This window comes from Martinezella rhizogenes, assembly GCF_007002745.1.
Lineage (GTDB): Bacteria > Pseudomonadota > Alphaproteobacteria > Rhizobiales > Rhizobiaceae > Agrobacterium > Agrobacterium cucumeris.
In genome coordinates this window covers 113,672-225,579 of record NZ_SGNY01000002.1, presented here as the reverse complement: position 1 = coordinate 225,579, position 111,908 = coordinate 113,672, and the positions used below count along the sequence as shown (strand labels likewise).

The window sequence follows — 111,908 nt, the reverse complement described above, 5'->3', positions numbered from 1 at the left end:
GTATTCACACCACAAGCAGCAGCTCACGCAACCTGCTTCTGCACCACGTCCTCGACAACTTCGCCCTTGAGGTAAGCAACGAGATCCTTGATCGTCACGACGAGCAGGCCGTGGCGTTCGGCGAAGACTTCGAGCTGGGGCAGGCGGGCCATGGTGCCGTCGTCATTGGCAACTTCGCAGATGGTGCCGGACGGGAATTTCCCGGCAAGACGGCAGAGGTCTACGGCGGCTTCCGTGTGGCCGGTGCGGCCGAGAACACCTTGCGGATTGGCGCGCAGCGGGAAGATGTGGCCGGGACGGGCGAAGTCTTCCGGGCGCGAACCCTCCGACACCAGCGCACGCACTGTCTCTGCCCGGTCGGCGGCGGAAATGCCTGTCGTGGTGCCCGGAATATAGTCCACCGAGACGGTGAAGGCCGTCTTGAGGGATTCGGTGTTGCGCGACACCATCAGCGGAATGTCGAGCGCGTCGAGGCGCTCACCCGGCATGGCGACGCAGACCAGCCCGCGCGCATGGTTCATCATGAAAGCGATCTGCTGCGGAGTGATGCTGTCGGAAGCGGCGATGATATCGCCTTCGTTTTCGCGGTCTTCATCGTCAACCACAATCACCATCTCGCCACGGGAAATGGCATCGATCGCGTCTTCAATTTTAGCAATGGTCATTCTATTTCAAGCCTTTCAAGGGGTTATGCCGTTTTGCGGCATTTTCGCGCTTCAAGAAGCGCCAAATATCCCTTGGGCGAACAATGCAATGCGAAACCCGCTCACGCGCGGGCGTCTTATGCCTTGTCCTCTTCCATCCGGACTATACCGTCGGCTCCGGCCTCTCACCGGATCTGCTGACCTTCCGGCTTTGGAGACCGGAAGCGCTCGCGGGCTCCGGGAAAAATCCCGATACCGCCGGTGGGGAATTGCACCCCGCCCTGAGAACAACACCAACATAAATTATCAAATGGGAAGGAATCAAGGGGCAATGGTTCGCTGGGCGGGGGCCGGGCAGAAAGAAATGTCTCGGAAGGGTGTTTCTACGAGTATTTTAATTCGCCGATTAATATGGTCGCACCCTTACCGTGTTTTCCCATCGTGACCGATCTGACATCGGGAACGCAAGTCATAGCCCCGCTTACGATTTGAAACGGCGTCTTAGTATTGTTAATATTGGCGAATTATGATTTTTATATTGCCGTTATTACAAGGTTTATTTTTATTATATTTATGGAGATCGTTGCATGTCAGCGACGCAGCAAATATCTGAAACCCCGCAATTGCTCGCTGCAGTGGTCGCGGCTTCCACAGCCTTCACGCTCTGGATACTTGGTCAATTCGTAGCAGTGGGCGTCGGCGTCTGGAAAAAATCGCGAGAAAAAGAGAAATCTATTCGATCCCTGTATGCTGAAATCGACTTTAATACAGCCGATATGGCGATCTTTCTCGCAGCGCCTATTTCTTATGTGACCTTCAGGGAGCGTATCAAGGAAAACAAAGATTTCGTTCCGCATATTACAGATGCACGTCACACCCATTTCTATCTGAGGAATATCGATTCCATATCCGCCACTGGAAGAGAGTACATTGGAGATGTCGTCTACTTCTATGGTGTTCTGGATAAAATCCGCGCCAAGATAGATGGAATATACCGCAAGAGCTTCACCAATATTTCACTCGAGGGGCGAGAAAGCGCTATTCGGAGCCTCTATGAACATGCGGAGGAGGCAAAGAAAACCGGCGAGAAACTTTTGGAGACGATGGAACGAAAATACAGGAGATATAAACTGAAGCGAAAAATTCGTTCGCCGGGCGTTTCTAAAAACCAAAAAGCGCCGAAACCATAGTTCGACGCTTCGCTTCTCGCAGTGGAAAGACGTTCAGATCAAAGTAGGATGGGATCAGGACCGATCATGTAGAGAACTCCTGCGTTGAACATGTAATCTTGTCTCATGGCCAATGTGGGATGTCAATCATTTGCCGAGGTGGCGAGATTTTCCGGAAAATCCACTGTCTCCAGCGGTTCTGCGTCGCCCAAAGTTCTCGTTGTTGCTTCACATATATTGTGGCGAAAGCCTTTGATTTCAAGATGAGATGGCTTGTCCGAGATGAGTTTATCGATCCCGCAACCGCAATTCGTCCGTCTGCATCTGCAGCGAACCGAGCGTCGACAGGAAGCTCATGCCGAGCAGGCTCTGGCCCAATTGGCCGTCCTGGGCGACGAGGGCGGGGATGTTGCGGCGCACGATCGGGCCGATGCCGATTTCCGACAGGGTGACGGGGGCTGCTGCCGTGCGGCCATTTGCGGTCATAACAGGTACGGTATAGCGCAGGCTGCCGGTGTCGATGCCGATTTCGGCGGCGTCGGCATTGGCCAGCACCACGGAGCTAGCGCCGGTATCGACGAGCATGTGGATGGTCTTGCCATCAACGCTGACATTCGCCTCGAAATGGCCGCTCATCGATTTATGCAGCACGATTTCCTGTTCGCCGCCGGCGGTCGTCACCACCACGGCGCGGCCCGGCATCAGGCCACCAAGCAGCCGATCACCGAAGGATTGCAGGTCGTAGCGATAGAGATAGAGCGACACGAGGCCGAGGATGATGACGAGCCAGACGGCGAGCTGGCGGATGACGGTGCCGAAGCCACCGCGTCTTCCGGCCAGGATACCGACCGACAGGAGGCCGGCAATGGGCACGAGATAGAGGGCCTGTGCGAATTGATCATTATCGAGGCCGAATGTGCGGCCACCATCGTGATTGATGAGAAGCAGGCCGAGGCCCACGGCGAGGAGAAGGAGAACGATGGTCAACCTGTTCATGCGGTATGCGTCTCCTTGGCGGTCTCGCTCAAATTTTCCAGTCTTTGCGGCAGCGTCTGCATGATCGCGCGGCGTTTCTCGTCGCTATAGCCTGTCCAGCCGCCGATTTCATCCAGCGTGCGGCCGCAGCCGATACAGAGGCTGTTGGTCGCATCGAGGCGGCAGATATGGATGCAGGGTGTTTCCATGACGATCTATATCAGACCGTTACGTCGCAAGGGCAAGGGCGACAAGAGTAACGATCTCCGTGATCTGCTGGCAGGCGCCGATGGTATCGCCGGTATGGCCGCCGATCTTCCTGTCGCACAGCCGGCCGAACAGCACGGTGGCCAGAATGGCTGCCGCCAGCACAAGTGCAATCGACAGAAGAGGCAAAGCGTGCAGTGTGAAGAGAATGAAGACGAGCAACCCGATCGCCAGCGCGATATTGCGCTCGGTGTCTCCTGGCTGGCCGGCGCCGGCGGCAATGCCGGAGGTTTTGGCGGCGGGCATAGCCTGCCAGTGCCACACCATCAGGGCACGGCTCAGGACAAGTGCGGCGATAAGGCCGGCGGCGGCAGTTTTAGCGGGAAGTGTCTCGATCAGCGATGCGAGTGCGGTGGCGCGCAGGGCAAAGGACAGCACCATGGCGATGGTGCCATAGCTGCCGATGCGGCTGTCCTTCATGATCTCAAGTGTGCGTGCCTTGTCCTTGCCTGCGCCAAAACCATCAGCCATATCGGCCAGTCCATCCTCATGCAGTGCACCTGTCAGAAGCGCCGTGAGGGCGATGGCGAGCCAGCCGGTGAGCTGCGGCGAGGCATCGAAGGTGGCGAAAATCACCACCAGAAAAGCCGCAGGCAGGGCGATCAGCAGGCCGGCGGCGGGAAAGGCGCGGGCGGTGCGGCGCATCGACACGCCATCGGCATTTTCGAAAAAACGCGAAGGAACCGGCAGGCGGCTGAGAAAGGCAACGGAATGCATGACATCTGTTATAAAATCCCGGGCCTTCATGCTCTCTCCGTTGCTGCACTTGCATTTCCGGTTGTTCCGCGGCGCATCCGCGATTATGAGAGGCGCAACAAAGACCGATTTGCCGGAAAACACAAGTTCCGGACGCATGAGCCGATGCGACAGCCAACCCGGCTACGAAAGAGACAGACACCATGAGCATGAGCGGATTGCCCTTCGACGATTTTCGCGCGCTGCTGCGTGAGCTTCCCGGCCCGGAGACGCATGCGCTGGTGGCGGCCAAGGAGCGCAATGCGCAGCTGACCAAGCCTGCCGGTTCGCTCGGCCGCCTTGAGGAAATCGCCATGTGGCTGGCCGCGTGGTCAGGCCGTTCGCCCGCCGTCACGCGTCCGCTGGTGGCGATTTTCGCCGGCAATCATGGTGTCACCCGTCATGGTGTTACGCCCTATCCGACGTCCGTGACCCAGCAGATGGTGGAGAATTTTGCAGCCGGCGGTGCGGCCATCAACCAGATCTGCGTCGCCAATGATCTTGGCCTGAAGATATTCGATCTCGCGCTTGATTATCCGACCGGCGACATAACCTGCGAGCCGGCCCTTTCGGAGCGCGACTGTGCGGCGACCATGGCCTTCGGCATGGAGGCGATTGCCGGCGGCACCGATCTTCTCTGCGTCGGCGAAATGGGCATCGGCAACACCACGATTGCGGCGGCGATCAATCTCGCGCTCTATGGCGGCACGGCGGAAGAATGGACCGGTCCCGGCACCGGTTCGGAAGGCGAGGTCATGGCCCGCAAGATTGCGGCGGTAAAGGCTGCTGTCGAGTTCCACAAGGACCACCTGTCCGATCCGCTGGAAATCATGCGCCGTCTCGGCGGACGCGAGATCGCGGCTATCGCCGGCGCTATCCTCGCGGCGCGCGTGCAGCGTATTCCCGTGCTGATCGACGGTTATGTGGCAACCGCCGCTGCCGCTCTGCTGAAGGCCGCCAATTCTTCGGCGCTTGATCATTGCCTGATCGGCCATGTCTCGGGTGAGCCGGGCCATCTCGCCGCCGTCGAAAAGCTTGGCAAGACGCCGCTTCTGGCGCTTGGCATGCGGCTGGGCGAAGGCACCGGTGCGGCACTGGCCGCCGGCATCGTCAAGGCTGCCGCGGCCTGCCATTCCGGCATGGCGACTTTCGAAGCGGCGGGTGTGGATACCCGCATCAGCCCCCGCACAGATCATTGAGGCCGAAGATGGACGCGACGCCGCAAAAGAAACAACCCGAACCGGCATTCCGCAAGGAAAAAGGCTGGCGGCATCTTTTCGCCGCTGCCCGCTATTCCGTGCAGGGGCTGGGCCGGCTGTGGCAGGAAGCGGCGTTCCGGCATGAGGTTCTGGCTTTCGGCGTCGGGCTTGGCCTGCTTCTCATCGTCGCTGCGCCCTTTGCGCATCTTCTCGTCTTCACTGTGCTGATGTTGCTGCTGTTTGCGGTCGAGGCGCTTAATACCGCGATCGAGGAGCTGGTGGACCGCATTTCGCCGGAAATTTCCTCGGTCGGGCGACATGCCAAGGACCTCGGCTCCTTCGCCGTTTTCTGCCTGTTGATGGCGAACGGATTCTTCGTGCTTTATTCGCTGGTAACGACGTTGTTCTTCTGAGGCCTTGAGCCCTTATGCGAAGGACCGGCGGCGCGGCTGGATCGCGTGGGTTTCCTCCACGGCCGGCAGGCTCTGCAACACGCGTTTTGCCGGCAGGATGGCGATGCCTTCGGTGCCTTCGCGCAGCTTCGATTTCAGGATGAACTGGCCGTCATGTTTGGCAAGAATGGCCTGAACGATGGGCAGGCCAAGCCCGGTTCCCTGTTCGGCGCTCTTGATGGCGATCGATCCCTGACCGAAGGCCGACAGCACCACGGGAATTTCGTCTTCGGGAATGCCGGGACCGTTATCCTTGATCGACACATATTGCCCGCCGCCCGCCGTCCAGCCGGCTTTCACAAGGATTTCACCGCCCTGCGGCGTGAATTTCACGGCATTGGAGAGAAGGTTGAGAATGACCTGGCGGATCGATTTTTCGTCAGCCCAGACCTGCGGCAGGCTGCTTTCGAACTGCTGCGAAATCCTGATCGTCTTGGCGCGGGCGCGCAGCTGGATCATGCCGATGCAATCCTCGGCGATTTCCAGCATCGAGATGGATTCCTCATTGAGATCATAGCGACCGGCCTCGATGCGCGACAGGTCGAGGATTTCGTTGATGAGATCGAGCAGGTGCTGGCCGGAGCGATGGATATCGCCGGAATATTCCTTGTAGAGCGGGTTGTTGAGCGGGCCGAGCACTTCTGACGCCATGACCTCGGAGAAGCCGAGAATGGCGTTGAGCGGGGTGCGCAGCTCATGCGACATGGAAGCGAGAAAACGTGATTTGGCCAGATTGGCCTCTTCGGCGCGGCGTCGCGCTTCATCCGAAACCGAGTTGGCGACTTCGAGTTCGGCGATCAGGTCGTCCTTTTCCGTCTGGGAGGACAGGAGCTTGACACTGGTCTGGTAGAGCCGGCTGGTGATGCGATGACAGAAGAGGATCGCCATGCCGAACATCAATGCAAGGCCGACATCGAATGGATCACGCGAGATGGCCGAGGTGACGCACAGCGCTGCCATAACCGGCAGGAAAGTCATGAAAGTCGCCCGCCGCAGCATGAAATTGGCCATGGCGGTCAGCGAAAGCGCGATCAGCAGCGTTGCGCCCTTGAAGAAGAGGACAAGCGTCGGGTCGTTGCGCGCCGGTTCGGCCAGTGCGAACATGGCCCATGCGCAGCCGATGAGGATCTGCATGCCGAGGAACAGATTTTTCCAGTGCTGGAGATTTTCTGACGTGATCTGCTGTTTCGCCGCTCTCTTGGCCAGCACCAGAGCCATGGCGTGGAAGCTGAGCGCAATCAGCGACCAGATGATCAGCCCGATGTCGCGGGTGATATAAAGACCGATGACGGAGGCGAGCACGATGAAAAGCGGCATGAACATCGCGCCCTGAAGGGTCTCGGCGATGTGCATGGTCAGCATTTCGCGTTCATAGGCTTCGGTTCCGCCGGCACCCTGCTGCAGGCGTTCACGCGTCGTCTTCACCGTGTCGAAAACCGCCTTGTTGCGGTGTTTTTTCGAGCGGTCGACGATGATCTTGTCGGTGGACGTGCTGACGCTTTTACTCATTGTTACAACGCAGGTGACATGAACCCTTGCAGGCTACGCTCAAAATCTTAAGAAGATGCTGCCGTGAAAGGATTTGTTTGCCATTTCTGACAAGGGTTTGTTGTTACATGGGACGAAACGGAGGCAGGCGCAGGGGTTTTTCGGCGTTTCGCGACGGCGGACTGTTTCTTGCCGCGGTTTTTCTCGGCATCCTCATCGCCGCCAAGCTCGACCAGATCAACAGCGAGACGTATAGCGGCCGTTTCTTCGTGATCGACGGCGATACGCTTTCAAAGGGTGAAGAGCGGTTTCGTCTGCTGGGTATCGATGCGCCTGAACTGTCACAGACATGCCGGCGCCGCGCCGAGACCTGGCCCTGCGGGGAGGAGGCGCGCCGTGTGCTGCAACGGCTGGTCGTGGCGCAGAATTTTTCCTGTTCCGGCAGTTCGAGGGACCGTTACGGCCGGCTGCTCGTTTATTGTGCCGCCGGCGGCAGGGATGTTTCGGCGGAAATGGTGTCGGCGGGTTTTGCCGTCGCCTCCGGTTACTTCCAGTTTTCAGGTGAACAGGCCGCAGCGCGCCGGGATGCGCGGGGCATCTGGGCGGGCGAATTCGAAAAACCTTCGCAATGGCGGCGTGAGCACCGCGCAGCGGATATCGAGACACCGGCGGCGGGGTTCCTGACCGTCATCCGCCATCTTCTGGGATGGTCGCATGGCTGAGATGGATCAATCCATGCCGGGGTTCGATGATGGGCTGGATGCGTTGCGCGGCGAGATTGCCCGCTGTCGCATCTGTCGGGACGCGCCTGTCAGGGGCATGGCCGATCGCCTGCCGCATGAACCGCGGCCGGTGGTTATCATGTCGAAGAAGGCCCGCATCCTGATTGCCGGGCAGGCGCCGGGCCTGCGTGTGCACGAGACGGGACTGCCGTTTAACGACGCTTCAGGTGACAGGCTTCGGCAATGGCTCAATGTCGACCGCGAGACCTTTTATGATCCCGACCGCTTCACCATTGTGCCCATGGGTTTCTGTTTCCCGGGTTACGACGACAAGGGCAGCGACCTGCCGCCGCGGCGCGAATGTGCGCCTGCATGGCGTGAGCGGGTGATGGAAGCGATGCCGCAGGTGGATCTGATCCTTGCTGTCGGCCAATATGCGCAGGCTTTTCATCTGGGCGAAAAGCGACGCAAAACCATGACCGAAACCGTGCAGAACTGGCGCGGCTACCTGCACGCCAATTCCGGCCCCGGCATTTTACCGCTGCCGCACCCCAGCTGGCGCAATACCGGCTGGCTGAAAAAGAACCCGTGGTTCACGCAGGAGCTGCTTCCAGTTCTGCGGCAACATGTGGAAATGCGGCTTTAGTGAAACAATTTTCTGTTTTTCTGCAAAAATTAGTGTATTGAAAGGAAATTAATTCAGGAGGATAGACGCATTGGATCGCCTTGACCGTAAGATTTTGCGCATTCTGCAAGAGGATTCCACGCTGGCCGTCGCTGATCTGGCGAAAAAGGTCGGACTTTCCACGACGCCCTGTTGGCGGCGTATCCAGAAGATGGAAGAGGACGGCGTCATCCGCCGGCGCGTGGCGCTGCTTGATCCGGTCAAGGTCAACACCAAGGTCACGGTTTTCGTTTCCATCCGCACCGCCTCCCATTCCATCGAATGGCTGAAGCGCTTCTCCGAGGTGGTTTCCGAATTTCCGGAGGTCGTCGAATTTTACCGCATGAGCGGCGATGTCGATTATCTCCTGCGCGTCGTCGTGCCTGATATTGCTGCCTATGACGCCTTCTACAAGCGGATGATCGCCAAGATCGAAATTCGCGACGTGTCGTCGGCCTTTGCGATGGAGCAGATCAAATATACGACGGAACTGCCGCTCGATTACATGCTGCTGGATAATCCGAAATCCGGCGAAGAGTGATACGCCGCTCATCCGGTTTTTGAGCAATGCCCTTTCCGGCTGCCGGGGAGGGCATTTTTATTTGCGGGTTGTTGCGACGGAAAGTCGAATCTCTTCAACTGGCTGGGCGATCTTGATGAGATATTGATTCAGCACGGCAGAGTTCGTCGCATTGGGCCGAGCGGACGCCACTTGTTTCTTCTCCCCGCCGGGGAGAAGTCCGCGGCAGCGGGATGAGGGGGCAAGCTCTCCGAAATCCGGCAACGTTTCCCCCTCATCGGACCCTTCGGGCCACCTTCTCCCCGGTCGGGAGAAGAAACCTGCCGAAATGCCGAGTTATCAGCCCTTGAGCTTGGCAATCACCAGATGGCCCGGTGTCGGGTTGCCGTCCTGCATACGGACGTTGATATCGGTGACTTCGAGGATATCGAAACCGGTCGCAGCCAGTCTTTCGCGAACGTAATTTTCCGCATGGGCGAAACGGTGATGCGGGCCGACCATATAGGGACGTCCGGCCAAGGTCTTTTCGTCCAGGGTTTCCGAGGAGAAGATCAGCAGGCCGCCGGCATTGAGGTTTTCGGCGGCGCCGAAAAACAGCGGTTCCAGCGCGCCGAGATAGGGCAGCACGTCGGTGGCTGTGATGATATCGAAGGGTTCGTCGTCATTATCCTCAAGGAAATCTTCGACTTCCGCGACGTAAAGCGTCTCGTAGAGGTCCTTTTCATGGGCGATTTCGACCATGTTTTCGGAGATGTCGATGCCGGTGATGTCCTCAGCCATGTCGCGCAGCGCCTCGCCCGTGAGGCCGGTGCCGCAGCCGAGATCGAGCAGGCGTTTGAAAGGGCCGAGGTTCAGCGTCTGCAGCCGTTGGCGCACCATCATCGGTACGGCATAACCCAGCTGTTCGACAAGAATGTCCTCGAAGGCTTCGGCGTGCTGATCGAACAGGGTTTCGACGTAGGCGTCGGGCGCTTTCGGCGGCGTTTCGCCCCGGCCCATGGCGGCGATACGCACGGCGGCGCCACCGTGATCTTCCGGATCGATCGCCAGAACTTCCTGATAGGCTTTTACCGCCGCTTCCACATCGCCGGCTTTTTCAAGCGTCAGTGCGCGGTTGTAGGCCTCGGCAAGCGCCTCTTCGTCGATTTTCTGGTTCTTCGTCATCGTGCGGTATCCATAACGTCTTCGGTTGACGTTTGCTGTAAGCCGCAACGGTGGTTGGCGCAACGTTTATGTGGGGACAGTTCTCAGTGGATGATGAACTCCCCTTTCAGCGCGCGCCATTCCTGCGCCGAGATTACCTGCCGGTGCACGTAGCGGACGGAATGTAGCGGTCCGTCGAGCTTTTCCTGCCAGAATTTGAGGAAGCCGTGCATTTCGGGAAAATCCGGGGCGAGATCATAGTCCTGCCAGACATAGGTCTGCAGAACCAGCGGATGGTCCGGCATGCGGTAGAATATCTGGGCGGTGGTGAGGCCGTAGCCTCTCAGCATCATTTCCATGTCCTTGTTCATGACGGCGGTTCCCGTTTCCATGATTGCCGATCACAGCGTTGCCGCTGTATCTGACATGGGAACACGACACGGTTAATCCAACCTTGCCAAAGCCATGGACTGTCACAAAATATTTATATTTTTCAAAATGTTGGCAGCCTCAGTTGATGAGTGCTGCCAAGCTTTGGCTTAACGCTTGAGGTGGCGTGTCAGGCGGGCTTCCAGCCAGGCCCAAACGTGCCTCAGCGTCTCGACGATTGTCAGGTAGAAAATCGCGGCCCAGAGATAGGCCTGGTAATCGAATGTGCGGGAAAAGGCGTAGCGGGTCTGTCCCATCAGGTCGAAAACCGTGACGATGGAGACGACTGCCGAACCCTTGATCATCAGGATGATCTCGTTTCCGTAAGGACGCAGCGCGACGATGAGTGCCTGCGGCAGGATGACCTTGCGGAAGGTGATGAATTTCGAAATGCCGAGCGAGGCGGCGCCCTCATGCTGGCCGAGCGGCACGCTGCGGATTGCGCCGCGCAGGATTTCGGCTTGATAGGCGGCGGTGTTGAGGGTCAGCGACAGGAGGCCGCAATACCAGGCTTCACGGAAGAACCACCACAGACCAACGGCTTCCAGTTGCGGGCGGAAGCTGCCGAGGCCGTAATAGATCAGAAAAAGCTGGGCCAGAAGCGGCGTGCTGCGGAATACATAGACATAGGCATAGGCCAGTGCGCCGAGGACGCGGTTTTTCGACATACGCGCAAAGGCGATCGGCACCGACAGGATTGCGCCGAGAATGATCGAACTTCCGACCAGCGTGATGGTGGTGATGAGGCCGTCAATGTAACGTGGTCCGTAACGTTCGAATTTCGCCCAGTCCCACCCTTCGATCATGGCGAAGATCAAGCCGGCGGCGAGCAGCAGCCAGAGCATGATGACGGCGATGCCGACGATGCGCGATATGTTGAGCGGCTTGTCGGCTATGGCTGGCGCCGGGCGCGGCGGAATGAGTTCATTGATATGGCTCATCGGCGTGCCTCCGACTTGCGCGACCAGCGATCGATGAAGCCGATCCCGATGGAGGAGAGAAGTGCGAGGATGAGGTAAAGCAGGCAGGCGATGCCGTAGAAAAAGAAGGCTTCCTTGCTGACCCGGGCGGCGATGCCGGTCTGACGTATGATATCGGCAAGTCCGATGATCGAAACGTAGGACGTGTCTTTGAGCAGGATGACCCAGAGGTTGGTCATGCCGGGCAGGGCGATCCTGACCAGTTGCGGAATGATGATGAGCACCATGGTGCGGCCGCGCGACAGGCCAAGCGCATGGCCCGCTTCATATTGGCCCTTGGGAATGGCCTTGAAGGCGGAGAGCAGCACTTCGGAAGCATAGGATGAAAACACCACCGATAGCGCGACCATGCCGGCCACGAAGGCATTGATCTCGACCGGGCCGGTGATGCCGACATAACCCGCTGCTGATTGCAGCAGCATCTGAATGCCGTAATAGACGATGAAGAGCGTCAGCAATTCCGGCAGACCGCGGAAGATGGTTGTGTATATGCCGGTTGCCAGCCGCAGCGACTTTTCTTCCGATTGCGCCGCAAGCGCGATGAGGAAGCCGATCAGCAGGCCGACAGGCAATGTCGCAAGCGCCAGCGAGATCGTGACCTTGACGCCGAAGGCGATTTCATCGCCCCAGCCTGCATCACCACACGCAACAAGGGTGCCGTTTCCGAAAAGCGAGAAGAGACCGACCGGACCGCAGAAGGGGTCGAGAAGTGTCGAGACATAGGTCCAGAACGCACCTATGGCGGAAAATGCTCCGCTCATGCCAGTTTTCCCCCGCGGTCTTAAGCCGCCGTGATTGTTATGGTGACGTTTTCAAACAAAAATGGCGGAAGGGCAAGCCTTCCGCCACCAGATTTCAACAGATCGAGCAGGCTTACTCGCCGTAAACGTCGAAATCGAAGTATTTTTTATTGATCTCCTGGTATTTGCCGCTGGCGCGGATACCGGCGATGGCAGCCGTGAATTTATCGGCGAGCGCTGTGTCACCCTTGCGGACCGCAACGCCTGCGCCATTGCCGTTGATTTCGACATCGACCTTGAGCGGCGTCAGGATCTTGCAGCAGGCGCCGGCATCCGTCTTCAGCCATTCCGAAAGCACGACGATATCGTCGATGACGGCGTCGATACGGCCATTGGCGATATCGAGCTTATATTCGTCGGCGGTCGGATACATCTTCACGTCGGCATCCGGAAAATGCTTTTCAGCATAGTTGGAGTGGGTGGTGGAACCCTGTGCGCCGAGCGACTTGCCCTTCAGGTCGTCGAGAGACTTGATCGGCGAATCCTTCGGCACGGCGATGGCCGGCGGGGTGTTGTAATATTTCTTGGAGAAATCGACCTTCTCGAGACGCTCGGGCGTGATCGACATGGACGCGATGATGGCATCGAACTTCTTGGCCTGAAGGGCGGGAATGATGCCGTCCCAGTCATTGGTGACGAAGGTGCATTCGGCTTTCATTTGTTCGCACATCGCCTTGGCGATGTCGATGTCGAAGCCGGTCAGCGTGCCGTCGGCTTCAAGATTGTTGAAGGGCGGGTAGGCGCCTTCGGTGCCGATGACGATCTTGTCCTGCGCAAGGGCGGCACCAGAAAACAGCGAGATAGCGGCAATCGATACGGCTGCGAGCAGACGGGTGGAAATAGGCATTTCGATCCTCTCTTTTGGTCGTTCATCCGCAGTCTGTTGTTGTTTTCAGTGCGGACGCCATAAGCGCAAGGCGCGACGGAATGTTTTTTTGTTTTCCGTGGCCTTCAGCGCCGGGGCAATTATTCATCCGGTTGGTCAAAAAATGCAACTGCAATATTAGTCATCTCGATTGCGCCGCAGAGCTTTCACGAAAACGCCTTGATCTGTTCATTTCCGGTACACAAGGCTTTGTCCATCATGGGAACCGAAGCGTGTGCAAGGCGTTGACCAGCGCCTGCATGCGCAGCCGGTTCAAGATGTCGCGATACAAGCGACCAATAATGGCAGATGAGGAAGCACCGATGCTGAAGAAGAACAGATTGCTGACGGGGGTGGTTTTCCCCCTCATGTCGCTGGCGATTGCGGTGGAGCCGGCTGCTGCCGGTTTTGCCGGAGCCGCGCGGGCGCAGACCCAGATGCCCAAGTTGCAGAGCCCGCTGATTCTGGCGCAGGCGCAGCCCGAAGGTCAGGTCGCCGAGGAACAGAACCCGGAGGAGCTTCTGCGCAAACAGCGCCAGCAGGCCGAAGAAGCGCAGCCGCAGGCCGAGCCGCCGAAGCAGGAGCAGGCACCCGAGCCGCCACGTGAACGCCCGCCCGAGCCGAAGCCGGAAGCCGCACCTGCCGAACCGCGCCCCGAGCCGCAACGCGAAGCGCAGCCCGAACCCAAGCGTGAAGCACCGCCGGAACCTCAGCGTGAGCCGCAGCAGCAGCGCGAAGCCCGCCCTGAACCGGCGCCTGCCGAACAGCCGCAGGAACGCCCACGCAAACCCGAGCGGACACAGGAGCCTCAAGGGGAAGGCGAGCAGCGGCCCGCACGCCAGCGCCCGGAGGCCGCCCCCGAAGCCGCACCTGAGGCGGCACCCGCTGAACAGCAGCCGAAGGAGCGCCCGCGCAAGGAACGTGCGAAAGAACCCGCCGCCGAGCAGCCTGCCGCACGTCCTGACAATGCCGAGCAGCCTGCCAAACCGCGTGAGAAAAAGCCGCAGGTAGAAGAAAAGGCTCCGGAACAGAAATCCGAACCGGCCGAAAAGGCTGTTCCGGAGAAAAAGCCCGACGCTCCGGAACCGGCCGCGAAAGAAGCGCCTGTTCCGACGGAAGCGCCGACACCCGCACGTCCGCCGGCGCCAGAGGCACAGCCCAACCCCGCACCCGGCCAGCAGCCTTCCGAGAAGCCGCCAGTCGAAGGTCAGGGCAAGACAGAGCCTGCAGCGCCGCTGCCGGGCACGCCGACGCCCCCGCCGCCAAGCGGCGCCACGACGGGACAGGCGCCTGCCGGTGAGCCCGTTCCCAACCAGGTTGCCGTTCCGCAGACGGAAGCACCGCCCATGACGAAGGAGGAGCTGGACAAGGCCAAGGCGGTTGCCAAGGATCCGTCCAAGACCGCCGATACCGTCATCCTGCCTGTCGACAAGGGTGCGGCCGTTCTCGACAGCGACAAGGAAGTGGAGCGCTCCGGCAACAATCAGGCCCGCGAGCAACGTCGCCGCGAGCGCGAACAGGCCGGTGACGTGAAGGTTCCGACCTCCGACGCCGAGGCGCAGCGCGCTGGTGCCGCCGAAGGAAAGACCCCGCCGCCACCCGTGAAAATGGAGGCGATCACCTCCCAGCAGGGCGAGCGCATCGACCGTCGTCCGCAATATGAGCGGCCGGAAGGCGTGCGCGAATGGCAGCCACGTGAGGGCCGCCCGCGTGACCGGGATCGTGACCGCGATGCGCCGATCATCCTGCAATTCGGCGATCGTGTCGTCGTGCGTGGCGATGACAACCAGCGCTTCATACGTGATGGCGGCGAGCCCTATTACGAGCGCCTGCCGGGCGGTCGTGTCCGCGAAACCGTGGAGCGCCGTGACGGCACGCAGGTGGTGACGATCCGCAATCGTTATGGCGACGTGATCCAGCGCTCGCGCATCGATGATCGCGGCCGGGAGTATGTGCTGTTCTATGCGCCCGAGCTGATGGACGATCCAGACCGCGATTATGTCTATCGCGATCCGGGCCTCGACCTGCCGCCGATGCGCCTGCGTATCCCCGTTCGTGACTACATCATCGACACGTCGAGCGATCCGGACCGCGATTATTACCGCTTCCTCGAGCAGCCGCCGGTCGAGCCCGTGGAGCGTGTCTATTCGCTGGATGAAGTGCGCTATTCGGCCCGTATCCGCGACAAGGTGCGCCGTATCGACCTCGATACGATCACCTTTGCCACCGGCAGCGCCGAAATTCCGATGGCGCAGGCGCGCTCACTGCGCAAGGTGGCGGACGCGATCAACAAGGCGCTGGAAAAGAACCCGGCGGAAACCTTCCTCATCGAAGGCCACACCGACGCCGTGGGTTCGGATGAAAGCAACCTCGTACTTTCCGACGAGCGCGCTGCATCCGTTGCCAATGTGCTGACCGATGTCTATGGCATTCCGCCGGAAAACCTTGCGACGCAGGGTTATGGCGAGCGTTACCTGAAGGTCCAGACACTCGGTCCGGAACAGCAGAACCGCCGCGTCACCATCCGCCGCGTCACGCCGCTGGTAAAGCCGGTCGCGCAGAACTGATCGGGTTCTGGCAGGAAAACAAAGGCCCGGAGAGCGCAAGCTTTCCGGGCCTTTTTGTTGGTTTCGAGCTTGCTACTTTCGCACCGTCATCCTCGCCCTTGAGGCGAGGATCCATTTCTGCTGTCGCAACGTGGATCCTCGGGTCAAGCCCGAGGATGACTGAGAAAACTGAATGCTCTTCAGTCCAGCGCCACGGCGATCTCCGCCGCCAGCCGCGCATTGTTGCGCACCAGCGCAATATTGGTCTCCAAACTGCGGCCATCCGTCAGCCGGAAGATATCGCCGAGCAGATAGGGCGTGACCGCCTTGCCGGTGACTTCGTCGCGCTCGGCATGGGAAATGGCGCGGTTGATGTAGATTTCCATTTCTTCGCGGGGGATTTCGTCTTCTTCCGGCACGGGGTTGGCGATCAGCATGCCGCCATCGATGCCGAGTTGTTCGCGTGTTACCTGGAAATTGGCTATTGCTGCCGGGCTGTTCAGCGAAAGCGGGCTCGCCAGGCCGGAGGAGCGCGACCAGAAGGCCGGGAATTCTTCCGAGCCGAAGGTGACGACGGGCACGCCGTTGGTTTCGAGAACCTCGAGCGTCTTCGGAATATCGAGGATCGCCTTGGCGCCGGCGCAGACGACGATGACGCCGGTCTTGGCCAGTTCGGTCAGATCGGCGGAGATATCGAAGGTCTCTTCCGCTCCCTTGTGTACACCGCCGATGCCGCCGGTGGCGAAAACGCGGATGCCGGCGCGGGCGGCGGCGATCATGGTGGCGGCAACCGTGGTGGCACCGGTGCGGCGCTCGGCGATTGCGAAGGCGATATCGGCGCGCGAGACCTTCATGGCGTCAGTGGTCTGGGCGAGCGCCTCCAGCTGGTCCTTTTCGAGGCCGATATGCAGGGTGCCGTGAATGACGGCGATGGTCGCCGGAACGGCGCCCTGGTCCCGAATGATCTGTTCGACGCTTTCGGCCATCTCGATATTGCCGGGATAGGGCATGCCATGGGTGATGATGGTCGATTCAAGTGCGACGATCGGCGCACCGCGCTGCTTGGCGGCGGCGACTTCCTGTGAATAAACGATGGGCAGGAGCGGGGAGATTGGGCGGGTCATTTATTCTGTTCCAGTTCTTGAAAGCGGGTTCATGCCAGTATTTCAGCTGCGGGAACAAGTCCCAACATGGCATCGACACTGTCTTTTGATAAATCCTGCGAGGTGGCGAAGGGCGATTGTACGGTGATGGCCGCAGCCGCCGCACCCTGTCTTAGCGCTTCCGCGATGGTCTTTCCCTCGGTGATCGCGGCAAGATAACCGGAGGCCATGGCGTCGCCGGCGCCGGTCACGTCCTTCACCTCGCGGATAAGGGGCGGGTTGAGCGTTACGGTTTGCGTCCTATCGAAAGCAACGACCTCGCTTGCGCCGCGGGTGACGACGCCGCCGGCAAGCCCGGCCTTGCGCAGAATGCCGGGCCAGTCGCGAACATTTTCCGCCGTCTCTCCGGTGAGCGCGCGTGCTTCTGCCTCGTTCATGAAGAGGATGTCGATATCGGCAAGCGCGCCCTTCAGTTTCACCGCCTTGGCGGGTGAAATGGCGATGGCGGCGAGCGGCTTTTCGCAGGCGCGGGCGACGAGGCCGAGCGCCGTCAGCGTGTCATCAGGAAGATTGGCATCGCAGAGCAGAAAGTCGCTTGCCGTGATCGCCTCGCGCACGGCACGCACTTTCAGGCGGCGCGGGGTAAAGAGCCTGTAGAGGTCCATATCGGCAAGCGCGATGACCAGATTGCCGTCACGCTCCAGAATGGCGGTGTAGCTCGGCGTGCGGCGGTCAAGGAAAATGAAGGGCGTATCTTCGACGCCGGCATATTTTGCGGCCTCCGCCACCGCTTCGCCCGTCACGTCGCCGCCGCGTGGCGCGATGATGCGGACGGCAAAACCGAGCCGGGCAAGATTGCGCGCCGCGTTGAAACCACCGCCGCCTGCCTCCTCCATCCAGGAGCCGGGATTGCTGGCGCCGGGCGCCGTCTCAGTCTCGATCATGCCGCGTCTGTCGATATGCGCGCCGCCCAGAACGAGTATTTTCTTCACGCTTGCGTTTCCCTCTTTGGCGGATGGAAAGGCCGGACGATTCGGCCGAACCTCCTGTCCGTTTCCCTGTCACTTCCCGTTTGCGGCGATAGGCCGGAGCCGAAAAACAAAGATAGAACAAACCACTTATCGCTATTTGTTTTCAATATGCTGGCTGCGCCTTGCGAAATGAGAACAAATGGAGTACATACCATTTCCATACTGCTTCATTGCCTGTGCGGCTTCAATAACCTAAAGGTGGTTCAGATGGCACAAAATTCTTTGCGTCTCGTAGAGGATAAATCCGTGGATAAAAGCAAGGCACTGGAAGCGGCGCTCTCCCAGATCGAACGTTCGTTCGGCAAGGGATCGATCATGAAGCTCGGTTCCAATGAAAATGTGGTTGAAGTGGAAACCGTTTCGACGGGTTCGCTCAGCCTGGATATCGCGCTCGGCATCGGCGGTCTGCCGAAGGGGCGCATCGTTGAAATTTATGGTCCGGAAAGCTCGGGTAAAACGACGCTGGCGCTGCAGACCATTGCGGAAGCCCAGAAGAAGGGTGGCATCTGCGCCTTCGTGGACGCCGAACATGCGCTTGATCCGGTCTATGCCCGCAAGCTGGGTGTGGATCTGCAGAGCCTGCTGATTTCGCAGCCGGATACCGGCGAACAGGCACTGGAAATCACAGATACGCTGGTTCGTTCCGGCGCGGTCGACGTTCTGGTCGTCGATTCGGTCGCGGCGCTGACGCCGCGGGCGGAAATCGAAGGCGAGATGGGTGACAGCCTGCCAGGTCTTCAGGCGCGTCTGATGAGCCAGGCGCTGCGCAAACTGACCGCTTCGATCTCCAAGTCGAAGTGCATGGTGATCTTCATCAACCAGATCCGCATGAAGATCGGCGTCATGTTCGGTTCGCCGGAAACGACGACGGGCGGTAACGCGCTGAAGTTCTACGCCTCCGTGCGTCTCGACATTCGCCGTATCGGCGCCGTCAAGGAACGCGAAGAGGTGGTCGGCAACCAGACGCGCGTCAAGGTCGTCAAGAACAAGATGGCGCCGCCCTTCAAGCAGGTGGAATTCGACATCATGTATGGCGAAGGCGTTTCCAAGACCGGCGAGCTTGTCGATCTCGGCGTGAAGGCCGGTATCGTCGAGAAATCCGGTGCATGGTTCTCCTATAACAGCCAGCGTCTGGGGCAGGGGCGTGAGAACGCCAAGACCTTCCTGCGCGACAATCCGGAAACGGCCAATGAGATCGAGCTGGCGCTGCGCCAGAATGCCGGTCTGATCGCTGACCGCTTCCTGCAGAATGGCGGTCCGGATGCCGGCGATAGCGACGGTGACGGCGACGAGGGCTGACACCTCAAAAGCGGCCGGGCATGAATTGTCGGGCCGTTTTGCCGAAATGAGCTGATCGAAACGAAATGGGCCGTGCGATTTTCCCTCGCCTGGCCCTTTTTGTTTGTCGATGCGCCTTGGTTTACCTGCATGGCTGGACAGGGCAGGATACGGACGATAAAAGCCATTGATTTTGCAATATAGCCGTCATTTGTGATGGCAATGATGGACTCCAGCTGTGAGCGGTGTGTGGGCATGAGCGGTGTAAATGAAATTCGGTCGACCTTTCTCGACTACTTCAAAAAGAATGGACACGAGATCGTGCCCTCCAGCCCGCTGGTGCCGCGCAACGATCCGACATTGATGTTCACCAATGCCGGCATGGTGCAGTTCAAGAACGTCTTCACCGGTCTTGAAAGCCGTCCCTATTCCACCGCCGCTTCGGCGCAGAAATGCGTGCGCGCCGGTGGCAAGCATAACGACCTCGACAATGTCGGTTATACCGCCCGTCACCATACGTTCTTCGAAATGCTCGGCAATTTCTCCTTCGGCGATTATTTCAAGGAAGAGGCGATCACCCATGCCTGGAACCTGATCACCAAGGAATTCGGCATCGACCGCAACCGGCTGCTGGTCACGGTCTATCACACCGACGACGAGGCCTTTAATCTCTGGAAGAAGATCGCCGGTTTTTCCGACGACCGCATCATCCGCATTGCGACCAGCGACAATTTCTGGGCGATGGGCGATACCGGTCCCTGTGGTCCCTGTTCGGAAATCTTCTACGATCACGGTGATCATATCTGGGGTGGCCCGCCCGGCTCGCCGGAAGAGGATGGCGACCGGTTCATCGAGATCTGGAACCTCGTCTTCATGCAATATGAGCAGCTGACGAAGGAAGAACGCATCGACCTGCCGCGCCCGTCGATCGACACCGGCATGGGCCTCGAGCGCATTTCGGCACTGCTGCAGGGCAAACACGACAATTACGACACGGACCTGTTCCGCGCATTGATCGCCGCTTCCGTCGAGGCAACCGGGGTTCCGGCCGAAGGCGAGCACCGCGCCAGCCACCGGGTCATCGCCGATCATCTGCGTTCGGCCTCCTTCCTGATTGCCGATGGCGTTCTGCCATCAAGCGAAGGTCGTGGTTATGTTCTGCGCCGCATCATGCGCCGCGCCATGCGCCATGCCGAGCTCCTGGGCTCGCGCGAGCCGCTGATCTATAGGTTGCTGCCGGCGCTGATCCAGCAGATGGGTCGCGCCTATCCCGAACTGGTTCGGGCCGAGGCGCTGATTTCCGAGACACTGAAACTTGAGGAAACCCGTTTCCGCAAGACGCTGGAACGCGGCCTGTCGCTGCTGTCCGATGCTACTTCGACCCTGCACAAGGGCGATATGCTGGATGGCGAAACCGCCTTCAAGCTTTACGACACCTATGGTTTCCCACTCGATCTGACACAGGACGCGCTGCGCGCCCGCGAAATCGGCGTCGATATTTCCGGTTTTACCGATGCCATGCAGCGCCAGAAGGCGGAAGCCCGCTCGCACTGGGCCGGCTCCGGCGATACGGCAACGGAAACCGTGTGGTTCGAGCTGAAGGAAAAGCTCGGCGCAACGGAGTTCCTGGGCTACGACACCGAAACCGCTGAGGGCGTCATTCAGGCGATCGTCAGGGATGGCAAGGCAGTCGATAGTGCTGCCGAGGGCGAGACGGTGCAAATTATCGTCAACCAGACGCCATTTTACGGTGAATCGGGCGGCCAGATGGGCGATACCGGTGTCATCGTCGGCGAAACTGGCAGCTTTGATGTCACCGGAACCCACAAAAAGGGCGAAGGCCTTTTTGTGCACTCCGGCACGGTGTCCAAGGGTGGATTGAAGGTCGATGAAGCCGTACAGCTGACGGTCGATCATGATCGCCGTTCGCGTCTGCGTGCCAACCATTCCGCAACCCACCTGCTGCATGAGGCGCTGCGCGAAGTGCTCGGCACCCATGTTGCCCAGAAGGGTTCGCTGGTTGCGCCCGAGCGCCTGCGCTTCGACGTTTCACATCCCAAGCCGATGTCGGCCGAGGAGTTGAAGGTCGTTGAGGACATGGCGAACGAGATCGTGCTGCAGAACTCGCCTGTTGTCACCCGCCTGATGAGCGTTGACGATGCCATTGCCGAAGGTGCCATGGCGCTGTTTGGTGAAAAATACGGCGACGAGGTTCGCGTGGTGTCGATGGGCACCGGCTTGCATGGCGCAAAAGCCAATCGTCCCTATTCCGTTGAGCTTTGCGGCGGCACCCATGTGGCTGCCACCGGTCAGATCGGCCTCATCCGCATTCTCGGCGAAAGCGCTGTCGGTTCCGGCGTACGTCGTCTTGAGGCCGTCACCGGTCAGGGTGCGTTCGCCTATCTTGCCGAGCAGGATGAGCGGGTGAAGGCTCTGGCGTCGTCGCTGAAGGTTCAGCCGGGCGACGTGCTGTCGCGCGTCGAAGGGCTGCTTGACGAGCGCAAGAAGCTGGAGCGTGAGCTTGCGGATGCCCGCAAGAAGCTGGCCATGGGCGGTGGTTCGTCGGATGCCGGCGCAAACGATGTGCAGCAGGTCGCGGGCGTCAATTTCCTTGCGAAATCGCTTGCTGGCATCGATGCCAAGGATCTCAAGGGTCTTGCCGATGAGGCCAAGGCCAATATCGGCTCTGGCGTCGTGCTGCTGATTGCGGTTTCCGAGGATGGTAAGGCAAGCGCCGTTGCTGCCGTTACCGAAGATCTGACGGCCCGTTTCAGTGCTGTCGATATTGTCCGCACCGCTTCGGCCGCACTTGGCGGCAAAGGCGGCGGCGGACGCCCGGATATGGCACAGGCCGGCGGCCCGGATGGCGCCAAGGCGCAGGAGGCCATCGAAGCGGTGGCCGCGGCACTGGCGGCCTGATCCGGAAAGATTGAGGAAGGGGCGGGGTTTTACCCCGCCTTTTTTCATTCTGCGCTGAGGCTGGCGAGAGACGGTATGAATCATCGAGGGCTGAAGACGGGGAGGAGGTCATGCGATGCGCTTTGTAAATCCCATCCCTTTCGTGCGCGATATAGACCGCTCCAAGGCGTTTTATCGTGACCGGCTCGGCCTCCGAATATTGCGGGACTTCGGGGATTTCGTTCTCTTTGAAGGCGTCTTTGCCATCCATGAGGGGCGGTCGCTTGAGGAGACGGTGTGGCAAGCACCATCCGGCATGGAAGAGCCGTATGGCAGGCGAAACCTGCTGCTGTATTTCGAGCACGCAGATGTGGATGCGGCTTTTCTAAATATCGCACCGCATGTGGAGCTTATTCATCCCGTTCAAGAGCAGGCCTGGGGGCAGAGAGTATTCCGCTTTTATGATCCGGACGGGCATGCAATCGAGGTCGGAGAACCATTCGGCCAATCCGAAGAATAGACCCGTCGCAAGAACCGACCCTATGGGCGATTTTCGGACAGGCCGTGGTTCGTTTTTCGCAATATCGCAGGCCGACTATCCGGTTGCCTGCAAATCCTTCGCCGCATCTTCATCAAGCTGGGCGGCACGCTTGAAGGCCGGGCGTTCGGTGAGATGCGCCATGTAGTCGATGAAGGCCGGGCGTTTTTCGATCGTGCCGAAGTGTAGCCCCCAACCGATATGGGCACCGACATAAACATCTGCTGCGGTGAAGAGATCGCCGGCGATGAAGCGGTTTTCGCTGACGGCGCGCTCAAGCGTATTCATCACATCCGCATAGCTGCCGCAGCCCGCCATGCGCAGCTTGTCGGCCGGTACTTCAAAACCCATTGCCTTCATGCTGGCCGCCATCTCCAGGGGGCCGGCAGCGAAAAACATCCAGCGATAATAAAGTCCGCGCGCCTTCGGTGTCGGAGCAAGATTTGCACCCGGAAAGGCGTCGGCCAGATAAGCACAGATAGCCGCCGCCTCGGTTACGATGGTATCGCCATGTTTGATGGCCGGCACCTTGGCCATCGGGTTTATCAGGCGGTAAGCGGGTGATTTCATCGAGGTTTCGAAGCTCAATATTTCCGTTTTATACGGAACACCCACTTCTTCGAGCATCCAGCGCGCGATGCGTCCGCGCGACATGGGATTGGTGTAGAAGATCAACTCACTCATAGTTTTGCCTCCCCAAGCAAAATAGCCGCAACCTCATGGGGAAACCCTGCGGGTTTCTCACTGGCGCGGTGTGTTTTTATAACCCGCGGCATCATTCTCACGCTCGTTGAGGATCGTACTGACGCTACGGTAAGTTTTGACTGCGCCGGGCAAGTTATCTGTAAGTAGATGCTGTTTCAGCTTTGTCTTATTGTTGTGCTGGCCACGGCACGGTGCAGAATCGAAGTCTGCGCCTAGTGCAACGTCTAATCAAGATACTGTGAACAAAAAAAGAAAACCGGGCGTTTCGGCCCGATTTTTCAGTTTTTCCACGTTTTTCTGCCCAATGCAGCCCAGATCGTGACCACGTCATGCCGAAACTTGCGGCCTATTTTCAGGCATTGGAAGAACGCGGTGTCATATGCGCTGACATGCTGGAAGGGCCGGGCGAGATCTGGCTATCGCTTCTGGTCGGAGATTTGCAGGTCAGGCGCGCGACGGGTGCACTTGGTCTCCCAGTGCAGGAGGAGGTGAGGGCGCGCTCGGCCCGTGCCGCGGCGCTGACGTTTCAGATTAGTGGCGCAAAGAAAAAACCCGGCGCTGAGGCCGGGTTTTAATGTCGCTGAGTGAAGAGGCTTAAGCCGCCATCGCCTTCTTGAGGTTCTCGTCGATCTTGTCGAGGAAAGCGGTGGTGGAGAGCCAGGGCTGGTCCGGACCGATGAGCAGGGCCAGATCCTTGGTCATGAAGCCGCTTTCGACGGTGTCGACGCAGACGGTTTCGAGCGTTGTCGCGAACTTTGCGAGTTCGGCATTGTCGTCCAGCTTGGCGCGGTGGGCGAGGCCACGGGTCCAGGCGAAGATCGAAGCGATCGAGTTGGTCGAGGTTTCCTGACCCTTCTGGTGCTGGCGGTAGTGGCGCGTCACCGTGCCGTGTGCCGCTTCGGCTTCGACCGTGCGGCCGTCCGGCGACAGGAGAACCGAGGTCATCAGGCCGAGCGAGCCGAAGCCCTGGGCAACCGTGTCGGACTGAACGTCGCCATCGTAGTTCTTGCAGGCCCAGACGTAACCGCCGGACCACTTCAGCGCGGAAGCAACCATGTCGTCGATCAGGCGGTGCTCATAGATGATGCCGACTTCGTCGAACTTCGCCTTGAACTCGGTCTGGTAGACTTCTTCGAAGATGTCCTTGAAGCGACCGTCATAGGCCTTGAGGATGGTGTTCTTGGTGGACAGGTAAACCGGCCACTTGCGCATCAGGCCGTACATCATCGATGCGCGGGCGAATTCGCGGATGGATTCGTCGAGGTTGTACATGGCAAGTGCCACGCCGGCGCTCGGAGCGTCGAAGACGTCCTTCTCGATGACCTGACCGTCTTCACCAACGAACTTGATCGTCAGCTTGCCCTTGCCGGGGAACTTGAAATCGGTTGCCTTGTACTGGTCGCCGAAAGCGTGGCGGCCGACGACGATCGGCTTGGTCCAGCCGGGAACGAGGCGCGGAACGTTCTTGCAGATGATCGGCTCGCGGAAGATGACGCCGCCCAGAATGTTGCGGATCGTGCCGTTCGGGCTCTTCCACATCTGCTTCAGGCCGAATTCCTCGACGCGTGCTTCATCCGGCGTGATCGTGGCGCACTTGATGCCGACGCCGTGCTTCTTGATGGCGTGTGCCGCATCGACGGTGACCTGGTCGTTGGTGGCATCACGGTTTTCAACCGAGAGGTCGTAATATTCGATATCGAGATCGAGGTAAGGCAGGATCAGCTTGTCCTTGATCAGCTGCCAGATGATACGGGTCATTTCGTCGCCGTCGAGATCAACGACTGGATTGGCTACCTTGATCTTTGCCATGAATTCCTCACCTTCGAAGCTGTGGCGCCTGATGACGCCGGTATCCGGAAAAATATCCGGTGCGGCTATAGCATCGCGAGCGTCTGAGGCAAAGCCATGGGGGGCGCTTTTTTGGCGCAGCGCAACAGTGGATTGCGCATTGCCAAACCACAATGCCGGAATACAGTCAGGCGAATCGCTTCGCCCGCGTGTCGGGCCTATCCCGGGATCACATCATGCGGAATATTCTGCTTCTGACTGCCGCCGTCCTCTTTTCGCACAATGCCCTTGCGGCCGGGCCTGCCGATCCCGTTCAGAAGGTGATGGACATCACCGTCAAGAACTGGTCCGGCGACGCCGAAAACTGGAAATATATTTTCGACGAGGACATGCTGACCAGCCTGTTCAGCAAGGACTTCGTCACCCAGTATCGCGAAGCATCCAAGAAGCCGGCATATGAGGCGGAAAGCGGTGAGACCGGCGATCCCTTCGGTTACGATGTGGTGACGAACTCGCAGGATGGCTGCCCGCTGGCGGATGTTTCGGTGACGCCGGGCGCGGTGAAGGACGGCGTGACTGATGTGACGGCGAAATTCAAGCTGTGGGCCTGCATGGACGAGGCGGAGATGAAGGCGACCGTCGATGAAGTTCATTTCGATGTCATCGAGGAAGACGGGCGGCCGGTGATCAGCGACATTCACCGCGTTGGCGATGAGGGCAGGGATTCGCTGCGCGAAGAGATGGCGAATATCATCAAGGGCGAGTGAGGGGTCGCGTTTGAGCCCGTTGAGGGTGATGCGAGGCTTTCGCCACAATCGTCGTCATCCTCGGGTTTGACCCGAGGATCGATTGATTTCAACGGTTTGTAGATCCTCGGGTCAAGCCCGAGGATGACGGGGTAGTGGTTTTGCTCTCATCTTCAGCAAATCCGAGCGGGATGCGTGCTCCCTCCGACTTTGATTTTAGCGCCGATCTATGCCAGTGAGGCGCGCTTTACAGTATCGGCGTTAAAGTCGATGCGGCGCTTTTGAAAACGGACAAACGACGATGGCAGGCACTAACAGTGAGCTTGAACTTCTGGCGGAAGGCCCGGCGATCATTCTGGTCGAACCGCAGCTCGGCGAAAATATCGGCATGGTGGCACGGGCGATGGCCAATTTCGGCCTTTCCGAACTGCGTCTGGTCAATCCACGTGATGGCTGGCCGAGCGAGAAGGCGCGTGCTGCCGCTTCCAAGGCCGATCATGTCATTGACGGCACCAAGGTATTCGAGACGCTGGAAGAGGCGATCAAGGATCTCAATTTCGTTTATGCCACGACGGCGCGCGAGCGTTACGGTTTCAAGCCGGTGCGCGCGCCGGTAACCGCTGCCGATACGCTCAGGGCAAAATTCAAGGCTGGCGAAAAGACCGGCATCCTGTTTGGGCGGGAGCGCTGGGGGCTGACCAATGAGGAAGTGGCGCTGGCCGACGAGATCGTGACCTTCCCCGTCAACCCCGCTTTTGCCTCGCTGAACATTGCGCAGGCTGTGCTGCTGATGTCTTATGAATGGATGAAATCAGGCATGGACGACCTGGGGGAGACGCTTTTCCAGTCCGTCGAGCAGCGACCTTCGACCAAGGAGCAGGTTTTCGGCCTGTTCGAACATATCGAGGAAGCGCTGGACGCGCGCGGTTATTTCCACCCTGCTGAAAAAAAGCCGAAAATGGTCGACAATCTGCGTGCCGTGCTGTCGAGACGGGGTTTTTCCGAGCAGGAAATCAGCGTTGTCCGCGGCGTGATCAATTCGCTCGACCGTTTCCCCCGGCAGTGGCCAAAGCAGGCAGGCCGGGCGGCGCCGTCGGCTGAGGGCGCCAATTCGGAGAGGACCGGGGAGAATGCTGAAGACGAATGAGGCCGCGGCCGATGTGCTGAAACCGGTGCTGGTGTTTGATTCCGGCATTGGCGGGCTGACTGTGCTGCGCGAAGCGCGCGTGCTGATGCCCGAGCGCGGTTTCATTTATGTGGCCGACGATGCGGGTTTTCCCTATGGCGGCTGGGAAGAGGAGGCGCTGAAGACGCGTATTCTCTCGCTCTTCGAAACGCTGCTACAGGACTACAGCCCGGAAGTCTGCATCATCGCCTGCAACACCGCCTTCACACTGGCCGGTGCCGATCTTCGCGCCCGGTTTCCGGACATGACGTTCGTCGGCACCGTTCCCGCCATCAAACCGGCTGCGGAGCGCACCCGCTCCGGCCTCGTCTCCGTGCTGGCGACGCCGGGTACCGTCAAGCGTGCCTATACGCGTGATCTCATCCAGTCCTTCGCCACACAGTGCCATGTCCGTCTCGTGGGCTCTGAAAATCTGGCGCGCATGGCGGAAAGCTGGATCAGGGGTGAGCCGGTTTCGGACGAGGCGGTTCTGGCTGAAATCGAACCCTGCTTCATCGACAGTGACGGCAAGCGCACCGATATCGTCGTTCTCGCCTGCACCCATTACCCCTTCATGGCCAATGTGTTTCGCCGGCTGGCACCCTGGCCGGTGGACTGGCTTGATCCGGCGGAGGCGATTGCAAGGCGGGCGCGCCATCTGGTGCCGCTGCCGCAGGATGCGGAACACCCCGATGGCTTCGACTTTGCCGTCTTCACATCGGGCAAGCCGGACTTCGCCACGCGGCGGCTGATGCAGGGGTTTGGGCTCAGCGTTTCGGCAGCCTGAGCGCCTGTTGTATTTTTGCATCTATCTCATTTGACTTTTACAATTCGAGATTGCGACCACTTGTCGCGCCTGACATCTCGTGTAAGATGCTCCTCGTGTGTAACCGCTATAAAAGGAGGCGTGGAATGACTGACGATTTTAATATGCGCCTTAACGGCATGTCTGGCATTTCCGGCATGGTCATCGGTGGTTACATGGTCCGAGGCATCAACCTCCGATAAGGCTTATTGCCTGATTTCCTTGCCGTTTGGCATTTTCACTTCGTTCGACATCGGAAATTGCGCGTTCGCGTGGCCTGAGTGCTGCGCCCGTCGTTCCGGCATGTCGTTTTCCATCGATAAAGGACCTGGCTGCTTCGCTGCGCCGGGATGGATCTCCATGCAAAAAAATCAACCATTGGTAGCATATGCGCTGCCGGATGCGGTCGACCGTTTGTTCGTCACGTTCGGCGTCTGGAAAACCCTAAGGGCGGTTCTCGTTGCGGCCATGGTGCCGCGTGCACCGCCGACGGATATCACCGATCTACCCGAACGTATGCTGGATGATATCGGCCTCGAGCCATCCGAGCGGAAGATGCGTCGGGACTGGGCACCACCTTACTGGGCGCCGCGGTTTTGAGTTGGGGCAACTGCACTTCGCCGGCCCGAAAGGTTCGGCGAAGCTGTTGCCGGTTTTGTGAAACCAACGTCATGATCCCGTGCTTTCGTCGTATTTTTGGAGTGGAATTTTATGCGAATCCGAAAAGTCACCGCGACCGATATCGAGCTGCTTTGCCCTGTGTTTGTCGATATGGAGCGGCATTACGAGGGGGCGGGCGCGATTGGTGAGGCGGCGGTGCGGACCCGTCTCGGACATTTTTTACAGTCCGGCAACGGTATCATGCTTGTCGCTGTCGATGACGGCGCTCGGGGCATTCTCTCTATGTTCGAGATGTTTCCTGGTGTCGCGCTGCGGCCGGTCTGGTTCATGAAGGAACTTTACGTTGCGGAATGGGCGAGGGGGCGTGGTGTCGGTGAAGCGCTGATCCGTGAGGCGGCAAAAATTGTCGTCGAACAGGGTGGTTCGCGGCTCGATTTCACGACGGGTCGCGACAATAGCGGCGCGCAACGGTTCTACAGCCGTGTTGGCGCAAACGAGGTGGAGTGTGCTTTCCTCCGCTTCGACGAGGCTGCACTTACGCGTCTTGCCGAGCAGGAGACGGAGCTCTTGCCAGAGTAGGATTTCCGTGGCTTGCTCACCGCATCGAGTGAAGGGAGATTTCCATCATGCCTTTGGAGAACTGGCTGGCCTTCGTGGCCGCATCCGCCATCATGCTCGCCATTCCGGGACCGACGATCCTGTTGGTGATTTCTTACGCGCTCGGCCATGGCCGCAAGGCGAGCACCGCGACGGTGACGGGCGTGGCGCTGGGTGATTTCACTGCCATGACGGCCTCAATGCTGGGGCTCGGCGCGCTGCTTGCCACATCGGCCGCTCTTTTCACCGGTCTGAAATGGATTGGCGCCGCCTACCTCATCTATCTCGGCATCAAGCTGTGGCGTTCACCGATCAGCGGCGAAGGCGCGGACGGCAAGGGTGTGACGGGCCGTGAAAGACCGCTCAAAATCTTCCTGCATGCCTATATCGTCACCGCGCTGAACCCGAAAAGCATCGTGTTTTTCGTCGCCTTCCTGCCGCAATTTCTGGTGCCGACATTGCCCTTCTGGCCGCAGGTGCTGATATTCGAGGTGACCTTCCTGGTGCTTGCCACCGTCAATGCCGCCCTTTATGGACTTCTGGCAAGTGCCGCCCGCAACACGATCCGCAAGCCGAATGTTCAGCGCATCGTCAACCGCACGGGTGGTGGTCTCCTGATCGGCGCCGGTCTCATTGCCTTTGGCTGGAAGAGGGCGGTCGCGCCGTAAGGCAACTCTTGATCGCCTGAAATTCGGACATAACAAAATGGCATTGCCGCATATACTTCTCGCCCTGATCACCGTGTTTTTGTGGGGCTTCAACTTCGTCGCCATCAAGGTCGGCGTCACCGACATGCCGCCTTTGTTTCTGACGGGTGTACGTTATTTCTTTGCAGCCGTGCCGCTGGTATTCTTCCTGCCGAAACCCAATGTGCCGTGGCGGCATATGATCGTGTACGGCATGGCGATGGGCTTCGTGCAGTTCGGCCTGCTTTATCCGGCCATCAAGCTCGGCCTGCCGGCGGGGCTCGCTTCGCTCGTCATGCAGTCGCAGGCCTTCTTCACGCTGGCGCTTGCCGTGGTGTTTCTCGGCGAGCGGCCGTTGCCTTCACAGATCATCGGCGCGATCATTGCTTTTGGCGGGCTGGCGGTCATCGGCGTGGAACGCATGACGGTCGCAGCCCTGGTACCGCTTCTGATGGGCGTCGGCTCGGCCATTGCCTGGGCCTGCGGCAACATCGTCAACCGCCGCATCGGCCAGGTGAATGCGGTTTCCTTTGTCGCATGGACGAGCCTTGTGCCAGTTCTGCCGTTGATCCTGCTTTCGCTGGTGGTGGAAGGACCTGAAGCGATTGCGGAAGGCGTGCTCAATGCGACGCCGACGATGGCTCTCGTGGTGATCTACATGGCCTATGGTGCGACGATTGTCGGCGCGGGCATCTGGAGTTACCTGCTTCTGCGTTATCCGGCCGGAACGGTGGCGCCGTTTTCACTGCTGGTGCCGATTGTCGGTTTCATCAGCGCCTATCTCGCTTTCGCAGAGCATATCACCGTCTTTGAAGTGGTCGGCGCCGCATTGGTCATCATCGGGCTGATGCTGAATGTGTTCGGCAGACGGCTTGCATTTTTGCGGGTCTCGTCCGGGGCGGCTTAGAGGCGGTGCAATTGCCTGTGCATTATCGGCACGGGGCAGACGCAACCGGCGATTTTTTTGGTAAAGAGCATGTTCGGCCGCCGCCAAGAGAATCGGCCGCATCAGATGCAGCACGAGGAATTGAACATTGCAGGTCGGCATCGACATGGGGACCCTATCGGGCGGGCAGCAGGCCAAGCTCGATATCGAGGAATTGCTTGCGACGCGTTTGCTGGTGCAGGGCAATTCCGGTTCCGGCAAGTCGCATCTGCTGCGCCGGCTGCTGGAGCAATCGGCGCCATGGGTGCAGCAGGTCATCATCGATCCCGAGGGCGATTTCGTCACGCTTTCCGACAGGTTCGGCCATGTGGTGGTGGATGGCGAACGCACGGAAGCCGAGCTTGCCGGCATTGCCAACCGCATTCGCCAGCACCGCGTTTCATGCGTGCTGACGCTGGAAGGCCTTGATGTCGAACAGCAGATGCGGGCCGCAGCCGCCTTCCTCAACGGCCTGTTCGATGCCGACCGCGAATTCTGGTATCCCGTGCTTGTGGTGGTGGATGAGGCGCAGATGTTTGCGCCCTCCGTTGCTGGTGAAGTGACGGAAGATGCGCGCAAGGCGTCGCTGGGCGCCATGACCAATCTGATGTGCCGTGGCCGTAAGCGCGGTCTTGCCGGCGTCATCGCCACGCAGCGTCTGGCGAAGCTTGCCAAGAACGTGGCAGCGGAAGCCTCGAACTTCCTGATGGGCCGCACCTTTCTCGATATCGACATGGCGCGCGCGGCTGACCTTCTTGGCATGGATCGGCGACAGGCGGAAATGTTCCGCGATCTGCAGCGCGGCAATTTCGTGGCGCTCGGCCCGGCGCTCTCACGTCGCCCGCTGCCCATCGTCATTGGAGCGGTGGAGACCTCGGCGCGCTCATCCTCGCCAAAGCTGATGCCGCTACCGGATGCGCCCCAGGATGTGGAAGACCTGATCTTCACGCCGGACCCGGAAGAATTCACGCGCGCCGCCGTGCGCCGTACGCCGCCCGCGCCGCGTCCGACCACGGACATTCTGGCAGAGCTTTCCCGTTCCACACCCGCCGCCGTCGGCCCTACACCGGAGCAATCGCCGCGCGCAGGTCAGCCGGAACTGACGCCGGAAGAGCGTGAGGAAAAGATCGGTGCGGTTCTTGTGGAAATTCTCGACGATCCGCAATCGGCCTATCGCACGGATGCCGTGCTTTATCAGGATTTTCTGGTGCGCGCCCGTATGCGCCGTATTCCCGGCACGCCAATGACGCTGGCGGAATTCCGCCGGCAGGTGGCGATTGCCCGCTCCGGTGTGGATGCGGCGATGGCGGCAAGCGAAGGCTGGGAAAAGGCGCTGGAATTGTCGATGTCGGTTTCCGATGATCTGCAGGGGGTCTTCCTGCTGCTCGTCAAGGCGGCGCTGGGTGAAGAGCCTTGTCCGTCGGATGCCCGCATTGCCCGGGCCTATGGCACCCATTCCGCCCGCCGCGCGCGGCGCCTCCTCGGTTATTTCGAGGAGAAGGAGCTCGTGGTGGTGCATGCCGATTTCTCCGGAAAGCGCATCGTGGCGTTTCCCGATCTCGACGCAAAAACTGCACCCGGCGATGCGGATGCGGCTGAGGATGATACGCGGCTTGCGGCGGAGTAATCGCTATTCTGCAAAAAGCCGCATTGCGGAGCCGATTGTCGTGTATAGGCCGACAAGGCTGAGGGCCAGGACGCAAACCAAAGAGACGATCACCAATATCGAGGTCATGCGATGCGACCGTTGATAGGGACGAGCGCCGATATCCGTTTGTATTGGAAGGATGTGGGAGAGCTGCGCGGCGGTCCATCCGCTGCGTTCGAATTCCGGCGAAGCGATAAACTCCGCCAGATGCCGTTGCCGTCTCATGGAAGAGGGCAACTGCGCCAGAAAGCGTTGCGGTTCGCGCCTGTCATTTCTTGAGAGGAAGATATCAATCGCTTCCCGGAAGCGCTCGTCCCTTGCGCCCGAGCAGAACAACATACGCCCCGCTTCGATGAGATCATTCATCTCAAGCAGCACTTCGCCATATTTTTGAAAGAGCGCCAGATTGACTTCAGGATGGCTGAGCCTGCCTTGAAGGATTTCCTTCGCGCGCCAGAATTTCTGTTCGGAAATGGCCTGATCTACGGGTTCAAAGGTCATTTTAACGCAATGAGTTTCTTATATCGGAGCAAATAGATTTTCGTCTCGGCAGCAATAGTACGAAGTTTATATTTTCACTATCAAAAAAGAAAGAGGAGGCGTCACCGCCTCCTCCTTGCTCATCATTACTCGACTGCCTTCACTTCCTTGCGTGTCGCGATCAGCGAACCGATGATGCCGGTTGCGAGGATGGCGACCGTGACGCCGAGTGAGACGGCGGGCGGGATCTTGGCGATGCCGAGCATATCGGCGACGAAGATTTTCGAACCGACGAAGACCAGTACCGCAGCCAGCGCATATTTCAGATAAGCGAAGCGGTGGATCAGGGCGGCGAGCGCAAAATAGAGGGCGCGCAGGCCAAGAATCGCGAAGATGTTCGAGGTGTAGACGATAAACGGATCGGTGGTGATCGCGAAGATCGCCGGGATCGAATCGACCGCGAAGATCAGGTCGGCGATTTCAACCATGATGAGCGCCAGGAAGAGCGGCGTCACGAAGGTTTTCAGCTTGCCGGTGGTCGCATCCGTTTCCTTGACGAAGAACTTCTCGCCATGCAGCTTCTCCGTCACCGGAAGGCGGTTGCGCAGGAACTTCAGGATGCGGTTGTTGCCGATATCGGCCTCGTCATGGTCGGACGAGAACAGCATCTTGAGGCCCGTGAAGACGAGGAAGGCCGCAAAGAGATAAAGCACCCAGTGGAAGTTTTCGACGATGGCCGCACCGCCGGCGATCATGATGCCGCGCAGGATGATGACGCCGAGGATACCCCAGAGCAGCACACGATGCTGGTACTGACGGGGAATGGCGAAATAAGAGAAGATCATGGCGATGATGAAGATATTGTCCATCGCCAGGCTTTTTTCGACCACGAAGCCGGTGACATATTCCATCGCAGATTGCTGGCCGGACTGATACCAGATCCAGCCGCCGAAGGCCAAACCGATGGCGATGTAAAAGCCGGACATCAGCAGGCTTTCGCGAATGCCGATTTCCTTGGAATTCTTGTGCAGCACGCCGAGATCGAGCGCCAGGAGGCCAAGGACAAGAGAAATGAAGACCGCCCACATCCATGTGGGGGTACCGAGAAAATCGTTGAGGAGAAACTCCATCAGTCAACCTTTAGCCGGACGAGGTTGGCTTTGCGGATGGGGAACGTGTGTCAAGAATATACGTGGGCCCCAACCTAAAGAAACTCGACATCACGTGTTGTCCGGTAACACGTCAGAGGGGCCCGAGTTCTGATCACGATGGGTAGATGGGTGGCCGCTCGATGTTTTCAAGGGGAGGTCCAAGAAAAAAATCGGCAGGCGCTGTTTGACAAATTTGTAAAACGACTATAGAAGCCGCCCCAACGCCGGGCAGTGATGTCCGGTGTGTTTTGTTGACTGCCTTGCAGTTTAAAGGCTGACGTTCGGCGGTCAATATCACCGACATGTCCCGTGGTTTCTCCATTTGCATGTGAGAAGCCTGTCAGAGGCCCTGAAACGGGCTTCAGAGGAGGGCGTGTTTCCTTAAACCGGTTTGGCAACAGACCGGCATAACCTTTTGAGAAGGAAATACGATGAGCAAGCGCGAATCGGCTAAGTACAAAATTGACCGCCGCATGGGCGAAAACATCTGGGGTCGTCCGAAGTCCCCGGTTAACCGCCGCGAATACGGCCCGGGCCAGCACGGCCAGCGCCGCAAGGGCAAGATGAGCGACTTCGGCACGCAGCTGCGCGCCAAGCAGAAGCTCAAGGGCTACTACGGCGAACTGCGCGAAAAGCAGTTCCGCGCCACTTTCGACGAAGCAAACCGTCGCAAGGGTGACACTTCCGAGAACCTGATCGGCCTGCTCGAATCGCGTCTGGACGCCATCGTCTACCGCGCCAAGTTCGTTCCGACCGTTTTCGCATCGCGCCAGTTCATCAACCATGGCCACGTCACGGTTAACGGCGTTCGCGTCAACATCGGTTCTTACCGTTGCAAGGCTGGCGACGTCATCGAAGTTCGTCAGAAGTCCAAGCAGCTGGTTACGGTTCTTGAAGCCGTTCAGCTCGCAGAGCGTGACGTTCCTGACTACATCGAAGTCGATCACAACAAGATGGTTGCGACCTACGCCCGCGTTCCGTCGCTTTCCGACGTTCCGTACCCGGTCGTCATGGAACCGCATCTGGTCGTCGAATTCTACTCGCGTTAATCGACGCGTTTCAGTATTGAGAAAGCCGCCCCTCGGGGCGGCTTTTTTGTTTGCTGGGGAAGGCTTTGCATGCAGGATATTCAGGCGATCGTCGATTCCATCTATGACAGCATGCTGCCAAGACTGGGCGAGGGGAAGGTTGCGGATTACATTCCCGAACTTGCCAAGGTCGATCCCAACCAGTTCGGCATCGCCATCACCACCGTCGATGGAACCACCTATACGGCCGGCAATGCGCTTGTGCCGTTTTCGATCCAGAGCATTTCCAAGGTCTTCATGCTGACGCTGGCGCTCGGCAAGGCCGGCGAGACGGTGTGGAACCGGGTGGGGCGCGAACCTTCAGGCTCTTCCTTCAACTCCATCGTCCAGCTGGAACATGAGCACGGCATCCCGCGCAATCCCTTCGTGAATGCCGGCGCAATCGTGGTGACCGATATCGTTCTTTCCGGCCACCAGCCGCGTGAGGCGATCGGCGAGCTTCTGCGCTTCGTGCGTTATCTCGCGGACGATGACACGATCAGCATTGACGACACGGTGGCAAAATCCGAGCAGGCGACGGGTTTCCGCAATTTCGCGCTTGCCAATTTCATGCGTTCCTTCGGCAATCTGCACCATCCCGTGGAACATACGCTCGGCGTTTATTTCCATCAGTGCGCGCTTTCCATGACCTGCGCCCAGCTATCCCGTGCCGGGCTTTTCCTCGCCAATCGCGGCCGCAATCCGCTGACCGGCCACACGGTCGTCTCGGACCGCCGGGCGCGGCGCATCAATGCGCTGATGCTGACCTGTGGCCATTATGACGGATCGGGCGATTTCGCCTATCATGTCGGCCTGCCGGGCAAGAGCGGTGTCGGCGGCGGCATCATGGCGGTGGCACCGGGCAATGCGTCGATCGCGGTCTGGTCGCCGGGTCTCAACAAGGTGGGTAATTCGGCGCTCGGGTCACAGGCGCTGGAATTGCTGGCGACGAAAACCGGCTGGTCGGTATTCGGGGCTTGATATTGCCAGCGGATGGGGGCATTGCCTGCATGAAGAACGGCAGTCGTGCCGGAGCGAGCGGATGATGAACATTCTCACCAAGATCGATGACTTTGTAGATCAGGCCGGGGCCGCACCGATCGGGGCGGATCAGGACGCGTCCGAGGAAAACGGCAGCTCGCATCCGCTGTTCGACAATGCGCCGCGGTCTGTCTCGTTCAACAAGCTGCGCAAGCGGCTGCTGCGCAATGTGCGCCAGGCGTTTGAAGATTTCGGCATGCTGAACGGCCAGAAGCGCTGGCTTGTCGGCCTTTCCGGCGGCAAGGACAGCTACGGTCTTCTGGCCTTGCTGCTTGATCTCAAATGGCGCGGGCTTTTGCCGGTGGAACTGGTGGCCTGCAATCTCGATCAGGGCCAGCCGAATTTTCCCAAGCACGTCCTGCCGGAATATCTGGCGAAGATCGGTGTCGCGCATCGCATCGAATATCGCGATACCTATTCGGTGGTGAAAGAAAAGGTGCCTTCCGGCGGCACTTACTGTTCGCTCTGTTCGCGGCTCCGGCGCGGCAATCTCTACCGCATCGCGCGGGAGGAGGGCTGTGACGCGCTGCTGCTCGGCCATCACCGCGAGGATATTCTCGAGACCTTTTTCATGAACTTCTTCCATGGCGGCCGTCTCGCCGGCATGCCGGCGAAGCTTTTGAATGACGAGGGCGACCTGATGGTCCTGCGCCCGCTTGCCTATTGCGCCGAAGACGATATGGCGAAATTTGCGGCGGCGATGGAATTCCCGATCATTCCCTGCGACCTCTGCGGCTCGCAGGACGGGCTTCAGCGCAATGCCATGAAAGAGATGCTGGCGGATATCGAACGGCGCATGCCGGGCCGCAAGGATGTGATGCTGCGGGCGCTTGCCCACGTCAATCCGTCGCATCTGCTTGATCCCAGGCTTTTTGATTTTTCGGCGCTTGCTGTCACCGGGGCGTCACCTGAAGAGCGTAGTGAGGCCAGCCCTCCCTGATGAAGAAGTGCCCCGCGCCATGAGCCTCTCCGATAAAGATATCGAATTCCTCGTTTCCACCGTCGCCGCTGCCGGCGCCCAGGAAATTCTGCCTCGCTTCCGAAATTTGAATGCAGGTGCGATCTCCGAGAAAACCTCCGCCGTCGATCTCGTTACCGAGGCTGATATTCTGGCGGAAAAGGTGATTACTGCTGCTCTGTTACAGCGGTTTCCGAAAGCTCACATCGTCGGCGAAGAGACCTATGAGGCGGACCCATCAGTCATTCCCGCCCTTGCCGATGCGCCGCTTGCCTTCGTGATCGATCCGATCGACGGCACGTTCAATTACGCTTCCGGCTTTCCCGCTTTCGGCACGCTGCTTGCAGTCACCGTCAAGGGTGAGACGGTGGCGGGCATCATCCATGATCCTGTCATGGGCGACACCATTGTTGCGCTGAAAGGCGAGGGCGCTTATCTCCATCGCAGGAACGGCTCGCAGGCCAAGCTCAAGGTCGCGGATCCCGCGCCGCTATCCGAGATGGTCGGCATTTTTTCCTGGGGCCACAGCCACGAGGATCGCCGTCCTGTCATCGCCGCCAACATGGCGAAGATCAAGATGGCGTTTTCGCTGAATTGTTCTGCACATGAATATTGGCTTGCCTCGGCCGGCAAACTGCATTTCATCGGCCATGAAAAGCTGATGCCGTGGGATCATCTTGCCGGCGTGCTCGTTCATCAGGAAGCGGGTGGTTACACAGCCCGTTTCGATAATACGCCCTATCGGCCGGGACAGACGGCGGGCGGCATCCTGTCGGCGCCCGACAGGGAAAGCTGGAAGATGCTGCGACGGGAAATCGTCGCCTTATAGCAGGTACATCACAAGGAAGGATATCGCCCATGGCTCTCGAACTCGACATCGCCTCTCTTGCCAACGCGCTTCAGGAGGCGGCGGCAGTGGAAATCCTGCCGCGGTTCCGCAATCTGGGCGATGGCGACGTCAGGATAAAGTCCGAGGCGATCGATCTCGTCACCGAGGCTGACGAGGCTGCCGAGCGGCTGATACGTGCCCGCGTGCAGGAAATCATGCCTGATGCGCTGTTCATCGGCGAAGAGGCCGTCGCGGCCGATGCTTCGCTGCTCGGCAAGCTTGCGGATGCCGATCTTACCGTGGTGGTCGACCCAATCGACGGCACCTATAATTTCGCGTCGGGCCTGCCGCTCTTCGGTGTGATGATGAGCGTCATTTCCAAGGGCGAGACCGTAGCCGGTCTGATCTTCGATCCCATGGGCAATGACTGGGCAATCGCCGAAAAGGGTTCCGGCGCGTGGCTTTGTGGCGCAGATGGTACCCAGACGCAGATGTCGGTGGTGACGGCGCCGCACCTGTCGCAGATGGTCGGCATCGCCAATACCGGTTATTTCGATGTGGAAACACGCCGCAAGATCTTGATGAACCTTGCGGATGTGCGGCTGTTCACCAGCTATCGCTGCGCTGCGCACGAATACCGCCTGTTCTGCGGCGGCCACATGCACTTTCTGATGTATAACAAGCTGATGCCGTGGGACCATCTGGCCGGTACGTTGATCTCGCAGGAATCGGGCGCCTATGCTGCCCGTCTCGATGGTTCGCCCTATCTGCCGCGTCATGTGGATGGCGGGCTGCTGCTGGCTCCGGATCAGGAGACCTGGGAATTGCTGCGCGAGAAGATTTTTACGGTGTGAAGCTTCAGATTCGTGGGGACGACGCAACACCCTCCACCGTCATGCCGGACTTGATCCGGCATCCAGCCGCGGCGCGTCTGCGCGGCGGAAAGACTTTTCTCAGCCCAAGGACTTGGGCTGGCTGGACCCCGGACCAGGCCCGGGGTGACGGCGGGTGGATGAGGTCAGCTTGTATCCAAACAAAAAGGGCGCGGAACAGAATTCCGCGCCCTTTCTTTTTTCCAATGGCTCTCACCGTGTCGGCTTGTTGTGAGCCTGAAACAGCATGCCCTTTTCGCCGATCAGCACGAAGATCAGACCGATGATGGAGACGACGAAGAAGCCGGCCACCATCGGCAGCGCCGTGCCGTCGAAAGCCTGGCCGATGCCGGCGCCGATCAGCGAACCGCCGACGGTTCCCATGAAGCCGATGACGGAGGAGGCAGTGCCGGCAACATGGCCGAGCGGTTCCATGGCGAGCGAGTTGAAGTTCGAGCCGATCCAGCCGAACTGGAACATGGCCAGCGCAAAGAACACGATGAAGATGGCAAAGGGCATTGGCTCCGGTCCCACCACCTGCACCACCAGCCAGATAAAGGTGATGGCGATGAAGCCGAGCAGCGATCCGTGCGACAGCTTGCGCATGCCGAACCTGCCGACCAGCCTTGCATTGATGAAGGACGAGAAGGCCATGAACAGCGCAACGCCGGCAAAGGCCGCCGCAAACCAGGCGCCGAGGCCATAAATGCCCTTATAGACCTGTTCAGCCGAGTTGATGAAGCCGAACAGCGCGCCGAAGATGAAGGTGCTCGAAAGCGTATAACAGAGCGCGATACGGTTGGTGAGCACGATCTTGAAGCCGCCGAGCACCGAACGGGCGGTGAAAGGACGGACATCATCCGGATGCAGGGTTTCCGGCAGGCGGAAATACATCCAGGCCGTCACGACGGCGGCGATGCCGGCCATGAAGGCAAAGATCAGATGCCAGTTGCCGAAGAAAAGCACGATCTGGCCGGTGCCGGGCGCGATGACCGGAACGACCATGAAGACCATCATGATCAGCGACATGACTTCCGCCATCTGACGGCCGCCATAGATGTCACGGACGATCGAGATGGTGATGACACGCGTCGCCGCCGAACCGATGCCCTGAATGAAGCGCAGGACCAGCAGGCCGGAGAATGACGGCACGAAGACCACGGCAATGGCGGAGATGATATAGATGGCCAAACCGACGAGCATCGGCTTGCGGCGGCCGAAACGGTCCGAGATCGGCCCATACAGAAGCTGGGCGACGCCGAAGCCGAGAAGATAGGTGGAAATCACGTATTGGCGGTGGTTTTCATTGACGACGCCCAGTGATGCGCCGATTTCCTGAAGACCGGGCAGCATGATGTCGATGGCAAGCGCGTTCAGCGCCATCAGCATGGCGGCAAGCGCGATAAATTCCGTGCGCCCCATCGAGCCTGCGCGCGAAGTGGTGGATTGTGAAAGTTCTGTCACAGGATTGCCCCAAAAAGAACGGCAAAGGCGTTGCTTGAAGCAACGCCTGGCATACATTTCTGACAATCAGGGTGGGCCGGTTAACCGGCCGAAATCAGGCCGCGCCGCGGACGCTGATACCCTGTTCTTGGAAGTGGTTTTGAAGTTCGCCGGACTGGAACATCTCTTTTACAATGTCACAGCCGCCGACGAATTCGCCCTTGATATAGAGCTGCGGGATGGTCGGCCAGTTGGAATAGTCCTTGATACCCTGACGGATGTCAGCATCGGCAAGCACGTTGATGCCTTTGTAGTCGACGCCGAGATAATCGAGAATCTGTACCACCTGGCCGGAAAAACCGCACTGCGGAAATTGCGGGGTGCCCTTCATGAAAAGAACGATGTCGTTGCTCTTCACTTCGCTGTCGATCATGTCGTTAATGCCGCTCATAGGCTTATTCCTTTCACATGCGGTTCAAGGCCGCTGCTTTCTGTTTGTCCCTAGATAACATGTCGCGGCGCGATTTCCACCCGGAAAGCGTAAAAAATGCGCGGGTGTGGCAATGCACGACATGCCAAAAACGTGGCTTGAGACGCCTTAGCGATATCTCTGCCGGCTGCGGGCGGCGGCGGTGCGCCTTTTGCTCACCTGCTTCTTGGCCGGCTTGGGTTTGACGGCGGCGTTGATCGCGGCTTCCAGAACGGAGCCGACGATGCCGCCTGCGAGGGAACCGCTGTTTTTCGTCCGGCGCGTGCGGCGGGTTTTGCGGATACCGGTCTTGGTGAGGATTTCAGAGAGCGCGCCCTTGACGACGCCGTTGAGCAATTGATCGACGATGCTAGACAAATTTCCCTCACCGCTAAATAAATCATATTTCCGTCGCGATTTTTACTATACGTGCATCGCCCACTGTATCAAGCGATCCTTTCGGGTGTCTCTAGAGCATTTCCGCTTTTCTCTGAAACGCGAAAACGCTCTATCTATTTGTTTCTACGCATTGTCCTGGCGTAAAAGCGGCCCCGCTTTTACTGGAAATGCTCCCGCCCGAAGGTTTGTGCATGCCGACCGTCAAGTCACGACTTGTTCTTTATTTCCCCGGTTTCGATCCGCTTGATGCGGCGGCCCATCATCTGCGTTACCAGCGGGCGGCGGCGCTTGCCGGCAAGACCTGGGATGTCGATTATGCGGTGGGGCCGCTGGAGAATGCGCCAGGGGGTGAAACATTCACGGTGGAGGCCTCGGCGGGCGACTGGCGAACCCGTTCGGAGATTTTTGTCTATGATCATAATGGGGTCATCTCCGAGCTGCGGGATGAACCGGTCTGGCGGCAGATCTGGCTCGGATTCAAGGCCGGGGCGGGCATCGTCAGTGAAGGGGGTGCGGCGCGCTACTTTCGCCATGCCTGGCGTTTCGGCCTGTTCTTCATCTTTCCGTTCCTGCTGATGCTTGTCGGTGGCGGGCTTGCTGCCGCTATTGCCCTTTCGCCATGGCTGTTCGCTTTGCCACTCTGGCTGTTTGTGATCAGCCTTCCTGCCGCCGCGCTGTTTTTCGTGAAGGCGTTTCTGCCGTTTGCCGAGCGGTTTCACACCCTGCACCTTTACGCGGACTGGCGGTTCGCGCTTGCGGTCGGCCGCGATGAACCGATTGCGCGCGACTGGATCGAGGAGAGGGCGGCGCTTGTCCTGACGGCGCTCGAACAGCCCTCGGACGAGGTTCTGGTCGTTTCACACAGCATGGGCGCCAGTCTTGCGCTCGCCACCATCGGCCGCGTGCTGGAGCTGAAGCCGGACGCGCTTGAAGGCCGGAAACTGTCTTTCGCCACCTTGGGTGGGGCGGCGCTGCAATGCGCGTTCCTGTCGAGTGCGGGCAGGCTGCGTGAGAGCGTCGGCACGATCGCACGTCACCAGCAAGTGACGTGGTTCGACATCCAGTGTCTGACCGATCCAATCCATCTTTACCGGTGCAATACCGTGGCCCTGACCGGTCACGCAGATGCGCCGCAGCCCAAGATCGTGCCGATCCGTTTCAAGCACTCGCTTTCGCCGGAGCGTTATAAAAAGAACAAGCGCAATTTCCTGCGCATGCACCGGCAATATGTTCTCGGTCCGGATCGCAGGTCCGGCTACGATTTTACGCTGCTGACGGCAGGGCCGGTGCCGGCCGCGTCTTTTGCCGATCTGGATTCGCAGACGCCGCCTGCCTTGTAAGCAGCGTTTTGCCATTCCATCGATGTGAAAAGGCCCGCGTGAGAGTGTCACGCGGGCCTTTTATTTAGTCCGGAGCCTTTATGCGTCGGCGGGACAGTGAAACTGTCTCGCCGGCATCGCTTTCACGGTCGCAATCATTCGGGAGCCGAGGTCTGCAGGGCAAGGGCATGCAGAACGCCGCCCATATTGCCCTTCAGCGCGTCATAGACCATCTGGTGCTGCTGCACGCGGGTCTTGCCCTTGAATGCTTCCGCAACGACTTCTGCCGCGTAATGGTCGCCATCACCGGCCAGATCGCGGATCGTGACCTTTGCCCCGGGAATTCCCGCCTTAATCATGTCTTCAATGTCGCCGGGTTTCATGGGCATGGTGTTTCTCCTTAATTCATTCTGCGGCGAGCAAAGTTTCGCCGTCCATGAATTGAGGGAACCACGATTCATAGGCCAAGTGCAATTCTTTAATCTCGACAGCGCGCGCCGTGCCCAGCTTTACGGTGGAACCGCCGGTAACGCCAATGGCCACGCAGGAAACGCCCGCCGTCTTGGCAGCCGCCTGCACCTTGTCGAGATCGCTTTTCTTGACGGTGAGGACATAACGGCCCTGATCTTCGCCATAGAAGGTGAGGACCGGATTGTGGCCTTCGACCGCATCGATCGTTGCGCCGATACCCGAGGAAATCGCCATTTCGCCGATCGCAAGCGCCAGACCGCCCGAGGAGCAATCGTGGACGGCGGTGGCCAGGCCGTCGGTGATGACGCCACGAACGAAATCGCCGTTTTGCTTCTCGGCAGCCAGATCGACATGCGGCGCCGGGCCATCGATACGGTTATGGATGTCACGCATGTAAACCGACTGGGCGATATGCGTGCCGAGGCCGGCAGGTGCGCCGACCAGAAGCACCACTTCGCCCTCGGCAGCGAAACGGATGCGTGCCATGCGGCCCCAATCCTTCAGGAGGCCAACGCCGCCGATGGTGGGGGTGGGCAGGATCGCCTGGCCATTGGTCTCGTTATAGAGCGAGACGTTGCCAGAAACGATCGGGAACTCCAAGACGCGGCAGGCTTCGCCGATGCCCTTGATGGCATGGACCAGCTGGCTCATGATCTCGGGCTTTTCCGGATTGCCGAAATTGAGGTTGTCGGTGGCCGCCAGCGGCAGAGCGCCTGTCGCGGTGATATTGCGCCAGCATTCGGCAACCGCCTGCTTGCCACCCTCGAAGGGATCGGCCTCGACATAACGCGGGGTTACGTCGGAGGAGAACGCGAGCGCCTTCTTGTCGTGGCCTTCAACACGCACCACGCCGGCATCGCCACCCGGTAGCTGCAGGGAATTGCCCTGGATCAGCGTGTCATATTGCTCATAGACCCAGCGGCGCGAGGAGTTGTTGGCCGAACCGAGCAGCGACACCAGTGCATCGGCAATATCGGCTGCGGGAACGTCGGTTTCGGCCAGCGGCGCCGGCACCTTGGCGGGCGTCCATGGGCGGTCATATTCGGGAGCCTCGTCGCCGAGTTCCTTGATCGGCAGGTTGGCGACTTCCTCGCCATTGTGAATGACGCGGAAACGCAGATCATCGGTGGTCTTGCCAACGATGGCGAAGTCCAGACCCCATTTGACGAAGATCGCCTTGGCGACTTCTTCCTTGGAAGGCTCGAGAACCATGAGCATGCGCTCCTGGCTTTCCGACAGCATCATTTCGTAAGCCGTCATGCGCTCTTCGCGCACCGGCACGGCGTTCAAGTCAAGCTCGATGCCGAGGTCGCCCTTGGCGCCCATTTCGACGGCCGAGCAGGTGAGGCCGGCGGCGCCCATATCCTGAATGGCGATGACCGCGCCGGTCTTCATCAGTTCAAGGCAGGCTTCCAGCAGGCATTTCTCGGTGAAGGGGTCGCCGACCTGAACGGTGGGGCGCTTTTCTTCGATGGATTCGTCAAATTCGGCCGAAGCCATGGTCGCACCGCCGACGCCGTCGCGGCCGGTCTTTGCGCCGAGATAAACGACCGGCAGGCCGACGCCCTTGGCCTCCGAGAGGAAGATCGCATTGGATTTGGCAAGGCCGGCTGCGAAGGCGTTGACGAGGATGTTGCCGTTATACCGCGGGTCGAATTCCACTTCGCCGCCAACCGTCGGCACGCCGAAGGAATTGCCGTATCCGCCGACACCGGCGACGACGCCGGCAACCAGGTGGCGGGTCTTCGGGTGGTCAGGCGCACCGAAGCGCAGCGCGTTCATGGCCGCGATCGGGCGGGCGCCCATGGTGAAGACGTCACGCAGGATGCCGCCGACGCCGGTTGCCGCACCCTGATAGGGCTCGATATAGGACGGGTGGTTGTGGCTCTCCATCTTGAAGACGACGCAGTCGCCATCGTCGATATCCACCACGCCGGCATTTTCACCGGGGCCCTGAATGACGCGCGGTCCTGTTGTCGGCAGGGTCTTCAGCCACTTCTTGGAAGACTTGTAGGAGCAGTGCTCGTTCCACATGGCCGAGAAGATGCCAAGCTCGGTAAAGCTCGGCTCCCGTCCGATCAGGTCGAGGATACGCTGGTATTCGTCGGGCTTCAGCCCGTGGGATGCAACGAGTTCCGGGGTGATCTTGATGGAGTTTGAGATAGACATAGGTCTCACGCGGTTCGAGCCGAGGAAAGTTTCCGGTTCTTTAGCGCAAGAGGCTCAATGGTGCGACAGGAAAATGCGTGGATTCACCCGCTAATTGGCGGTTTGTGCCGTTCACGGCGGCTCATGGGTGATGCCTGCGGGTCCAGAAAGGACTACGCCACGCTTTCGTAACCCACCGACCCATTGTCGAGCAGATGTCTGAGGATGCCGAAGGCCTGCGTCATTTCCTTTTGTTCGGATGGGCCGGAAAAACTGATGCGGATGCGGTGGAAAACCTTGTCCGTCCGTCCGGCCTTGAACTCGTCCTCGTCGTCGATCAGCACGCCTTCCTTCATGGCCGCGCTGCGGAAGGTTCCCGAAAGCCACGGTTCGGGCAGTCTCAGCCACAAAAAGGCAATATCGGGCAGCGAATTGAATTCCAGCCCGGAAAAGACGCGTCGGGCGATCGCTTCGCGCTGGTTGATTTCGGCAATGCAATCCTTGCGGATATCGTCGGCGTCGCCGCTATTGACGAGGCGGGCATTCAGTTCGGCCAGCATGAAGGGCAGGCCGCCGGTCAGCATCGAATGCGAAATCCGTATTCTCGATGAAAATTGCGAGGGGCAGGCCACCCAGCCGCCCCTGGTGCCGGCCGAAACGGATTTCGACAGGCCGCCGACGACGAAGGTGATGTCGGGTGCAAATTCCGCGATGAGCGGGATCGCATCCCGGGTCATAGCGCCGTAGAGATTGTCCTCTATGATCCATACGCCGTATCTGCGGGCGATATCGGCAATTGCCCGCCGCCGATCTTCAGGCAGGGTGGCGCAGGTGGGGTTCTGGCCCGCCGACATCAGGAAGATCATTTTCGGATGCTGTTGGGCGCAAACGCGCTCGAAATCATCGGGAACAATGCCCTTTTCATCCGCTTCCACCAGTGTCACGCGGCGTCCGGCAAGGGCGGCGCTGCGGCTGATATGGGAATAGGTGACCGGTTCGAAGACGATGCGGTCCCCCGGCGCGGTCATTGCCGTTACCACGCTCATCACTGCGGCATGGGCGCCGAGCGTCGAAACGATGTTTTCCGGTTTGGGTGACCAGCCGTTCTGGGACAGCCAGCGAGCGCCCGCCATGCACCAGTTGTCTGGAAGGGTGCGGGTGTAGTTGGAAATTTCGAAGGGATGCTCTTTCGCGAGCGCCTCGATGTACTTGCCGATCAGCACGCTTTGGCCAACATCGGGTGCCGCCGTGGTGTTCAGGCGGAACTCGGCGCTGGTGTCGATGGCATAACGCGTGCCGCCAAATGCCGCCGCCGCCGGTTCTACCCGCGACAACGGGGCGGGGCTCTTGCGCTCGTTGACATAAGTGCCGCGGCCGACTTCGCCGCTGACGAGACCACGTTCATGGATCAGCGCGTAGGCGCGGCTGATTGTACCAATTGTCACGCCCAGATCGTAAGCGAGATTGCGCTGAGGCGGCAATTTCGAGCCGGCCTGCAGGGTGCCGTCGGAAATCGCGCCTTCGATACTGTCCGCAAGGCGCAGATAAATCGGGCCGTCGCCCTCGGTGAGATCAGGAAGCCAATTTGTCATGGTGACAATTTATGCATTGTATCTGTCAGCAAGTCAATTGTATTTATTGTCTGCATTGATTGAGATTAAACGCACGGAGACAATAGGTGCAATATGCGCAAGATGGATCAATACCTTTCGACAGCGGATACGCTTTATCCTGATGGCTACGAACGGGAACGCGTGTTCCGCGATGCCGGCGACATGGTCGCACCGGCGCCCTTTCCGGCCGAGATCGCCCGCACGCTTATTGGTCGCCTGATTATGGGCATGTTGCGCTGGCAGCAGAAACGACGGGGACGGCTCGCCTTGCGGGAATTGCCTGACGATCTTCTGGAGGATATCGGCGTTACACGGGACGAAGCCTTGAAGGAAGCCGCGAAATCGCAGCTTTTCTCATGGCCGTCGCGGTCTTTATAATTTTTGTCGAAGAGCGGTGCCTTCTTTCCCCGGCGCCATCAAGCCATTCGGCAGCCCGCCACGCCACTCCCAACCGGCGTCGGCGGGTTTTTTTATTGGATTTGCGCGGGGATGCAGGCAAATGGCCCGCCGTCATCCTCGGGCTTGTCCCGAGGATCTGCGACGGATTGATTTTATTCGAGGTCATCAGATCCTCGGCACGGGGCGAGACTGACGTCTTTGACGTAGACGTATCTAGTCAGCAGCCCTTGCCGCCATTCGCCCAGCGCTTGACATCGGTTGCGATGCGGCCGGAGATGGCTTCGTTCATGACGGGTCCGAAAGCATCGAGCTTCGCCGGATTGCCTTCTGCCTGAACGACCAGCATGGGGCGTGATTCCGGGCTGTTGCGTGGTACGAGCAGGATGCGCGGACGGCCGGAGAAAGAGTTGAGTTCCGGGGCCAGACGATAGGCCTTGAACGCCGCATCACCCGATTTGAACCAGCAGGCATTCGCGCCAAGAGCAATCCGTTCCATCGTCGGCAGGGCGGCGCGGGATACGGAGGCAGCCGGCTGCGTTTTCGGCTGGCAGGCGGCGAGCGCTACTGCCGCGAGCAGCAATGCGGTGGCTTTATAAGCATTGTGGCGAAGAAGACGAGGCATCAGGTCATCCAGAAGAGAAGCCGAAACTTAGCCGGAAGCCGGCATTAAAAAAGGCGGGCCCGAAGCCCGCCCGATCTATCAGGCTGCGATGACGCCGAGCGCCGAAGCAAAGAGGCCACGCCCGTCATTGCCGCCATGGGCGGCTTCGATGAGGTTTTCCGGATGCGGCATCATGCCGAGAACGTTGCCCTTTGCGTTGATGACGCCGGCGATGTCGTTCAGCGAGCCGTTGGGATTGGTGCCTTCAGCATAACGGAACACGACCTGACCATTGTCTTCCACCGACTTCAGCTCATCCGTATCGAGGAAATAGTTGCCGTCGTGATGGGCGACGGGGCAGCGCAGGATCTGGCCCTTGTCATAAGCGCGGGTGAATTCGGTGTCGTTATTGGTGACTTCTAGCTTCACTTCCCGGCAGACGAATTTCAGCGAGGCGTTGCGCATCAAGGCACCCGGCAGCATGCCCGCCTCGACCAGGATCTGGAAACCGTTGCAGACGCCGAGAACCTTGACGCCCTTTTCCGCCTTTTCGCGAATGGCCTGCATGACCGGCATGCGGGCGGCAATCGCGCCGCAACGCAGATAGTCACCATAGGAAAAGCCGCCCGGAATGACGATCAGGTCGACGTCGGGAATATCCGTTTCTGTCTGCCAGATGGTGACGGGCGCGCTTCCGGAGATTTTCGTCAGCGCGGCGATCATGTCGCGGTCGCGGTTGAGGCCGGGAAGTTGGACGACAGCGGATTTCATCGGGACGGCTCCTGCGGCTTAGAGCGTTTCCAGTAAAAGCGGAAACGCTTTTACGTCCGGACAACGCGCAAAATCAAAGACATAGGTCGGTTTGGAGATTCGAAGAAAAGCCAAAACGATCTAGAGGATGGCGATAGCGTAGTTTTCTATAACCGTATTGGCCAGAAGCTTTTCGCACATTGCCTTCAGGTCGGTCTCGGCCTTGGCCTTGTCGGCGCCTTCCAGTTCCAGATCGAAGACCTTGCCCTGACGGACATGGCCGACGCCGCCGAAACCGAGGCTGCCGAGCGCGCCTTCGATTGCCTTGCCCTGCGGATCGAGAACGCCGTTCTTCAGCGTAACAGTCACCCGTGCCTTGATCACCTGATCTTCTCCTGATTTTACCTTAAGAGGCCAATATTACTTCACGAGGCCGATATTACTTTACCAGGACTGGGCCGGTGCCGCGGATCGGTTCGTTTTCATTGATGATGCCGAGACGGCGCGCCACTTCGGAATAGGCTTCCACGAGCCCGCCCATATCGCGGCGGAACAGGTCCTTGTCCATCTTTTTCTGGGTCTCGATGTCCCACAGGCGGCAGCTGTCTGGCGAAATCTCGTCGGCCAGAATGATGCGCATCATGTCGCCTTCGAACAGGCGGCCGCATTCGATCTTGAAATCGACGAGCTGGATGCCAACACCGAGGAACAGGCCGGACAGGAAGTCGTTGACGCGGATGGCAAGCGCCATGATGTCGTCAAGCTCGGCGGGGTTGGCCCAGCCGAAAGCCGTGATGTGCTCTTCGGAGACCATCGGGTCTTCCAGCTCATCCGACTTGTAATAAAACTCGATGATGGAGCGCGGCAGCACCACGCCCTCGTCAATGCCGAGGCGCTTGGAAAGCGAGCCGGCGGCAACATTGCGCACGACGATCTCAAGCGGGATCATCTCCACTTCCTTGATCAACTGCTCGCGCATGTTGAGGCGGCGGATGAAATGGGTGGGAATGCCGATCTTGTTCAGATGCGTGAAGACATATTCGCAGATACGGTTGTTCAGCACACCCTTGCCGTCGATGACTTCGTGCTTCTTCTTGTTGAAGGCGGTCGCATCGTCCTTGAAGAACTGGATAAGCGTGCCTGGCTCCGGACCTTCGTAGAGGATCTTGGCCTTGCCTTCGTAAATACGGCGGCGACGGTTCATAATGGCAGGTCTCTTGGTTGACGCCGATTCTGGTGGCGTTACGTTTCTGTCTTTGAGCGGTCCCATAAAGGAAAAGAGTGCATTCTACAATGCAGCTCGCATATCTTCCCTTCAATTCTTGTGTCGGGCCGGAAGGTTGTCCGGCCGGAAACCGGCCGGTGCAACTGGCAAGTGGCGGGACGGGTCTTGCCTCAGCCCCTCGTCAGGGTTCGTTCGCCTTCAGTCGGCTCAGGAACTGGGCGAAGACCATGCCGCCCTCCGGCCATGGGCCGTGGCCGGACTCAGCGTTGATATGGCCGGACATGCCGGCATCGATCAGCAGCGAACCCCAGGCGGCGGCAATGTCATCGGCATGTTCGTAAGTGCCGAAGGGATCATTGCGGCTGGCGATGGTGATCGTCGGAAATGGCAGCGGATCGCGCGGATAAGGGCCGAAGGTCATCAGATGTTTCGGGCGGATATCGGGATTGGCGACATCGGGCGGCGCGACGAAAAGCGCGCCCGAGACCTTCTTGCCGATTTCCGGCAACGCATGGATCACGGTCGGCACGCCGAGTGAATGGGCGACGAGGACTATGGGCTTGGTGGAGGCATTGACCTCTTCCACCAGCCGGGCGACCCAGTCTTCCTTCACGGGTTTTGTCCATTCCGCCTGCTCGACCCGGCGGGCGGTGGAAAGCTTGCGCTCCCAGCGGGTCTGCCAGTGGTCGGGGCCGGAATTGGTATAGCCCGGTACCATGAGGATATCTGCTTCTGAAACTTTCATGCGCCCATATCTGTGTTGTGATGCCGCCGCGATCAAGGCCGCGACGGCATTAACTTTGGAGACCCTGCCTTACGCCTTGCCGAAGACGCGCGCGAAGATCGTGTCGACATGCTTGGTGTGGTAACCAAGGTCGAATTTCTCGCGGATGGTCGCTTCGGGAAGGGCGGCGCGCACTTCCTCGTCACCCAGCAGTTCCTCAAGGAAATCTGCGCCCTGTTCCCAGACCTTCATGGCATTGCGCTGGACCAGACGGTAAGCGTCCTCGCGGGAAACGCCGGCCTGCGTCAGCGCCAAAAGAACGCGCTGCGAATGCACGAGGCCGCGGAACTTGTTCATGTTCTTCAACATGTTGTCCGGATAGATCACCAGCTTTTCGATGACGCCGGCAAGGCGGTTCAGCGCGAAATCCAGCGTGACGGTCGTGTCGGGACCGATGGCGCGCTCCACGGAGGAGTGGCTGATATCGCGCTCATGCCAGAGCGCCACGTTTTCCATGGCCGGCACGACCGACATGCGCACCAGACGGGCAAGGCCGGTCAGGTTTTCGGTCAGAACCGGGTTGCGCTTGTGCGGCATGGCGGAGGAACCCTTCTGCCCGGGAGAGAAGAACTCTTCGGCTTCCAGAACCTCGGTGCGCTGCATGTGGCGGATTTCGATGGCGACGTTTTCGATCGACGAGGCGATGACGCCGAGAACGGCAAAGAACATGGCGTGGCGGTCACGCGGGATGACCTGCGTGGAGACCGGCTCGGGGATGAGGCCGAGCTTTGCGCAGACATGCTCCTCAACGCGCGGGTCGATATTGGCGAAGGTGCCGACGGCGCCGGAGATCGCGCCGGTGGCGATTTCCGCGCGGGCATTAACGAGGCGCTCGCGGTTGCGGTGCATCTCGGCGTAAAAGCGGGCAAAGGTCAGGCCCATGGTGGTCGGCTCGGCATGGATGCCGTGGCTGCGGCCGATGCGCACCGTGTTCTTGTGCTCGAAGGCGCGGGTCTTAAGTGCTGCGAGTACACGGTCCATATCGGCAAGCAGCAGATCGGCGGCCCGCACGAGCTGGATGTTGAGCGTGGTGTCGAGCACGTCCGACGAGGTCATGCCCTGATGCACGAAACGGCTGTCGGGACCGACAAATTCGGCAAGGTGGGTCAGGAAGGCGATGACGTCATGTTTGGTCACGGCCTCGATCTCGTCGATGCGGGCGACGTCGAAGGTGGCGCTGCCGCCCTTTTCCCAGATCGTCTGGGCCGCCGATTTCGGAATGACGCCTAGCTCGGCCAGTGCGTCACAGGCATATGCCTCGATCTCGAACCAGATGCGGAACTTTGTTTCCGGCGACCAGATGGCGACCATTTCCGGCCGGGAGTAACGAGGGATCATGGCAATGACTTTCTTCGTAGAGAGGCTTGGCTTGGTGGAGGAACTTGGCTTTGTGGGAGTTTTGCTGCCCGTTTAGCAAAGTGTTCCGGTAATCTCAATCTAAAGCTACATGGCTATGTAGCGCGATGGGCCCGCCGGCAAAGGATTGCGCCCGCCAGGGTCAGCGGAACGGCTGCATAGGGGAAATAAAGGCCGAGGCCGAGAATGCAAAACTGGTAGATTGCGCCGAGCGAGGTGAAGATCTGCTGGAAAAACCAGATGCGGGAAAACGCCGGCGCATGCCACTGCGCATAAAAGATGCGGTACTGAAAAGCGAAAAATATCGCCGCGACCGCCAGGGTGAAGAATGCGATGGCGAGACAGCTTGCCGCAAAGCGCAGCGTCAGGCTGGTAGAAGCGGGCAGGAAGCGCAGTGCCACCATGGCCAGCGGCCAGCCGAGAAGGCCACCGCAGAAGAACAATATCCAGATATCAGCGGCATGGTCGGTTTCCAGCCGGTTTCGGAGATAGAGGCCGAGGGCGGCGGTGGCCGCCGAACAGACGGCCCAGACAAGCGGGGCAAGGAGAGGGAACAGCGATGCCGATACTGTATTGCGGAAATCCTGCCTGTCGCTGTCCATCAAGCCCTCATCCAAACGCCCCGTAGTCCTGCTTCCGGCGTGTTTTCTCCGTGGGTCAGGACCTTCCGGCCTCCGCCGCCGTGCGCAACAATGACACTGTCTTGCGGTAGTCTTCGACACCATCGCCCTTGAAGACCGCCGAGCCGGCCACCAGCGCATTGGCCCCGGCAGCGATGATCGCGCCGGCTGTCTGCGCCGTTACGCCGCCATCCACTTCAAGCTCGATCGGCCGGTCGCCGATCATCGCCTTTGCCGCGCGGATCTTGTCGAGCATGGCGGGAATGAATTTCTGGCCGCCGAAACCGGGATTGACGCTCATGATCAGGATGAGATCAACATCATCAAGCACGTTTTCGATAACGGAAAGCGGCGTGGCGGGATTGAGGGTCACGCCGGTCTTCCGGCCGAGTGTGCGGATGGTCTGCAGCGAGCGATGCAGATGCGGTCCGGCCTCCGCATGCACGGTGATGCTGTCGCAACCGGCCTTGGCGAAGGCTTCGAGATAGGGATCGACGGGGGCGATCATCAGGTGACAATCGAAAAAGGCGTTGCTGTGCGGGCGAAGTGCCTTGATGACGTCAGGCCCGAACGAGATGTTGGGGACGAAATGACCGTCCATGACATCGAGATGGATCCAGTCGGCACCCGCTTCCGTGACATCGGCGACCTCCTGTCCGAGCTTGGCGAAATTGGCAGCCAGGATCGACGGGGCTATCCGGATGGGCAGGGACATGGGGCAAACTCCTCTCGACGCGTTGCGTAAGCTGCCTTTAGCACCAAGTATCCGGGTTTGAAACGGCCTGCCGCGCGGTTGGCGGTGCTTTTCAGCCCGGCTTCCTCAAATTTCCCGCCGCACTGGCTTTGCCTATTGTTTTTCGGCCTTGTCCGCCGGTTCGAAGCGCTGGCCGTTCCAGCGCTGCAGGCGGTAGGGATTGTCGGCAAGTTCGTGCGAGGGATTAAAGCTCAGGTCGCCAATCACGGTTTTGAAGACGGTGCCGGTCGTCAATATTTCCGGCGCGGGTTTCGACTGTGCCTGCGCCGCTTCCGAAAGCGCTGCCGTCAGTTCCGAGGCCGCATAGGCGGGCAGGACATAACCTTCCGGTTCAATGCCGGCGGCGCGCAATTCACCGGTGACGGCCTGGGCCGATGGCAATGTGTCATAGGCCGGGCGGGTGATGGCGAGCACATTTACCGTAAGTGCTACCGGGGCGTTGGCCGCATTCATGGCATCGCCGCCCATGATGGTGAGGGGGGAACTTTCCGAGGCGGCGTCGCGGGCGACAATGGCAACATCGTTGCGTTCCGCGCCGATGAAGACATGGGTGATGCCGGTTCGCGCCAGCCGGCGCACCAGCGCTACCTGCTGTTCCTGGTTGGGGCGCATCGTGTCGGTGAAGGTGGGCTTCAGCCCGTTTTCCTCCAGCTTGGAGCGAATCCTGTCCACCAGGTCGCGGCTGTAGATCGTGCCGTCATCCACCAGTCCGATGGAGTGACCTTTCCAGTCGCGCAGGATGATTTCCGCTGTCCTTTCCGATTCGGCCCTGTCGGAAGGGGCGAGGCGGAAAAGCGGCCAGCCATATTTCAACGCATCTTCCATCAGGATAGGTGCGCGGCTGGAAAGCGTGATTGCCGGGATGGCGGCCGCCTTCAATGGCGGCAGAACATCCTGGAGCGTTTCGGTGCACAGGAAGCCGATCGCCGCGCTGACTTTGGCGGCCACAAGGCCATCGGCGATGGCGCCGCCGCTGCCATCCTCGCAGCTTTCGTGGATTTCGACGACATCAAGCCCGAGTTTGGCGGCAGCGGCCTTCGCGCCCTGTCGCACCTGCTGCCCCAGAAGCTCATATGGCCCGTTCTGCGGAGCAACAATGCCGATCGACGCCGCGCTTGCTGAGCCCGCAAAGGCAAAACCGGCGATGATCGTTAGCAGGCGAAGTGAAAGCATGACGTGAGCGAAATCCTGTTGTCCCGCTTGATGTTTATCGGCAACAAACGGTTTTCCAAAGGAAAAATCGCCGGAACCCCAGCATAATCGCATATCGCGGTGCACGAGGCAGCGGTTTTGATCGCCAGTTGTCCGATTCAAGCAAACCGGGCCTAAAGACACGTTGTAGTTGCTGCTATCCAATATGATTGTGCGCTACTGTCTTGATTGCGGATTCATTTTTGCTGATCGACAAGTCGCTTGTGAAAAGCGTGACGGGAGAAGTATCTCCATTACTTGTTGAGAGGATTTTTACTTTATAAAACTGTAACACGCGATGCGTATAAGCACAGTTTAGCAATGGCTTGTGCGCTGTTTTGCCCTTTAAAGTGCAGCCGTGAAAAGTGCACATTTTATTTTCATATATTTAAATTATTGATATTAAAAGAAAAAAATTAGTTTTTTAGCTCTCCGTCAATTTTTCTTCGTGTCTTTTTTCGCATTTGCGAGAAGATTTGCTTGACGGAAAGTAAATGTTTAGCTTAGATATACGTGTTTCAGGGGACGACTGAAATTGGCTGTAACCAGCCTCGGAAAGTGTTCCGATTATAAGCACTGCCAGACTATATTACATTCTATATTCTATTATTTTCATTACGTATAAACCGCTTCGGGAAACTGGGGCGGTTTTTTACATAAAGCTAATTTAAGCAATTTAAAATTGAATCTGAAAAGCTTCACGCAAAGCTGTTCTCTTATTATTATATTTGCCGAAAAGAAATCGCTCTGCCGGCTTGCCTTCATTGCAGGCAGGAGAGGCTTCCGCCTTTTTCGACGCACCCGTTCCAGATTTGAAAGATGCCCGGCCTGCGGCAACCGTCGCACTTGCCGGTCCCTTATTCGGCTTCATTTCAGGGCGGCCAGCGCGTCCTTCGCGAAGGCGGAAATGGGTGCAGGAAGATTGTCGGGATAAAACCAGCCAATATCGGAAAGCTTGTCCGGTTCGGTCAGTGCCGGCTCGCCACGGGTATCGCGGGCGACGAAGATCAGCGACACCCAATGGTGCCGCTCTTCGGTATCGATATATTCACTGTGACAGAGAAATTCGACCTTGCCGATGGTCAGCCCGGTCTCTTCTTCGGCCTCTCGCCGTGCTGCGGCGAGGGAGGATTCGAGGTGATCAACCTTGCCGCCCGGAATACTCCAGTATCCGGCTTCCGGCGCTTTCAAGCGCCGGCAGAGAAGCAACTGGCCATCGCGCAATATCGCAAGGCCTACGCCGACACCCGGAAAATCGAGCCCTGGTTTGATTGTCGGCGTCATATTGGTACTGGCCTCAGCCCTTGGCGTTGGCGACGATCAGCATGAAGGCGGGAATGTCGTCGCCGAAGCCGACCGGGGTCGGGCCGTCATCATGGTCGCGATAGTGGCGGCGGCGCTCGCGGTTGTCGTCATTGGCGTGCAGCGGATTACGGATGTTGCGGTCGGAATTGCGCGGGGTCTTTTCCGGTCTGCGTTCTGCTTTCACCTTGTCGTCTCCGTGAGCCACGATCTCGGTAACCGCAGCGGATTGTGCATCCTGATTAATGTTTTCGACCGGAGCCGCATCGCGACGGTTCCTGTCGCGACCCCTGCCACCCCGTTCCTTGTTGCCCCGGCGGCCGGAATTGCTTTCAAAGCTTTCCATGGGTGCGGGCAGCGAGGAGAGGTCGCCATTCAGCCACTCGATCTTTTCGCCGATCAGCTTTTCGATCGCGTCGAGATATTTAGCGTCATTTCTGGTGACGATGGTAAAGGCCTTGCCCGAACGGCCCGCACGGCCGGTGCGGCCAATGCGGTGGACATAGTCTTCGGCATGAATGGGAACGTCGAAGTTGAAGACGTGGCTGACATCGGGGATATCAAGTCCGCGCGCCGCAACGTCGGAGGCGACGAGCAGCGTCAGATTACCATCCCTGAAGTTCTGCAGCATCGTGGTGCGCGAACGCTGGTCCATGTCGCCATGCAGCGCGCCGACGGAAAAGCCGTGACGGTCAAGCGAACGGAACAGGTCGGCGACATCTTTCTTGCGATTGCAGAAAATGATCGCGTTCTTGAGTTCGGCCTCTTCGGCGCGGACGAGATCGCGCAGGACAGCGCGCTTCTCATAGTCCTTGTTATGCGCAGCGACGATGTTCTGCGTAACGGTTTTCGCGGTGGAGGAGGGCTTGGCGACCTCGATGCGTTCCGGGTTCTGAAGGAAGCGGTCGGCCAGCTTCTGGATTTCCGGCGGCATGGTGGCCGAAAAGAACAGCGTTTGCCGGGTAAAGGGAATCATCTTCACGATACGTTCGATATCGGGAATGAAGCCCATGTCCAGCATGCGGTCGGCTTCGTCGATGACGAGGATTTCAACGCCGGTCATCAACAGCTTGCCGCGCTCGCAATGGTCAAGAAGGCGGCCGGGGGTGCAGATGAGAACATCGGCACCACGCTCGAGCTTGCGATCCTGATCTTCGAACGACACGCCGCCGATAAGCAGGGCGACGTTCAGCTTGTGATTCTTGCCATATTTCTCGAAATTCTCGGCCACCTGCGCCGCAAGCTCACGGGTGGGCTCAAGGATCAGCGTGCGCGGCATTCTGGCGCGGGCGCGACCCTTTTCGAGCAGGGTGAGCATCGGCAGCACGAAGGACGCGGTTTTGCCCGTGCCGGTCTGTGCGATACCGCAGATATCACGCTTTTCCAGTGCGGGCGGAATGGCGCCGGCCTGAATGGGTGTCGGCGTCGTGTAGCCGGCATCTGCAATAGCGGAAAGAACTTTTTGGCTCAGGCCAAGATCAGAGAATGTTGTCAAAGGAAGAACTTTTTCCGTTCTGGTTCGGTAAGAACACCTGCGTGCCGCTGCGACACTTGCAAAGACTTGGCGCGGGGATATGCCCAAATTGCCGGAAAGTCAAGGAAACAACGGGAAAAGCACGCGAAACGTCGCGGTTCTGACGAGGCTTTTCAGCCCGTGGCGCAGTTTCGTGCGATTTATCGTAAAAAGCGCAAAAAAAGCGTTAAATCTGGGGCGTCATTTTAAATAGGTTTTAAGCTCGGCACCGGCGATCAGGAACCGCATCGGATCGACCGGCGTATCGTTGCGGCGCACCTCGTAATGCACATGTGGACCGGTCGAACGGCCGGTGCTGCCGGCGCGGCCGATGATGTCGCCGGCCTCCACCTTGTCGCCGGCCCTGACGAGGATTGCGGAGAGATGGCCGAATCGCGTCGAGACGCCCTGACCGTGATCGATCTCGACCATATTGCCGTAACCGCCGGAATTTTCCGCTACTGTTACCTTGCCCGCCCCAGTGGCCTTGACGTCGGCGCCGGTTTCGGCACGAAAATCGATGCCGGTATGCAGAGCCGGCCGCCCGAGAAACGGATCAATGCGATTGCCGAAGCGGCTGGTGATCGTCCTGCCGGGAGCGGGGTTGCCGAAGGGCAGGGCGGTTGCGGTTTCCTTGACGATGTCCAGCCGGTTCAGCGCATTGTCGAGATTGTTCAGCGACAGGTTGAACGGGTCAGTTTCGCTGCGTTCGGGCGCCGCATAGGGGCCGCCAATATCGTCCGTGCCGCTTTCGTCGATTTTCAATCCGGCCTGCCGGATGATGTCCTGCATCGCGCTTGCCTTGTCTTCGGCGTCGTTGGTCAATCTGGCAATGCGCGATATCTGCTGGCGCTCGATATCCTTCAACGAAATGGTCACTTTGGAAAACACCCGATCGGCCCGGTCCGAGGGTGTTTCGCCGGACTGAGGCACGTAAGCGGCGCGTCTGTCGGTTGCGGCGGGGGTTTCCGGCTGCGGCTTGCGCGGCGCCATAAGCTTTTCGATTGCCGACAGGCCGCCCGTCAGATCGGCGCGTTTTTCCGGCGCCATGGCGTTTGAAAGGGAAGAGGGCGTGGCGGGTGTGGCGGCGACGCCGGAATTTTCGGCGCGCTCCAGCAACTCGCTCATTCGCCCGTGCCTGGAGGTCAGCGCCGCCTGCTGTTCCAGTAGCTTTTCCACTTTCTTTTCAACGACCTGCTGGTCGAGCAATTGCCGGGAGGTGACCCGGTCCACCTGCGCCCTCAGTGCTGCGATACGGTCTTCATAATCGTTCTGCATGCGGGTCTGGCGCGCCATGGTCGCACCGATCAGGTCGTCACGCAGGATGAGGTAGCCGGTAGCGCCGAGATAGCCGAGCGAAAACAGGCCAATGGTGCAGCCGGCAAGGGCGGCCATCCACGGCCGAATGGTCATGTGCCGAACTTTTTCGCCGCTCGCCAGTATGAGGACGTGCTGCGGCCGCTTTTTGCCGAATACCCGGTTTTCCGCTGTATCAGTCAAAATCTCTCTCCGGACTGGCCGATTTCTCACAGGAAATCATAATTCGTTAAGGTTAACGAAGTTTTGCCGGAAGCATCTATCTGCGCTTGTGCCGTGTTGCCTGGTGCGGTTTTAGCTGTGGCTGACGGAGGTCAGCGAGCGATAAAAGGACGGTGTCAGGCCGGCCTCGGCACGGGCGAGGTCGTTGAAGGGCGGTTTCAGGGGGCCGCGGAAATTGGCACGCACCAGTTGTCTGAAGGTTGCAGCCGGATCCTTCTTTTCACGGGCGCACAGGAACCGGAACCATTTGGCGCCGATGGCGACATGGCCCTTTTCGTCGTTATAGATGACATCGAGAACGGCAGCGCTTTCGAGATCGCCGGTTTCCCGCATCCTGGCCTGCAGGGAAGGGGTAACGTCCAGTCCGCGCGCCTCCAGAATGAGCGGCACGACGGCCAGCCGCGCGGTCAGGTCGTTGCGGGTGGAATGCGCCGCCTGCCACAGCCCGTCATGGGCGGGCAGATCGCCATAATCCGCCCCGAGGTTTCTGAGCCGGTCGCGCACCAGCCGGAAATGTTTCGCCTCCTCGAAGGCGACCTGCATCCAGCCGTCGAAAAAGGAGTGCGGCACCGGTTCGCTTGTATAACGGGCAACGATGTCGAGCGCGAGATCGACGGCGTTGAGTTCGATATGGGCGATGGCATGCAGCAGGGCGATGCGGCCCTTTACGGTGTGAAGCGAGCGGCGCTCGACGGCGGTCGGCGGCACGAGTTCCGGCTTCTCCGGTCTGCCCGGACGTTCGGGCAAGGGCGGATCGAGCGGAGAGCGCAACGACAGCCGACGCTCGAACCACCGTGTCGCCGTTTCCTGTGCCAGCGCGGTTTTACGGTCGAGATCGGCGCTCGCAATGGCATCCGTCGCTCCGCCGCGCAGCGAGATGATTTTTAACGGGGGCGTCACATAAGATCCGTTTTTTTTCAGAGCTTTTTTGCAGCCTCGAGAACGGCCTGCGCGTGGCCTGCAACCTTCACCTTGTTCCAGATTTCCGCGATTGTGCCGTCCGGTGCGACGAGGACGGTGGTGCGTTCCACACCCATGTATTTCTTGCCATACATGCTCTTTTCCTTCCAGACGCCATAGGCTTCGAGAGCCTTGCGGTCCTCGTCGGAGGCCAGCATGACGGAAAGCGCGTGTTTGGCGGCAAATTTGTCGTGGCTTTTGACACTGTCCGGCGAAATGCCGATGACGACGGCGTTGGCGGCTTCAAATTCGCCGCCCAGCGCGCTGAAGTCGATCGCTTCTGCGGTGCAACCCGAAGTATCGTCCTTCGGATAGAAATAGAGAATGACGGCCTTGCCTTGAAGTTTGGACAATGTCACCGTTCCTTCACCGTTACGGGGCAAAGTAAAATCCGGAGCCGGGCTGCCAATCGTCAAGTCTGTCATAATCTACCTTTCTTTCGCCGGGATGTTGAGTGAAAGTCGCCACATTTGATATATAGCGAAACCGCGCGTCGTCCAGATCACGATTGAGATTTCAGGTCTAATCGGTCCGAAATCTCAATCGTGATCTGGATTAAAGAATTAAAGCGGGATTCCAGACGAAAACCGCTTACACTTTTCGCCATCCCGCTCCGGTGTTGCGGCGAAACAAAAGCTATTCAGGGGCAAGCACGGGCGTATGGCTGAAGTCAGGGGTGAAAAGGTCAAGTTCGGCAGGCGCGATATCATTGCCCTGCACGATCTTCCTTCGGCACAGGCCGAAGATCCCATCATCGTGCATTGCCCGGCGCCGCGCTCCATGCTGCGCGCCTTTATCAAGATTTTCGCGGCTCTTTTCGTGCTGGCCTTCCTGTCCATCGGCGGCATCATTCTTTCCGTCGAGACGGGATCGATCGACAAGACGCTCTCCAGCCAGGCGCAACAGGCGCTGGAGAGGGCGCTTGGACCGCATTACAGCGCCCGGATCGGCTCTTCGGCCATAAGGTTCTCCACCGGGCTGCGGTTGGCGCTGGTGGCCGAGGATGTGGATATCGTCGAGAAGGATTCCGGCCAGCATCTGAGCAGGGCCCGGGCGATCGGCATGGCGCTTGATCCGCTTGCGCTGCTGACCGGCCGCATCTCGGTACAGAGCCTCGAAGCCGATGGCATGGAGCTCGACACGGCACTTTTGCCCAAGGGTAACGGTTTTGATCTTTCCAGCATCAAGCTCGACGCCGTACCGCAGCAATTGCAGGCTGCCTTCGGACAACTCGACAAGCTTGCCCAGGCTTTCCTAAGCAGCGGGACCGAGGAAATCGATATTTCCAGCGTTTCGGTGCATCTGCCGCCCGGCGAGCTTGGAAAACCACGCACCATCGAGATACGCGAGCTGTCGCTCACACCCGACCAGCAGGGTGGATATTCGCTTGACGGGGAGACGCTGTTTAACGGCGAGATCGCCAGTCTCTCGCTGACGACATCTGGGTCCGGCGGCGTGATCGACGGTTTTCAGGCGCGGATCGACGGTTTCGATATCGGGCCGTTTCTGGAAAAATTCGATCCGCAGGGCAATCTGCATGAGGGGCTAAACGTCAAGACCGGTGTCAGCATCGTCGCCCGGCGCGCTGCGGAAGGGCATGAGCCGCAGCTGGAAGTTTCTGTCGGCATGGGCAACGGAACGCTTCTGATTGGTGGCGAAGCCCAGCCCTTCACGGCCGGCAGCGTCAATGCGCGCTATGATTTCGAAAAAAGTACCCTGGTAATCGCCAATTCGCGGCTTGAGCTGGGACGGACGATTATACCGGTTACCGGTGAAATCCGCGATACGGAGGAGGGTTTCGGCCTTTCACTCCGGGTCGACAACGGAATTGCTTCGGCCGAAGCCTCGGGCGAGGAGCCGGTTCCCTTCAGCCTGAAGGCGGATGGGCAATTTACGGCGGCGACAAAGCAGCTCGACGTTCCCGCGCTTTACGTTACCGGTCCGCTTGGAGACATGGCGGGATCGCTGAAAGTCCGCTTCGGTGAAGGCTCGCCGGAAATCAGCTTTGGCGGCCAGATTCCGAAGATGGAGGCCACGGCGGTCAAGCAGCTCTGGCCGTTCTGGATGGCGCACAAGCCGCGTGAGTGGGTGGTAACCAACCTTTATGGCGGCACGGTCACCAATGGCTCGATTGCGATCTTCATTCCGCAGGGGCGGATGTGCGGTCCCGGCTGCCCGCTGGTGCTCGGCGAGAGCGAAATGCAGATCCGCTTCGATATTGACGATACGCGGCTGAACACCACGGGCGATATTCCGCCGCTTCGGGATGTCGATGCACATTTCAATATGGTCGGCGGCGGCATGACCGTCGACATCGAGCGGGCGACATCCTATTTCCCGTCCAACCGGTCGCTTGCGCTGGAGAACAGCCGGTTCCTCATCTCCAATGTTTATGACAAGCCGCTGCTCGGAAATGTCGAGTTGAATGTTTCCGGCTCTGCCGACGCCGTTGCCGAGCTTGCGACGCTGAAGCCGATCAATGCGCTGAAGGATACGCAGTTCAAACCGGAAGATTTCACCGGTGACGTGAAGGCCAGTGCGAAGCTGACCGTTGGCCTGCTGTCCAGCCAGAACCCGCCTCCGCCGGTGTGGACGGCCGATCTCGATTTGAAGAACCTGGCGCTGACGAAGCCCTTTGCCGGTCACAAGGTGACGGCGCTGGACGGTTTCATGGCGTTGAACGACCGGCAGCTCAAGCTTCAGGGCAAGGGCCGTGTGGACGATGTGCCGATGGATATCGAGATGACGGAGCCGGTGCGCAAGAACGGCGATGTCCCCTCAACGCTGTCGCTGAAGGCGACCCTGAACGAAACGCAGGTCGCCAAGCTTGCGCCGGAACTGTCCTCGGTTCTTGGCGGCACGACGGTGCTGGAAGTTGATGGTGCGGATCCGAAACGGCAGGACATCAAGCTTGATCTGACCCGGGCGTCGATCATTCTGCCGGGGCTTGGCTGGAGCAAGGGTATCGGCATTCCGGCAAAAGCCGCTTTCACCACCGAGACAGTGGATGGCCGCACGACGATCAGTGATTTTTCCCTCGACGGGGACGGTTTCGGCGCCGCCGGCGATATCGCCTTCAGCAAGAACGGGCTGATTTCAGCCGATCTCAGCCGTGTGCAGCTGTCGCCCTCCGACAATTATGCCGTTTCCGTCGCGGCCTCCAAAAACGGCTATATCATCACCGCCTCGGGAAAATCCGCCGATGTCCGGCCGTTCCTTTCGAAACTGCGCAGTTCTTCCGGCGGCGGTGATGGCACGTCGCGCTCGCAGCCCTCGCTTGCCATCAAGACACAGTTCGACAAGGTCTATGGTTTCAACGACGAAATCCTCGCCAATGTCAGTTCCGATATCAGCGTGCGCGACGGCAAGGTGCGTTCGATCGATTTTCGCGGTGTCACCGGCAACGGCCAGGCGGTGGTGGCGCAGACCACCAATCGCGGCGCGACGGGAACCGTGACGCTGACCAGCAGTGATGCCGGTTCGCTTGCCCGTTTCGCCAATATCTACAGCCGCATCCGTGGCGGTCTTCTCAATCTGGCGCTGACGACCGCCAATGGCAGCGACTGGAGCGGTTCGCTCGACCTGCGCAATTTCGCCGTGGTCAACGAAGCGAAATTGCAGGATATCGTCGCCACCCCCGCCGGTGAAGATGGCAGAAGCCTCAACAATGCGGTTCGCCGCAACATCGATGTCAGCTCGGAGAAGTTCCAGCGCGGTTTTGCCCGCGTGGTTTACGTCAATGGTTCGGTTGCGGTGGAAAACGGCGTGGTGCGCGGTGAACAGATCGGCGCGACGTTCCAGGGGTTGCTCAAGGACCAGAGCGGCCGCATGGACATGACCGGTACCTTCATGCCCGCTTATGGCCTGAACCGGCTGTTTGGCGAGTTGCCCTTCATCGGCATCTTCCTCGGCAACGGCCGCGACCGGGGACTGCTCGGCATTACCTTCAAACTGTCCGGCCAGACGGACCAGCCGAAGCTGACCATCAACCCGCTGTCGCTGATCGCGCCGGGTGTCTTCCGGCAGATTTTCGAATTTCAGTAACAGGGCCCACATCACAAGGCGGCCACACACTCGACGTCATCCTCGGGCTTGACCCGAGGATCCATCATTGCGCCGGGCTGTGGATCCTCGGGTCAAGCCCGAGGATGACGGGGAGGGGTGGAGTTGTCCCGGGAGATGCTTTCGTTCCCCCGGAAGAACATCTCTCCGTTGCCCTTACGCCGGGCGAACCAGAACGTGCTTCTTCTTGCCGACGGACAGCTTGATGACGCCGTCGCCGGTCACTTCACCGGTGCCGATCGTCTGGCGTTCGTCGGAAACACCCTGATCGTTGATCTTCACCGCGCCGCCCTGAACGTGGCGGCGGGCTTCGCCGTTCGAACCGGCAAGGCCGGCGCGGACGATGAGGGAGAGGACGCCGACGCCGGCTTCGAGTTCGGATGCCGGAACCTCGATGGAGGGCAGGTTTTCAGCCAGCGCGCCTTCCTCGAAGGTCTTGCGCGCGGTTTCAGCCGCTTCTTCCGCTGCAGCGCGGCCATGCAGGATCGCCGTCACTTCGGTTGCGAGGATCTTCTTCGCTTCGTTGATCTCCGATCCGCCAAGCGCCGCAATGCGGGCGATTTCGTCCATCGGCAGGGTGGTGAAGAGCTTGGCGAAGCGCACGACATCCGCATCTTCGGTGTTGCGCCAGTATTGCCAGAAATCATAGACCGGCAGCAGGTCCTTGTTCAGCCACACGGCGCCCGATGCCGACTTGCCCATCTTCGCACCCGAAGAGGTGGTCAGAAGCGGTGAGGTCAGCGCGTAAAGCTGCGGTGTCCCCATGCGGTGACCGAGGTCGATGCCGTTGATGATGTTGCCCCACTGGTCCGAACCGCCCATCTGCAGCCGGCAACCGGTGCGCTGGTTCAGCTCCACGTAATCGTAGGCCTGCAGGATCATGTAGTTGAATTCGAGGAAGGACAGCGACTGCTCGCGGTCGAGGCGCGTCTTCACGCTGTCGAAGGACAGCATGCGGTTGACCGAGAAATGGCGGCCGACATCGCGCAGGAATTCGAGGTAGTTCAGGCCACGCAGCCAGTCGGCATTGTTGATCATCAGCGCCGGATTATTGGCGCGTTCATAATCGAGGTAGTTGGCGAAGACATGCTTGAGCGACGTGATGTTGTCCTCGATCATGTCGATCGTCATCAGCTTGCGGGCCTCTTCCTTGAAGGAGGGATCGCCCACCATGCCGGTGCCGCCGCCCATCAGCGAGATCGGCTGGTGGCCGGTCTTCTGCATCCAGTGCAGCATCATGATCTGGGTGAGGTGACCGACATGCAAACTCGAAGCCGTCGGGTCATAGCCGATATAGGCGGTCACGGTTTCCTTGGCGAACAGTTCGTCGAGACCTGCCTCATCGGAGATCTGGTGAATGAAGCCGCGCTCATCGAGCGTGCGGAGGAAATCGGACTTGAACCTGGACATAACCTTTTACTTTCTGGTTGGATATTTGCTTCATTGGAGCCAATGAACGCCGGGGCTTTATCACTGTTTTTTAAAAAGTGCACCCGTTTCGGCCATGAATAACCGCGATTCATGTCAGCATGATTCGATATTGCAAGGGAGCGGCGCGTGGGTGAGGTTAAAACGGCAATCGGGTTGATGAGCGGCACATCGATGGACGGTATCGATATAGCCCTGTTACGCACGGATGGCGAAAACGTGGTGCGACACGGGCCGAGCGGTTATTTCCCCTATGATCCCGGTCTGCGCGCCATCTGGCAGAAGGCGCTCACGACAGCCAAATCCATCCGCGAACGGCGTGAGCGTCCGGGTGATCTGGGCGAGGCCGAGCGCAAGTTGACGCTTGCCCATGCGGCGGCGGTGAAATCCTTTCTCCATCGTCACCGGCTTCTGCCCGGTGATATCGATGTCATCGGGTTTCATGGACAGACCGTGCTGCACCGGCCGGATGAGGCACTGACCGTACAGATCGGCGACGGCGCGCTGCTGGCCTCCGAAACCGGCATCGACGTGGTGTACGACATGCGGGCCAACGACATGGTGCATGGCGGGCAGGGCGCGCCGCTGATCCCCGCCTATCACATGGCGCTTTCCGCCAATCTGCCTGATGGGTTCGAAACGCCCGCCGTTTTCGTCAATATCGGCGGTATCTCCAATCTGACTTATATCGGTGAGGCGGGGCGGCTTGCCGCTTTCGATAGCGGCCCCGGCAACATGCTGATCGACCAGTGGATCGAGGCGCATACGGGAAAGGCCTTCGACAAAGGCGGGAAGACGGCGGCGGGCGGCAGCGTGGTTGCCTCGCTGGTGGCGCGTTATATGGAAAGCCCGTTCTTTTCGGCGAATATTCGCCGATCGCTGGACCGCGGTGATTTTGTGCCGCCGAAAAAGGGTGAGGTTTCTCTGGCGGATGGGGCGCGGACGCTGGCGCATCTGACGGGGGCCGCGATCCTCAAATCGGCGAGCTATTTGCCGGAAACGGCGAAGACCTATGTGGTTTGCGGTGGTGGGCGGCTCAACCCTGTGATCATGGGGGAATTTGCCGAGCTTGCAGCAAAGTCGGGTGCGCGGGTGATCGCGGCGGAAGAGGCGGGGTTTGATGGCGGTGCGATGGAAGCGGAGGCCTGGGCCTATCTGGCGGTGCGTTCGCTTCAAGGGCTGCCGCTGACTTATCCTGGGACGACGGGGGTGAAGGAGCCGGTGACGGGTGGGGTTTTGGTGCGATCCCCATGAAGATCATGAATAAGATGGTGGGTGGGGCTTACCCCCCTCTGTCCTGCCGGACATCTCCCCCACAAGGAGGGAGATCGAATCGTGGCGACCTTCTGGCCATCTTTAACCTGGCAGTCTAGGCGAGGAGCAGGCGTCTTGCCAATCTCCCCACCTGTGGGGGAGATGCCCGGCAGGGCAGAGGGGGGTAAGCCCAGCCCGCCGGATATCACTATAGGAATTCAAGCCTGCCCGGATACCGGGCAGCCAATCACCGAATACGCTTCGCCGCCGGTTCCGGCACAAGCTCACCGTTCAGACGGCGGTCGAGGTAGTCCTCGCATTCGCCCATCAGCTCATCCACCTTGCCGTTGAAGAAGTGGTTGGCGCCGGGAAGGGTGCGGTGGGTGATGAGGATGCCCTTCTGGGTCTTCAGCTTTTCGACCAGACCGTTGACGTCCTTCTCAGGCGCGACCTTGTCGCTATCACCATTGATGATGAGGCCGGAGGACGGGCAGGGAGCGAGGAAGGAGAAGTCGTAGGTATTGGGCTGCGGCGCAATCGACATGAAGCCTTCGATTTCCGGACGGCGCATCAGAAGCTGCATGCCGATCCAGGCGCCGAAGGAATAACCGGCGACCCAGCAGCTTTTCGAATCGGGATGCAGGCTCTGCACCCAGTCGAGCGCGGAGGCGGCATCGGAAAGCTCGCCGGCGCCGTGGTCGAACTCACCCTGGCTGCGGCCGATGGAGCGGAAGTTGAACCGGAGCGTCGTGAAACCGCGCTTCTGGAAAAGATAGAACAGCTGATAGACGATCTGGTTGTTCATCGTGCCGCCAAACTGCGGATGCGGATGAAGGATGATCGCGATCGGCGCGCTCTTTTCCTTGGAGGGTTGATAACGGCCTTCGAGGCGACCCGCAGGGCCGTTAAAGATGACTTCGGGCATTGGTACTCCGGTCCGTGTTTTTTCGTTCCCGAACCGCATTCTGCCAATGAGAAGACTTGACGAACTGTGTCAGCTTTTCTAGAACGCAGTTTAGAACAATTCGAAACTTTGCGTGTGCTTAAGCACTCGGGTGGTGTCATAAGGCAAGCGCAACTGTAATTTCAAGAAAAATGCGTTTTTGCGCATTGAAGATTGGATAAAGCTTCACCGCCATGACGGTTTTGACGCGCACATATATGGACTGGAACGCCACGGCGCCGCTTTTGCCCGCCGTGCGTGATGTTCTTGTGGCTGCGCTCGATCTTGCCGGCAACCCGTCTTCGGTTCACCGGGAAGGGCGTGCGGCCCGCGCTGCCATCGAGACCGCCCGCCGCGAGGTTGCAGCGCTTGCCGGTGCGCAGGCTGCCCATGTCACCTTCACCAGCGGGGCGACGGAAGCTGCCAATCTGGTGCTGACACCCGAATTCAAAATGGGGCGCAGCCCGGTGCGGGTCAGCCGCCTTTACGTTTCGGCCATCGAACATCCGGCTTTCCGCGAAGGCGGACGGTTCGGCAAGGATGACGTTGCGGAAGTTCCCGTAACGTCAGCGGGTGTCCTTGACCTTGCGGCGCTTGAGGTGCTGCTGGCGTCACACGATGCCGCTGCCGGCCTGCCGATGGTTGCCTGCATGCTGGTGAACAATGAGACCGGAATAGTTCAGCCGGTGGCGGAAGCGGCGCGGCTGGTGCATGCGGCCGGCGGATTGATGGTTGTCGACGCCGTGCAGGCGGCAGGCCGTATTCCGCTCGATATCAATGCACTCGATGCCGATTTCCTCGTCGTCTCGTCGCACAAGCTTGGTGGACCCAAGGGTGTCGGCGCTCTCATCTCGCGCGGTGAGGTGATGATGCCGAAGCCGCTGATCCATGGCGGCGGGCAGGAGAAGGGACATCGCTCGGGTACGGAAAATACCCTGTCTGTCATCGGTTTCGGTGCTGCGGCGGCTGTTGCGACCCTGACTGTGGGCGTTGAAGCGGCGCGTCTTGCCGTTTTGCGGGCGCGACTGGAGGACGGCATGCGGGTGAGTGCGCCCGACGTGATCATTCACGGCGAGGATGTCGCCCGTGTCGGCAATACCACGTTTTTCACCCTGCCTGGCCTGAAGGCGGAAACGGGGCAGATCGCCTTCGATATAGAAGGTATTGCGCTGTCTGCCGGTTCGGCCTGCTCGTCCGGCAAGGTGGGGGAAAGCCATGTGCTGAGCGCGATGGGGCGTGATCCGAAGCTCGGCGCGCTCAGGATTTCGCTTGGCCATGCGACTGACGAGGCGGACATAGACAGGACGCTTGCAGCGTTCACGAAAATTGCCGGGCGGCGCAGGCTGGCCGGTCAGGCCGCGTAAAATGCGGCAAAGAATTGCGGAATAGCAATTTTCCGCTTGCCGGGATGTGTGAAAAGCGCCATCCCGCACCTACATGGGTATAAGCTCCGCCCCGGCTGACGGCTCGGAACGATTTGCCCGAAGATGAATAAGGCGGCTTTCCGCCTTGATACGTTGACAAGCCACCGGACCTTGGCTCCGGCGAGATTGGAGAACGACATGGCAGCGGTTCAGGAAACGATCGATCAGGTACGCCAGATCGATGTGGACCAGTACAAATACGGCTTCGAAACCAATATCGAAGTCGACAAGGCCCCGAAGGGCCTTTCGGAAGAGGTGATCCGTTTCATCTCGGCCAAGAAGCAGGAGCCCGAATGGATGCTGGAATGGCGTCTTGAGGCTTACAAGCGCTGGCTGACGATGGAAGAGCCGACCTGGGCGCGCGTCAGCTATCCCAAGATCGACTTCAACGATCTCTATTATTACGCGGCGCCGAAAAGCACGCCCGGCCCGAAGTCGCTCGATGAAGTCGATCCCGAGCTTCTGAAGGTCTATGAAAAGCTCGGCATTCCGCTGAAGGAACAGGAAATCCTCGCCGGTGTTGAAAAGCGCCAGGTGGCGGTGGATGCCGTGTTCGACAGCGTCTCGGTCGTCACCACCTTCAAGGCGGAACTGGCCAAAGCCGGCGTCATCTTCATGTCCATCTCGGAAGCCGTGCGCGAGCATCCGGAGCTGGTGAAGAAATATCTCGGCTCGGTCGTTCCGACGACGGACAATTTCTACGCGACGCTGAACTCCGCTGTCTTTACCGACGGTTCCTTCGTGTTCGTGCCGAAGGGTGTTCGCTGCCCGATGGAGCTTTCCACCTATTTCCGCATCAACGAAAAGAACACCGGTCAGTTCGAGCGCACGCTGATCATCGCCGAAGAAGGTGCCTACGTCTCCTATCTGGAAGGCTGCACCGCACCGCAGCGCGACGAGAACCAGCTTCACGCCGCCGTGGTCGAACTCGTGGCGCTTGATGATGCCGAAATCAAATATTCCACCGTCCAGAACTGGTATCCGGGCGACAAGGAAGGCAAGGGCGGCATCTACAACTTCGTGACCAAGCGCGGCGATTGCCGTGGCAACCGTTCGAAGATTTCGTGGACGCAGGTGGAAACAGGCTCGGCGATTACCTGGAAATACCCGTCCTGTATTCTGCGCGGTGATGACAGCCGTGGCGAATTCTATTCGATCGCGGTCTCCAACGGCCACCAGCAGATCGATAGTGGCACCAAGATGATCCATCTCGGCAAGAACACGTCGAGCCGCATCATCGCCAAGGGCATTGCCGCCGGTTTTTCGGAAAACGTCTATCGCGGCCAGGTGTCTGCCCACCGCAAGGCGACCAACACCCGCAACTTCACGCAGTGCGACAGTCTGCTGATCGGCGACAAGTGCGGCGCGCATACCGTGCCCTATATCGAGGCGAAGAATTCCTCCGCTCATTTCGAGCATGAGGCGACGACGTCGAAGATTTCCGAAGACCAGCTGTTCTACTGCCTGCAGCGCGGCATCCCGGAAGAAGCGGCCATCGCACTGATCGTCAACGGCTTCGTCAAGGAAGTCATTCAGGAGCTGCCGATGGAATTTGCCGTGGAAGCGCAGAAGCTGATCGGCATTTCGCTGGAAGGCTCGGTCGGTTAACTCTTGCTCGACGTCATCCTCGGGCTTGACCCGAGGATCTACGGCCCTTGGCCTGAGCAGAGACAACCCACTTCCTGGATCCTCGGGTCAAGCCCGAGGATGACGGATGAGAGATTTGAGACAAGCCCTGACGGGGCGCACGAGGCGGTCCTTGAAACCGCACCATGAACAGGAACAAAACCATGCTTGAAATCATCGACCTGCACGCAAAGATCGCCGATACCGAAACCGAGATCATCAAGGGTCTCAACCTGAAGGTTGCTGCCGGTGAGGTTGCCGCCATCATGGGGCCGAACGGTTCCGGCAAGTCGACGCTGTCCTACATCCTGTCGGGTCGCGAAGATTATGAAGTCACCTCCGGTGACATTCTCTACAACGGCGAAAGCATTCTGGAACTGGATGCTGCCGAGCGTGCGGCCAAGGGCATCTTCCTTGCCTTCCAGTATCCGGTTGAAATTCCCGGTGTCGCCACCATGCAGTTCCTGAAGGTTGCGATGAACGAGCAGCGCAAGGCGCGCGGCGAGTCCGAGCTGACGACGCCGGACTTCATCCGCCGCGTCAAGGAAGCGGCCGGCGATCTGAAGATCGACATGGAGATGCTGAAGCGTCCGCTGAACGTCGGCTTCTCCGGCGGTGAGAAGAAGCGCGCCGAAATCCTGCAGATGGCGCTCTTGGAGCCGAAACTCTGCGTGCTCGACGAAACCGATAGCGGTCTCGACATTGACGCCCTGAAGATCGTTGCTGACGGCGTCAACGCGCTGAAGTCGCCGGATCGCGCCACCGTCGTCATCACCCACTATCAGCGCCTGCTTGATTACATCGTGCCTGACAGCGTTCACGTTCTCTACAAGGGCAAGATCATCCGCTCGGGTGACAAGGCGCTGGCGCTGGAACTGGAAAACAATGGTTACGCCGACATCATCGGTGAAGCGGCCTAAGCCAGAGGCCAGGAGGTGATGTCCATGAACATTCAAGCTACCAACCGGCTGACGCCAGCGGAAACCGCGCTGGTCGATGCCTATACCGCCAAGTTCAGCGAATTGCCCGGTGACGGTGCCGTTGTCGCTGCCCGCGACGTGCTGTTTGATGATCTGAAGACCGGTGGTCTTCCGACCCGCCGCATCGAGGCGTGGCACTATACCGATCTGAAAAGCCTGCTGCGTGCCGTTCCGGAAGACCGGCCCGCGCCGGTCATCGAGAAGCAGGCGCCGACGGTTGCCGGCTCTCTGGTTGCCTATATGCAGCACGGCACGGCCGATGTCGGCAAGATCGAAGACATCCGCGTGTCGCGCTTTGCCGAAAGCCTGGCTGACGGTTCCGCGGCCGCAGGCCTTGCGGAAGCCAGCAAGGATGACGCGATCGGCCGCATCAACGGCAGCTTCGTGCGCGATGGTCTGGTGCTCGATATCCCTGCCGATGCCGAGATCGAAAAGCCGATCGAGTTGCAGGCGGTCCATGGCGCAGGCCAGGTTCACAGCCGCTTCCCGGTTCGTTTCGGCAAGGGTTCCAAGGCAACCGTCATCGAGCGTCACCTTTCGGTGACGTCCGATGCAGCCTTTGTTTCCTCCGTTACCGACATCGTCGTTGAAGACGGTGCGGAAGTGACCTGGATCATCCTGCAGCAACAGGGTGCAGCCGATATCCATCTTGCCCAGCTGCGCATGAAAATCGGCGCGGATGCCAAGATCCGCCTGTTCATTGTCAATGCCGGCGGCAAGCTGGTGCGGCAGGAACTGCGCATCGACGTGGAAGGCGAGGGCACGGACCTCATCGTTCGCGGCGTCAACCTTTTGGGTGGTGAAACCCATACCGACGTGACGATGGTTCTTGGCCACAACGTGCCGAACACGACCTCGACGGAAGTGTTCCGCAACGTGGTGTTCGACCGTGCCAAGGGCATTTTCCAGGGCATGATCCGGGTGGCGCCCGATGCCCAGAAGACCGACGCGAAGATGGCGTGCAATACGCTGCTGATGTCTGACGATGGCGAGTTCTCGGCAAAGCCGGAACTGGAAATCTTCGCTGACGACGTTCAGTGCGGCCATGGTGCGACGGTTGCCGATATCAGCGACAACCATCTCTATTACCTGATGGCGCGCGGCGTACCGCGGGCAAAGGCGCGGGCGATGCTCGTCAACGCCTTCGTCGCCGAGATCGTCGAGGAACTGGAAGAAGAAAATCTGGTAGAGGCGCTGGAGACGATCATCTCCGGCTGGCTGGAACATCATGCCTGAGAGCGAACGCGCCGCAGTGGCGGCCCCTTATGACATCGAAGCCGTGCGCCGGGATTTCCCGATCCTGTCGCGCGAGGTCTATGGCAAGCCGCTGGTCTATCTCGACAACGGCGCGTCCGCTCAAAAACCGCAGGTGGTGATCGACGCCGTTTCGCATGCTTATGCGAACGAATATGCCAATGTGCATCGCGGCCTGCATTTCCTCTCCAATGCCGCAACCGACGCCTATGAGGCGGCGCGCGAAAAGGTGCGCCGGTTCCTGAACGCCAGTTCGGTGGACGAGATCGTCTTCACCAAATCCTCGACCGAGGCGATCAATACGGTTGCCTATGGTTACGGCATGCCCAAGATCGGTGAGGGCGACGAGATCGTCATCTCGATCATGGAGCATCATTCCAACATCGTGCCGTGGCATTTCATCCGCGAGCGGCAGGGTGCGAAGCTCGTCTGGGTGCCTGTTGATGATGACGGCGCGTTCCACATCGAGGCTTTCGAAAAGAGCCTGACGGAGCGCACCAAGCTCGTTGCCATCACCCATATGTCGAATGCGCTCGGTACCATCGTGCCGGTCAAGGAAATCTGCCGCATCGCGCATGAGCGCGGTATTCCGGTGCTGATCGATGGTTCGCAGGGCGCGGTTCACATGCCGGTCGACGTGCGCGATATCGATTGCGACTGGTATGTGATGACCGGCCACAAGCTTTACGGTCCCTCGGGCATCGGCGTGCTCTATGGCAAGGCGGATCGCCTGCGCGAGATGCAGCCGTTCCAGGGCGGCGGCGAGATGATCCTCGACGTTTCCGAAGACAATGTCACCTATAACGAGCCGCCGCACCGTTTCGAAGCCGGCACGCCACCCATCGTGCAGGCGATCGGCCTCGGTTACGCGCTTGATTACATGGATAATCTCGGCCGTGCCGCGATTGCTGCACATGAGGCCGATCTTGCCGCTTATGCCGCAGAGCGCCTGCGCGAAATCAATTCGCTGCGCATCATCGGCAATGCGCCTGACAAGGGCGGCATCTTCTCCTTCGAGCTTGCCGGCATCCATGCCCATGATGTCTCGATGGTGATTGACCGGCGCGGCGTTGCCGTGCGGGCCGGCACCCATTGCGCCATGCCGCTCTTGAAACGGTTCGGCGTCACCTCCACATGCCGGGCATCGTTCGGCCTTTACAATACCCGCGCCGAAGTAGACTCTCTTGTTGAGGCGCTGGACTATGCGCGCAAATTTTTCGCCTGATATCGTCATCAAGAGATCAGGATTGAGGATCAGACCATGACTGCGGAAGCCACTGCAAAGACACCCGATGCGACCGAAGAAGCGGCAAAGCCGTCTTCCATTCCGCCTGACGAGCTGGCGCGTCTCAGCGACGACGTGATCTCGGCGCTGAAAACCGTCTATGACCCGGAAATTCCGGCCGATATTTTCGAACTTGGTCTGATCTACAAGATCGACATCGAAGACGACCGGATGGTCAAGATCGTCATGACGCTGACGGCACCCGGTTGCCCGGTGGCCGGTGAAATGCCGGGCTGGGTGGAAAACGCGGTTGGTGCTGTCGAGGGTGTTTCCGGTGTTACCGTCGAAATGACATTCGATCCGCCGTGGACACCGGACCGCATGTCGGAAGAAGCGCAGGTCGCCGTCGGCTGGTATTAAGTCTGACGCGATTTTGACAGGTGTCATCTCTTGATGACATTGTCGGGTGCACTTAAATTGAATTCCATAAGCATCGAGCCTTGAACTCGATTGTCGAAGGAGAATGGGCCCATGGGCTTTGCGATCATGACCATGACCGGGGCTGCTGCCTCGCGTGTTAAAGCAATCGTCGAAAATTCCGCCCCGGACGCCAGGGGCGTGCGCGTCGGCATCAAGAAGGGTGGCTGCGCGGGCATGGAATATACCATCGACCTCGTGACCGAGCCGGATGCGAAAGACGATCTGGTCGAATTCGAAGGCGCCAGGGTCTGGGTTCAGCCGTCCGCCGTGCTTTATCTGCTCGGCACCCAGATGGATTTCGAAGTGACCAAGATGCGCTCCGGCTTCACCTTCAACAATCCGAACCAGACATCCGCCTGCGGCTGCGGTGAATCGGTTGAGCTGAAGCCCGCCGATCTGGCGGCGCTGGCAAAGCAGCGCGAGGCAGAAGCCAGCGTTTGATTGGTTACGCTATCTCTGCGATGGAGAGACAGACCATTCTTATGCACACAGCGCTCCCACAAACGCGACGTCATCCTCGGGCTTGACCCGAGGATCCATCCCCGTCAAATCGCTTGAGACGTTTGTAGATCCTTGGGTCAAGCCCGAGGATGACGGATAAGAGGGGTCAGATTGTTTTTCTGCAAACTGCGCCCCGCGACCGCTGTTTGAGGGCTTCGATAAAATCCGCCAGGGGATGAATTGATGGCGTCGTCATCAACAGCGGCTCGAGAGCCGCAGCGATCGTCCCGCAATCCTCCCCAGCAAGTGACCGAAGGCTTGAGCTGACTTTGTTATAGTCGGGTGTGACGCGAGGGAGCGATTGATCACAAACCGCTCCGTCTGTCCGTCAATCCGTTCGACGAAGAGGGCGAGCGAACCGCCGTCTGCGGCAGCGGCGCTGTCCGATACCGATTTGAACATCCAAACTCTATCCGGTAAACTTGAGAGCGAGCGTATCCGATTAGCGCCCTGACGCACTATCAGCGAGCTTGTCGGATATTTTGCTAGGTTTGGCGGAGATGCGTAACCGCAAGCCTTCCATGCTGTGGGAAGGCGTTTCGGGCCGCCGGCAGGATTGATCGTGGGGAGTGCCGGGATGGACATCAGCAGCGCCTCGATTGATATCTGGACGATAGGTGTGATCGTCGCCAGCGTCGTGGCTGGCCTGACGCTGATTGCCGGTATTGTTTGCCTGGCGTTTTACTGGGAGGAGACAAAGGGAACTGCCGCATCCAAGGGTGACGCGTTGAATAGCCCGCCGCTCGAACGGACTGAGGGTGGAGACTGGCCGACAGCGCACGGCGACGGCAGTGGGGGAGCGCATCATTGAACAGGCAGACTACGTGATGAGGCCGGAACCCGATATGATTGCGAATGCAAAAGCCACGGTGCGAGCGGCATTTGCGGGTGTCACTTTGGGTGGCGGCGTCGGCCTCTCCGAGGCGCAGGCGCTTGACGAGTACGCGAGCAATGAGGTTCGCGGCGCATGTCGTGCTGGCGATGAGAAGAATGATTGGGCGGCGATCCCGCTGAAGGACCTCAACAGACATTCCGGCAGCCCCGCCTTCCTTGATGCTGAAGGGATGCGATTTCATCTGCCTGCCTATATGATCGCTGATCTTGATGGCGACTACAGGCATGAATTCGCACCCTATTTATGCGGATGCCAGGAGACGTTTTCCTTATTGACCCCTTTGCAGCGGAATGCCGTGGAAATGTATCTCCGCGTCATCAGTGAAAAGGAAAACCTGCCGTCCTATCAGGACGATGTGGAGCGCGCGCTCGAAGAATGGGCGGATAGTGCACATTCCCCGGCGAGCGATTAGAGCGGATCGGGTCAATCCACCAGGAAGACGTGGAGGTTGCGATTTCTTCTCACAAAAAGCCGGTTGCGGTTTGAACGCCGGCTTTCATTCATGTCGCAATGCTTCGATCGGACTTAAACTTGCCGCCCGCCGCGCCGGGAAATAGCCGAAAATCACGCCGATGGCCGCCGAAAAGGCAAAGGCAAGGAAGATGATTGACGGGCTGGTGACGAAGGGCACGTTGAGATAACCGACGACGGCATAAGCGAGGCCGAGGCCGGTCAATATGCCGACGAGGCCGCCGAAGGCCGACAGCATGACGGCTTCCACCAGAAACTGAGTCAGCACCTGTTTTTCGAGCGCGCCGATGGCGAGACGAATGCCGATCTCCCGGGTGCGTTCCGTCACCGAAACCAGCATGATGTTCATGATGCCGATGCCGCCGACCAGAAGGCTGACGGCGGCGACCGCGCCTAAGAGACCGGTCAGCAGCGTCGTCGTGCCGGTCATGGCCGAGGCGATCTGCGTCATGTCGTTGACGGTAAAATCATCCTCGCGGCCAATGTTGATGCGGCGGCGCTCGCGCAGCAGGTTCTGCAGGTCGCTCTGCACCTTGGCGGTGGAAACGCCGTCCTGCGCCGAGACCATGATCGAGGAGATGGTGGTGGTGCCGCCGATGCGCCGCTGATGAATTTTCAGCGGCATGATGATGGTGTCGTCCTGATCGTCACCGAGGCCGGACTGGCCTTTTCTGGCGAGAACGCCAATGACGGGGCAGGAGATGTTGCTGACGCGGATCGTCTGTCCCACCGGGTTTTCCGCGCCGAACAGTTCCTGGCGCACCGTTTCGCCGATGATGCAGCCGATCTGGCCGCCGCGATCTTCGGCTGGCTGGAAGTCGCGGCCGAGCGCGATGGTCCAGTCCTGCGCGATCAGATAGTCGTTGGTGGTGCCGATGACGCTGGTCTGGTGGTTCTTGCCGCCGAAAATCACCGTCGCGGCTGAGCTGCGGTTTTGCGGTGCGACGGCGCGAATGCCTGATATCTGGTTGCGGATGGCCTCGACATCGCGGTCGTCGAAGCGCTTCGCCTCGGTGCTGGCACGGCCGGGGCCAAATTGGCCGGGGCGCACGAACAGCATGTTGGTGCCGAGCCGCGACAGTTCCGATTTCACCTGTTCCGTGGTGCCGTTGCCGATGGTGACCATGGCGATGACGGCGGCCACACCAATGACGACGCCGAGCACGGTGAGGAAGGAGCGCAGGAGGTTGCGGCTGATGGCGCGCAGCGCCAGACGCGACGTTTCAAAGAACATCGGAGCTCTCCTTTTTTTCCGCGGCACTGTCGGAGGCGAGATGTCCGTCAACAAAGCGCAGCAGGCGCCCCGCATGGGCGGCGATATCCTCTTCATGCGTGACCATGACGACCGTGATGCCCCGGTCGCGATTGAGCGCTGTGATGAGGTCCATGATCTCGTTGCTGGTCTTCGTGTCGAGGTTACCGGTCGGCTCGTCGGCCAGCAACAGGGCAGGGCGGGTGACGATGGCCCGTGCAATGGCCACACGCTGCTGCTGGCCGCCGGAAAGCTCCTGCGTGGTGTGATCCTCGCGGCCCTTCAAACCCACCTGTGCCAGTGCCTCCATGGCGCGGGCGCGCCGTTCAGACGCCTTCATGCCGCGATAGACCAACGGCAGCTCAACATTTTCCACCGCCGAGGTGCGTGACAGAAGGTTGAAGCCCTGAAACACGAAACCCAGCATGTGGCGGCGCAGCAGCGTCAGGTGCTCATTGTCGAAGCCGCTGGTCGGCACGCCCTGAAACAGATATTCGCCAGCCGTTGGCACATCCAGACAGCCGATGATGTTCATCGACGTGGATTTGCCCGAGCCTGATGGGCCCATGATGGCGACGAATTCCTTCTCGTGGATCGACAGGCTGACGCCGTCGAGCGCGCGAATGGTTGCTTCGCCGCGGCCATATTGCTTGACGACGTTACGGAATTCGATGAGCGGCGGCTTTTGCATCAGCTCTTCCTCCGTCAGCCGGCGTTGCGGGCCGTTGCGTCGGTAATCACCTGATCATCGGCTTTCAACTCGCCCGATTTGACCACGGTGTGCTGGCCGTCAGTGGAACCGGTTTCGATGGAGACGGAGACGGGATTGTTGTTGCGCAGCACCCACACCGTTCTTTTGCCCGTCGCGGCCTGACCCGCATCGCGGTTCTGCGACCGGCCCATGCGGGGCGGGCGGAACAGGCTCATCAACCCGCCACTACGCGAGGCGGATTCGCGCGGCGGCGTATAACGGAGCGCCGAATTCGGCACCAGCAGCGTGTCCTTGATTTCCTCGACAATGATATTGGCGGTCGCAGTCATGCCCGGGCGCAGCAGCAGTTCCTCATTATCGACGGTCAATATGCCCTTGTAGGTCACGACATTGGATACGGTTTCCGAGGCGAAACGCACGGTCTCAATTTCGGCCGGGAAACTGCGATCGGGATAGGCATCGACATTGAATGTCGCTTTCTGCCCGGTCTCGACCTTGCCGACATCGGCCTCATCGACCGAGACCTGCAGTTCCATGTGACGCAGATCGCCGGCGATGGTGAACAACACCGGGGCATTCAGCGAGGAGGCAACGGTGGCGCCGGGATCGACGCTGCGGGTGAGGATGACGCCATCGATGGGCGAAACGATCTTGGCCTTGCCGAGATTGACCTCGGCGAGCCTCAGATCCGCTTCCGCTGAAAGCACTGTCGCCTCGTTGACGTCAAGCGTGGCGGCGGCGGCATCGTGGCTGAACTGGGCCGCATCCAGATCCTGCTGGCTGGAGACCCGGTTCTGCACCAGCGATCTCAGCCGCTCCATGGAGGTTTTCGCCGAACCGAGATCGGCGCGCGCCTTCAGCACGCTGGCCTTGGCGGAGGCAAGCTTGGCGCGGGCGCTCTGCACGTCAGCTTCGAGCTTGTTGGTGTCGAGCTCGGCCAGAATATCGCCGGACTTTACCGGGGTATTGTATGTGACGTTGACCTTGCGGACCGTGCCGGACAATTCGCTCGATATATCGACCTGATCGGTTGGCTGGACCGAGCCGGTGGAGGTGACGATGACGGAAAGATCACCCTGTTTTGCCGGTTCCGTGACATAGTTGTAGGCGACGCCTGCGGCACGCGACTGGTAATAATAACCGAGACCGCCGCCGATCAGCACGATGGCAGCCACGGCATAAAGATACCGACGCGATTTCTTCTTCCTGCCGGATCTGTTCGTGCCCAGAATCTCCCGCAGATCGGGCTGGCTGTTTTCCGTGTCGCGGCCTTGGCTGTTGGCGTCATTCATTCTTGTCACCTGCAAAATTCAAAACACCACAGGGGATTGTCGCCACCCCGTGTTTTCCGCTCGGTCCATTGCTATTTGTATTCCTCTGATTGTGGGAAGTGACATAGCTTGCCCAAAGGGTGAAGTGAAAACTTGGTAATATTTATGATAGTTCTGGTCTGTTAGAGATAATTCCGGAAAGGCCGATGCCAGCGATACGGCTGAGGCTTCAGCAGCGACATTCAGGACGATGATAGAATGAACGACAATGTGGTGAAGTTCCGCAAACCGGTGCCGCCGAAAAAACCGCGCGAACCGCTGGGGCCGAAAGCGAAAACGACGCTGACGATTGTGGTTGTCATCGCGTTTTTTGTGGCGGCGTGGGGGTATTTCACGCTGATGGGGCAGGGGTAGGGCATAAGGCCGGCGTTGGCGCTCCTGCTTGGGGCGGAATGGACGGCGTAAGTATTCAAGACGGGCAAGACGGGTGTCTCTGGAGACGATTTGGACCTAGGGGTGGCGTCGCTGGTTCTGTTGCCGGCTATTGGCCCATAGCGGTCATAACCTTCATACACGAAGCGGCCATTGCAGAGGGTTTAGCTCATCTCAGGAGGGGTAGCCGGCTTCCTTTTGCATAACGATTAAGGCAGGCATCAATTACGCAGTACGGCGGTGTCCATACCAAAGCCTCCGCCACTTCTCCCACCGCGTCGCCTCCGCCAGGCAATCGGACCATAGCACGCTAGTCGCTGTGTGGCCCTGAACGGATATCATTTGCAAGAAATTATGTTCGCTCATGCGTAGGCTACCCAGCCGCGGAAACTGATTGCTTGATAAAATTGTGTGATGCTCGTGAAACCTGCTTCCTGCAGATATTCTCGCTCTTCTTCCGGTGACCTTATGAAGGCTTTTCTCATCCCTATCTTAGCTGCGTTATGTCTATCGGCGTCCATCTGTGAAGAAGCGCCAAATTTGACATGCCGTTCGATCCAGGTTGAGTAAGCTGGTTCACTCAATGGGAAACTGACGTGAGCTAGCACGAACGGCGAGCCCGGTCGTAGACGCTGGCGAATGCCATCAAGCGTGACCTTCCTATCCTCGGGCGAGATATGGTGGAATACGAGCAGACATACTGCACCATCGAAAGGCCCAGCGGGTGCAACAGAGATGTTGCCATTGTGAAGAGCTATGCGCTCACTAAGGTTTCCAATCGTTTTTTGTGCCAATGCAAGCATGTCCGATGACGGATCGACACCATCAAATTTCCAACCTGACTGCTGTTCAGACAGTGCTTTTAGCTCAAGGCCACCACCCGCACCGACCACGAGCACTCGCCCGTCCTGGGGCACCCGTTCGGCCAAAAGCAGTCCTGCCATGCGATGAAGTCCATCGAGCCCTGGAACGTTGCGTCTAGCTCCTTCGATATAATCAGCCTGCCTTCCATCAAATGTACCCACAGCGACAACTCCTTTTTTGCGTCTATCGTAACAACATAAGTTACGTAATACACCGGTGCAATACCTCATATCAGGACAGCGAGCACCGCGGCGACAGCTATGGTACAATACCGCCCAATCAACACGGCCAAGGGAGATGGAATGTATGAAAGGTTTTCGCGACAGTGTGCTTTTTCCGATCACCCTCCTGATCAGCGGCGTGGTCGTGTTTTTCCTCTTCCTCTATGTGACAGGCCACGACCCTGATGAGCGACCCTTGACGCTCGCCGAGTGGGTTATCGGCGGCATGCTGATCGGACCGGGTTTCGGTTATCTCGTGAAATGGAGAAACATGAAGAATAGCCGCGATACTAACGCAGACTGATCGCGCGCTGCGATCGGACCCAAACCAGTCATTCATGGATGATGTGAGAAGCGGTGGCGACCCCTGCAGGACTCGAACCTGCGACCTACTGCTTAGAAGCCGTACCGGCGAATGATAACGTTCCTGCCGAGCTGCGCGCACTCGGCGCGGCGATCGGGAAGGCCAGCACAGCCACCCTGCCACCCGTCATCGCTCTCACCGGTCTTGCTGGCGGCGGTAAGAGCACGGCCAGCAAGTACCTTGTCGAGAAGCCTGGCTACCAGCTGGTAAAGTTCGCTGGGCCGTTGAAAGACATGCTGCGGGCGATTGGTCTGGGTGAGGGTCACATCGAGGGCGCGCACAAGGAGACCGAGCTTGCGATGTTGTCGGGGCACACGCCAAGGCATGCCATGCAAACGCTCGGCACAGAATGGGGCCGCAAGTGCATGGGTGAGGACTTCTGGACCAATCTCCGGCGCTCACGCGTAGACGGCGTGCTTGCTTTTGGCGGCCGCGTCGTTGTTGACGACTGCCGATTCCCCAATGAGGCCGACGAGGTGCGCAAGCTTGGCGGCGTTGTCTGGCGCCTAGTCGGCCGTGGCGGGATTGCCGGCAGCCATGAGAGCGAGGCTGGGTGTGGTGAGGTTGATCGGATTATCTTGAACAACGGATCGAGGGACGCTTTCAACGAGCGCCTGGAAAGTAATCTAGTCTCAGAAACAATATTTTCGCAAACGGCCTAAACAGCCTCCACTCGTTAGAATTTCCAGAGTTTGGCACCGAGAACTACGGCGAAACATTTTCACGGAAAACGCAGATAACGTGCTTGACCAGCGAGTGTACCAGTAGGCAGTTGCCATTCAGGCGAGATTGGGGTCCGTCTTGTCTCAATCAAGCGGGTGGGGATTTCGATGACACTCGTTTTGTCAGCGCTCATTAGAACGACCATTTGGTCATTTTGTATTAGCAGGAAACCACGCACAAGCGCGGGCGTAGTAGACTGTGTAAGTTGCACCTCATACTCAATGCCACCGCCGTATCGGATTACCCTTAGGAAGCTTCCATAGAGGCCAACGTTGAAGAGGCATACGATGGAAACAAGCAGGACTACCGCCGAAAGACCAACTTGGAACTGAAAAAAAGACGCCAAGTTAGCAAATACAGCGAGAGCTACTATCACGATTGAAGAGCAGATTAATATAAATGCTGCGGCAAGGATGTAGTTCGGATCGTCCGTTGTATAGGAATAAACGTAGACAAATAAAACGGTACAAACAATCGCAGACGTTATGAGAGCAAGCCAAGCTTCTCGAGCGCTCAAAATCTGCTCAATTGGTAGTGCTACTGATTCTGGTAGCCATGGTATTTTCTTTGTAAGGTAAGATGAAATCCGAATAACAAAGGCGGCTTGTCTTAGATTTACAACGAAGTACAACATGCATAGGCCGGTCGCGAGAAAACCTAGAAAAGTAAGAGTGGCCATGGCTGCTGAGACATACTGTACTCCCTCTATGGGGACGCGAAAGCCTAAGCTCATGGCATAATATGCTGTAGCTATGGGCGTCAGCTGGCCAAGAATAAAAGATGCGACAAGAGATTTTGAAATTAAGAGGATCAACGACCTAGAAAATAAAGACAGTTTATTCCATGTACGAATGACGCAACGCCTGATCCTCTTTATTGTGTAGGTGAAGTCTCTTAAATTCATATTTTGCCCCCAAAATGAACGAAGGGGTAATCACGCATGTTAGCGAAAAAATCAAGCGTCGAGCAACCTTAAGTTTAACAGCTGCTTCAAACGCCCTGTTTCAGGCTCCGTCAATCTGCCATCGCATAAGTTGCACCACGAGAACGCTCGCAGAACGAATTCTGCAAACTGCGCCAGAAAACTGCAAACTGGTGATTCAGGAAATGCCGCTAAGTGCTTGAAAAGATTGGCGACCCCTGCAGGACTCGAACCTGCGACCTACTGCTTAGAAGGCAGTTGCTCTATCCAGTTGAGCTAAGGGGCCGTCATGCCGGGCAAAGATGCTCCGGCAGAAATCTTAAAATGATCGTGTTTCAGTGCGTCCAGGGCTGGGTGCGGTTGAAACGGAAATTGTCGGTGTAGGAAACCACCTTGCGGGTCGCTTCCTTCGGCAGGATGACGCGGTATTCGATGCCTTTGCGCTGCGCATAGGCTTCGGCCTGCTCCTGCGTCTCGAATGTCAGCTTGACCTGTTGCTTCATGTCGGAACTGGAAGTGTAGCCCATGATCGGGTCGATCTTGCGGGGAACTTCGGCGTCGAATTCCAGGACCCAGACATTGGTCTTCGCCGTGCCGGATTGCATGGCGGTTTTTGCAGGGCGGTAAATCTTCGCAGACATGTCGAAACTGCTCCGGTTGGGCGGCGGGGCGTGGCACCCCGGATTATTCTTCACGTACCTGAATAGAATAACCAAATCGTGTCAGGAACGCTGAATTTGGAATGGACTGACTTACCCTGAGAGTCAAGATGATTATCCCCTCGCTTTCCCGCGGTGATCCTCCCGCATCGGCACCGTGCTCCGCCGATCAAGACAATGGCTGAACAAAGATGAATTTCCCTGTTGCGGACTTCAGGTGAACCGTGTATTCCCCAGCCATCGCCTCGGCGGAGTGTAGCGCAGTCTGGTAGCGCATCTGGTTTGGGACCAGAGGGTCGGGAGTTCGAATCTCTCCACTCCGACCATTTTAAAGCAGAACATCAGCTTTCCGGCGTAATCCCTTCAAACATGATTCTTTTCAGTCTGCGGATGGCCCGGCCAATGTGCTTTCGGCCGTGCCGATTGTCATGACATTGCCGCGCCAGGCAACCGCGCTGCCGATCCAGCTGCGGGTCCAGACGACGGGCATGATCATATCCCGGGCGATCATGGCAGGCAGCGTATAGAGGGATAGCGGCCAGCCATTGAGGGCTGCGAGCACCAGTTCCGGCACATACATGGTGGCAAGCACGGCAAAAGCGGTAATGGCGAGGTTTATGTCCATCATCGCAGCGGCAGCGAGCGCAAGGAGGAGCGGGGGAAGGGCGCCGGTCAGGATTTCCGGTGCGAAATATTGCGGGAAGGTCACGCGCCTCAGCCGCGCCCAGCGGGTCTGGCGCGACCAGATTTCACTGGGGTGGCGCTGGCCGAGCGGCTGCTCGAAAGGCGGCAAGACCAGATGCACCCTGCGGCCGGCGTTTCGGACCAGTTTGGTCGAGGCGGCGTCTTCGGCGATTTCGGCGGCGAGCGCGCGGATGCCGCCATGGTCTTCGAGGAATGGCTTGTTCCACAACATCGACTTGCCCTGTGCGAAACCGATGCCGATCGCTTCCGCCGCATATTGCCAGCGCCCCTGTGATCCGTTGAGGAAGGCGCATTCCACATGCGCCCAGAAGCCTGCCGGACGTGAGCCAAGCGGCGGCGAGCAGACCAGCCCGCTATCCGGCCGCCAGGCTGACATCATGGTCGCTATGTAGGATTTCGGCATCAGCACGTTCGAATCGGCAAGGATGACCCATTCGTGCCGTGCGGCGCGCCAGCCCTTGACGCAATTGTTCAGCTTCGGATTGGCGCTGATACGGTCGTCGCCGAGGAGCACCTGCGCCGAGACCGCCGGGAAGGCGGCGCTCGTCCGGCGCACCTCCTCGATCACCGGATCGAATTCATCGGCGATGCAGAACAGCAATTCATAATCCGGCCAGTCGAGTTCAAACGCCCGCGACAGCGTCAGCGACGTGAAGTTTTCGACACCGCGCAGGGGCACCACGATCGAGACGGGTGGCTTTTGTCGCACAAGTGCGTTTTCCGTGTCGCGCCGCCTCAGGCGCCAGCCGGCCAGAAAAATGCCGAGAAGATTGAAGGCAAGCAGCAGAATTGCGCAAAGGGCAAAGACAGTTTCCATGCTGGCCAGTTCCACTCCCTAGCTTCCGGCGGTTCACCCGCCAACCGATTCCATGGAATTCGTCTCTGCCGATTATAACGTTTAGGTGACAGTTACATGTCATCATCGGCGGGCGGGCAGGCTGCATGGCATGAGAAAAGGCGCTTAAGCATCCGGCGTACCGCAAAGAAAAGCCCTTCATTGAGAAGGGCCCAATCGTCACCATGGCATGAACTTTAGTGGATGTTCAGAATATGTGCGTGACTGCTTGCGACGAGAAACGATTCCCGGGCTTTTTCGATGTCGCACCTGCCGGCGATCGCATCGAGACAGTTTCTGCGCGCTTCTTCATATTCCGGCCCATGTTCTTCCGGCCAGCGGTACATCAGCATGTCCAGCGCCACCAGCGGGCTGTAGATTTCCACGGCTACGCACAGCGGCAGATGAATGGCAACGGGCTTCATCCACGAGGCGTGGTGACACGGCTCCGTCCTGTTAATCAGCATGTCATTCCTCCCTGTTTTCAGCGCCTTCATGGCGGTTTTCACTCCCATGCGCGTAATGCCCGCCTCACGAAATGGTTCCCGATCACCTAAAATGTGATCGATTGGGGGGTTCCAATTTTGCAAGATGAATGGAAGATGAACGGAATGATGAACCGGAGATGAACAAAACCGCTACTGGCGCGTTGTAAAGTCCATAAGAAGGAGAACGCACATGTTCAATTTGTCAGGCATTCAGGAAAGCTTCTTCGGAGACCGCATGGCAGGCGTTTGCCAGGCGATCACCTCGGCTCTTGCCTTCGAATCAGGTCTCGAAAAGTCGCGTATTTCCGCAACCGTTGAAAACGATGTGATCTATCTGGAAGGCACGGCTGATTCGGTCGAGGCGATCGATATCGCCATCAATCTTGCTGCTTCCATCTCCAATTGCCGGATTCTGAGCCATATCGAGCCGGTTTACTGAATGTTGCACCAGCCGGGCGAAACATCGTCCGGCATCATTCAGATGCAATAACGCGGCAACGTTATTTCCGGTTGCCGATTTGTCCGCTGCGGACCATATCGCCCGGCTTGATGCCATAGCGCTTTGCGGTGCCGCCATTCAGTTCAAGCACAAATTTAACCGGACCACGGGAGCTTATGATCGCTTCCGAATGCGGAACTGCATTTTCGTGAATATGGGTGATACGCCCATCGCGGGCGATGAACAGCATGTCGAGCGGGATGAGCGTGTTACGCATCCACATGGCCACGTCGCGTTCCTGGCCGAAATCGAACAACATGCCACTTTCAAGCGGCATGGCTTTGCGGAACATCAGTCCCTGTTCGCGCTGGGCATTGCTAAGCGCCAGCTCCGCCGTGAAATCGTGGTTTTTTCCTGACGTGGTTTCGATCGTCAGCGGCTCGGTCGTGAAAGTCTGTTGCTGGGCCTGAACGGCGCCTGCGAGCGAGAAAAAAAGAAGCGCCATGACGGCGCTCTTCATTATTTTAGGCAACAGGCCGGCCATCAGTGCGACATCCCGACTGAAACCGGATTGTCGGGGTGGATTTCCGCCGCCATCAAACCCTTGTCGCCATCGCCGAAACGCACCAGCACCACCTGGCCCGGGCGCAGTTCCGTCAGGCCGAAACGACGCAGCGTTTCCATATGCACAAAAATGTCTTCCGTTCCTTCGCCGCGCGTCAGGAAGCCGAAACCCTTGGTGCGGTTGAACCACTTGACGATGGCGCGCTCCAGCCCGCTTGAGGGTGTGACCTGCACATGGGTGCGCACCGGCGGCAGCTGCGAGGGGTGAACGGCGGTCGATTGATCCATCGACAGGATGCGGAAAGCCTGGAAGCCGCGGTCGCGCCGCTGGATGAGGGCGACGATGCGGGTGCCTTCGAGAATGGTCTGGTATCCGTCGCGGCGCAGGCAGGAGACGTGCAGCAGCACATCCTGCGTGCCGTTATCAGGCACGATAAATCCGAAACCCTTGGCGACGTCGAACCATTTCACGACGCCGGTAATTTCGGTCAGGTCCACGGCATCGCCCGAAAGGTCCTCGACATCGACTATCGTCTTCGATGACATCCTATCAGCCATATCCTGCCAACCCCTCGATTACGCGCCATACACCGGTCAACTGATTCCTGTGTACCAGATTAACATCTTGGTAACGGTTCCACGCAAGCCCTAGTTTTTGATTTGCGCAGCTGCTTTTATGTCGCCGTCCTTGTCCGGGGCTTGCGATCATGCGTTTAACGGCTCCGGACCCGTGTATTGGAGAGGAAGAAAATGCGGTATCTGCACACAATGGTTCGTGTCAAAGACCTTGGCGAATCAATGAAATTCTATTGCGACCTCATGGGTCTCGAAGAAATACGCCGAATCGAAAACGAAAAAGGCCGATTCACTCTGGTTTTTCTTGCCGCACGTGATGACATTGCTGTGGCCAAGGAAAAAAAGGCGCCGAGCCTCGAACTCACCTATAATTGGGATACCGAGGATTACACCGGCGGCCGCAATTTCGGCCATCTGGCTTACGAGGTGGACAATATCTACGACTTCTGCGCCAGGCTGCAGCAGAATGGCGTCGTGATCAACCGGCCGCCGCGTGATGGGCACATGGCCTTCGTTCGTTCGCCTGACGGCATTTCTTTCGAGATTTTGCAGAAGGGCGAAAGCCTCGCACCAGCCGAACCGTGGATATCTATGCAGAATACCGGTTCCTGGTAAGGGATTTTCCCGGCCAATAGCGGCGTTTTCGGGCGCTCTTGCCTTATCCTGACGGGATGAGGCATAGTCCGCGAATCGAAACGGCCCGTCCCGTTTGGGGAAAGCACACGCGCCCGTTCCCGTGCTGCTGTTGGAAATGCAAGATACGGAGGCCATCCATGAAAACTGTCGAGGGCGCGAAAGGACGCGTTTCCTGTCAGCGTCTCGTTATTGCGGTTTCGCTGCTCGGGCTTTCCGGCTGCGTTTCGGCGGTGACGGATGATGAGATGGCCGCCAACACCAAGAAGCCGGAAATCGCCGCGCAACAGCGCCCGCAGACGGCTGCAGCGGCCGTCGCGGCACCCGCGGCCGGTGCCCAGCCGGGGCATTATGTGGATCCCGCCGTTGCATCGGCATCCGGTGGCGCCGTGCCGGCCCAGCCGCAGACACCGGGTGGCCCGGCGCAGGTTTATGGTGCCGCCGCCGATATTGGCGGGCTGACGACGCAGCCAACGGCAATTTCCGCCGGCACATCCAGCATCTATTCCACCGCCCGCGCGGCAACCCCTTCCGTAGCGGCAGATGGTTCCGCTGCCGCCGCCCCATCACAGAAGATCATTCCCGCCGTCAGCAGCGTTTATTCAGCGCCGGCGCAGCCGCAATTCCAGCCGCAGCCTGTCTCCGCGCCAGCTCCGGTGCCGGTGGCGGAACAGCATAGCGAAAACCGCCAGCCTGTTCCTACACCCGCGCCGCAGCAGCTTGCAGCCGCCGCCGCTGCGCAACCCGCGGCAAACGCGGTGCCCGCAGGCGAGAAACAGGAAAGCGAAGGCACGGGCGTAACGCTTGCGGCATTTTTCGCCGGCGCCGCTAAAAAACGGCTGCCGAAAATGATCGAGAGCGGCACGGCCGCGACGACCGAGATTGCGTCACTGCCCGGCGGGTCGGACCCGACAATGGGCATCGCGCTTTCCGGCCGTTCGATGATGTCGGAGGAATTCGACGATGCCCATCTCGAAGACGAGGATGACCAGCCGACCGGCCTCATGAAGCTGGCGTCGCTTTCCGGCCTGACCCGTGTTTCCCCGAATGGTCTTTTCCTGCAGACGGATCGCGTCGAAGTTGGCTGCTTCAAGCCGGAACTGGTCCGCATGATCAAGGATGTCGAGCGGCATTATAACAGCCCGGCGATCGTCACTTCGGGCTATCGTCCGCCAAAGGGCGTGAGGCAGGGTTCCAAGCATTATACCTGCGATGCCGCCGATATTCAGATCAAGGGCGTCTCCAAATGGGAGCTTGCCACCTATCTGCGTTCCCTGCCTGAACGCGGTGGCGTCGGCACCTATTGCCACACCGAATCAGTTCATATGGACACGGGCGAGCCCAGAGACTGGAACTGGCGCTGCCGTCGCACCGCCGCGCGCAAGTAAAAACCAGCGACTGCCTGTGTTTCGGGTCTGAAACCTCCTGTCGCCGAAATCCCGGTATTCCGCCTGATGAGATCGCGCGTTTTGGTGTCCGAATGGACGCCGCACGCGCCTTGCTGTAGGAGACGGTCTCCCGTCTTCATGCGCATGGTGTGTTCTGAATGCTGCCGATTTCCACTTTCCCCATCTACATCATTTCCATTGCCCGGGCGCGGGCGCGGCTTGAGAAGATGCTGGAGGGCGCTGCCGGCCTTGGGCTGGATCTGCGCCCGGTGGAAGGTGTCGATGGCAAGACTGTTCCACCCGCCGAGTGGGCAGATTTCGACCGGAGCGGTTTCGAGCTGCGCAATGGCCGCCATGCGCTCGCCGGTGAATATGGCTGCTATGCCAGCCATATAAAGGCACTGGAGATATTCCTTGCCACCGATGCGCCGGTGGCTGTGATCGTCGAGGATGATGTTGCCTTCACGCCGGAGTTTTCCGAACGGGTCAAGGCAATGGTTGCGGTAATGCCGGAAAATGCCGTCGTCAAACTGACCAATCACCGCCGCAGCGGTTTCAAGGGCCGGAAAACCAGCGCGCTTGGCGATACGCTTGGCCGCTGCATCTACGGTCCGCAGGGATCATCCGCCTGCTACATCATCTCGCGGGGCGGGGCGCAGCAGTTTCTAAAAACGGCTAGGGTGATGACGCTGCCTTTCGACCGTGCCCTGGAATGCGGCTGGGGCTATGGCACGGAAGTCTATGTAACCGACAGGGACTTCCTGCCATTCGGTGACCCGGACACGCTGGTCGGCACCCGGGCGGAATATCGCGGCAGCAAGTTCGCCCGTATTAAACGGATTCCGGCCTATCTCTCGAGCTTCTATGACAATATTGCGCGGTATGTGTATGCGTATCGGTAGGTCGCTGCGATTGACTGGCCGAGGAGAACGCCGAGGTCTGCTCTTGCCCTGATATTTGCGCCGCCGTTTGCATGCAGTCGAAAACAACGCAAAACTCGCTCGGCCAGTTTGCTGGCGGAGCGAGTTTTTTTGTAATGCCCAGACCTATTTTGACATCATTTCCAGCGGCCACAGCACGATCTGCGGAAAGATGACAAGAAGAACAAGCACCGCAATCTGCGCGACCATGAAGGGCACCACGCCTTTGATAACCCCGGTCATTGGTGCGCGGGCAACACCGCACACGACGTTGAGGACGGTGCCGACCGGCGGCGTCACAAGGCCGATGGCATTATTCATGATGAACAGCACGCCGAAATAAACAGGGTCGATACCCGCCTGCTTGACGATGGGCATCAGCACCGGCGTCAGAATCAGCACTGTCGGGGTGAAGTCCATCGCCGTGCCGACGATTAGCACGATGACCATGAGGATCGCCATCAGGAGGATCTTGTTATCCATGAAGGGCTGGACCATGTCGGCCAATTGCTGCGGAATATTTGCCGTCGTGATCAGCCAGGCGGAAACACCTGCTGCGGCGACGAGGAACATGACGACGGCAGTCGTCTCGGCCGCGCGATACATGAGGCCGAAGAGATCCGAGAACTTGATCTCGCGATAGACAAAGACGCCGACGAACAGGGAATAGACTGCGGCGATTACTGCTGCCTCCGTTGGGGTGAAAGCGCCGGCTTTCAGGCCGCCGATGACGACGACGGGCATGACCAGCGCCCAGAGCGCCTTGCGGGTTTCAGTCAACCGCTCGCCGAAGGTCTTTTTCTGCTCCACCCGCGGATTGTCTCTGCCGATGCTCCAGCGCCAGGCGAGCATGATGGCAACGCCCATCAACAGACCCGGGACGATGCCTGCCAGAAAAAGCTTGGTGATGGAAACACCGCCGGCAACACCAAAGATGATCATGCCGACAGATGGCGGAAGCACCGGCGCGATGATGCCGCCGCAGGAAATGAGGCCGCACGAGCGATTAATGTCATAACCGGCGTTTCGCATCAGCGGAACAAGTACGGCGGCGAGTGCTGCCGCATCGGCAACCGCCGAGCCGGAGAGCGACGCCATAACGACGGCGGCCAGAACCGCCACATAACCCAGCCCACCGCGGATATGGCCAATCCAGGCCATGGCCATGGTGATGATGCGCCGCGTCATGCCGCCGGCGTTCATCAACTCGCCAGCCAGCATGAAAAAGGGAACCGCGAGCAGCGGGAAACTGTTGGCGCCGTCCCACATGTTCTGGATTATGATCTGCGGATCGGTGATGCCCATGTAGAACATCATCACAAGGCCACATCCGATCAGCGCGAAAGCAACCGGCATTCCAAGCGCCATCAGGCCGAGGAGAGACGCGATAAATACAAATACGATCATGATCAGCGTCCCTTGTGTTGGTCCGCAGCGCGTGCGGCATGAAGACCTTCGTCGAGGCCTTCCTCGTGAACGCCGATGAGTTCGTCATCCGAGAGGCGGCCGCTTGCCAGGCGCAGCAGATTTGAAATGCAGATAAGAGCGATGGCCGCGCCGGTGACGTAACTGACGCCGTAGACCCACAGCATGCTGATCTCCGCCACGGGAGATTCCGTAATTTTCAGGATATCGTGCTGAAGCCAGGTTCCGTAGAAGATGAAGATGGCGCAGACGAGCATCACCACCTGGCTGATGGCCCAGCACACTTTCCTGCCCAGAAGGGGCAGCGCCAGCACGACGATATCCACGCCGAGATGGCTGCGCCTATGAAGGCCGATGATGCCGCCGAGGAATGTCATCCAGACAAAAGCAAATCTCGGAAGCTCCTCCGAAATATCGATGCCGGTGTTAAAAAATAGCCGCAGGACGACATTCCCGAAGACCATTACCAGCATCGTTGCCATGCAAAGGACGAGGATGATTTCGATGGCCCGGTAAAAACCGTTGACCCCCGCATCCAGAAATGCACGCATTTTTTTCTCCCAAACGAGACGGGCCTCCGCACGCCTGTGCGTCCGCCTCAAATTTCACGCGTCCCGATCAAATCGTAGAAAAGAGCCGGCTCTCGGCCGGCTCTTTCAGATGAAAATCTATTTTCTCTGTTTTGCGATCTCGGCGTAAAATTGATCGACAAATGCCGGACCAATCGTCTCTTTATTCTTGGCAATGACGGGCTCTATGGCGCTTCTGATGGCATCGAGTTCTGCAGCCGGCATCACGGTCGCCGCCATGCCTTCTGCCTCAAGTTTTTTCAGAGCTTCGCCGGCTTCGCGCAATTCTGCCTCACGCTGGAATGTGCGGGTCTTTTCCGCTGCCGCCTGCAAGGCCTTCTGCTGATCCGGCGTCAGCGAATCGAAGAACCGGTTGGAGGTGAGCAGTGCGACCGGCGTGTAGACGTGGTTTGTCACCGTGAGGTATTTCTGCACCTCATACATCTTGTTGGCATACATATCGACGAAGGGGTGTTCATAACCATCGAGTGCGCCGGTCTCCAGCGCCGTATAAACCTCCGTAAAGGCCATCGGCACGGCGTTCATGCCAAGCGCCTTGAAGCTTGCAAGCGCCATTGGGCTCTGCATCACACGAACCTTCAGGCCCTTCATGTCGGCCAGTGCGCCGACAGCATGCTTGCTGTTGGACAGGTTGCGGAAAGCGCCGCCAGACCAGACGAGACCGTGGATTTTCAGGGCGGAGAGATTGTCGAGCAGACGCTGCCCCTCCGGGCCATCCAGCACGGTTGCCGCTTCGGCATCGGTGGCGAAGAGGAAGGGGAAGTCGAAGATCTGCAGTTCCTTCTGGTGCGTCGCAATGGGTGCAAGCGCGCCCATGTAAAGATCGACTGTTCCAGATTGAACGGCCATCAGCATTTTCTCTTCAGAGCCGATTGCGGAGTTGCCGAAAATATCGATCTTCACGCTGCCGCCGGTGGATTTCGCCACTTCCTCGGCGAAATATTTCATCGCTGCCGAACGCGGATGTGTATCGGCAAATCCGTGGCCAAGCTTTGCCACCTTGGCATCCTGCGCCAGGGCAGGGGCCGCCGGCACCAGCGACAGCGCCACGGCCGCGCACATGCCGAAGGCGACCGCGCGACGCGATAAAGCGGGCGTGGCTGCCATGCGCACGCACGACATCAATTGGCGCTCTCCTGCACGCAGGATGCGCTTAAACGACAAGAATTCCATGCATTCCTCCCTTTGTTACAGGAACCTGTGACGCCGTTCCCAGGGCGTTTGATAATTGAAGCGCGCGCTCCCGACGCCGCTTACAACACAGAGATCATGCCGCCATCGGCATAGACGATCTGCCCGTTGACATAGTCCGATGCGGCGGAGGCAAAGTAGATGACGGTACCCGCCAGCTCTTCGGGCCGGCCCCAACGGCGGGCAGGTGTCCTTGCCTTGACCCAGGCGTCGAATTCCGGATTGGCGAGCAAGGCCTCGTTCATGTCCGTGATCATGTAGCCTGGGCCGATCGCATTCGCCTGAATGCCCTTTTCCGCCCATTCGGCCGCCATCGCCTTCGTCAACATCTTGATGCCGCCTTTCGCCACCGTGTAGGGGGCGACAGTTGCGCGCGCGAGTTCGGAGGTGAGCGATCCGACATTGATGATCTTGCCGGAACCGCGCTTTGCCATCCGCCTTGCGGCCTCCCTGCCCACCAGAAAGGCCGAGGTCAGATTGGTGTCGATCACCCTTCGCCAGTCTTCCGTCGCCAGTTCGAGCATGGGCTTGCGGAACTGGATGCCCGCATTGTTGACGAGGATGTCCACCTCGATGCCGTCGCGATCAAATTGCTCGAAAGCTGCGATGACGACCGATTCGTCGGTGACGTCGAACGCAGCGGTCAAAACGTCACGGCCGGTCGCGCTCATCGCTGCAGCTGCATCCTGAAGCCTGACGGCGTCCACACCGTTGAGGATTACTCTCGCGCCGGCATCAGCCAGCCCTTCTGCAAAGGCGCGGCCCAAACCACGGGAAGAACCGGTCACAAGAGCGGTCTTGCCGCTCAGGTCAAACAGCGAAATACTCATGGCGATCTACCTTCAGAGTTCGGATACGCGCACGGTCAGATCCGTGCGCTCGAAGAAGGATGGCTGCAACTCGGTGCCGAGGCCGGGACCTTCCATTGGATAGACAAATCCGCCTTCGATACGCGGAACCTCTGTCACCAGTTCGCGATACCAGCCCTTGTAGAATGCGCGCACGCTCTCCTGAATGAGCGTGTTGGGCTGAGAGAAGCTCATATGGATCGCAGCTGCGAAACCAACGGGGCCAATGCAATCATGCGGGGCGAACGGACGGTGATAGGTTTCCGCCATGGCGGCGATCTTGCGGCCTTCCGTCAGGCCGCCTGTCCAGCAGAGGTCGGCCATCACGACATGGGCGGCGTTGCGGTCTAGATATTCCTTGTACGCAAAGCGGGTGCCAAGCGTCTCCGACGCGCAGGTCCACACATCCGTCGATTGCGCATATTCCGCCAGCGCCTGCGACGAGTTCATCCTGATCGGATCTTCGTACCAAGTCGGTTTGAAAGGCTCGAGCGCCCGCGCGATCTGTTTGGCGACGGGCAGGTTCCAGAGTGAGTGGAACTCGACCATGATGTCCATCTTGTCGCCAACGGCCTTGCGGATCAGCTCAAAGGGGCGGATCGCCGTCTTCATCTGTTCCGGCGTTATGAACAGTCCGCGGTTCTCCATAGCCGCAGGATCGAACGGCCAGATTTTCATGGCCGTGATGCCGTTGGAGAGGAGGTCTTCGGCAAGCTCGCCGGCCCGGTTCATGAAGCCGTCAAGATCTTCATAGGGTCCGGTTTCTTCACCGAGGTTCCAGGTGTCTACCGGCTTGATCTTTTTCGTGCGCACATAGCGGCTTCCGGCGCAGGTGTTGTAGATCCGCATCTTGTCGACGCACAGCCCGCCCAGCATCTGGTGCACTGGCTGCCCGCATACCTTGCCGAAGACATCCCACAACGCGATGTCGACTGCAGAGGCCGCCCTGTGTTCTGCGCCCGTCGAGGCGTGAGCCATTGGCAGGTTGAGCATCTCCCGGTGAAGCGCCTCGATGTGAAGCGGATTACGGCCCACCAGCCGGCTCGCCAATGTGTCGTGAATGTGGGCTTCGACGGCAGCAGCGCCGTAAAAAGTTTCCCCCAGGCCCGTCACGCCTGCATCGGTCTCCACATGGACCCAGAGAACATTCGAGAACTCCTCCGCCCGAAACGTCTTGATCGCCGTAATTTTCATCATTGCTTCCGTCAATTGTCCGGACATTGCCGGGCTGCCCTACGAGGCCTGAAAGCGCAAAGACAAAGGAAATCCGTTGACCGCCCACTGGAGCGAGCGGCCCTATCTACTTTTAGTCTGAGTTGCTAATCTTTCTGCCTGATATTCTGTTATAGGTCTGACAGTTCGGCGTTATGCTGTCAACCGAAATATTCAAAGGATTGTTCCGAAATGGATAAAGCTGTAGGACAGGTTGAGGGTGTTCCCGACGGTCTCGTGGAGCGTGCGGTTGTCGGCATTCGGCATTATATGCGTGAAAACGAACTGAGGCCGGGTAGCCTGATGCCCAGCGAAACGTCGATGGCGGCGGAGCTCGACGTGTCGCGATCCGTCACCCGGGAGGCGTTTCGCGCCCTTGCGGCGCTTGGTATCTTGGAGGTGAGCTCGGGGCGGCGCGCGCGTGTGGCCGCGCCAGATGCTGCGCCGCTCAGCATGATCCTCGACCACACGGTGAGCATGAAGCAACTGACTGTTCAGCAGGTCCTGGACGTGCGCCGCACGCTGGAATTGCGCACGGTAAGCCTTGCTTCCCTGCGCAGAACGGATGCGCAGGCACAGGAACTCCTTCAAATCGTGGAGGACATGTTCGCATCGCTCGATACGCCAGATGTTCTGATGGAACTCGACATCCGTTTTCACGAGCTAATTGCCCAGGCCTCAGGAAATTCGCTTTACGGAATCATCGTCGGCTCGTTCCGGGTCATAACGCAGCAGACATGGGACATCGGCTGGCGCAGCCGGGCAACGGTGGAGAACCGCACGGAAAACATCCGCTGCCACCAAAGGATCGCCCAGGCCATCAGCCTTCAGAACATCGACATGGCGGAAGCCGCCATGAGCGAACACTTCGATTCGGCAACCGGCGTTTTGATCAGGGCCGGAGTGACCTGAAAGGATGGGAAAACCGCATTGTGGGACGTTGCCTTTCGGCCAGATAAGTCCGTCCCGCAAGTTGACAGGCGGTGACGACCTCTGGCCGTAAAAGTGCGCGTGCGCCGACAAGCGCATGGATATCTACGCGTTATCCGCTTAAGCGATCAGATGCTAAGGTATTGAAATAATGGTGAGAGCGCAGGGATTCGAACCCTGGACCTACTGATTAAAAGTCAGTTGCTCTACCGGCTGAGCTACGCTCTCCCGTGTCGGGGCTGATTTGCCCTTCGGAAGTGCGCGGAACATATGTAGAGCGATCCGTTCGGTCAACCCAAAAAAAGCGCTTTCGACAATCAATCTGGTTTTTTTTGTCGCACCCCCAAAAAGGTGATTGGAGAGAGGGGGCGGCTGGGGATAAAACCGGCTTCAGGCGTGTCGGGCAAACGGGTGAAATCGTTTTGCAGCAATGACATGCGCGAAAATGAAGCGTGAAGTGCCGGCGAATCTTCAAATTCGTGGCGGCTTTGCGGGATGCGGAGTTCCTCTTGTCGATTGCCGATATTTCCCTGTTCACCGCGCTCCTGGCCGGCGCTCTTTCGTTTCTGTCGCCCTGTGTGCTGCCGCTGGTACCGCCTTATCTCTGTTATATGGCCGGTGTTTCCGTCGAGCAGTTCCGGACGGAGGAGACCGCGCCGCGGCCGGAGATTCGCAGGGCCGTGATGTTTTCGGCTTTCTTCTTCACCCTCGGTTTTGCCACTGTTTTTGTGGCGCTCGGGGCAGGCGCCTCGACGATCGGTACCTTGCTGCGCCAGAACCTCGATATTCTCGCCAAGATCGGTGGTTTCATCATTATTCTCATGGGCCTGAATTTTCTCGGCGTTTTCCGCATCAGCCTGTTTTCGCGCGAGGCGCGGTTTCAGGGGGCGGGCAAACCGGCAACGCTTTCCGGGGCCTATATCATGGGCCTTGCCTTCGCCTTCGGCTGGACACCCTGCATCGGTCCGGTTCTGGGGGCCATTCTCGGCGTTGCCGCCTCGCGTGAGACGGTTGGCGACGGCGCGATGCTGCTTGCCGTCTATTCGCTCGGTCTTGCGGTGCCGTTCTGGATTGCGGCGGCGTTTTCCGGTTCCTTCATGCGTTTCCTCGTGCGCTTCCGCCGCCATCTCGGTCTCGTCGAAAAGGTGATGGGTGTGCTTCTGGTGCTTACCGGTATCGCTTTCATGTCCGGTTTTATCACCAATGTGGCGATCTGGTTCCAGGAGACCTTTCCGATCCTGATGAAAATCGGCTAAGCCTCTCGCGGACTTGGAGCATTTCCGTTTTTCCCCGAAACGCGAAAACGCCCTGCCTCTTTGTTTTACGCATTTTCCGGACGTAAAACCGCTACGCACTTTTACTGGAAATGCTCTTGAGGGACGACCGTGGCTGATATCGTTGGATTGCTGTTGCCGTTTTTCGGCCTGATTTTCATCGGTTACGGTGCGGCGCGCATCACCAGGCAGCCGGTCGAGGCGATGGGCTGGCTGAACACCTTCATCATCTATGCGGCCTTACCGGCGCTGTTTTTCAAGCTGGTGTCGAAAACGCCGGTGGAAGAGCTGGCGCGGATGGATTTCGTCGCCGCCAGCCTTGCCTGCACCTATGGCATTTTTCTGCTGGTGTTCCTGATCGGCCGGTTTATCCGCAAGAACAGCATCGCCGAAACCACAGTCCAGAGTTTCGCGGCAAGTTACGGCAATATCGGTTACATGGGGCCAGGGCTTGCGCTTCTGGCGCTCGGTGAAAAAGCGGCGGTGCCGGTGGCGCTGATCGTGTGCCTTGAAAACGCCGCGCATTTCATCGTCGCACCGGCGATGATGGCTGTTGCGGGCGGCGACAAGCGCTCGGCTGGAAGGCTTGCGCTGGATGTGGCGCGCAAGGTCATCACTCACCCGTTCATCGTCTCGGTGATTGCCGGATTTCTTGCCGCTTCGCTGTCATGGCAGCCGCCGGAGGCGGTGCAGCGGCTGGTGGATTATCTGGCGCAATCAGCAGCACCCTGCGCGCTCTTTGCCATGGGCGTGACGCTGGCGCTGCGGCCCATGAAGCGGGTGCCGGTAGAAATCAGCTATATCGTGCCGGCCAAGCTGATATTGCATCCGCTCGCCGCTTATCTCGTCCTGTCGTCGCTCGGGCGGTTCGAACCGGTGTGGATTTATTCCGCCGTGCTATTGGCGGCGCTGCCGACCGCGACGAATGTCTTCGTCATCGGCCAGCAATATCATGTCTGGCAGGAGCGGGCTTCGGCGACGATCCTGATTTCGACGGTGCTGTCGGTCTTCACGCTGACCGGCGTGGTGTATTTCATCCAGCCTTTTTGAAGCTGCCGAACAGCAGCGAGGGCAGGGCCTTCAGCCCACGACCCGGCTCGATGCCTTCGCGCATGACCATGCTTCTGAGCGTGCCGATGCCGGAGAGCACATGCAGGCCCGCCGCGCGCACCATCTGCACCGGCAGGAAATCCGAAAGCAGCGACCGGTTCAGGAGATCGACGCTCAGGGTGCGGCTATAAACATCCGCCCGCCGTTTGCGGTCGAAGCTGCTGCCGGCGTCCGCCGCGATCGGCCGGTCGGAGACGGCGCCCAGCAGTTCCGTCAGCACGATGATGTCGCGCAGGCTGAGGTTCAGTCCCTGCGCGCCGATGGGCGGAAAACCATGCGCGGCCTCGCCGATCAGCGCCACGCGGCCCTTGCCGAAGCGGTGCGCCGTCATGGAAGACAGCGGCCATGCCTGCACACTGTTTTCGACGGTAACCGCGCCGAGCATGGATTGCATGCGTTCCTCGACCTTCAGGCTCAGGGCTTCCAGCGGCAGCGCCGTCAGTTCCTCGGCCTGCTGTGGCGTGACGACCCAGACGAGGCTGGAACGGTTGCCGGGCAGGGGAACCTGGGTGAAAGGCCCGGTGGGCGTGTGGAATTCCGTCGAGACATTGCCATGCGGCCTGCCGTGGCCGAAGTTCAGGACGACGGCGGTCTGCGGGTATGACCAGGATTTGACGCCGATACCGGCCGCGTCCCGCACCATCGATTTCCTGCCATCGGCGCCGATCAGAAAATCGGCCGATAGCGTTTCGCCATTCGCCAGCGTCACCGTTATGCGATCGTTACCGATGTCGATCGTTTCGGCGAAAGTGTCGAGACGGGTAATATTGTGTTCCTGCTCGACTGCTTCCGAGAGAACACCGAGCAGTGCCTTATTGGGAATATTCCAGCCGAAAGCATCAAGCCCGATTTCGGAGGAGCGGAACTGTACCGTCGGCGCGCGCAGCAGGCGGTCGGTACCGTCGATGATTTGCATGGTGGAAAGACGTGCGGCGGCAGGCGCGATGCGTGACCACAGGCCGAGACGGTCCATGAAACGGATTGACTGGTCCATCAGCGCCGTGGTGCGCTGGTCCTTCTTCTCGCTTGAAGGAGCAACGAGCGCCACGTGGCGGCCGGCCCGGGCGAGTGCTATGGCGGCGATCTGGCCTGCAAGTCCCGCACCGGTGATGGCGATATCGAAGTGTCTCATGGTCCTGATCCGTTGTAATTTCCAGAGCATCATAGAGGCTTTGCGCCGGTAAATCCACTTGGACGCCGGAACATCCGGGCGCAAACATTCGTTGGTTGCGCCACTATATTAGTCTTAGGATAAGCGGATTGAGCCGGTTGCAAAGCGTGGTGAATGGCCGCATACCGGAATGAACAAGGCGGATGAAAAGCGGGGCGCAGACGCTGACCATGAAAATTTTCAACTACAAGCGTGTTCCCTACGCGGAAATCCGCGCCTTTTCCGTGCATATGCTCACGGCGTCCGGTTCGTTCCTGGCTTTTCTCGGCGTCGTCGCCGCTGCCGAGCATCGTTTCGTCGATATGTTCTGGTGGCTGGGGCTTGCGCTTCTGGTCGATGGTATCGACGGACCCATCGCCCGCAAGGTACGGGTGAAGGAAGTTCTGCCCAACTGGTCCGGGGATACGCTCGACAATATCATCGACTACGTCACCTATGTGCTGTTGCCCGCCTTTGCGCTTTACCAGAGCGGCATGATCGGCGAGCCGCTGTCCTTTGTGGCCGCCGGCATGATCGTGGTCTCTAGCGCCATTTATTATGCCGATATGGGCATGAAGACGGATGAATATTTCTTCTCGGGTTTCCCGGTCGTGTGGAACATGGTGGTTTTCACGCTGTTCGTCATGGACGCGAGTGCAACCACGGCCATGACTGTCGTCACCGTTTCGGTTTTCCTGACATTCCTGCCGATCAACTTCCTGCATCCGGTGCGGGTGAAGAGGTTGCGTCCGCTCAATCTGGCCGTCGTGTTCGTCTGGTGCGCGCTTGGCGGTTATGCGCTGCTGGCGCATTTCGAAACGCCGACATGGGCGGTGATCGCATTCGTGACGAGCGGCATCTATCTTTATTGCATCGGTGGAATCTTGCAGTTCTTCCCCTCGCTCGGTGCGAAGTAAGAAAAATCTAAAGCCGTTTATTGCTTGTGCAAATTGCATTTAAGCAGTTTCTTTTTCTGTTGTGCGCAGCAGCAAAACGGTTATCAATAAATCATGGTCCCGTAGCATTGCATACGCATTGCCGCCGGATTGGGAACAATGACCACTGTTGTTGAAATGCTTCGAAGAAAGCGTGGACAGCCGGTGAAAGAGGGGATCAGTGACTGGAAATCTGGCGCCAGAGGCCACGCCTCTCCTGTCGGTTCGCAAGCTGACAAAGCTGTTCGGCAATTTCGCCGCCTGCAACGGTATCGATCTCGATATTGCGCCGGGCGAAATCCATGCGCTTCTGGGTGAAAACGGTGCCGGCAAGTCGACGCTGGTCAAGATGCTGTTCGGCGTCCTTGCGCCGACGGAAGGCGACATCATCTGGCAAGGCCAGCCGGTTTCCGTGGGCTCGCCCAGCGAGGCCCGCAGGCTCGGTATCGGCATGGTCTTCCAGCATTTTTCCCTGTTCGAGGCGCTGACGGTTGCTGAAAACATTGCCCTGTCGCTCGACCCGAAAATTTCGCTGAAGGAAATTGCCAAGGAGGCGGAAACGTTGTCGCGGGCCTATGGTCTGCCGCTCGATCCCAATGCGCATGTGGCCGATCTTTCGGTCGGCGAGCGCCAGCGCATCGAGATCGTCCGCGCTTTGTTGCAGAACCCGCGCCTGATCATTCTCGATGAGCCGACCTCGGTTTTGACGCCGCAGGAGGCCGACAAGCTGTTCGAGACGCTGGCAAAGCTGAAGGCCGAAGGCCGCTCGGTGCTTTATATCAGCCATCGCCTCGAAGAAGTGCAGCGCATCTGTGATCGCGCCACCGTCTTGCGTCACGGCAAGGTGACGGGAGCGTGTGATCCGCGCAAGGAAACGCCGGCGTCGTTGGCGCGCATGATGGTCGGCAGCGATGTCGCCAGTGTTTCGCGCGCAACGGGCGAGGCGCTCGGTGCACCGCAGATCGAGGTCATGGGGCTTTCGGTTGCGCCGCGTACGCCTTTTGCTGTGGCCTTGAAGTCGATTTCAATGAATGTACGCGCCGGTGAAGTGCTGGCGATTGCCGGAGTGGCCGGAAACGGGCAGGGCGAGCTGTTCGATGCACTCTCTGGCGAATATCCCGTTTATAATAATGACGCCATCCATCTGCGCGGCAAGCCGGTTGGTCGCATCGGCATCAATGGCCGGCGTCTGATGGGTGCCGGTTTCGTGCCGGAGGAGCGCCACGGTCACGCTGCGGTTCCCGGCATGAGCCTTTCCGACAATCTGTTGCTGGCGCGGGCGCGTTCCGACCGCAAGGCGTTTCTGACCGGCGGTTTCCTGCGTATCATCCGCGGCTCGGCCATCCGGGCGGCGGCGCGGCGCATTTCGGAAACCATGGATGTGCGCAAGAGCGGTGCCGATCCGCTGGCGGGATCGCTTTCCGGTGGCAATCTCCAGAAGTTCATCGTCGGGCGCGAGCTTGACCGTCAGCCGGCGGTGCTTGTTGTCAATCAGCCGACCTGGGGTGTGGATGCAGGGGCGGCAAGCCGTATCCGCCAGGCGCTGGTCGATCTTGCCAAGGCTGGCTCGGCCGTCATCGTCATCAGCCAGGATCTCGATGAAATCTTCGAGGTCGCCACCAATATCGCGGTCATTTCCGATGGCAAGCTCTCCGATGCCCATCCGGTGGAAGAGATGACGCTTGAAAAGATCGGCCTTTTGATGGGCGGCATTCACACGTCACATTCGGGAGCCGCCCAGCATGCGCATTGAGCTTGAAAAACGCGCGGGGGTCTCGAAGCTTTTCACCCTGCTTTCGCCGCTTCTGGCGCTGGTGCTGACGCTGCTTGTCGGCGCTGTCATGTTCGCCATGCTCGGCAAAAATCCGGCTCACGCGCTTTACGCCTTTTTCGTCGAGCCGCTGCTGGAGGTCTGGTCGCTGCATGAGCTGGCGATCAAGGCTGCGCCGCTGATCCTGATCGGCGTCGGCCTGTCGATCTGTTATCGCTCCAATAACTGGAATATCGGCGCGGAGGGGCAATTCACCATCGGCGCCATCACCGGTTCCATCCTGCCGGTGCTTTATCCCGACTGGCACTCGCCGCTCATCCTGCCGCTGATGATGGTGATGGGCGCTGTCGGCGGCGCGCTTTATGCCGGTATTCCGGCGCTGTTGAAAACGAAGTTCAACACCAATGAAATCCTCGTCAGCCTGATGCTGGTCTATGTCGCGCAGCTTTTCCTCGACTGGCTGACGCGCGGCATCTGGCGCGATCCCGGCGGTTACAATTTCCCGCAGACCAAGCCCTTCAACGACAGCGCCGTGCTGCCGGAAATGCTGGCCTCGGGCCGGGCGCATTGGGGTTTCGTGTTCGCCATCGTTGCAGCCATCGCGCTGTGGTTCATGATGCGCTACATGCTCAAGGGCTTTGAAGTTACCGTACTTGGCCAATCGGCGCGGGCAGGGCGCTTTGCCGGTTTCTCCTCCAGCCGCATGGTGTGGTTTTCGCTGCTGCTATCGGGCGCGCTGGCCGGGCTTGCGGGCATTTCGGAAGCTTCCGGTTCCATCGGCCATCTCCAGCCCAGCATTTCGCCGGGTTATGGTTTCACCGCCATCATCGTCGCCTTTCTCGGCCGCCTCAATCCGCTTGGCATCATCCTTTCCGGGCTGGTGCTGGCGCTGACCTATCTCGGGGGCGAGGCGGCACAGCTTTCGATCGGCGTCTCCGACAAGGTGACACGGGTATTTCAGGGGCTGATGCTGTTCTTCGTATTGTCCTGCGATACGTTGATCTTCTATCGCATCCGGGTGGTCTTTGCCGGCAAGACACATCGTAAAGAAGGAGCGGCATGATGGATATGCTTCAGGCCATTCTTCTCACCGTCATCACCGCTGCCACGCCACTTGTCATTGCCGCTTCGGGCGAGCTTGTGGCGGAACGTTCAGGCGTGCTCAATCTCGGCGTTGAGGGCATGATGATCATGGGCGCGGTCTGTGCTTTCGCCGCCACGCATATGACGGGTTCACCCTATCTCGGCATTCTGGCCGGCATTGCCTCGGGCGCGGTGTTTTCGCTGCTGTTCGGCTTCCTGACGCTGACGCTTGTCACCAACCAGGTGGCGACGGGTCTTGCGCTCACCATTCTCGGCCTCGGCGTCTCCGGCATGCTGGGCGAGAGTTTCGTCGGCCTGCCTGGTATCAAGCTGCAGCCGATCGTCTTTCCTGTCTTGTCGGAGATTCCGTTTTTTGGTCCGCTGCTGTTCCGGCAGGACCTCATCTTCTACATGTCCATCGCGCTGGTGTTCGGCATCAGCTGGTTCCTGTTCAAAAGCCGCACGGGCCTGAAAATCCGCGCCATCGGTGACAATCATGCCTCGGCCCATGCGCTTGGCATCAACGTCATCCGCACGCGGTATCTGGCGGTCATGTTCGGTGGTGCCTGCGCGGGCCTTGCGGGCGCACAGCTGTCGCTGGTCTATACGCCGCAATGGGTGGAAAACATGTCGGCCGGGCGTGGCTGGATTGCGCTGGCGCTCGTTGTCTTCGCCTCCTGGCGTCCGTGGCGCCTGCTGGCGGGCGGTTATCTGTTCGGCGCCGTCACCATCGGCCAGTTGCATGCGCAGGCCTTCGGCATCGGCGTGCCGTCTCAGCTGCTTTCGGCGATGCCTTATCTCGCAACTATTGTCGTGCTGGTCATCATCTCGCATAATCGCCGCACGACCTTGATCAACACACCGGCATCTTTGGGCAAATCCTTCGTGCCGGACAGGTGAAGAAGAATCCTCAAGTCTCCAAACCAACAGGGGTAAAAATGAAAAAACTGGTCATCGCACTTGCCGCTTCCGTCGCGGCGCTCGGCGGCGTCGTTTCCTCGGCGGAAGCCGCCGACGCCAAGAAGGTCTGCTTCATCTATGTCGGCAGCCGCACCGATGGCGGCTGGACACAGGCGCATGAGATCGGTCGCGAAGAGCTGCAGAAGCATTTCGGCGACAAGATCGAAACGCCGTTCCTTGAAAGCGTTCCGGAAGGCCCGGATGCCGAACGCGCCATCGAACGTATGGCCCGTTCCGGCTGCGAACTGGTGTTCACCACCTCCTTCGGCTTCATGGATGCGACCGTGAAGGTTGCCCAGAAGTTCCCCAAGGTGAAGTTCGAGCACGCCACCGGCTTCAAGACCGCTGAAAACGTCGCGACCTACAATGCGCGCTTCTATGAAGGCCGTTACATTCAGGGTCAGATCGCCGCGAAGATGTCGAAGAAGGGTCTCGCCGGCTACATCGCGTCCTTCCCGATCCCGGAAGTGGTGATGGGCATTGACGCCTTCGTGCTCGGCGCACAGTCGGTCAACCCGGACTTCAAGCTCAAGGTCGTCTGGGCCAATACCTGGTTCGACCCCGGCAAGGAAGCCGATGCGGCCAAGGCGCTGATCGACCAGGGCGTCGATATCCTGACGCAGCACACCGACACGACGGCTCCGATGCAGGTTGCCGCCGAGCGTGGCATCAAGGCCTTCGGTCAGGCTTCCGACATGATCGCAGCCGGTCCGCAGACCCAGCTCACCGCCATCAAGGACACCTGGGGTGCTTATTACATCAAGCGCACGCAGGCTTTGCTTGACGGCACCTGGAAGTCTGAATCCATCTGGGATGGCCTGAAGGACGGTATCCTGACCATGGCGCCCTACACCAACATGCCTGACGACGTGAAGAAGATGGCTGAGGAAACCGAAGCCAAGATCAAGTCGGGCGAGCTGCATCCCTTCACCGGCCCGGTGAAGAAGCAGGACGGCTCGGAGTGGCTGAAGGCTGGCGAAAAGGCTGAGGACAAGGTTCTGCTCGGCCTCAACTTCTACGTTGCCGGCGTGGACGACAAGCTGCCGCAATAATGCGGATTATCTATCGCTACTGAAGCAAGGCCGCACATGAGAAATGTGCGGCCTTGCTTATTTTCATGCGTTTTACTGCATGGATGCAGTTTACCTTTGCTTTTCATGCGACTTGATGTTTTTCACTATAATCTGACTTGAGATACACACGTCTGGCGCGATTTTTTTAAGGTCGCCAACCGAACGGAAGGACATGGCACTTGCAGCGCGGAATGCTCGATGCGGCGATTGGTTTTCGAAAGCTGCGGACAAATCATGCACAGGTCGTTCACAAGCTCGGTCTCGATATCGTCTCCGGTACTTTCAGGACGGGTGAGATATTGCCTGGGGATGCCGAGCTGATGGAGCGGCTGAAAGTATCTCGCACGGTGCTGCGCGAAGCGATGAAGACGCTGACCGCCAAGGGCATGATTTCCCCCAAGGCGCGCATCGGCACAAGGGTGACGGAGCGCGAAAGCTGGAACATGTTCGACAGCGAAGTGCTTCTCTGGCACTTCGAGGCAGGTGTCAGCGACGAGTTCCTGCTGCATCTCTATGATATCCGTCAGGCTTTCGAACCCTATGGCGCGGGGCTTGCCGCGCTCAGGGCAAAAGACGCCGATATCGCCAAGCTCGCTGCTTACGCCAACGAGATGGGCAATACGGCTTATTCCAAGGAAAAACGGGCGCTGGCGGATATGAATTTCCATGTGCTCATCACCGAAATGTCCGGCAATCCGTTCATGCGCACCGTCGGTTCGCTGATCAAGGCGGCGCTGGCGGGCATTTTCCGGATGAGCAATCCGGAAGCCGATCCCAACGAGATTTCCGATGTGTCCGCCTCTCACTTGAGGCTTGTCGAGGCGTTTCGTCTGCGTGATGAGGCCGCGGCGCGCCGCGAAATGGGCAGGCTGATTGAAAATGGTCGTCAGCAGGTCCTGCAATTCACCGCCCGTCACCCGCGCTGAATAAATCACTTCTTCCCGCCGCTGATCACGTTTGATGAAAATCGGTGCGGAAATTTTGGTGTGGATTTGCATGGTTTCTTAAGTGGGCCGCCGTTATAGCAATGCCGGAACGTAATTACCGATGCGCCTGTCTGTTCAACCGGCTGGCGTTAAGTCAAACACATGCCACTGTCCCGGCTGCCCTGCGGCCGGTAACGGGGTGTTGGAGGTCTTATGGAGCGCAGCTCTCTAGCCGTTATTCTCGCTGCGGGCGACAGCACGCGCATGAAGTCGTCGAAATCCAAGGTGCTGCACACGGTTGCCGGGCGGCCGATGATTGCGCATGTGGTGGAGGCTGTGGCTGGATCGGGCGTTGGTGCCGTGGCGCTGGTGGTCGGGCGCGATGCTGACAATGTTGCCGCGGCTGCCAGCCTCAGGGGTCTTGAGGTCGAGGCTTTCGTGCAGACGGAGCGCAAAGGCACCGGCCATGCGGTTCTTGCCGCACGCGCAGCCATCGAGCGCGGTTTCGATGACCTGATCGTCGCTTATGGCGACGTACCGCTCATCACGTCGGCGACGCTCGATCGGGCGCGCGAGGCGATTGCCGCCGGTGCCGATGTGGCCGTAATCGGCTTCCACACCGAGCGTCCGACAGGTTATGGCCGGTTGCTGGTTGAGAATGGCGAGCTGGTGGCGATCCGCGAGGAAAAGGACGCAACCGACGAAGAACGCAAGGTAACCTGGTGCAATAGCGGCCTGATGGCGATCAACGGGCGTAATGCCCTTGATCTGCTCGACCGGATCGGCAACAGCAACGTTAAAGGCGAATATTATCTCACCGACATCGTTGAAATTGCCCGTTCGCTCGGCCGTCGCGCCGTGGCCATCGATGCGCCGGAAACCGAGCTGGTTGGCTGCAACAACCGTGCCGAACTGGCTTTTATCGAGAAGCTGTGGCAGGAGCGCCGCCGCCATGAGCTGATGGTGGACGGCGTTTCGATGATCGCGCCCGAGACGGTTTTCCTCTCCTTCGATACGAAGATCGGCCAGGATGCCCTGATCGAGCCGAATGTCGTGTTCGGTCCCGGCGTGACGATCGAGCCGGGTGCCGTCATCCATGCGTTCTCGCATCTGGAAGGTGCTCATGTTGCGGAAGGTGCGACCGTCGGTCCCTATGCGCGGTTGCGTCCAGGCGCCAACCTGCATGCCAATTCCAAGGTCGGCAATTTCTGTGAGGTCAAGAAGGCCGAAATCGGCGAGGGCGCCAAGGTTAACCATCTGACCTATATCGGTGATGCCTTCATCGGTGCCGGCAGCAATATTGGTGCGGGCACCATCACCTGCAATTACGACGGTTACAACAAGGCTGAAACGCGGATCGGCGCGAACAGTTTTGTCGGCTCGAACTCGTCGCTGGTTGCACCCGTGACGATTGGAGAAGGCGCTTACATCGCATCCGGCAGCGTGATTACCGATGACGTTCCCGATGATGCGCTGGCCTTCGGGCGTGCGCGCCAGGAAGTGAAGCCGGGCCGGGCAACCGTGGTGCGTGAGCGGGCGAAAGCGCTGAAAGAAGCCAAGAAAAGGGCCTCTTGAAAGACGTTACCGAGCGATACCGAAAGTGACCGGCGGGATAATTGCTGATTTCGGGGAAACGGTTAGTAGTTTCGGCGAAGAGATCGCCGTCTGGAGAAATATATGTGCGGAATTGTCGGAATAGTCGGAACCCAGCCTGTTGCTGAACGGCTTGTCGATGCGCTGAAGCGTCTCGAATATCGCGGTTACGATTCGGCTGGTGTCGCCACCATCGACAATGGCGCGATGGACCGCCGCCGGGCGGAAGGCAAGCTGTTCAACCTGGAAAAGCTGGTTTCGGAAAAGCCGCTGCCGGGCGTGGTGGGTATTGCCCACACCCGCTGGGCGACGCATGGCGTACCGAACGAGACCAATGCCCACCCGCATTTCGTTGAAGGCGTTGCCGTTGTTCATAATGGTATCATCGAGAACTTCTCCGAACTGCGCGAAGAACTGACCGCCGAGGGCGCGACCTTCACCACCCAGACGGACACTGAAGTGGTGGCGCAGCTTCTGGCGAAATATACCCGCGAAGGGCTTGGCCATCGCGAAGCGATGCTGAAGATGCTGAACCGCGTTACCGGCGCCTATGCGCTGGTCGTCATGTTTCAGGATGATCCCGGCACATTGCTTTCGGCGCGCTCCGGCCCGCCGCTTGCCGTCGGTTATGGCCGCGGTGAAATGTTCCTCGGTTCGGATGCCATCGCGCTTTCGCCCTTCACCAACGAGATCACCTATCTGGTGGATGGCGATTGCGCCATCGTGACCCGACAGGGTGCTGAGATCATCGATTTTTCCGGCAAGCCTGTGAAGCGCGAGCGGCAGATTTCGCAGGCGACGGCCTATGTGGTCGACAAGGGCAACCACCGCCACTTCATGGAAAAGGAAATTTACGAGCAGCCGGAAGTCATTTCCCATGCGCTCAGCCACTACGTGGATTTCGCCTCCAAGACGGTGAAGGATGCCGACAAGGCCATCGACTTTTCCAAGCTTTCCGGCCTTGCCATTTCCGCCTGCGGCACAGCCTATCTGTCAGGTCTGATCGGTAAATACTGGTTCGAGCGTTATGCGCGCCTGCCGGTGGAAATCGATGTCGCCTCGGAATTCCGTTACCGCGAGATCCCGCTCGTTCCCACGCAGGCGGCGCTGTTCATTTCGCAATCGGGCGAAACCGCCGATACGCTGGCGGCCCTGCGCTATTGCCAGCAGGAGGGGCTGAAGATCGGCGCCGTCGTCAACACGCGTGAATCGACCATGGCCCGTGAATCGGATGCGATCTTTCCGATCCTCGCCGGTCCGGAAATCGGCGTTGCATCCACCAAGGCCTTCACCTGCCAGCTTGCCGTGCTCGCTTCGCTGGCCGTTGCCGCTGGAAAAGCGCGCGGCACGATCACGCCTCAGCAGGAAACCGAACTGGTTCGCCACCTGACCGAGATGCCGCGCATCATGAGCAAGGTTCTCAACAGCATTCAGCCGCAGATCGAGGCGCTGTCGCGCGATCTGTCGCGCTTCAAGGATGTGCTTTATCTCGGGCGCGGCACCAGCTTCCCGCTGGCGCTGGAAGGCGCGCTGAAGCTCAAGGAAATCTCCTATATCCACGCCGAAGGTTATGCTGCCGGCGAGTTGAAGCACGGGCCGATCGCGCTGATCGACGAGAACATGCCTGTTATTGTCATTGCGCCGCATGACCGCTTCTTCGAAAAGACCGTGTCGAACATGCAGGAAGTCGCCGCGCGCGGCGGCAGAATCATCTTCATTACTGACGAGAAGGGGGCTGCCGCCTCCAAGCTCGACACCATGGCGACGATCACCCTGCCGACTGTTGATGAACTCATCGCACCGATGGTCTTCTCGCTGCCGATCCAGTTGCTCGCGTACCACACCGCGGTCTTTATGGGCACGGATGTGGACCAGCCGCGCAATCTGGCGAAATCGGTGACGGTGGAATGATCATCCGGCCGGAACGGCAGGGTGACGAAGGGGCAATTGCCCGCGTTACGGAAAATGCCTTCCGTAACGTCGATTACAGTGACAGGACCGAACATCTGATCGTTGCGCGGCTGCGCGCCGCCGGCGCTCTGGTGGTTTCGCTGGTGGCGGAAGACAGCGAAGGCATTATCGGCCATGTCGGTTTTTCGCCGGTCACGCTGAGCAGCGGCGAGAGCGGCTGGTTCTGCCTTGCGCCGCTCTCCGTGGCACCGGAGAGGCAGGGGCAGGGCGTCGGTTCACTGCTGGTGCAAGAAGGGCTTGCTGCACTGGACCGGTTGAGTGCCTCGGGCTGCGTGGTCGCGGGTGATCCGGATTATTATGGACGCTTCGGTTTTCGCCACCTCGAAGGCTTGAGTGCGGCGGGGATTCCTGACGAATATTTCACAGTTCTTCGCTTGCATGGCGGAACTCCATCCGGCATTGTCGGTTTTCATCCGGGTTTCGATGGCGAAAACGCTTAATTCCGAACGGTAAATGACTGAAATTCCAGTAAAAATATCCTTCGCAGCCCGTCTGCGCAACAGCTTCCTCACGGGCGTTCTCATTCTCGCGCCCGTCACCATCACCATGTGGCTGGTGTGGAGCTTCCTGCAATGGGCGGATAGCTGGGTGAAACCCTATATCCCCGCCCGTTACGATCCCGAGCAATATTTCGATGTGGCGATCCCCGGCTTCGGGCTGCTGATCGCCGTCGTGGGTATCACCCTCATCGGTTTTCTCGGCAATAACCTCATCGGCAAATGGATCGTCGGGGTTGGCGAATCCATCCTCAACCGCATGCCGCTGGTGCGGCCGATCTACAAGAGCATCAAGCAGCTGTTCGAATCCGTTCTGAAGGAGCATGCGAACTCCTTCAAGAAGGTCGGCCTGATCGAGTTTCCATCTCCCGGCACCTGGGCGATGGTCTTTGTTGCCTCCGAGGCCAAGGGCGAGCTTGCCCACCGCTTCAACGAGATGGGCCAGGAGATGGTCGCCGTCTTCCTGCCGCCGACCCCTGTGCCGACGGCGGGCTTCCTGCTGTTCGTGCCGAAGGACAAGATCGTGATGCTGGACATGACGCCGGAAGATGCGGCGAAACTGCTGATATCAGGTGGTCTGGTGGCGCCGGATTTCACGCCGCCGAAGGCGATTGCGCCGGTTTGATGATATTCGCGCCTATCCGATCCCTTGCTCCATTGTCACTCAGGGGTGAAATGTCGCGCGATTGACGAACCAATGTGGTTCACCAATAATCATAGTGAACCGAAAGAGGCTGCACCCATGACTGCGTTTACAGTACGCCTGCCGGACGAGGTTGCTGACAAGCTTGATCAGCTGGCAGAAAAGCTCGATCGCTCGCGGTCCTACATGGCGGCGCGGGCGATTGAGGACTATGTTGCCCGTGAGGAGTGGCAGCTAGCCGAGATTGAGGCCGGTTTGGCGGAAGCGGATCGCGGCGAGTTTGGCACACCCGAAGATCTCGCAAACATTGTCGGAAAATACGTCAAGTCCGCCCGGCCGTCATGAGCGACCGGAGAATTCGTTGGACTTTGCGGGCGCTGCGACGGCTCGATGAAATTGGTGCGCATATCGAAAAGGATAATCCAGCGGCTGCGGCCCGGGTAATTTCCCGCATTGTTTCTGCCGTAGATATGTTGATGGACCAGCCGGCAATGGGACGGGTCGGGCGTATCAGGGGAACACGGGAAGCCGTGCTATCCGACATTTCCTACATTATTGCCTATCGTGTCAGCGGTGATATCGAAATTCTGACGATCATTCACACATCGCAGCGATGGCCTTCGTCGCTCTGACTAAACAACGCTCCTAGAGTGCTGATCAATCCTCGTCATCCAGATCATCCACCTCCGTGCCCATCGTCGTCGCGTGAAATACGGGAACGAAAAGACGCATATAGACCAGCCGCACGCTCCAGCCTTCTTCCAGCGCCTGGTCCCAGGCTTTCTTGCGGCCTGGTTTCTTGAAGGCCTTGCCGACCGCCTTTTTTGGG

Annotated in this window: 113 protein-coding genes, 3 tRNA genes, 2 pseudogenes and 1 riboswitch (1 of these 119 cut by a window edge); of the genes and pseudogenes, 60 read left to right on the top strand and 58 right to left on the bottom strand. The window is 59.1% G+C overall.

All coding sequences use genetic code 11. The features are described from left to right. Positions 1-23 precede the first annotated feature (23 nt). The gene (ribB, locus tag EXN68_RS06675; protein WP_080816685.1) at positions 24-665 is read right to left on the bottom strand and encodes a 3,4-dihydroxy-2-butanone-4-phosphate synthase; all 642 of its coding nucleotides are present in this window, start codon (positions 663-665) and stop codon (positions 24-26) included. Between the two features lie 121 nt (positions 666-786). Continuing rightward, positions 787-937, bottom strand: a riboswitch (FMN riboswitch). Between the two features lie 294 nt (positions 938-1,231). Here ribB and EXN68_RS06670 point away from each other — a divergent pair. Then, the gene (locus tag EXN68_RS06670; protein ID WP_142840152.1) at positions 1,232-1,834 is read left to right on the top strand and encodes a hypothetical protein; all 603 of its coding nucleotides are present in this window, start codon (positions 1,232-1,234) and stop codon (positions 1,832-1,834) included. A 267-nt stretch (positions 1,835-2,101) separates the two neighbouring features. Here the strand turns inward: EXN68_RS06670 and EXN68_RS06665 are convergent, their stop codons facing one another. Genes EXN68_RS06665 through EXN68_RS06655 form a run of 3 tightly spaced genes read right to left on the bottom strand, consistent with a single transcriptional unit; the run spans position 2,102 to position 3,802 of the window. Next, positions 2,102-2,809, bottom strand: a complete 708-nt coding sequence (locus tag EXN68_RS06665; RefSeq protein ID WP_142840151.1) for a TIGR02281 family clan AA aspartic protease — start codon at positions 2,807-2,809, stop codon at positions 2,102-2,104. After that, positions 2,806-2,997 (bottom strand): DUF1289 domain-containing protein, encoded by a 192-nt coding sequence (locus tag EXN68_RS06660; RefSeq protein ID WP_142840150.1) that lies wholly within the window; start codon positions 2,995-2,997, stop codon positions 2,806-2,808. Before EXN68_RS06660 ends, EXN68_RS06665 begins: the two co-directional genes overlap by 4 nt. A gap of 19 nt (positions 2,998-3,016) precedes the next feature. Beyond that, positions 3,017-3,802, bottom strand: a complete 786-nt coding sequence (locus tag EXN68_RS06655) for an adenosylcobinamide-GDP ribazoletransferase (RefSeq protein ID WP_142840149.1) — start codon at positions 3,800-3,802, stop codon at positions 3,017-3,019. Positions 3,803-3,954: 152 nt separating this feature from the next. On the opposite strand from EXN68_RS06655, the gene cobT reads away from it, so the two are divergent. Both cobT and EXN68_RS06645 read left to right on the top strand, forming a co-directional pair. Next, on the top strand, positions 3,955-4,989 hold the full coding sequence (gene cobT / locus EXN68_RS06650; RefSeq protein WP_142840148.1) for a nicotinate-nucleotide--dimethylbenzimidazole phosphoribosyltransferase: 1,035 nt from the start codon (positions 3,955-3,957) through the stop codon (positions 4,987-4,989). Positions 4,990-4,997: 8 nt separating this feature from the next. Then, positions 4,998-5,402 carry a diacylglycerol kinase gene (locus tag EXN68_RS06645; RefSeq protein ID WP_142840147.1) on the top strand — a complete coding sequence of 135 codons (405 nt, stop codon included), beginning with the start codon at positions 4,998-5,000 and terminating at the stop codon, positions 5,400-5,402. A gap of 12 nt (positions 5,403-5,414) precedes the next feature. Here EXN68_RS06645 and pdhS2 read toward each other — a convergent pair whose 3' ends face one another. Next, positions 5,415-6,950: a two-component system sensor histidine kinase PdhS2 gene (gene pdhS2, locus EXN68_RS06640; RefSeq protein ID WP_142840146.1), complete on the bottom strand. Its 1,536-nt coding sequence runs from the start codon at positions 6,948-6,950 to the stop codon at positions 5,415-5,417. A gap of 107 nt (positions 6,951-7,057) precedes the next feature. Here pdhS2 and EXN68_RS06635 point away from each other — a divergent pair, with 107 nt between their 5' ends. The 3 genes from EXN68_RS06635 to EXN68_RS06625 all read left to right on the top strand — a co-directional run bounded on the left by EXN68_RS06635 (position 7,058) and on the right by EXN68_RS06625 (position 8,856). Next, positions 7,058-7,651, top strand: a complete 594-nt coding sequence (locus tag EXN68_RS06635) for a thermonuclease family protein (protein WP_142840145.1) — start codon at positions 7,058-7,060, stop codon at positions 7,649-7,651. Next, entirely contained in the window at positions 7,644-8,297 is a 654-nt protein-coding gene (locus EXN68_RS06630; RefSeq protein WP_161991229.1) for a uracil-DNA glycosylase family protein, read from the top strand. Before EXN68_RS06635 ends, EXN68_RS06630 begins: the two co-directional genes overlap by 8 nt. A 70-nt stretch (positions 8,298-8,367) precedes the next feature. Then, entirely contained in the window at positions 8,368-8,856 is a 489-nt protein-coding gene (locus EXN68_RS06625; protein ID WP_003507846.1) for an Lrp/AsnC family transcriptional regulator, read from the top strand. A 318-nt stretch (positions 8,857-9,174) separates the two neighbouring features. Here the strand turns inward: EXN68_RS06625 and EXN68_RS06620 are convergent, their stop codons facing one another. From EXN68_RS06620 to EXN68_RS06600, 5 genes are all read right to left on the bottom strand, one after another. Continuing rightward, positions 9,175-9,999 (bottom strand): class I SAM-dependent methyltransferase, encoded by an 825-nt coding sequence (locus EXN68_RS06620; protein ID WP_142840144.1) that lies wholly within the window; start codon positions 9,997-9,999, stop codon positions 9,175-9,177. An 83-nt stretch (positions 10,000-10,082) separates the two neighbouring features. After that, positions 10,083-10,349 carry an usg protein gene (locus EXN68_RS06615; RefSeq protein WP_142840668.1) on the bottom strand — a complete coding sequence of 89 codons (267 nt, stop codon included), beginning with the start codon at positions 10,347-10,349 and terminating at the stop codon, positions 10,083-10,085. Positions 10,350-10,517: 168 nt separating this feature from the next. Continuing rightward, on the bottom strand, positions 10,518-11,348 hold the full coding sequence (locus EXN68_RS06610) for an ABC transporter permease (protein ID WP_142840143.1): 831 nt from the start codon (positions 11,346-11,348) through the stop codon (positions 10,518-10,520). Next, positions 11,345-12,148 (bottom strand): ABC transporter permease, encoded by an 804-nt coding sequence (locus EXN68_RS06605; RefSeq protein WP_142840142.1) that lies wholly within the window; start codon positions 12,146-12,148, stop codon positions 11,345-11,347. The genes EXN68_RS06610 and EXN68_RS06605 overlap by 4 nt, the downstream gene beginning before the upstream one ends. Before the next feature lie 112 nt (positions 12,149-12,260). After that, positions 12,261-13,034: an ABC transporter substrate-binding protein gene (locus tag EXN68_RS06600; protein ID WP_142840141.1), complete on the bottom strand. Its 774-nt coding sequence runs from the start codon at positions 13,032-13,034 to the stop codon at positions 12,261-12,263. 341 nt (positions 13,035-13,375) lie between these two features. On the opposite strand from EXN68_RS06600, the gene EXN68_RS06590 reads away from it, so the two are divergent. Then, positions 13,376-15,619 (top strand): OmpA family protein, encoded by a 2,244-nt coding sequence (locus EXN68_RS06590; RefSeq protein ID WP_142840140.1) that lies wholly within the window; start codon positions 13,376-13,378, stop codon positions 15,617-15,619. Between the two features lie 179 nt (positions 15,620-15,798). Here EXN68_RS06590 and EXN68_RS06585 read toward each other — a convergent pair whose 3' ends face one another. Together EXN68_RS06585 and EXN68_RS06580 are read right to left on the bottom strand one after the other, a co-directional pair. Next, the gene (locus tag EXN68_RS06585; protein WP_142840139.1) at positions 15,799-16,722 is read right to left on the bottom strand and encodes a pseudouridine-5'-phosphate glycosidase; all 924 of its coding nucleotides are present in this window, start codon (positions 16,720-16,722) and stop codon (positions 15,799-15,801) included. 29 nt (positions 16,723-16,751) lie between these two features. Further along, entirely contained in the window at positions 16,752-17,693 is a 942-nt protein-coding gene (locus EXN68_RS06580; protein ID WP_142840138.1) for a carbohydrate kinase family protein, read from the bottom strand. A 246-nt stretch (positions 17,694-17,939) separates the two neighbouring features. Between EXN68_RS06580 and recA the strand changes: the two genes are divergently transcribed. From recA to EXN68_RS06565, 3 genes are all read left to right on the top strand, one after another. Beyond that, complete coding sequence (gene recA, locus EXN68_RS06575; protein ID WP_046798211.1) at positions 17,940-19,031, top strand: recombinase RecA; 1,092 nt, start codon at positions 17,940-17,942, stop codon at positions 19,029-19,031. Between the two features lie 234 nt (positions 19,032-19,265). Then, on the top strand, positions 19,266-21,929 hold the full coding sequence (gene alaS, locus EXN68_RS06570; protein WP_142840137.1) for an alanine--tRNA ligase: 2,664 nt from the start codon (positions 19,266-19,268) through the stop codon (positions 21,927-21,929). A gap of 115 nt (positions 21,930-22,044) precedes the next feature. After that, on the top strand, positions 22,045-22,428 hold the full coding sequence (locus EXN68_RS06565; protein WP_142840136.1) for a VOC family protein: 384 nt from the start codon (positions 22,045-22,047) through the stop codon (positions 22,426-22,428). Positions 22,429-22,503: 75 nt separating this feature from the next. Here EXN68_RS06565 and EXN68_RS06560 read toward each other — a convergent pair whose 3' ends face one another. Then, the gene (locus EXN68_RS06560; protein ID WP_142840135.1) at positions 22,504-23,130 is read right to left on the bottom strand and encodes a glutathione S-transferase family protein; all 627 of its coding nucleotides are present in this window, start codon (positions 23,128-23,130) and stop codon (positions 22,504-22,506) included. A 350-nt stretch (positions 23,131-23,480) separates the two neighbouring features. On the opposite strand from EXN68_RS06560, the gene EXN68_RS06555 reads away from it, so the two are divergent. Beyond that, complete coding sequence (locus EXN68_RS06555) at positions 23,481-23,726, top strand: hypothetical protein (protein WP_142840134.1); 246 nt, start codon at positions 23,481-23,483, stop codon at positions 23,724-23,726. A gap of 19 nt (positions 23,727-23,745) precedes the next feature. Here EXN68_RS06555 and EXN68_RS06550 read toward each other — a convergent pair whose 3' ends face one another. After that, complete coding sequence (locus EXN68_RS06550) at positions 23,746-24,960, bottom strand: NADP-dependent isocitrate dehydrogenase (RefSeq protein ID WP_046798443.1); 1,215 nt, start codon at positions 24,958-24,960, stop codon at positions 23,746-23,748. 215 nt (positions 24,961-25,175) lie between these two features. On the opposite strand from EXN68_RS06550, the gene EXN68_RS06545 reads away from it, so the two are divergent. From EXN68_RS06545 to EXN68_RS06510, 8 genes are all read left to right on the top strand, one after another. After that, positions 25,176-25,706, top strand: coding sequence for a hypothetical protein (locus EXN68_RS06545; RefSeq protein WP_161991228.1), 531 nt, complete (start codon positions 25,176-25,178; stop codon positions 25,704-25,706). Between the two features lie 280 nt (positions 25,707-25,986). Further along, positions 25,987-26,832 (top strand): RNA methyltransferase, encoded by an 846-nt coding sequence (locus EXN68_RS06540; protein ID WP_142840133.1) that lies wholly within the window; start codon positions 25,987-25,989, stop codon positions 26,830-26,832. Further along, positions 26,816-27,637: a glutamate racemase gene (gene murI / locus EXN68_RS06535; protein ID WP_142840132.1), complete on the top strand. Its 822-nt coding sequence runs from the start codon at positions 26,816-26,818 to the stop codon at positions 27,635-27,637. The genes EXN68_RS06540 and murI overlap by 17 nt, the downstream gene beginning before the upstream one ends. 378 nt (positions 27,638-28,015) lie before the next feature. After that, a complete protein-coding gene (locus tag EXN68_RS06530) occupies positions 28,016-28,255 on the top strand; it encodes a hypothetical protein (RefSeq protein WP_142840131.1) in 240 nt (79 codons plus the stop codon). A gap of 111 nt (positions 28,256-28,366) precedes the next feature. Then, positions 28,367-28,855 (top strand): GNAT family N-acetyltransferase, encoded by a 489-nt coding sequence (locus tag EXN68_RS06525; protein WP_142840130.1) that lies wholly within the window; start codon positions 28,367-28,369, stop codon positions 28,853-28,855. A 47-nt stretch (positions 28,856-28,902) separates the two neighbouring features. After that, on the top strand, positions 28,903-29,541 hold the full coding sequence (locus tag EXN68_RS06520) for a LysE family translocator (RefSeq protein ID WP_142840129.1): 639 nt from the start codon (positions 28,903-28,905) through the stop codon (positions 29,539-29,541). Between the two features lie 37 nt (positions 29,542-29,578). Next, positions 29,579-30,466, top strand: a complete 888-nt coding sequence (locus EXN68_RS06515; protein WP_142840128.1) for an EamA family transporter — start codon at positions 29,579-29,581, stop codon at positions 30,464-30,466. Positions 30,467-30,593: 127 nt separating this feature from the next. Next, a complete protein-coding gene (locus EXN68_RS06510) occupies positions 30,594-32,111 on the top strand; it encodes a helicase HerA domain-containing protein (protein ID WP_142840127.1) in 1,518 nt (505 codons plus the stop codon). A 3-nt stretch (positions 32,112-32,114) separates the two neighbouring features. On the opposite strand, the gene EXN68_RS06505 is transcribed toward EXN68_RS06510, so the two are convergent. Further along, entirely contained in the window at positions 32,115-32,498 is a 384-nt protein-coding gene (locus tag EXN68_RS06505; RefSeq protein ID WP_237681373.1) for a hypothetical protein, read from the bottom strand. A 260-nt stretch (positions 32,499-32,758) separates the two neighbouring features. Beyond that, positions 32,759-33,742: a TerC family protein gene (locus EXN68_RS06500; protein ID WP_142840125.1), complete on the bottom strand. Its 984-nt coding sequence runs from the start codon at positions 33,740-33,742 to the stop codon at positions 32,759-32,761. Positions 33,743-34,194: 452 nt separating this feature from the next. Here EXN68_RS06500 and rpsD point away from each other — a divergent pair, with 452 nt between their 5' ends. The 5 genes from rpsD to EXN68_RS06475 all read left to right on the top strand — a co-directional run bounded on the left by rpsD (position 34,195) and on the right by EXN68_RS06475 (position 38,512). Further along, on the top strand, positions 34,195-34,812 hold the full coding sequence (rpsD, locus tag EXN68_RS06495) for a 30S ribosomal protein S4 (RefSeq protein WP_046798221.1): 618 nt from the start codon (positions 34,195-34,197) through the stop codon (positions 34,810-34,812). A 69-nt stretch (positions 34,813-34,881) separates the two neighbouring features. Continuing rightward, positions 34,882-35,811, top strand: coding sequence for a glutaminase (locus EXN68_RS06490; RefSeq protein ID WP_127757991.1), 930 nt, complete (start codon positions 34,882-34,884; stop codon positions 35,809-35,811). 64 nt (positions 35,812-35,875) lie between these two features. Then, positions 35,876-36,811, top strand: a complete 936-nt coding sequence (gene ttcA, locus EXN68_RS06485) for a tRNA 2-thiocytidine(32) synthetase TtcA (protein WP_142840666.1) — start codon at positions 35,876-35,878, stop codon at positions 36,809-36,811. Positions 36,812-36,830: 19 nt separating this feature from the next. Then, positions 36,831-37,658: an inositol monophosphatase family protein gene (locus EXN68_RS06480; protein WP_142840124.1), complete on the top strand. Its 828-nt coding sequence runs from the start codon at positions 36,831-36,833 to the stop codon at positions 37,656-37,658. A 29-nt stretch (positions 37,659-37,687) separates the two neighbouring features. After that, the gene (locus tag EXN68_RS06475; protein WP_142840123.1) at positions 37,688-38,512 is read left to right on the top strand and encodes an inositol monophosphatase family protein; all 825 of its coding nucleotides are present in this window, start codon (positions 37,688-37,690) and stop codon (positions 38,510-38,512) included. A gap of 231 nt (positions 38,513-38,743) precedes the next feature. On the opposite strand, the gene EXN68_RS06470 is transcribed toward EXN68_RS06475, so the two are convergent. The 3 genes from EXN68_RS06470 to EXN68_RS06460 form a co-directional block, all read right to left on the bottom strand. Then, on the bottom strand, positions 38,744-39,952 hold the full coding sequence (locus EXN68_RS06470) for a multidrug effflux MFS transporter (protein WP_142840665.1): 1,209 nt from the start codon (positions 39,950-39,952) through the stop codon (positions 38,744-38,746). Between the two features lie 136 nt (positions 39,953-40,088). Then, positions 40,089-40,424 (bottom strand): Grx4 family monothiol glutaredoxin, encoded by a 336-nt coding sequence (gene grxD, locus EXN68_RS06465; protein WP_142840122.1) that lies wholly within the window; start codon positions 40,422-40,424, stop codon positions 40,089-40,091. Positions 40,425-40,571: 147 nt separating this feature from the next. Then, positions 40,572-40,820, bottom strand: a complete 249-nt coding sequence (locus EXN68_RS06460) for a hypothetical protein (protein ID WP_142840121.1) — start codon at positions 40,818-40,820, stop codon at positions 40,572-40,574. Between the two features lie 212 nt (positions 40,821-41,032). On the opposite strand from EXN68_RS06460, the gene EXN68_RS06455 reads away from it, so the two are divergent. Beyond that, on the top strand, positions 41,033-42,181 hold the full coding sequence (locus EXN68_RS06455) for a hypothetical protein (protein ID WP_142840120.1): 1,149 nt from the start codon (positions 41,033-41,035) through the stop codon (positions 42,179-42,181). A gap of 134 nt (positions 42,182-42,315) precedes the next feature. Here EXN68_RS06455 and EXN68_RS06450 read toward each other — a convergent pair whose 3' ends face one another. The 3 genes from EXN68_RS06450 to EXN68_RS06440 form a co-directional block, all read right to left on the bottom strand. Next, positions 42,316-42,549 (bottom strand): BolA/IbaG family iron-sulfur metabolism protein, encoded by a 234-nt coding sequence (locus tag EXN68_RS06450; RefSeq protein WP_003507909.1) that lies wholly within the window; start codon positions 42,547-42,549, stop codon positions 42,316-42,318. 16 nt (positions 42,550-42,565) lie between these two features. After that, positions 42,566-44,800: a phosphoribosylformylglycinamidine synthase subunit PurL gene (gene purL / locus EXN68_RS06445; RefSeq protein ID WP_142840119.1), complete on the bottom strand. Its 2,235-nt coding sequence runs from the start codon at positions 44,798-44,800 to the stop codon at positions 42,566-42,568. Between the two features lie 152 nt (positions 44,801-44,952). Next, on the bottom strand, positions 44,953-46,371 hold the full coding sequence (locus EXN68_RS06440) for an aminotransferase-like domain-containing protein (protein ID WP_142840118.1): 1,419 nt from the start codon (positions 46,369-46,371) through the stop codon (positions 44,953-44,955). 93 nt (positions 46,372-46,464) lie between these two features. Here EXN68_RS06440 and EXN68_RS06435 point away from each other — a divergent pair, with 93 nt between their 5' ends. Continuing rightward, positions 46,465-46,770 carry a DUF1127 domain-containing protein gene (locus EXN68_RS06435; RefSeq protein WP_052819706.1) on the top strand — a complete coding sequence of 102 codons (306 nt, stop codon included), beginning with the start codon at positions 46,465-46,467 and terminating at the stop codon, positions 46,768-46,770. Positions 46,771-47,008: 238 nt separating this feature from the next. On the opposite strand, the gene EXN68_RS06430 is transcribed toward EXN68_RS06435, so the two are convergent. The 14 genes and pseudogenes from EXN68_RS06430 to EXN68_RS06360 all read right to left on the bottom strand — a co-directional run bounded on the left by EXN68_RS06430 (position 47,009) and on the right by EXN68_RS06360 (position 59,811). Next, the gene (locus tag EXN68_RS06430) at positions 47,009-47,413 is read right to left on the bottom strand and encodes a hypothetical protein (protein ID WP_142840117.1); all 405 of its coding nucleotides are present in this window, start codon (positions 47,411-47,413) and stop codon (positions 47,009-47,011) included. A 78-nt stretch (positions 47,414-47,491) separates the two neighbouring features. Further along, positions 47,492-48,163 carry a phosphoribosylformylglycinamidine synthase subunit PurQ gene (gene purQ, locus EXN68_RS06425; protein ID WP_052819707.1) on the bottom strand — a complete coding sequence of 224 codons (672 nt, stop codon included), beginning with the start codon at positions 48,161-48,163 and terminating at the stop codon, positions 47,492-47,494. A 120-nt stretch (positions 48,164-48,283) separates the two neighbouring features. Beyond that, positions 48,284-48,526, bottom strand: a complete 243-nt coding sequence (purS, locus tag EXN68_RS06420) for a phosphoribosylformylglycinamidine synthase subunit PurS (RefSeq protein WP_003507918.1) — start codon at positions 48,524-48,526, stop codon at positions 48,284-48,286. A gap of 55 nt (positions 48,527-48,581) precedes the next feature. Beyond that, positions 48,582-49,346 (bottom strand): phosphoribosylaminoimidazolesuccinocarboxamide synthase, encoded by a 765-nt coding sequence (gene purC, locus EXN68_RS06415; RefSeq protein ID WP_003516002.1) that lies wholly within the window; start codon positions 49,344-49,346, stop codon positions 48,582-48,584. Between the two features lie 202 nt (positions 49,347-49,548). Beyond that, positions 49,549-50,112 (bottom strand): alpha/beta hydrolase, encoded by a 564-nt coding sequence (locus EXN68_RS06410; RefSeq protein ID WP_142840116.1) that lies wholly within the window; start codon positions 50,110-50,112, stop codon positions 49,549-49,551. 69 nt (positions 50,113-50,181) lie between these two features. Then, positions 50,182-51,489 carry an adenylosuccinate lyase gene (gene purB, locus EXN68_RS06405; RefSeq protein ID WP_142840115.1) on the bottom strand — a complete coding sequence of 436 codons (1,308 nt, stop codon included), beginning with the start codon at positions 51,487-51,489 and terminating at the stop codon, positions 50,182-50,184. Between the two features lie 113 nt (positions 51,490-51,602). Then, entirely contained in the window at positions 51,603-52,109 is a 507-nt protein-coding gene (locus EXN68_RS06400; RefSeq protein ID WP_142840114.1) for a hypothetical protein, read from the bottom strand. Between the two features lie 55 nt (positions 52,110-52,164). Further along, on the bottom strand, positions 52,165-52,842 hold the full coding sequence (gene rpe / locus EXN68_RS06395; RefSeq protein WP_142840113.1) for a ribulose-phosphate 3-epimerase: 678 nt from the start codon (positions 52,840-52,842) through the stop codon (positions 52,165-52,167). Between the two features lie 132 nt (positions 52,843-52,974). Next, positions 52,975-54,101, bottom strand: a pseudogene (locus tag EXN68_RS06390) (branched-chain amino acid ABC transporter substrate-binding protein). A gap of 838 nt (positions 54,102-54,939) precedes the next feature. Continuing rightward, on the bottom strand, positions 54,940-55,356 hold the full coding sequence (locus EXN68_RS06380) for an NUDIX domain-containing protein (protein WP_142840110.1): 417 nt from the start codon (positions 55,354-55,356) through the stop codon (positions 54,940-54,942). 13 nt (positions 55,357-55,369) lie between these two features. Beyond that, positions 55,370-56,869, bottom strand: a complete 1,500-nt coding sequence (locus EXN68_RS06375) for a DEAD/DEAH box helicase (RefSeq protein ID WP_142840109.1) — start codon at positions 56,867-56,869, stop codon at positions 55,370-55,372. Between the two features lie 219 nt (positions 56,870-57,088). Then, positions 57,089-58,387, bottom strand: a complete 1,299-nt coding sequence (locus EXN68_RS06370) for a M23 family metallopeptidase (RefSeq protein WP_142840108.1) — start codon at positions 58,385-58,387, stop codon at positions 57,089-57,091. Between the two features lie 111 nt (positions 58,388-58,498). Then, positions 58,499-59,326 (bottom strand): ferritin-like domain-containing protein, encoded by an 828-nt coding sequence (locus tag EXN68_RS06365; RefSeq protein WP_142840107.1) that lies wholly within the window; start codon positions 59,324-59,326, stop codon positions 58,499-58,501. Positions 59,327-59,343: 17 nt separating this feature from the next. Continuing rightward, positions 59,344-59,811, bottom strand: coding sequence for a peroxiredoxin (locus EXN68_RS06360; RefSeq protein ID WP_142840106.1), 468 nt, complete (start codon positions 59,809-59,811; stop codon positions 59,344-59,346). Between the two features lie 235 nt (positions 59,812-60,046). Here EXN68_RS06360 and EXN68_RS06355 point away from each other — a divergent pair, with 235 nt between their 5' ends. After that, positions 60,047-63,430 (top strand): YhdP family protein, encoded by a 3,384-nt coding sequence (locus EXN68_RS06355; RefSeq protein WP_142840105.1) that lies wholly within the window; start codon positions 60,047-60,049, stop codon positions 63,428-63,430. A gap of 174 nt (positions 63,431-63,604) precedes the next feature. Here EXN68_RS06355 and tyrS read toward each other — a convergent pair whose 3' ends face one another. Next, a complete protein-coding gene (gene tyrS / locus EXN68_RS06350; RefSeq protein ID WP_142840104.1) occupies positions 63,605-64,858 on the bottom strand; it encodes a tyrosine--tRNA ligase in 1,254 nt (417 codons plus the stop codon). 147 nt (positions 64,859-65,005) lie between these two features. Between tyrS and EXN68_RS06345 the strand changes: the two genes are divergently transcribed. Continuing rightward, positions 65,006-66,130, top strand: coding sequence for an anhydro-N-acetylmuramic acid kinase (locus tag EXN68_RS06345; RefSeq protein WP_142840103.1), 1,125 nt, complete (start codon positions 65,006-65,008; stop codon positions 66,128-66,130). A gap of 247 nt (positions 66,131-66,377) precedes the next feature. Here EXN68_RS06345 and EXN68_RS06335 read toward each other — a convergent pair whose 3' ends face one another. Beyond that, complete coding sequence (locus EXN68_RS06335; RefSeq protein ID WP_020012833.1) at positions 66,378-67,055, bottom strand: alpha/beta hydrolase; 678 nt, start codon at positions 67,053-67,055, stop codon at positions 66,378-66,380. 212 nt (positions 67,056-67,267) lie between these two features. On the opposite strand from EXN68_RS06335, the gene EXN68_RS06330 reads away from it, so the two are divergent. From EXN68_RS06330 to sufA, 7 genes are all read left to right on the top strand, one after another. Further along, positions 67,268-68,437 carry a cysteine desulfurase family protein gene (locus tag EXN68_RS06330; protein ID WP_142840102.1) on the top strand — a complete coding sequence of 390 codons (1,170 nt, stop codon included), beginning with the start codon at positions 67,268-67,270 and terminating at the stop codon, positions 68,435-68,437. Between the two features lie 198 nt (positions 68,438-68,635). After that, positions 68,636-70,105, top strand: coding sequence for a Fe-S cluster assembly protein SufB (gene sufB / locus EXN68_RS06325; protein ID WP_006698793.1), 1,470 nt, complete (start codon positions 68,636-68,638; stop codon positions 70,103-70,105). Positions 70,106-70,287: 182 nt separating this feature from the next. Then, positions 70,288-71,043, top strand: a complete 756-nt coding sequence (gene sufC / locus EXN68_RS06320; protein WP_003522658.1) for a Fe-S cluster assembly ATPase SufC — start codon at positions 70,288-70,290, stop codon at positions 71,041-71,043. Between the two features lie 24 nt (positions 71,044-71,067). Further along, complete coding sequence (gene sufD / locus EXN68_RS06315) at positions 71,068-72,339, top strand: Fe-S cluster assembly protein SufD (RefSeq protein WP_142840101.1); 1,272 nt, start codon at positions 71,068-71,070, stop codon at positions 72,337-72,339. After that, positions 72,332-73,582: a cysteine desulfurase gene (locus EXN68_RS06310; RefSeq protein ID WP_142840100.1), complete on the top strand. Its 1,251-nt coding sequence runs from the start codon at positions 72,332-72,334 to the stop codon at positions 73,580-73,582. The genes sufD and EXN68_RS06310 overlap by 8 nt, the downstream gene beginning before the upstream one ends. Before the next feature lie 36 nt (positions 73,583-73,618). Then, the gene (locus tag EXN68_RS06305) at positions 73,619-74,002 is read left to right on the top strand and encodes an SUF system Fe-S cluster assembly protein (RefSeq protein WP_065115927.1); all 384 of its coding nucleotides are present in this window, start codon (positions 73,619-73,621) and stop codon (positions 74,000-74,002) included. 111 nt (positions 74,003-74,113) lie between these two features. Then, positions 74,114-74,503, top strand: a complete 390-nt coding sequence (gene sufA, locus EXN68_RS06300) for a Fe-S cluster assembly scaffold SufA (RefSeq protein WP_142840099.1) — start codon at positions 74,114-74,116, stop codon at positions 74,501-74,503. A 166-nt stretch (positions 74,504-74,669) separates the two neighbouring features. Here the strand turns inward: sufA and EXN68_RS28115 are convergent. Beyond that, a pseudogene (locus EXN68_RS28115) lies at positions 74,670-74,965 on the bottom strand (hypothetical protein). Positions 74,966-75,140: 175 nt separating this feature from the next. On the opposite strand from EXN68_RS28115, the gene EXN68_RS06290 reads away from it, so the two are divergent. Then, on the top strand, positions 75,141-75,374 hold the full coding sequence (locus tag EXN68_RS06290) for a hypothetical protein (RefSeq protein ID WP_142840098.1): 234 nt from the start codon (positions 75,141-75,143) through the stop codon (positions 75,372-75,374). Beyond that, a complete protein-coding gene (locus EXN68_RS06285; RefSeq protein ID WP_237681372.1) occupies positions 75,355-75,870 on the top strand; it encodes a DUF6714 family protein in 516 nt (171 codons plus the stop codon). The genes EXN68_RS06290 and EXN68_RS06285 overlap by 20 nt, the downstream gene beginning before the upstream one ends. Before the next feature lie 84 nt (positions 75,871-75,954). On the opposite strand, the gene EXN68_RS06280 is transcribed toward EXN68_RS06285, so the two are convergent. From EXN68_RS06280 to EXN68_RS06270, 3 genes are read right to left on the bottom strand one after another with little or no spacing between them, the layout of a single operon-like run. Beyond that, the gene (locus EXN68_RS06280) at positions 75,955-77,163 is read right to left on the bottom strand and encodes an ABC transporter permease (RefSeq protein ID WP_142840097.1); all 1,209 of its coding nucleotides are present in this window, start codon (positions 77,161-77,163) and stop codon (positions 75,955-75,957) included. Continuing rightward, positions 77,153-77,872 (bottom strand): ABC transporter ATP-binding protein, encoded by a 720-nt coding sequence (locus EXN68_RS06275; RefSeq protein WP_142840096.1) that lies wholly within the window; start codon positions 77,870-77,872, stop codon positions 77,153-77,155. The genes EXN68_RS06280 and EXN68_RS06275 overlap by 11 nt, the downstream gene beginning before the upstream one ends. Before the next feature lie 14 nt (positions 77,873-77,886). Then, on the bottom strand, positions 77,887-79,185 hold the full coding sequence (locus EXN68_RS06270; RefSeq protein WP_142840095.1) for an efflux RND transporter periplasmic adaptor subunit: 1,299 nt from the start codon (positions 79,183-79,185) through the stop codon (positions 77,887-77,889). 237 nt (positions 79,186-79,422) lie between these two features. On the opposite strand from EXN68_RS06270, the gene EXN68_RS27635 reads away from it, so the two are divergent. After that, positions 79,423-79,578: a hypothetical protein gene (locus EXN68_RS27635; RefSeq protein ID WP_142840094.1), complete on the top strand. Its 156-nt coding sequence runs from the start codon at positions 79,423-79,425 to the stop codon at positions 79,576-79,578. A gap of 380 nt (positions 79,579-79,958) precedes the next feature. Here the strand turns inward: EXN68_RS27635 and EXN68_RS06260 are convergent, their stop codons facing one another. Further along, on the bottom strand, positions 79,959-80,621 hold the full coding sequence (locus tag EXN68_RS06260; RefSeq protein WP_309546931.1) for a class I SAM-dependent methyltransferase: 663 nt from the start codon (positions 80,619-80,621) through the stop codon (positions 79,959-79,961). 145 nt (positions 80,622-80,766) lie between these two features. Between EXN68_RS06260 and EXN68_RS06255 the strand changes: the two genes are divergently transcribed. Continuing rightward, the gene (locus tag EXN68_RS06255; RefSeq protein ID WP_142840093.1) at positions 80,767-80,985 is read left to right on the top strand and encodes a hypothetical protein; all 219 of its coding nucleotides are present in this window, start codon (positions 80,767-80,769) and stop codon (positions 80,983-80,985) included. Positions 80,986-81,038: 53 nt separating this feature from the next. After that, on the top strand, positions 81,039-81,707 hold the full coding sequence (locus EXN68_RS06250; protein ID WP_193559507.1) for a deoxynucleotide monophosphate kinase family protein: 669 nt from the start codon (positions 81,039-81,041) through the stop codon (positions 81,705-81,707). Positions 81,708-81,766: 59 nt separating this feature from the next. On the opposite strand, the gene EXN68_RS06245 is transcribed toward EXN68_RS06250, so the two are convergent. The 3 genes from EXN68_RS06245 to EXN68_RS06235 all read right to left on the bottom strand — a co-directional run bounded on the left by EXN68_RS06245 (position 81,767) and on the right by EXN68_RS06235 (position 83,331). After that, a complete protein-coding gene (locus tag EXN68_RS06245; RefSeq protein WP_142840092.1) occupies positions 81,767-82,672 on the bottom strand; it encodes a hypothetical protein in 906 nt (301 codons plus the stop codon). A 227-nt stretch (positions 82,673-82,899) separates the two neighbouring features. Then, a tRNA-Arg gene (locus EXN68_RS06240) sits at positions 82,900-82,976 on the bottom strand. A 49-nt stretch (positions 82,977-83,025) separates the two neighbouring features. Further along, complete coding sequence (locus tag EXN68_RS06235) at positions 83,026-83,331, bottom strand: ETC complex I subunit (protein WP_010971882.1); 306 nt, start codon at positions 83,329-83,331, stop codon at positions 83,026-83,028. 267 nt (positions 83,332-83,598) lie between these two features. Here EXN68_RS06235 and EXN68_RS06230 point away from each other — a divergent pair. Further along, positions 83,599-83,675 (top strand) — tRNA-Pro (locus EXN68_RS06230). A 53-nt stretch (positions 83,676-83,728) separates the two neighbouring features. On the opposite strand, the gene EXN68_RS06225 is transcribed toward EXN68_RS06230, so the two are convergent. Together EXN68_RS06225 and EXN68_RS06220 are read right to left on the bottom strand one after the other, a co-directional pair. Beyond that, a complete protein-coding gene (locus tag EXN68_RS06225) occupies positions 83,729-84,871 on the bottom strand; it encodes a ceramide glucosyltransferase (RefSeq protein WP_142840091.1) in 1,143 nt (380 codons plus the stop codon). A 215-nt stretch (positions 84,872-85,086) separates the two neighbouring features. Then, entirely contained in the window at positions 85,087-85,356 is a 270-nt protein-coding gene (locus EXN68_RS06220) for a DUF982 domain-containing protein (protein ID WP_035224285.1), read from the bottom strand. Positions 85,357-85,567: 211 nt separating this feature from the next. Here EXN68_RS06220 and EXN68_RS06215 point away from each other — a divergent pair, with 211 nt between their 5' ends. Next, positions 85,568-85,816: a BON domain-containing protein gene (locus EXN68_RS06215; RefSeq protein ID WP_003522642.1), complete on the top strand. Its 249-nt coding sequence runs from the start codon at positions 85,568-85,570 to the stop codon at positions 85,814-85,816. Positions 85,817-85,877: 61 nt separating this feature from the next. On the opposite strand, the gene EXN68_RS06210 is transcribed toward EXN68_RS06215, so the two are convergent. Then, positions 85,878-86,321, bottom strand: a complete 444-nt coding sequence (locus tag EXN68_RS06210; protein WP_142840090.1) for a DUF192 domain-containing protein — start codon at positions 86,319-86,321, stop codon at positions 85,878-85,880. 38 nt (positions 86,322-86,359) lie between these two features. Beyond that, the gene (locus tag EXN68_RS06205) at positions 86,360-86,938 is read right to left on the bottom strand and encodes a cold-shock protein (protein ID WP_046798259.1); all 579 of its coding nucleotides are present in this window, start codon (positions 86,936-86,938) and stop codon (positions 86,360-86,362) included. A gap of 192 nt (positions 86,939-87,130) precedes the next feature. Here EXN68_RS06205 and EXN68_RS06200 point away from each other — a divergent pair, with 192 nt between their 5' ends. The 3 genes from EXN68_RS06200 (at position 87,131) to EXN68_RS06190 (ending at position 89,879) form a co-directional block, all read left to right on the top strand. Next, positions 87,131-87,571 carry a VOC family protein gene (locus tag EXN68_RS06200; RefSeq protein ID WP_142840089.1) on the top strand — a complete coding sequence of 147 codons (441 nt, stop codon included), beginning with the start codon at positions 87,131-87,133 and terminating at the stop codon, positions 87,569-87,571. Between the two features lie 158 nt (positions 87,572-87,729). Further along, a complete protein-coding gene (locus EXN68_RS06195; protein WP_161991225.1) occupies positions 87,730-88,977 on the top strand; it encodes a YcbK family protein in 1,248 nt (415 codons plus the stop codon). A 158-nt stretch (positions 88,978-89,135) separates the two neighbouring features. After that, entirely contained in the window at positions 89,136-89,879 is a 744-nt protein-coding gene (locus EXN68_RS06190) for a glycosyltransferase family 25 protein (RefSeq protein WP_142840087.1), read from the top strand. A gap of 144 nt (positions 89,880-90,023) precedes the next feature. On the opposite strand, the gene EXN68_RS06185 is transcribed toward EXN68_RS06190, so the two are convergent. From EXN68_RS06185 to EXN68_RS06165, 5 genes are all read right to left on the bottom strand, one after another. After that, complete coding sequence (locus tag EXN68_RS06185) at positions 90,024-91,304, bottom strand: TRAP transporter large permease (protein ID WP_142840086.1); 1,281 nt, start codon at positions 91,302-91,304, stop codon at positions 90,024-90,026. Between the two features lie 2 nt (positions 91,305-91,306). After that, complete coding sequence (locus EXN68_RS06180; RefSeq protein WP_142840085.1) at positions 91,307-91,873, bottom strand: TRAP transporter small permease; 567 nt, start codon at positions 91,871-91,873, stop codon at positions 91,307-91,309. Between the two features lie 117 nt (positions 91,874-91,990). After that, complete coding sequence (locus EXN68_RS06175; RefSeq protein ID WP_205125317.1) at positions 91,991-93,085, bottom strand: DctP family TRAP transporter solute-binding subunit; 1,095 nt, start codon at positions 93,083-93,085, stop codon at positions 91,991-91,993. 80 nt (positions 93,086-93,165) lie between these two features. Continuing rightward, a complete protein-coding gene (locus EXN68_RS06170; RefSeq protein WP_142840084.1) occupies positions 93,166-93,933 on the bottom strand; it encodes an SDR family oxidoreductase in 768 nt (255 codons plus the stop codon). Positions 93,934-93,945: 12 nt separating this feature from the next. After that, the gene (locus EXN68_RS06165; RefSeq protein ID WP_142840083.1) at positions 93,946-95,145 is read right to left on the bottom strand and encodes a mandelate racemase/muconate lactonizing enzyme family protein; all 1,200 of its coding nucleotides are present in this window, start codon (positions 95,143-95,145) and stop codon (positions 93,946-93,948) included. Between the two features lie 210 nt (positions 95,146-95,355). Here EXN68_RS06165 and EXN68_RS06160 point away from each other — a divergent pair, with 210 nt between their 5' ends. Continuing rightward, positions 95,356-96,075 carry a FadR/GntR family transcriptional regulator gene (locus EXN68_RS06160; protein WP_142840082.1) on the top strand — a complete coding sequence of 240 codons (720 nt, stop codon included), beginning with the start codon at positions 95,356-95,358 and terminating at the stop codon, positions 96,073-96,075. Between the two features lie 170 nt (positions 96,076-96,245). Here EXN68_RS06160 and EXN68_RS06155 read toward each other — a convergent pair. Next, positions 96,246-96,321 (bottom strand) — tRNA-Lys (locus EXN68_RS06155). 281 nt (positions 96,322-96,602) lie between these two features. On the opposite strand from EXN68_RS06155, the gene EXN68_RS06150 reads away from it, so the two are divergent. Together EXN68_RS06150 and EXN68_RS06145 are read left to right on the top strand one after the other, a co-directional pair. Further along, complete coding sequence (locus EXN68_RS06150) at positions 96,603-97,349, top strand: cytochrome c biogenesis CcdA family protein (protein WP_142840661.1); 747 nt, start codon at positions 96,603-96,605, stop codon at positions 97,347-97,349. 129 nt (positions 97,350-97,478) lie between these two features. Further along, entirely contained in the window at positions 97,479-98,417 is a 939-nt protein-coding gene (locus EXN68_RS06145) for an AEC family transporter (protein WP_142840081.1), read from the top strand. On the opposite strand, the gene EXN68_RS06140 is transcribed toward EXN68_RS06145, so the two are convergent. Beyond that, positions 98,401-99,609 (bottom strand): UbiH/UbiF family hydroxylase, encoded by a 1,209-nt coding sequence (locus EXN68_RS06140; RefSeq protein WP_142840080.1) that lies wholly within the window; start codon positions 99,607-99,609, stop codon positions 98,401-98,403. The two genes, EXN68_RS06145 and EXN68_RS06140, sit on opposite strands and share 17 nt — an antisense overlap. Positions 99,610-99,818: 209 nt before the next feature. On the opposite strand from EXN68_RS06140, the gene pcsA reads away from it, so the two are divergent. The 12 genes from pcsA to EXN68_RS06080 all read left to right on the top strand — a co-directional run bounded on the left by pcsA (position 99,819) and on the right by EXN68_RS06080 (position 111,711). Continuing rightward, the gene (gene pcsA, locus EXN68_RS06135; protein ID WP_142840079.1) at positions 99,819-100,544 is read left to right on the top strand and encodes a phosphatidylcholine synthase; all 726 of its coding nucleotides are present in this window, start codon (positions 99,819-99,821) and stop codon (positions 100,542-100,544) included. A gap of 211 nt (positions 100,545-100,755) precedes the next feature. After that, on the top strand, positions 100,756-102,315 hold the full coding sequence (locus EXN68_RS06130; RefSeq protein WP_142840660.1) for an ABC transporter ATP-binding protein: 1,560 nt from the start codon (positions 100,756-100,758) through the stop codon (positions 102,313-102,315). Then, positions 102,305-103,396, top strand: a complete 1,092-nt coding sequence (locus EXN68_RS06125; protein WP_110756991.1) for an ABC transporter permease — start codon at positions 102,305-102,307, stop codon at positions 103,394-103,396. Before EXN68_RS06130 ends, EXN68_RS06125 begins: the two co-directional genes overlap by 11 nt. Continuing rightward, the gene (locus EXN68_RS06120; protein ID WP_052819852.1) at positions 103,396-104,316 is read left to right on the top strand and encodes an ABC transporter permease; all 921 of its coding nucleotides are present in this window, start codon (positions 103,396-103,398) and stop codon (positions 104,314-104,316) included. Before EXN68_RS06125 ends, EXN68_RS06120 begins: the two co-directional genes overlap by 1 nt. A 38-nt stretch (positions 104,317-104,354) precedes the next feature. Continuing rightward, entirely contained in the window at positions 104,355-105,428 is a 1,074-nt protein-coding gene (locus EXN68_RS06115; protein ID WP_142840078.1) for a BMP family ABC transporter substrate-binding protein, read from the top strand. A 212-nt stretch (positions 105,429-105,640) separates the two neighbouring features. Further along, positions 105,641-106,375 carry a FadR/GntR family transcriptional regulator gene (locus EXN68_RS06110; RefSeq protein WP_142840659.1) on the top strand — a complete coding sequence of 245 codons (735 nt, stop codon included), beginning with the start codon at positions 105,641-105,643 and terminating at the stop codon, positions 106,373-106,375. Between the two features lie 213 nt (positions 106,376-106,588). Further along, positions 106,589-107,950, top strand: a complete 1,362-nt coding sequence (gene glmU, locus EXN68_RS06105) for a bifunctional UDP-N-acetylglucosamine diphosphorylase/glucosamine-1-phosphate N-acetyltransferase GlmU (protein ID WP_142840077.1) — start codon at positions 106,589-106,591, stop codon at positions 107,948-107,950. A gap of 102 nt (positions 107,951-108,052) precedes the next feature. Then, positions 108,053-109,879, top strand: coding sequence for a glutamine--fructose-6-phosphate transaminase (isomerizing) (glmS, locus tag EXN68_RS06100; RefSeq protein ID WP_142840076.1), 1,827 nt, complete (start codon positions 108,053-108,055; stop codon positions 109,877-109,879). Continuing rightward, entirely contained in the window at positions 109,876-110,379 is a 504-nt protein-coding gene (locus EXN68_RS06095; RefSeq protein WP_142840075.1) for a GNAT family N-acetyltransferase, read from the top strand. The genes glmS and EXN68_RS06095 overlap by 4 nt, the downstream gene beginning before the upstream one ends. 13 nt (positions 110,380-110,392) lie before the next feature. Then, on the top strand, positions 110,393-111,061 hold the full coding sequence (locus EXN68_RS06090; RefSeq protein WP_142840074.1) for a DUF502 domain-containing protein: 669 nt from the start codon (positions 110,393-110,395) through the stop codon (positions 111,059-111,061). Positions 111,062-111,178: 117 nt separating this feature from the next. Beyond that, on the top strand, positions 111,179-111,424 hold the full coding sequence (locus tag EXN68_RS06085; RefSeq protein WP_142840073.1) for a CopG family ribbon-helix-helix protein: 246 nt from the start codon (positions 111,179-111,181) through the stop codon (positions 111,422-111,424). Further along, positions 111,421-111,711, top strand: a complete 291-nt coding sequence (locus EXN68_RS06080; RefSeq protein WP_142840072.1) for a type II toxin-antitoxin system RelE/ParE family toxin — start codon at positions 111,421-111,423, stop codon at positions 111,709-111,711. Before EXN68_RS06085 ends, EXN68_RS06080 begins: the two co-directional genes overlap by 4 nt. A gap of 25 nt (positions 111,712-111,736) precedes the next feature. On the opposite strand, the gene EXN68_RS06075 is transcribed toward EXN68_RS06080, so the two are convergent. After that, positions 111,737-111,908 carry the 3' portion of a hypothetical protein gene (locus tag EXN68_RS06075; RefSeq protein WP_142840071.1) on the bottom strand. Its footprint extends 101 nt past the window's final position, so 172 of the gene's 273 nt are visible here — the last part of the coding sequence; its start codon lies beyond the right edge, outside the window — the gene reads right to left on this strand; its stop codon occupies positions 111,737-111,739.

Excerpts from the sequence above, each read along its gene's own strand:
- ribB (WP_080816685.1), bottom strand. The coding sequence starts at position 665 with ATGACCATTGCTAAAATTGAAGACGCGATCGATGCCATTTCCCGTGGC.
- EXN68_RS06670 (WP_142840152.1), top strand. The coding sequence starts at position 1,232 with ATGTCAGCGACGCAGCAAATATCTGAAACCCCGCAATTGCTCGCTGCA.
- EXN68_RS06665 (WP_142840151.1), bottom strand. The coding sequence starts at position 2,809 with ATGAACAGGTTGACCATCGTTCTCCTTCTCCTCGCCGTGGGCCTCGGC.
- EXN68_RS06660 (WP_142840150.1), bottom strand. The coding sequence starts at position 2,997 with ATGGAAACACCCTGCATCCATATCTGCCGCCTCGATGCGACCAACAGC.
- EXN68_RS06655 (WP_142840149.1), bottom strand. The coding sequence starts at position 3,802 with ATGAAGGCCCGGGATTTTATAACAGATGTCATGCATTCCGTTGCCTTT.
- cobT (WP_142840148.1), top strand. The coding sequence starts at position 3,955 with ATGAGCATGAGCGGATTGCCCTTCGACGATTTTCGCGCGCTGCTGCGT.
- EXN68_RS06645 (WP_142840147.1), top strand. The coding sequence starts at position 4,998 with ATGGACGCGACGCCGCAAAAGAAACAACCCGAACCGGCATTCCGCAAG.
- pdhS2 (WP_142840146.1), bottom strand. The coding sequence starts at position 6,950 with ATGAGTAAAAGCGTCAGCACGTCCACCGACAAGATCATCGTCGACCGC.
- EXN68_RS06635 (WP_142840145.1), top strand. The coding sequence starts at position 7,058 with ATGGGACGAAACGGAGGCAGGCGCAGGGGTTTTTCGGCGTTTCGCGAC.
- EXN68_RS06630 (WP_161991229.1), top strand. The coding sequence starts at position 7,644 with ATGGCTGAGATGGATCAATCCATGCCGGGGTTCGATGATGGGCTGGAT.
- EXN68_RS06620 (WP_142840144.1), bottom strand. The coding sequence starts at position 9,999 with ATGACGAAGAACCAGAAAATCGACGAAGAGGCGCTTGCCGAGGCCTAC.
- EXN68_RS06615 (WP_142840668.1), bottom strand. The coding sequence starts at position 10,349 with ATGAACAAGGACATGGAAATGATGCTGAGAGGCTACGGCCTCACCACC.
- EXN68_RS06610 (WP_142840143.1), bottom strand. The coding sequence starts at position 11,348 with ATGAGCCATATCAATGAACTCATTCCGCCGCGCCCGGCGCCAGCCATA.
- EXN68_RS06605 (WP_142840142.1), bottom strand. The coding sequence starts at position 12,148 with ATGAGCGGAGCATTTTCCGCCATAGGTGCGTTCTGGACCTATGTCTCG.
- EXN68_RS06600 (WP_142840141.1), bottom strand. The coding sequence starts at position 13,034 with ATGCCTATTTCCACCCGTCTGCTCGCAGCCGTATCGATTGCCGCTATC.
- EXN68_RS06590 (WP_142840140.1), top strand. The coding sequence starts at position 13,376 with ATGCTGAAGAAGAACAGATTGCTGACGGGGGTGGTTTTCCCCCTCATG.
- EXN68_RS06585 (WP_142840139.1), bottom strand. The coding sequence starts at position 16,722 with ATGACCCGCCCAATCTCCCCGCTCCTGCCCATCGTTTATTCACAGGAA.
- recA (WP_046798211.1), top strand. The coding sequence starts at position 17,940 with ATGGCACAAAATTCTTTGCGTCTCGTAGAGGATAAATCCGTGGATAAA.
- alaS (WP_142840137.1), top strand. The coding sequence starts at position 19,266 with ATGAGCGGTGTAAATGAAATTCGGTCGACCTTTCTCGACTACTTCAAA.
- EXN68_RS06565 (WP_142840136.1), top strand. The coding sequence starts at position 22,045 with ATGCGCTTTGTAAATCCCATCCCTTTCGTGCGCGATATAGACCGCTCC.
- EXN68_RS06560 (WP_142840135.1), bottom strand. The coding sequence starts at position 23,130 with ATGAGTGAGTTGATCTTCTACACCAATCCCATGTCGCGCGGACGCATC.
- EXN68_RS06555 (WP_142840134.1), top strand. The coding sequence starts at position 23,481 with ATGCCGAAACTTGCGGCCTATTTTCAGGCATTGGAAGAACGCGGTGTC.
- EXN68_RS06550 (WP_046798443.1), bottom strand. The coding sequence starts at position 24,960 with ATGGCAAAGATCAAGGTAGCCAATCCAGTCGTTGATCTCGACGGCGAC.
- EXN68_RS06545 (WP_161991228.1), top strand. The coding sequence starts at position 25,176 with ATGCGGAATATTCTGCTTCTGACTGCCGCCGTCCTCTTTTCGCACAAT.
- EXN68_RS06540 (WP_142840133.1), top strand. The coding sequence starts at position 25,987 with ATGGCAGGCACTAACAGTGAGCTTGAACTTCTGGCGGAAGGCCCGGCG.
- murI (WP_142840132.1), top strand. The coding sequence starts at position 26,816 with ATGCTGAAGACGAATGAGGCCGCGGCCGATGTGCTGAAACCGGTGCTG.
- EXN68_RS06530 (WP_142840131.1), top strand. The coding sequence starts at position 28,016 with ATGCAAAAAAATCAACCATTGGTAGCATATGCGCTGCCGGATGCGGTC.
- EXN68_RS06525 (WP_142840130.1), top strand. The coding sequence starts at position 28,367 with ATGCGAATCCGAAAAGTCACCGCGACCGATATCGAGCTGCTTTGCCCT.
- EXN68_RS06520 (WP_142840129.1), top strand. The coding sequence starts at position 28,903 with ATGCCTTTGGAGAACTGGCTGGCCTTCGTGGCCGCATCCGCCATCATG.
- EXN68_RS06515 (WP_142840128.1), top strand. The coding sequence starts at position 29,579 with ATGGCATTGCCGCATATACTTCTCGCCCTGATCACCGTGTTTTTGTGG.
- EXN68_RS06505 (WP_237681373.1), bottom strand. The coding sequence starts at position 32,498 with ATGAATGATCTCATCGAAGCGGGGCGTATGTTGTTCTGCTCGGGCGCA.
- EXN68_RS06500 (WP_142840125.1), bottom strand. The coding sequence starts at position 33,742 with ATGGAGTTTCTCCTCAACGATTTTCTCGGTACCCCCACATGGATGTGG.
- rpsD (WP_046798221.1), top strand. The coding sequence starts at position 34,195 with ATGAGCAAGCGCGAATCGGCTAAGTACAAAATTGACCGCCGCATGGGC.
- EXN68_RS06490 (WP_127757991.1), top strand. The coding sequence starts at position 34,882 with ATGCAGGATATTCAGGCGATCGTCGATTCCATCTATGACAGCATGCTG.
- ttcA (WP_142840666.1), top strand. The coding sequence starts at position 35,876 with ATGAACATTCTCACCAAGATCGATGACTTTGTAGATCAGGCCGGGGCC.
- EXN68_RS06480 (WP_142840124.1), top strand. The coding sequence starts at position 36,831 with ATGAGCCTCTCCGATAAAGATATCGAATTCCTCGTTTCCACCGTCGCC.
- EXN68_RS06475 (WP_142840123.1), top strand. The coding sequence starts at position 37,688 with ATGGCTCTCGAACTCGACATCGCCTCTCTTGCCAACGCGCTTCAGGAG.
- EXN68_RS06470 (WP_142840665.1), bottom strand. The coding sequence starts at position 39,952 with ATGGGGCGCACGGAATTTATCGCGCTTGCCGCCATGCTGATGGCGCTG.
- grxD (WP_142840122.1), bottom strand. The coding sequence starts at position 40,424 with ATGAGCGGCATTAACGACATGATCGACAGCGAAGTGAAGAGCAACGAC.
- EXN68_RS06455 (WP_142840120.1), top strand. The coding sequence starts at position 41,033 with ATGCCGACCGTCAAGTCACGACTTGTTCTTTATTTCCCCGGTTTCGAT.
- EXN68_RS06450 (WP_003507909.1), bottom strand. The coding sequence starts at position 42,549 with ATGCCCATGAAACCCGGCGACATTGAAGACATGATTAAGGCGGGAATT.
- purL (WP_142840119.1), bottom strand. The coding sequence starts at position 44,800 with ATGTCTATCTCAAACTCCATCAAGATCACCCCGGAACTCGTTGCATCC.
- EXN68_RS06440 (WP_142840118.1), bottom strand. The coding sequence starts at position 46,371 with ATGACAAATTGGCTTCCTGATCTCACCGAGGGCGACGGCCCGATTTAT.
- EXN68_RS06435 (WP_052819706.1), top strand. The coding sequence starts at position 46,465 with ATGCGCAAGATGGATCAATACCTTTCGACAGCGGATACGCTTTATCCT.
- EXN68_RS06430 (WP_142840117.1), bottom strand. The coding sequence starts at position 47,413 with ATGCCTCGTCTTCTTCGCCACAATGCTTATAAAGCCACCGCATTGCTG.
- purQ (WP_052819707.1), bottom strand. The coding sequence starts at position 48,163 with ATGAAATCCGCTGTCGTCCAACTTCCCGGCCTCAACCGCGACCGCGAC.
- purC (WP_003516002.1), bottom strand. The coding sequence starts at position 49,346 with ATGAACCGTCGCCGCCGTATTTACGAAGGCAAGGCCAAGATCCTCTAC.
- EXN68_RS06410 (WP_142840116.1), bottom strand. The coding sequence starts at position 50,112 with ATGAAAGTTTCAGAAGCAGATATCCTCATGGTACCGGGCTATACCAAT.
- purB (WP_142840115.1), bottom strand. The coding sequence starts at position 51,489 with ATGATCCCTCGTTACTCCCGGCCGGAAATGGTCGCCATCTGGTCGCCG.
- EXN68_RS06400 (WP_142840114.1), bottom strand. The coding sequence starts at position 52,109 with ATGGACAGCGACAGGCAGGATTTCCGCAATACAGTATCGGCATCGCTG.
- rpe (WP_142840113.1), bottom strand. The coding sequence starts at position 52,842 with ATGTCCCTGCCCATCCGGATAGCCCCGTCGATCCTGGCTGCCAATTTC.
- EXN68_RS06380 (WP_142840110.1), bottom strand. The coding sequence starts at position 55,356 with ATGACGCCGACAATCAAACCAGGGCTCGATTTTCCGGGTGTCGGCGTA.
- EXN68_RS06360 (WP_142840106.1), bottom strand. The coding sequence starts at position 59,811 with ATGACAGACTTGACGATTGGCAGCCCGGCTCCGGATTTTACTTTGCCC.
- EXN68_RS06355 (WP_142840105.1), top strand. The coding sequence starts at position 60,047 with ATGGCTGAAGTCAGGGGTGAAAAGGTCAAGTTCGGCAGGCGCGATATC.
- tyrS (WP_142840104.1), bottom strand. The coding sequence starts at position 64,858 with ATGTCCAGGTTCAAGTCCGATTTCCTCCGCACGCTCGATGAGCGCGGC.
- EXN68_RS06335 (WP_020012833.1), bottom strand. The coding sequence starts at position 67,055 with ATGCCCGAAGTCATCTTTAACGGCCCTGCGGGTCGCCTCGAAGGCCGT.
- EXN68_RS06330 (WP_142840102.1), top strand. The coding sequence starts at position 67,268 with ATGACGGTTTTGACGCGCACATATATGGACTGGAACGCCACGGCGCCG.
- sufB (WP_006698793.1), top strand. The coding sequence starts at position 68,636 with ATGGCAGCGGTTCAGGAAACGATCGATCAGGTACGCCAGATCGATGTG.
- sufC (WP_003522658.1), top strand. The coding sequence starts at position 70,288 with ATGCTTGAAATCATCGACCTGCACGCAAAGATCGCCGATACCGAAACC.
- sufD (WP_142840101.1), top strand. The coding sequence starts at position 71,068 with ATGAACATTCAAGCTACCAACCGGCTGACGCCAGCGGAAACCGCGCTG.
- EXN68_RS06310 (WP_142840100.1), top strand. The coding sequence starts at position 72,332 with ATGCCTGAGAGCGAACGCGCCGCAGTGGCGGCCCCTTATGACATCGAA.
- EXN68_RS06305 (WP_065115927.1), top strand. The coding sequence starts at position 73,619 with ATGACTGCGGAAGCCACTGCAAAGACACCCGATGCGACCGAAGAAGCG.
- sufA (WP_142840099.1), top strand. The coding sequence starts at position 74,114 with ATGGGCTTTGCGATCATGACCATGACCGGGGCTGCTGCCTCGCGTGTT.
- EXN68_RS06290 (WP_142840098.1), top strand. The coding sequence starts at position 75,141 with ATGGACATCAGCAGCGCCTCGATTGATATCTGGACGATAGGTGTGATC.
- EXN68_RS06280 (WP_142840097.1), bottom strand. The coding sequence starts at position 77,163 with ATGTTCTTTGAAACGTCGCGTCTGGCGCTGCGCGCCATCAGCCGCAAC.
- EXN68_RS06275 (WP_142840096.1), bottom strand. The coding sequence starts at position 77,872 with ATGCAAAAGCCGCCGCTCATCGAATTCCGTAACGTCGTCAAGCAATAT.
- EXN68_RS06270 (WP_142840095.1), bottom strand. The coding sequence starts at position 79,185 with ATGAATGACGCCAACAGCCAAGGCCGCGACACGGAAAACAGCCAGCCC.
- EXN68_RS27635 (WP_142840094.1), top strand. The coding sequence starts at position 79,423 with ATGAACGACAATGTGGTGAAGTTCCGCAAACCGGTGCCGCCGAAAAAA.
- EXN68_RS06255 (WP_142840093.1), top strand. The coding sequence starts at position 80,767 with ATGAAAGGTTTTCGCGACAGTGTGCTTTTTCCGATCACCCTCCTGATC.
- EXN68_RS06245 (WP_142840092.1), bottom strand. The coding sequence starts at position 82,672 with ATGAATTTAAGAGACTTCACCTACACAATAAAGAGGATCAGGCGTTGC.
- EXN68_RS06235 (WP_010971882.1), bottom strand. The coding sequence starts at position 83,331 with ATGTCTGCGAAGATTTACCGCCCTGCAAAAACCGCCATGCAATCCGGC.
- EXN68_RS06225 (WP_142840091.1), bottom strand. The coding sequence starts at position 84,871 with ATGGAAACTGTCTTTGCCCTTTGCGCAATTCTGCTGCTTGCCTTCAAT.
- EXN68_RS06220 (WP_035224285.1), bottom strand. The coding sequence starts at position 85,356 with ATGCTGATTAACAGGACGGAGCCGTGTCACCACGCCTCGTGGATGAAG.
- EXN68_RS06215 (WP_003522642.1), top strand. The coding sequence starts at position 85,568 with ATGTTCAATTTGTCAGGCATTCAGGAAAGCTTCTTCGGAGACCGCATG.
- EXN68_RS06210 (WP_142840090.1), bottom strand. The coding sequence starts at position 86,321 with ATGGCGCTTCTTTTTTTCTCGCTCGCAGGCGCCGTTCAGGCCCAGCAA.
- EXN68_RS06205 (WP_046798259.1), bottom strand. The coding sequence starts at position 86,938 with ATGGCTGATAGGATGTCATCGAAGACGATAGTCGATGTCGAGGACCTT.
- EXN68_RS06200 (WP_142840089.1), top strand. The coding sequence starts at position 87,131 with ATGCGGTATCTGCACACAATGGTTCGTGTCAAAGACCTTGGCGAATCA.
- EXN68_RS06195 (WP_161991225.1), top strand. The coding sequence starts at position 87,730 with ATGAAAACTGTCGAGGGCGCGAAAGGACGCGTTTCCTGTCAGCGTCTC.
- EXN68_RS06190 (WP_142840087.1), top strand. The coding sequence starts at position 89,136 with ATGCTGCCGATTTCCACTTTCCCCATCTACATCATTTCCATTGCCCGG.
- EXN68_RS06185 (WP_142840086.1), bottom strand. The coding sequence starts at position 91,304 with ATGATCGTATTTGTATTTATCGCGTCTCTCCTCGGCCTGATGGCGCTT.
- EXN68_RS06180 (WP_142840085.1), bottom strand. The coding sequence starts at position 91,873 with ATGCGTGCATTTCTGGATGCGGGGGTCAACGGTTTTTACCGGGCCATC.
- EXN68_RS06175 (WP_205125317.1), bottom strand. The coding sequence starts at position 93,085 with ATGGAATTCTTGTCGTTTAAGCGCATCCTGCGTGCAGGAGAGCGCCAA.
- EXN68_RS06170 (WP_142840084.1), bottom strand. The coding sequence starts at position 93,933 with ATGAGTATTTCGCTGTTTGACCTGAGCGGCAAGACCGCTCTTGTGACC.
- EXN68_RS06165 (WP_142840083.1), bottom strand. The coding sequence starts at position 95,145 with ATGAAAATTACGGCGATCAAGACGTTTCGGGCGGAGGAGTTCTCGAAT.
- EXN68_RS06160 (WP_142840082.1), top strand. The coding sequence starts at position 95,356 with ATGGATAAAGCTGTAGGACAGGTTGAGGGTGTTCCCGACGGTCTCGTG.
- EXN68_RS06140 (WP_142840080.1), bottom strand. The coding sequence starts at position 99,609 with ATGAGACACTTCGATATCGCCATCACCGGTGCGGGACTTGCAGGCCAG.
- pcsA (WP_142840079.1), top strand. The coding sequence starts at position 99,819 with ATGAAAATTTTCAACTACAAGCGTGTTCCCTACGCGGAAATCCGCGCC.
- EXN68_RS06125 (WP_110756991.1), top strand. The coding sequence starts at position 102,305 with ATGCGCATTGAGCTTGAAAAACGCGCGGGGGTCTCGAAGCTTTTCACC.
- EXN68_RS06120 (WP_052819852.1), top strand. The coding sequence starts at position 103,396 with ATGGATATGCTTCAGGCCATTCTTCTCACCGTCATCACCGCTGCCACG.
- EXN68_RS06115 (WP_142840078.1), top strand. The coding sequence starts at position 104,355 with ATGAAAAAACTGGTCATCGCACTTGCCGCTTCCGTCGCGGCGCTCGGC.
- EXN68_RS06110 (WP_142840659.1), top strand. The coding sequence starts at position 105,641 with ATGCTCGATGCGGCGATTGGTTTTCGAAAGCTGCGGACAAATCATGCA.
- glmU (WP_142840077.1), top strand. The coding sequence starts at position 106,589 with ATGGAGCGCAGCTCTCTAGCCGTTATTCTCGCTGCGGGCGACAGCACG.
- glmS (WP_142840076.1), top strand. The coding sequence starts at position 108,053 with ATGTGCGGAATTGTCGGAATAGTCGGAACCCAGCCTGTTGCTGAACGG.
- EXN68_RS06095 (WP_142840075.1), top strand. The coding sequence starts at position 109,876 with ATGATCATCCGGCCGGAACGGCAGGGTGACGAAGGGGCAATTGCCCGC.
- EXN68_RS06090 (WP_142840074.1), top strand. The coding sequence starts at position 110,393 with ATGACTGAAATTCCAGTAAAAATATCCTTCGCAGCCCGTCTGCGCAAC.
- EXN68_RS06085 (WP_142840073.1), top strand. The coding sequence starts at position 111,179 with ATGACTGCGTTTACAGTACGCCTGCCGGACGAGGTTGCTGACAAGCTT.
- EXN68_RS06080 (WP_142840072.1), top strand. The coding sequence starts at position 111,421 with ATGAGCGACCGGAGAATTCGTTGGACTTTGCGGGCGCTGCGACGGCTC.